General features: G+C 32.6%; 101 protein-coding genes and 1 tRNA gene. 46 read left to right on the plus strand and 56 right to left on the minus strand.

What is annotated here, in order from left to right; translation table 11 throughout:
- The first annotated feature begins 125 nt into the window (after positions 1-125).
- Both ACEW8E_RS09485 and ACEW8E_RS09490 read left to right on the plus strand, forming a co-directional pair.
- Positions 126-269 (plus strand): BrnT family toxin, encoded by a 144-nt coding sequence (locus ACEW8E_RS09485; protein ID WP_373480101.1) that lies wholly within the window; start codon positions 126-128, stop codon positions 267-269.
- Positions 270-273: 4 nt separating this feature from the next.
- Positions 274-477 (plus strand): hypothetical protein, encoded by a 204-nt coding sequence (locus tag ACEW8E_RS09490; protein WP_373480102.1) that lies wholly within the window; start codon positions 274-276, stop codon positions 475-477.
- Between the two features lie 73 nt (positions 478-550).
- On the opposite strand, the gene ACEW8E_RS09495 is transcribed toward ACEW8E_RS09490, so the two are convergent.
- From ACEW8E_RS09495 to ACEW8E_RS09505, 3 genes are all read right to left on the minus strand, one after another.
- On the minus strand, positions 551-979 hold the full coding sequence (locus ACEW8E_RS09495; protein ID WP_373480198.1) for a VOC family protein: 429 nt from the start codon (positions 977-979) through the stop codon (positions 551-553).
- Between the two features lie 13 nt (positions 980-992).
- Positions 993-1502: a TIGR02652 family protein gene (locus ACEW8E_RS09500; protein ID WP_373480103.1), complete on the minus strand. Its 510-nt coding sequence runs from the start codon at positions 1500-1502 to the stop codon at positions 993-995.
- Positions 1503-1638: 136 nt separating this feature from the next.
- Entirely contained in the window at positions 1639-2949 is a 1311-nt protein-coding gene (locus tag ACEW8E_RS09505; protein WP_373480104.1) for a hypothetical protein, read from the minus strand.
- Positions 2950-3105: 156 nt separating this feature from the next.
- Here ACEW8E_RS09505 and murF point away from each other — a divergent pair, with 156 nt between their 5' ends.
- The gene (gene murF / locus ACEW8E_RS09510) at positions 3106-4458 is read left to right on the plus strand and encodes a UDP-N-acetylmuramoyl-tripeptide--D-alanyl-D-alanine ligase (RefSeq protein ID WP_373480105.1); all 1353 of its coding nucleotides are present in this window, start codon (positions 3106-3108) and stop codon (positions 4456-4458) included.
- A 207-nt stretch (positions 4459-4665) separates the two neighbouring features.
- Here the strand turns inward: murF and ACEW8E_RS09515 are convergent, their stop codons facing one another.
- The 4 genes from ACEW8E_RS09515 to tig form a co-directional block, all read right to left on the minus strand.
- The gene (locus ACEW8E_RS09515; protein ID WP_373480106.1) at positions 4666-5067 is read right to left on the minus strand and encodes a type II toxin-antitoxin system HigA family antitoxin; all 402 of its coding nucleotides are present in this window, start codon (positions 5065-5067) and stop codon (positions 4666-4668) included.
- Entirely contained in the window at positions 5051-5350 is a 300-nt protein-coding gene (locus ACEW8E_RS09520) for a type II toxin-antitoxin system HigB family toxin (RefSeq protein WP_373480107.1), read from the minus strand. The genes ACEW8E_RS09515 and ACEW8E_RS09520 overlap by 17 nt, the downstream gene beginning before the upstream one ends.
- 145 nt (positions 5351-5495) lie before the next feature.
- Positions 5496-5888: a preQ(1) synthase gene (gene queF / locus ACEW8E_RS09525; RefSeq protein WP_373480108.1), complete on the minus strand. Its 393-nt coding sequence runs from the start codon at positions 5886-5888 to the stop codon at positions 5496-5498.
- Between the two features lie 156 nt (positions 5889-6044).
- Positions 6045-7427, minus strand: a complete 1383-nt coding sequence (gene tig, locus ACEW8E_RS09530) for a trigger factor (RefSeq protein ID WP_373480109.1) — start codon at positions 7425-7427, stop codon at positions 6045-6047.
- A gap of 280 nt (positions 7428-7707) precedes the next feature.
- Here tig and rpsN point away from each other — a divergent pair, with 280 nt between their 5' ends.
- Positions 7708-8010: a 30S ribosomal protein S14 gene (rpsN, locus tag ACEW8E_RS09535; protein WP_373480110.1), complete on the plus strand. Its 303-nt coding sequence runs from the start codon at positions 7708-7710 to the stop codon at positions 8008-8010.
- Positions 8011-8112: 102 nt separating this feature from the next.
- Here rpsN and moaC read toward each other — a convergent pair whose 3' ends face one another.
- Positions 8113-8589 carry a cyclic pyranopterin monophosphate synthase MoaC gene (moaC, locus tag ACEW8E_RS09540; RefSeq protein WP_373480111.1) on the minus strand — a complete coding sequence of 159 codons (477 nt, stop codon included), beginning with the start codon at positions 8587-8589 and terminating at the stop codon, positions 8113-8115.
- A 193-nt stretch (positions 8590-8782) separates the two neighbouring features.
- Between moaC and ACEW8E_RS09545 the strand changes: the two genes are divergently transcribed.
- Positions 8783-10417, plus strand: a complete 1635-nt coding sequence (locus ACEW8E_RS09545; protein ID WP_373480112.1) for an alpha-D-glucose phosphate-specific phosphoglucomutase — start codon at positions 8783-8785, stop codon at positions 10415-10417.
- A 261-nt stretch (positions 10418-10678) separates the two neighbouring features.
- On the opposite strand, the gene ACEW8E_RS09550 is transcribed toward ACEW8E_RS09545, so the two are convergent.
- From ACEW8E_RS09550 to ACEW8E_RS09575, 6 genes are all read right to left on the minus strand, one after another.
- Entirely contained in the window at positions 10679-11011 is a 333-nt protein-coding gene (locus ACEW8E_RS09550) for a hypothetical protein (protein ID WP_373480113.1), read from the minus strand.
- Between the two features lie 369 nt (positions 11012-11380).
- Entirely contained in the window at positions 11381-12271 is an 891-nt protein-coding gene (locus ACEW8E_RS09555) for an ABC transporter permease (RefSeq protein WP_373480114.1), read from the minus strand.
- Positions 12272-12364: 93 nt separating this feature from the next.
- On the minus strand, positions 12365-13384 hold the full coding sequence (locus tag ACEW8E_RS09560) for an ABC transporter ATP-binding protein (protein ID WP_373480199.1): 1020 nt from the start codon (positions 13382-13384) through the stop codon (positions 12365-12367).
- A gap of 265 nt (positions 13385-13649) precedes the next feature.
- Positions 13650-15527: a ribonuclease J gene (locus ACEW8E_RS09565; protein ID WP_373480115.1), complete on the minus strand. Its 1878-nt coding sequence runs from the start codon at positions 15525-15527 to the stop codon at positions 13650-13652.
- A 280-nt stretch (positions 15528-15807) separates the two neighbouring features.
- Positions 15808-16701, minus strand: coding sequence for a 4-hydroxy-tetrahydrodipicolinate synthase (dapA, locus tag ACEW8E_RS09570; RefSeq protein WP_373480116.1), 894 nt, complete (start codon positions 16699-16701; stop codon positions 15808-15810).
- Between the two features lie 114 nt (positions 16702-16815).
- Positions 16816-16889, minus strand: a tRNA-Arg gene (locus ACEW8E_RS09575).
- Between the two features lie 194 nt (positions 16890-17083).
- On the opposite strand from ACEW8E_RS09575, the gene gltX reads away from it, so the two are divergent.
- Positions 17084-18523, plus strand: coding sequence for a glutamate--tRNA ligase (gene gltX, locus ACEW8E_RS09580; protein WP_373480117.1), 1440 nt, complete (start codon positions 17084-17086; stop codon positions 18521-18523).
- Between the two features lie 78 nt (positions 18524-18601).
- On the opposite strand, the gene ACEW8E_RS09585 is transcribed toward gltX, so the two are convergent.
- Positions 18602-19219 carry a tetratricopeptide repeat protein gene (locus tag ACEW8E_RS09585; protein WP_373480118.1) on the minus strand — a complete coding sequence of 206 codons (618 nt, stop codon included), beginning with the start codon at positions 19217-19219 and terminating at the stop codon, positions 18602-18604.
- 259 nt (positions 19220-19478) lie between these two features.
- On the opposite strand from ACEW8E_RS09585, the gene murC reads away from it, so the two are divergent.
- Together murC and murB are read left to right on the plus strand one after the other, a co-directional pair.
- Positions 19479-20927: a UDP-N-acetylmuramate--L-alanine ligase gene (gene murC / locus ACEW8E_RS09590; protein WP_373480119.1), complete on the plus strand. Its 1449-nt coding sequence runs from the start codon at positions 19479-19481 to the stop codon at positions 20925-20927.
- A 98-nt stretch (positions 20928-21025) separates the two neighbouring features.
- A complete protein-coding gene (gene murB / locus ACEW8E_RS09595) occupies positions 21026-21955 on the plus strand; it encodes a UDP-N-acetylmuramate dehydrogenase (protein WP_373480120.1) in 930 nt (309 codons plus the stop codon).
- A gap of 122 nt (positions 21956-22077) precedes the next feature.
- Here the strand turns inward: murB and ACEW8E_RS09600 are convergent, their stop codons facing one another.
- Positions 22078-24555 carry an alpha/beta hydrolase gene (locus ACEW8E_RS09600; protein ID WP_373480121.1) on the minus strand — a complete coding sequence of 826 codons (2478 nt, stop codon included), beginning with the start codon at positions 24553-24555 and terminating at the stop codon, positions 22078-22080.
- Between the two features lie 294 nt (positions 24556-24849).
- Between ACEW8E_RS09600 and ACEW8E_RS09605 the strand changes: the two genes are divergently transcribed.
- From ACEW8E_RS09605 to ACEW8E_RS09620, 4 genes are all read left to right on the plus strand, one after another.
- On the plus strand, positions 24850-25641 hold the full coding sequence (locus ACEW8E_RS09605) for a hypothetical protein (RefSeq protein ID WP_373480122.1): 792 nt from the start codon (positions 24850-24852) through the stop codon (positions 25639-25641).
- Between the two features lie 268 nt (positions 25642-25909).
- On the plus strand, positions 25910-27289 hold the full coding sequence (locus ACEW8E_RS09610; RefSeq protein WP_373480123.1) for an IctB family putative bicarbonate transporter: 1380 nt from the start codon (positions 25910-25912) through the stop codon (positions 27287-27289).
- Positions 27279-27965: a diacylglycerol/polyprenol kinase family protein gene (locus ACEW8E_RS09615; RefSeq protein WP_373480124.1), complete on the plus strand. Its 687-nt coding sequence runs from the start codon at positions 27279-27281 to the stop codon at positions 27963-27965. The genes ACEW8E_RS09610 and ACEW8E_RS09615 overlap by 11 nt, the downstream gene beginning before the upstream one ends.
- Positions 27965-28837: an aldose epimerase gene (locus tag ACEW8E_RS09620; protein WP_373480200.1), complete on the plus strand. Its 873-nt coding sequence runs from the start codon at positions 27965-27967 to the stop codon at positions 28835-28837. The genes ACEW8E_RS09615 and ACEW8E_RS09620 overlap by 1 nt, the downstream gene beginning before the upstream one ends.
- A gap of 225 nt (positions 28838-29062) precedes the next feature.
- Here ACEW8E_RS09620 and ACEW8E_RS09625 read toward each other — a convergent pair whose 3' ends face one another.
- Positions 29063-34420 (minus strand): translocation/assembly module TamB domain-containing protein, encoded by a 5358-nt coding sequence (locus ACEW8E_RS09625; protein WP_373480125.1) that lies wholly within the window; start codon positions 34418-34420, stop codon positions 29063-29065.
- 203 nt (positions 34421-34623) lie between these two features.
- Here ACEW8E_RS09625 and ACEW8E_RS09630 point away from each other — a divergent pair, with 203 nt between their 5' ends.
- Positions 34624-36207: an iron uptake porin gene (locus ACEW8E_RS09630; protein ID WP_373480126.1), complete on the plus strand. Its 1584-nt coding sequence runs from the start codon at positions 34624-34626 to the stop codon at positions 36205-36207.
- A 54-nt stretch (positions 36208-36261) separates the two neighbouring features.
- Here the strand turns inward: ACEW8E_RS09630 and pyk are convergent, their stop codons facing one another.
- The 8 genes from pyk to ACEW8E_RS09670 all read right to left on the minus strand — a co-directional run bounded on the left by pyk (position 36262) and on the right by ACEW8E_RS09670 (position 44275).
- Positions 36262-38049: a pyruvate kinase gene (gene pyk, locus ACEW8E_RS09635; protein WP_373480127.1), complete on the minus strand. Its 1788-nt coding sequence runs from the start codon at positions 38047-38049 to the stop codon at positions 36262-36264.
- Positions 38050-38350: 301 nt separating this feature from the next.
- Positions 38351-39799 carry an Asp-tRNA(Asn)/Glu-tRNA(Gln) amidotransferase subunit GatA gene (gene gatA, locus ACEW8E_RS09640; RefSeq protein WP_373480128.1) on the minus strand — a complete coding sequence of 483 codons (1449 nt, stop codon included), beginning with the start codon at positions 39797-39799 and terminating at the stop codon, positions 38351-38353.
- A 77-nt stretch (positions 39800-39876) separates the two neighbouring features.
- The gene (locus tag ACEW8E_RS09645) at positions 39877-40425 is read right to left on the minus strand and encodes a hypothetical protein (protein ID WP_373480129.1); all 549 of its coding nucleotides are present in this window, start codon (positions 40423-40425) and stop codon (positions 39877-39879) included.
- Between the two features lie 64 nt (positions 40426-40489).
- Positions 40490-41188, minus strand: coding sequence for an orotidine-5'-phosphate decarboxylase (gene pyrF / locus ACEW8E_RS09650; protein WP_373480130.1), 699 nt, complete (start codon positions 41186-41188; stop codon positions 40490-40492).
- Positions 41189-41330: 142 nt separating this feature from the next.
- Positions 41331-41576, minus strand: coding sequence for a type II toxin-antitoxin system RelE/ParE family toxin (locus ACEW8E_RS09655; protein WP_373480131.1), 246 nt, complete (start codon positions 41574-41576; stop codon positions 41331-41333).
- Positions 41576-41701 (minus strand): hypothetical protein, encoded by a 126-nt coding sequence (locus ACEW8E_RS09660; protein ID WP_373480132.1) that lies wholly within the window; start codon positions 41699-41701, stop codon positions 41576-41578. Before ACEW8E_RS09660 ends, ACEW8E_RS09655 begins: the two co-directional genes overlap by 1 nt.
- A 391-nt stretch (positions 41702-42092) precedes the next feature.
- Complete coding sequence (purH, locus tag ACEW8E_RS09665; protein ID WP_373480133.1) at positions 42093-43631, minus strand: bifunctional phosphoribosylaminoimidazolecarboxamide formyltransferase/IMP cyclohydrolase; 1539 nt, start codon at positions 43629-43631, stop codon at positions 42093-42095.
- A 272-nt stretch (positions 43632-43903) separates the two neighbouring features.
- Positions 43904-44275 (minus strand): AbrB family transcriptional regulator, encoded by a 372-nt coding sequence (locus ACEW8E_RS09670; protein ID WP_373480134.1) that lies wholly within the window; start codon positions 44273-44275, stop codon positions 43904-43906.
- A 226-nt stretch (positions 44276-44501) separates the two neighbouring features.
- Here ACEW8E_RS09670 and ACEW8E_RS09675 point away from each other — a divergent pair, with 226 nt between their 5' ends.
- Both ACEW8E_RS09675 and cbiB read left to right on the plus strand, forming a co-directional pair.
- On the plus strand, positions 44502-44945 hold the full coding sequence (locus ACEW8E_RS09675; protein ID WP_373480135.1) for an RrF2 family transcriptional regulator: 444 nt from the start codon (positions 44502-44504) through the stop codon (positions 44943-44945).
- A gap of 17 nt (positions 44946-44962) precedes the next feature.
- Complete coding sequence (cbiB, locus tag ACEW8E_RS09680) at positions 44963-45922, plus strand: adenosylcobinamide-phosphate synthase CbiB (protein WP_373480136.1); 960 nt, start codon at positions 44963-44965, stop codon at positions 45920-45922.
- 179 nt (positions 45923-46101) lie between these two features.
- Here the strand turns inward: cbiB and ACEW8E_RS09685 are convergent, their stop codons facing one another.
- Complete coding sequence (locus ACEW8E_RS09685) at positions 46102-48579, minus strand: EAL domain-containing protein (protein ID WP_373480137.1); 2478 nt, start codon at positions 48577-48579, stop codon at positions 46102-46104.
- 248 nt (positions 48580-48827) lie between these two features.
- Between ACEW8E_RS09685 and ACEW8E_RS09690 the strand changes: the two genes are divergently transcribed.
- The 5 genes from ACEW8E_RS09690 to ACEW8E_RS09710 are packed head-to-tail and all read left to right on the plus strand — an operon-like array spanning position 48828 to position 53698.
- Positions 48828-49619 (plus strand): DUF2993 domain-containing protein, encoded by a 792-nt coding sequence (locus tag ACEW8E_RS09690; RefSeq protein ID WP_373480138.1) that lies wholly within the window; start codon positions 48828-48830, stop codon positions 49617-49619.
- Positions 49620-49674: 55 nt separating this feature from the next.
- Positions 49675-50283, plus strand: a complete 609-nt coding sequence (locus tag ACEW8E_RS09695) for a GerMN domain-containing protein (RefSeq protein ID WP_373480139.1) — start codon at positions 49675-49677, stop codon at positions 50281-50283.
- Between the two features lie 53 nt (positions 50284-50336).
- On the plus strand, positions 50337-51473 hold the full coding sequence (locus ACEW8E_RS09700) for an esterase-like activity of phytase family protein (RefSeq protein ID WP_373480140.1): 1137 nt from the start codon (positions 50337-50339) through the stop codon (positions 51471-51473).
- A 46-nt stretch (positions 51474-51519) separates the two neighbouring features.
- Complete coding sequence (locus tag ACEW8E_RS09705; protein ID WP_373480141.1) at positions 51520-52770, plus strand: competence/damage-inducible protein A; 1251 nt, start codon at positions 51520-51522, stop codon at positions 52768-52770.
- Positions 52771-52804: 34 nt separating this feature from the next.
- Positions 52805-53698: a PhzF family phenazine biosynthesis protein gene (locus ACEW8E_RS09710; RefSeq protein WP_373480142.1), complete on the plus strand. Its 894-nt coding sequence runs from the start codon at positions 52805-52807 to the stop codon at positions 53696-53698.
- 57 nt (positions 53699-53755) lie between these two features.
- On the opposite strand, the gene ACEW8E_RS09715 is transcribed toward ACEW8E_RS09710, so the two are convergent.
- From ACEW8E_RS09715 to ACEW8E_RS09725, 3 genes are all read right to left on the minus strand, one after another.
- Positions 53756-54025, minus strand: coding sequence for a YciI family protein (locus ACEW8E_RS09715; protein ID WP_373480143.1), 270 nt, complete (start codon positions 54023-54025; stop codon positions 53756-53758).
- Between the two features lie 4 nt (positions 54026-54029).
- The gene (locus tag ACEW8E_RS09720; protein WP_373480144.1) at positions 54030-55325 is read right to left on the minus strand and encodes a DUF3086 domain-containing protein; all 1296 of its coding nucleotides are present in this window, start codon (positions 55323-55325) and stop codon (positions 54030-54032) included.
- Between the two features lie 120 nt (positions 55326-55445).
- Positions 55446-55838: a DUF3119 family protein gene (locus tag ACEW8E_RS09725; RefSeq protein WP_373480145.1), complete on the minus strand. Its 393-nt coding sequence runs from the start codon at positions 55836-55838 to the stop codon at positions 55446-55448.
- Between the two features lie 184 nt (positions 55839-56022).
- Between ACEW8E_RS09725 and psb34 the strand changes: the two genes are divergently transcribed.
- Positions 56023-56199: a photosystem II assembly protein Psb34 gene (gene psb34, locus ACEW8E_RS09730; RefSeq protein WP_373480146.1), complete on the plus strand. Its 177-nt coding sequence runs from the start codon at positions 56023-56025 to the stop codon at positions 56197-56199.
- A gap of 201 nt (positions 56200-56400) precedes the next feature.
- Here the strand turns inward: psb34 and ACEW8E_RS09735 are convergent, their stop codons facing one another.
- On the minus strand, positions 56401-56538 hold the full coding sequence (locus ACEW8E_RS09735; protein WP_373480147.1) for a hypothetical protein: 138 nt from the start codon (positions 56536-56538) through the stop codon (positions 56401-56403).
- Positions 56539-56878: 340 nt separating this feature from the next.
- Here ACEW8E_RS09735 and ACEW8E_RS09740 point away from each other — a divergent pair, with 340 nt between their 5' ends.
- Positions 56879-57763: a pentapeptide repeat-containing protein gene (locus ACEW8E_RS09740; protein WP_373480148.1), complete on the plus strand. Its 885-nt coding sequence runs from the start codon at positions 56879-56881 to the stop codon at positions 57761-57763.
- Here the strand turns inward: ACEW8E_RS09740 and ACEW8E_RS09745 are convergent.
- The 6 genes from ACEW8E_RS09745 to ACEW8E_RS09770 all read right to left on the minus strand — a co-directional run bounded on the left by ACEW8E_RS09745 (position 57760) and on the right by ACEW8E_RS09770 (position 62533).
- Positions 57760-58047, minus strand: a complete 288-nt coding sequence (locus tag ACEW8E_RS09745; RefSeq protein WP_373480149.1) for a YkvA family protein — start codon at positions 58045-58047, stop codon at positions 57760-57762. The two genes, ACEW8E_RS09740 and ACEW8E_RS09745, sit on opposite strands and share 4 nt — an antisense overlap.
- 169 nt (positions 58048-58216) lie before the next feature.
- Positions 58217-59290 (minus strand): glucose-1-phosphate thymidylyltransferase, encoded by a 1074-nt coding sequence (locus ACEW8E_RS09750; RefSeq protein ID WP_373480150.1) that lies wholly within the window; start codon positions 59288-59290, stop codon positions 58217-58219.
- A 138-nt stretch (positions 59291-59428) separates the two neighbouring features.
- Positions 59429-60307, minus strand: coding sequence for a dTDP-4-dehydrorhamnose reductase (rfbD, locus tag ACEW8E_RS09755; protein WP_373480151.1), 879 nt, complete (start codon positions 60305-60307; stop codon positions 59429-59431).
- Complete coding sequence (rfbC, locus tag ACEW8E_RS09760) at positions 60300-60845, minus strand: dTDP-4-dehydrorhamnose 3,5-epimerase (RefSeq protein ID WP_373480152.1); 546 nt, start codon at positions 60843-60845, stop codon at positions 60300-60302. Before rfbC ends, rfbD begins: the two co-directional genes overlap by 8 nt.
- A 20-nt stretch (positions 60846-60865) precedes the next feature.
- Complete coding sequence (locus ACEW8E_RS09765) at positions 60866-61789, minus strand: class I SAM-dependent methyltransferase (protein ID WP_373480153.1); 924 nt, start codon at positions 61787-61789, stop codon at positions 60866-60868.
- Positions 61790-61903: 114 nt separating this feature from the next.
- Positions 61904-62533, minus strand: a complete 630-nt coding sequence (locus ACEW8E_RS09770) for a TVP38/TMEM64 family protein (RefSeq protein WP_373480154.1) — start codon at positions 62531-62533, stop codon at positions 61904-61906.
- 133 nt (positions 62534-62666) lie between these two features.
- Here ACEW8E_RS09770 and urtA point away from each other — a divergent pair, with 133 nt between their 5' ends.
- Together urtA and ACEW8E_RS09780 are read left to right on the plus strand one after the other, a co-directional pair.
- Complete coding sequence (gene urtA, locus ACEW8E_RS09775; protein WP_373480155.1) at positions 62667-63980, plus strand: urea ABC transporter substrate-binding protein; 1314 nt, start codon at positions 62667-62669, stop codon at positions 63978-63980.
- 56 nt (positions 63981-64036) lie between these two features.
- Positions 64037-64438, plus strand: a complete 402-nt coding sequence (locus tag ACEW8E_RS09780; protein WP_373480156.1) for a hypothetical protein — start codon at positions 64037-64039, stop codon at positions 64436-64438.
- A gap of 23 nt (positions 64439-64461) precedes the next feature.
- On the opposite strand, the gene ACEW8E_RS09785 is transcribed toward ACEW8E_RS09780, so the two are convergent.
- The gene (locus ACEW8E_RS09785) at positions 64462-65874 is read right to left on the minus strand and encodes a sensor histidine kinase (RefSeq protein ID WP_373480157.1); all 1413 of its coding nucleotides are present in this window, start codon (positions 65872-65874) and stop codon (positions 64462-64464) included.
- A 308-nt stretch (positions 65875-66182) separates the two neighbouring features.
- On the opposite strand from ACEW8E_RS09785, the gene ACEW8E_RS09790 reads away from it, so the two are divergent.
- From ACEW8E_RS09790 to ACEW8E_RS09810, 5 genes are all read left to right on the plus strand, one after another.
- Positions 66183-68108: an AMP-binding protein gene (locus tag ACEW8E_RS09790; RefSeq protein ID WP_373480158.1), complete on the plus strand. Its 1926-nt coding sequence runs from the start codon at positions 66183-66185 to the stop codon at positions 68106-68108.
- A gap of 41 nt (positions 68109-68149) precedes the next feature.
- Positions 68150-68578, plus strand: coding sequence for a YlqD family protein (locus ACEW8E_RS09795; RefSeq protein ID WP_373480159.1), 429 nt, complete (start codon positions 68150-68152; stop codon positions 68576-68578).
- Between the two features lie 307 nt (positions 68579-68885).
- Positions 68886-69176: a hypothetical protein gene (locus ACEW8E_RS09800; RefSeq protein ID WP_373480160.1), complete on the plus strand. Its 291-nt coding sequence runs from the start codon at positions 68886-68888 to the stop codon at positions 69174-69176.
- A gap of 189 nt (positions 69177-69365) precedes the next feature.
- Positions 69366-69872: a hypothetical protein gene (locus ACEW8E_RS09805; protein WP_373480161.1), complete on the plus strand. Its 507-nt coding sequence runs from the start codon at positions 69366-69368 to the stop codon at positions 69870-69872.
- Between the two features lie 107 nt (positions 69873-69979).
- On the plus strand, positions 69980-70780 hold the full coding sequence (locus ACEW8E_RS09810) for a YdcF family protein (protein WP_373480162.1): 801 nt from the start codon (positions 69980-69982) through the stop codon (positions 70778-70780).
- A 224-nt stretch (positions 70781-71004) separates the two neighbouring features.
- On the opposite strand, the gene ACEW8E_RS09815 is transcribed toward ACEW8E_RS09810, so the two are convergent.
- Complete coding sequence (locus tag ACEW8E_RS09815; RefSeq protein WP_373480163.1) at positions 71005-72042, minus strand: hypothetical protein; 1038 nt, start codon at positions 72040-72042, stop codon at positions 71005-71007.
- Positions 72043-72115: 73 nt separating this feature from the next.
- Positions 72116-72412 carry a 2Fe-2S iron-sulfur cluster-binding protein gene (locus ACEW8E_RS09820; RefSeq protein WP_373480164.1) on the minus strand — a complete coding sequence of 99 codons (297 nt, stop codon included), beginning with the start codon at positions 72410-72412 and terminating at the stop codon, positions 72116-72118.
- 272 nt (positions 72413-72684) lie between these two features.
- On the opposite strand from ACEW8E_RS09820, the gene ACEW8E_RS09825 reads away from it, so the two are divergent.
- From ACEW8E_RS09825 to ACEW8E_RS09845, 5 genes are all read left to right on the plus strand, one after another.
- On the plus strand, positions 72685-74175 hold the full coding sequence (locus tag ACEW8E_RS09825; protein WP_373480165.1) for a DUF4335 domain-containing protein: 1491 nt from the start codon (positions 72685-72687) through the stop codon (positions 74173-74175).
- A 209-nt stretch (positions 74176-74384) separates the two neighbouring features.
- A complete protein-coding gene (gene ureG / locus ACEW8E_RS09830) occupies positions 74385-74981 on the plus strand; it encodes an urease accessory protein UreG (RefSeq protein WP_373480166.1) in 597 nt (198 codons plus the stop codon).
- A 65-nt stretch (positions 74982-75046) separates the two neighbouring features.
- On the plus strand, positions 75047-76954 hold the full coding sequence (gene shc / locus ACEW8E_RS09835; protein ID WP_373480167.1) for a squalene--hopene cyclase: 1908 nt from the start codon (positions 75047-75049) through the stop codon (positions 76952-76954).
- Between the two features lie 36 nt (positions 76955-76990).
- The gene (locus ACEW8E_RS09840) at positions 76991-78967 is read left to right on the plus strand and encodes an N-6 DNA methylase (protein ID WP_373480168.1); all 1977 of its coding nucleotides are present in this window, start codon (positions 76991-76993) and stop codon (positions 78965-78967) included.
- A gap of 180 nt (positions 78968-79147) precedes the next feature.
- Positions 79148-80314 carry a type ISP restriction/modification enzyme gene (locus ACEW8E_RS09845; RefSeq protein WP_373480201.1) on the plus strand — a complete coding sequence of 389 codons (1167 nt, stop codon included), beginning with the start codon at positions 79148-79150 and terminating at the stop codon, positions 80312-80314.
- Positions 80315-80371: 57 nt separating this feature from the next.
- Here the strand turns inward: ACEW8E_RS09845 and ACEW8E_RS09850 are convergent, their stop codons facing one another.
- Complete coding sequence (locus ACEW8E_RS09850; protein ID WP_373480169.1) at positions 80372-80728, minus strand: DUF3593 domain-containing protein; 357 nt, start codon at positions 80726-80728, stop codon at positions 80372-80374.
- A gap of 137 nt (positions 80729-80865) precedes the next feature.
- Here ACEW8E_RS09850 and ACEW8E_RS09855 point away from each other — a divergent pair, with 137 nt between their 5' ends.
- Complete coding sequence (locus ACEW8E_RS09855; RefSeq protein ID WP_373480170.1) at positions 80866-83163, plus strand: ATP-dependent helicase; 2298 nt, start codon at positions 80866-80868, stop codon at positions 83161-83163.
- Between the two features lie 9 nt (positions 83164-83172).
- Here the strand turns inward: ACEW8E_RS09855 and ACEW8E_RS09860 are convergent, their stop codons facing one another.
- The 3 genes from ACEW8E_RS09860 to ACEW8E_RS09870 all read right to left on the minus strand — a co-directional run bounded on the left by ACEW8E_RS09860 (position 83173) and on the right by ACEW8E_RS09870 (position 85531).
- Positions 83173-84660, minus strand: a complete 1488-nt coding sequence (locus ACEW8E_RS09860) for a transglutaminase domain-containing protein (RefSeq protein WP_373480171.1) — start codon at positions 84658-84660, stop codon at positions 83173-83175.
- A gap of 132 nt (positions 84661-84792) precedes the next feature.
- A complete protein-coding gene (locus ACEW8E_RS09865) occupies positions 84793-85155 on the minus strand; it encodes a hypothetical protein (protein WP_373480172.1) in 363 nt (120 codons plus the stop codon).
- Positions 85156-85390: 235 nt separating this feature from the next.
- On the minus strand, positions 85391-85531 hold the full coding sequence (locus ACEW8E_RS09870) for a hypothetical protein (protein WP_373480173.1): 141 nt from the start codon (positions 85529-85531) through the stop codon (positions 85391-85393).
- 299 nt (positions 85532-85830) lie between these two features.
- Here ACEW8E_RS09870 and ndhI point away from each other — a divergent pair, with 299 nt between their 5' ends.
- The 5 genes from ndhI (at position 85831) to dndD (ending at position 90260) form a co-directional block, all read left to right on the plus strand.
- Positions 85831-86406 (plus strand): photosynthetic/respiratory NAD(P)H-quinone oxidoreductase subunit I, encoded by a 576-nt coding sequence (gene ndhI, locus ACEW8E_RS09875; RefSeq protein ID WP_373480174.1) that lies wholly within the window; start codon positions 85831-85833, stop codon positions 86404-86406.
- 74 nt (positions 86407-86480) lie between these two features.
- The gene (locus ACEW8E_RS09880) at positions 86481-87092 is read left to right on the plus strand and encodes an NADH-quinone oxidoreductase subunit J (RefSeq protein ID WP_373480175.1); all 612 of its coding nucleotides are present in this window, start codon (positions 86481-86483) and stop codon (positions 87090-87092) included.
- Positions 87093-87193: 101 nt separating this feature from the next.
- Positions 87194-87511, plus strand: a complete 318-nt coding sequence (gene nuoK, locus ACEW8E_RS09885; RefSeq protein ID WP_373480176.1) for a photosynthetic/respiratory NAD(P)H-quinone oxidoreductase subunit E — start codon at positions 87194-87196, stop codon at positions 87509-87511.
- Between the two features lie 206 nt (positions 87512-87717).
- Entirely contained in the window at positions 87718-88263 is a 546-nt protein-coding gene (locus tag ACEW8E_RS09890; protein ID WP_373480177.1) for a DUF2808 domain-containing protein, read from the plus strand.
- Positions 88264-88280: 17 nt separating this feature from the next.
- Complete coding sequence (gene dndD, locus ACEW8E_RS09895) at positions 88281-90260, plus strand: DNA sulfur modification protein DndD (RefSeq protein ID WP_373480178.1); 1980 nt, start codon at positions 88281-88283, stop codon at positions 90258-90260.
- Position 90261: 1 nt separating this feature from the next.
- Here the strand turns inward: dndD and ACEW8E_RS09900 are convergent, their stop codons facing one another.
- Complete coding sequence (locus tag ACEW8E_RS09900; protein ID WP_373480179.1) at positions 90262-90948, minus strand: TIGR04283 family arsenosugar biosynthesis glycosyltransferase; 687 nt, start codon at positions 90946-90948, stop codon at positions 90262-90264.
- A 47-nt stretch (positions 90949-90995) separates the two neighbouring features.
- On the minus strand, positions 90996-91883 hold the full coding sequence (gene trpC, locus ACEW8E_RS09905) for an indole-3-glycerol phosphate synthase TrpC (RefSeq protein ID WP_373480180.1): 888 nt from the start codon (positions 91881-91883) through the stop codon (positions 90996-90998).
- Positions 91884-92035: 152 nt separating this feature from the next.
- On the opposite strand from trpC, the gene efp reads away from it, so the two are divergent.
- Positions 92036-92593 (plus strand): elongation factor P, encoded by a 558-nt coding sequence (efp, locus tag ACEW8E_RS09910; RefSeq protein ID WP_373480181.1) that lies wholly within the window; start codon positions 92036-92038, stop codon positions 92591-92593.
- A 173-nt stretch (positions 92594-92766) separates the two neighbouring features.
- A complete protein-coding gene (gene accB, locus ACEW8E_RS09915) occupies positions 92767-93258 on the plus strand; it encodes an acetyl-CoA carboxylase biotin carboxyl carrier protein (protein ID WP_373480182.1) in 492 nt (163 codons plus the stop codon).
- A 187-nt stretch (positions 93259-93445) separates the two neighbouring features.
- Here the strand turns inward: accB and ACEW8E_RS09920 are convergent, their stop codons facing one another.
- Genes ACEW8E_RS09920 through ACEW8E_RS09930 form a run of 3 tightly spaced genes read right to left on the minus strand, consistent with a single transcriptional unit; the run spans position 93446 to position 95355 of the window.
- Positions 93446-93868, minus strand: coding sequence for a DUF29 family protein (locus ACEW8E_RS09920; protein ID WP_373480183.1), 423 nt, complete (start codon positions 93866-93868; stop codon positions 93446-93448).
- A gap of 36 nt (positions 93869-93904) precedes the next feature.
- Positions 93905-94528, minus strand: a complete 624-nt coding sequence (locus ACEW8E_RS09925; protein ID WP_373480184.1) for a precorrin-8X methylmutase — start codon at positions 94526-94528, stop codon at positions 93905-93907.
- Positions 94529-94542: 14 nt separating this feature from the next.
- Positions 94543-95355, minus strand: a complete 813-nt coding sequence (locus ACEW8E_RS09930) for a TPM domain-containing protein (protein ID WP_373480185.1) — start codon at positions 95353-95355, stop codon at positions 94543-94545.
- A 206-nt stretch (positions 95356-95561) separates the two neighbouring features.
- Between ACEW8E_RS09930 and ACEW8E_RS09935 the strand changes: the two genes are divergently transcribed.
- Entirely contained in the window at positions 95562-95726 is a 165-nt protein-coding gene (locus ACEW8E_RS09935) for a hypothetical protein (protein ID WP_373480186.1), read from the plus strand.
- A gap of 188 nt (positions 95727-95914) precedes the next feature.
- Here ACEW8E_RS09935 and bchI read toward each other — a convergent pair whose 3' ends face one another.
- The 8 genes from bchI to ACEW8E_RS09975 form a co-directional block, all read right to left on the minus strand.
- The gene (gene bchI, locus ACEW8E_RS09940) at positions 95915-96985 is read right to left on the minus strand and encodes a magnesium chelatase ATPase subunit I (protein WP_373480187.1); all 1071 of its coding nucleotides are present in this window, start codon (positions 96983-96985) and stop codon (positions 95915-95917) included.
- Positions 96986-97406: 421 nt separating this feature from the next.
- Positions 97407-97796 carry a phage holin family protein gene (locus tag ACEW8E_RS09945; RefSeq protein WP_373480188.1) on the minus strand — a complete coding sequence of 130 codons (390 nt, stop codon included), beginning with the start codon at positions 97794-97796 and terminating at the stop codon, positions 97407-97409.
- A gap of 164 nt (positions 97797-97960) precedes the next feature.
- Positions 97961-98143: a YqaE/Pmp3 family membrane protein gene (locus tag ACEW8E_RS09950; RefSeq protein ID WP_373480189.1), complete on the minus strand. Its 183-nt coding sequence runs from the start codon at positions 98141-98143 to the stop codon at positions 97961-97963.
- A 166-nt stretch (positions 98144-98309) separates the two neighbouring features.
- Complete coding sequence (locus ACEW8E_RS09955) at positions 98310-98606, minus strand: hypothetical protein (RefSeq protein ID WP_373480190.1); 297 nt, start codon at positions 98604-98606, stop codon at positions 98310-98312.
- A 178-nt stretch (positions 98607-98784) separates the two neighbouring features.
- Positions 98785-100890: a catalase gene (locus tag ACEW8E_RS09960; protein ID WP_373480191.1), complete on the minus strand. Its 2106-nt coding sequence runs from the start codon at positions 100888-100890 to the stop codon at positions 98785-98787.
- Between the two features lie 298 nt (positions 100891-101188).
- Positions 101189-101683: a YsnF/AvaK domain-containing protein gene (locus ACEW8E_RS09965; RefSeq protein ID WP_373480192.1), complete on the minus strand. Its 495-nt coding sequence runs from the start codon at positions 101681-101683 to the stop codon at positions 101189-101191.
- Between the two features lie 525 nt (positions 101684-102208).
- Positions 102209-103315, minus strand: a complete 1107-nt coding sequence (locus ACEW8E_RS09970; protein ID WP_373480193.1) for a DUF2382 domain-containing protein — start codon at positions 103313-103315, stop codon at positions 102209-102211.
- A gap of 26 nt (positions 103316-103341) precedes the next feature.
- A complete protein-coding gene (locus ACEW8E_RS09975) occupies positions 103342-106380 on the minus strand; it encodes an MFS transporter (protein WP_373480194.1) in 3039 nt (1012 codons plus the stop codon).
- A gap of 809 nt (positions 106381-107189) precedes the next feature.
- Between ACEW8E_RS09975 and ACEW8E_RS09980 the strand changes: the two genes are divergently transcribed.
- The 3 genes from ACEW8E_RS09980 to ACEW8E_RS09990 all read left to right on the plus strand — a co-directional run bounded on the left by ACEW8E_RS09980 (position 107190) and on the right by ACEW8E_RS09990 (position 110935).
- A complete protein-coding gene (locus ACEW8E_RS09980; protein WP_373480195.1) occupies positions 107190-108227 on the plus strand; it encodes a hemerythrin domain-containing protein in 1038 nt (345 codons plus the stop codon).
- A 65-nt stretch (positions 108228-108292) separates the two neighbouring features.
- Positions 108293-109006 carry a hypothetical protein gene (locus ACEW8E_RS09985; protein WP_373480196.1) on the plus strand — a complete coding sequence of 238 codons (714 nt, stop codon included), beginning with the start codon at positions 108293-108295 and terminating at the stop codon, positions 109004-109006.
- A 708-nt stretch (positions 109007-109714) separates the two neighbouring features.
- Positions 109715-110935, plus strand: coding sequence for an NACHT domain-containing NTPase (locus ACEW8E_RS09990; protein WP_373480197.1), 1221 nt, complete (start codon positions 109715-109717; stop codon positions 110933-110935).
- The last annotated feature ends 98 nt before the right edge of the window (positions 110936-111033 follow it).

Raw genomic sequence — 111033 nt, forward strand, 5'->3', positions numbered from 1 at the left:
AACGAAATATCGTTATTTGAGGCGATCAGTAATAACTATAGAATATTTGGTAATCATAAAAAATAGTTCTAAAAATGACCTTATAATATTGGAAAAGCCATACTCATATTTAAGGATTTTTGTCAATGCGTAAGTTCTATATTATTTTAGGAGAATCATCAAACAGTCGTGTTTTGTTAGTCTCTTATACTGAAAGAGGCGATAAAATTAGACTTATTAGTGCTAGACAAGTTACCAAACAAGAATTAATTGCTTATCAAGAGAGATAAAATAATGGAAGATCAACTTAGAGAGGAATATGATTTAAAAACTTTAAAAGTTAGAAAAATAGGAGCTAAACGCCAAAAATTTGGTGAGAATATTATTAAATTAGATTCAGATGTTGCCGAAGTTTTTTCCAATGCGGAATCTGTTAATGAAGCTCTAAGATTTTTAATTAGAATTACCAAAGAAAATAAAGATCAAGCTATATTTTGAGTACCATCGATAAATCAGAACAAATTGCTCAAAATATTATATCATCGCTTTTCTTTACAGATGTAATAGAAACTTAGCAAATTAACTCAATCGGTAAATTATCAGTATCGGCAATAAAAGCCACTTCATAAACTTTATTACCAATCATTTGTTGTTGGGGTGGTAATAAAATTTTCAGAGGAGAAATTAAAGAAGGATTTTGATAATTAGCTTCTTCAAATTTAGATTTTAATTGTTGTAACCATTGAGGTAAACTCATTTCACAATCTCCCACATCAAGACAAAAGTGATAATAACCAACATAATGTTCATCATAAAAAGCATCAGGGGAGGGTTTTGGTTCGGGTATTTGCATTAATTCAAGTCTGCCCCCTAATCCTTCTAACCAACAAGCTAAAGTATAACCAGTAGTGAATCTTTCCTTAACACTAAACCCTAATAGTTCATAAAATGCGATCGCTTTCATTATATCGGCTGTACGAATAGAAATATGGTGTATCATAAACTTCATCAATTTATTCAAATAAACGAAAATAAGGATAACGAGAAGGTGTACCTTTTTCCTTTTCTAAGATAAAATTAACGATTTCCCAACAAGGATCATCATTAGATTTACCACTAAATTCTACAGGTAAGCCATATAATTTATATACCTTATATTCTTGATCTCCAGTCCAACTATTACCTTTTTCTAAATAAGAACTAATTAAACTAGAATAACGTTCAGCTATAATCACTTTTGTGGCGCGATAACCTTCGGTATAAAGCCTGTCTAAAGCCTCGTGAATTTCAAATCGAATGCCATCGGGATGACTATGCTGTCGATACCATTTTTCTTCCCATAATCGCCAATGCCTACCTGATTGTAAATGTACTAAAATCTTTGTATTTGGATCAGCTTCAAAAACACCATGACGAGGACATAAATAAGAGTCGGTAAGGGTTAATGCTTCTATTATTTGACGACAATGAGGACATTTAATTTCTGGACCAAAAACAGGATACTGTAAATTAAGATCAGTCATAATGAATTATTTAAGGTAAAGTCAATGATTACCTAAGTTTACTTTTATTATAGTTTTATCTCTTGAAAAGTAAACATGACGAGAATTAATCTTCATTTTTTATTTTATTGGTTTTGATCAAAATTTTGTGTAAACGCTATTTAGCATAAATTCTTTGAAGGAAAGACATATCTAAACTGCCAAAATTAACACTAAAAGCCACATTAACTTTTTCTAAACTTCTGACTAACCATGCAGCGCCATCTCTAGTAAAAGATTCATAGTGATTGAAAAGAATGGAAAATCTTTTTTCTAAATAAGGTTTAACTTTACTACAAACTAAGACCAATTTTAGTAATAAACCAATAGTTTTAGTTGTACCCATATTACTAATCATATCCATAAAAACTAAATGACTAGGATTATTCGGACTTTCCACAATTAAATAATTAAATAATTGGCTATAAGTACGCATTTTCAAAAATTCATCAGGTTGATTATAATTATATTTAGGATACATTTGCTGTAATTTATCGTATAAACGTTTATTAAAGCTATGTTTTCCATATTTTCCTTCAATGGATTGAGTTACATATTCATATAAATCATCTTTAAATAATTGATAATTGCGTACATCGCTAGTATGAGTTAAAAAACTGCGAGATAAATCTTTATAGGAGTGACCATTTTCCACTGTACCGATATAATGTTTTAAACTTTTACCTAAATCTCGGTCACTTAACAAAGTAGGATTATTAGCAGGTTTAATAATACGATCTGCATTCAATTCCGCCATTTTTTGTCTTCCTGCTTGTGCTACTCTTATTTGATAAGTAACATATTTAGACAGTTTCGACTCAAATTGTTTTTCTAATTGATTTTTAACTTTATAAACGGTTTCTTGTTGTTCTTTACTACTGTCAACACTTAAAAGACAATGATCATAAAGGTAAGGGTATCTAGTAATTAAATTCCCTACTACTTCTTGTTTTTTACCGGGGTTAGTTTTACCTTCAAGATTTTGACTAGCAATAGTTGCTAAACGTTTTAATTGTTTAAAATAATCAGTATCTAAAAACTCTCTTACTAATTGAACCATACGGTTAGAATAAGATCTAGCCTGACTTTTACCGACTCCGCAAGGAAGTAACTCAAATAAATCTAATAACTCTACCACATAACCTTGAGTGCTTGGTTGTAACTGCCAACGATTAATTAAAATATGACAACAGCGATTTAAAATGAAGGGGAAGTTTTCTGAAGCCTTTTTATTGGCTATAATTTGTGCTAGTGTTTCTAATACTTTTTGATTATCATAGTTTTTAGCGATAATAAATAAATATCTAAATCTATCTAGCACTTGCTCTGGTGACTGAGTTTTCACACATTCGAGCAAATGATCATAAACATACTGTTCGTTGCCAGTAATATGTTGATTATGACGTTCTGATAGAGATGAGATATTCACGGCAGTTCATGGTATTGTATATTTTTGATTAAAATTATTCTTATCTACTATTTTAAAGCAATTGTAAAGTATTGCTATCAGTTTATTTACTTAAATCTTAATCTATTTTGTCAATTTTACTATCAGCTAAATTACTGAATTTTTTGATTATTTTCTATGAATTTTTTTACTAATCTTGAATCTATCCGTAAAATTACTGACTCTATTGAAATTAATTTTTCTGAGGATGTTTTAAAGAAAGAATGTAGTGGAATTAATACGGATACTCGAACTCTTAAATCAGGGGAAATTTTTTTAGCTTTAGAGGGTGAAAACTTTGATGGTCATAACTTCATTTCTCAAGCAATTGAAAAGGGAGCGATCGCTTTAATAACTCAACAAAATTATAGTATCTCAGAAGAGGTAAAAATACCAGTTTTGAAGGTAAAAAATACTCTTGAAGCCTATCAAAATATTGCTCATTGCTGGAGAGAAAGTCTTAATATACCTATTATTGGGGTGACGGGTTCGGTAGGAAAAACTACCACAAAAGAATTAATTACGGCAGTATTAAGTACTCAGGGAAAAGTATTAAAAACTGAAGCTAATTATAATAATGAAATCGGTGTACCAAAGACTCTTTTACAAATAGATAAAAGCCATAAATATGCTGTGATTGAAATGGCTATGCGGGGGAAAGGAGAAATCGCTTTATTAACAGAAATTGTTAACCCAAATATTGGACTAATTACGAATGTTGGTACTGCACATATTGGCAGATTAGGCTCACAAGAAGCCATCGCTAAGGCTAAATGTGAATTGTTAGAAAAAATGAATGATTCTGGAGTAGCAATTCTTAACGGTGATAATGATTTATTAATTAAAACTGCTTCAAAAATTTGGCATGGTGAAACTATTACTTATGGTTTAAAATCGGGAGATTTAAGAGGAGAATTAATTAATTTTGACACTCTCAAAGTTGACAATAAAATGTATCCTTTACCTTTACAAGGAGAACATAATGCCCTTAATTATTTAGGTGCGATAGCTACTGCTAAAGTATTAGGTATTGATTTAAGCATTTTAGAAAACCAAATTGAGGTTACTTTACCAAAAGGAAGAGCAAAACGTCATGTATTAGCCAATGATGTACAAATTTTAGACGAAACCTATAACGCAGGAAGAGAGTCTATGGTTGCGGCTTTAAATTTATTGAAACAAACAGAGGGTAAAAGAAAAATAGCCGTTTTAGGCACAATGAAGGAATTAGGAGAATATTCTAGTCAACTTCATCGAGAGGTAGGGGAAACCGTAAAAGCGTTAAATCTTGATATGTTGTTAATTTTAGCTGATGAAGAAGTTACTAAAAATATAGCTGAGGGTGCAAAAAATATCCCCACCGAAATTTATACTAATCATCAAGATTTGTCTCATCGTTTAACACAAATCATAATCAGTGGCGATCGCCTTTTATTCAAAGCATCTAATTCTGTTGGTTTAAGTAGAGTTGTTGATCAATTGGTCAATTAGCGATGAATTTTCAAGCAGGAATTACAGCTAATAATAATTGATTACCGAAAGAACATTAAAGAGTTCGTAAGCAAAATTAATTATATGTTTACTTTATGCTCATGCACTCATGCAAAAAAGATTATTCATTATTTTATTAAAAATAAAAGTCCACAATCCCTAAATGCTTTAATACTTAAAAAGTACTGAAACTATCGTAATACTAAATCATTTTATAAATAGTGATACTTCAACATGAAAAAATTGTGCTAAGGTTTTTGCTTGGTTTTTACTAATACTTCTTTTGCCGTTAACTACTTCCGAAACTACTCCTCTTGAACCTATAATTCCTATTAAATCTTCTTGTTTGAGATTATTTTCTATCATCAAATGTTTTAATATATCATGGGGAGATCCTTCGGGAATTGGATAATTTTCTTCTTCAAATTGTTCTATTAATACTAATAAAAGTTCTAGTAAAGTTTCTTCTTCTTGGGTTAAATAAACACGATGTTCTAATTCTTGGGCAATAGCGATCGCTCTCTCGTTTTCTGCTTCTGTAGTAATGGGTTTGGGTTGATATTGTGCGAGTAATGTGCCGTATTTATCTGGACTAAAAATAAGGGTCATTTTTCCAATCTCCTTTATCGTAATCTGCATGGGTTAATATGTACTTAATATAAATAGTTTGACGAGCATAAATGACATCAGCAATCAAACGGTAGTTATTTCCTTTAATATTAAACACAGTAAAGTTGCCAACCGCTTCTGCCGTCGAGTAAGTTTGTTGAACTTCTATTACGTTTCGCCATTGGGCTTTACTAGCAATTTTATACCATTGCTCAAGGGCGGTACGAGAATTTGCTTGACGTTGACAAAACTCTCGTAGTATTTTGCGACTGATGATACGCATTTTTATTGGCTAGTTTTTACTTACTTACATTCTCATAATGAGAATGTTCACTCAAGTTATAATTTAATTATTGCATTAAAGATTTGAATTGAACCACAATCACACCGTAAACGGCAGATTTTAATTCTCAGGATTTTTGATTAAATTAATTCTTACTGTGTTTAACTTCAATGACAGTATGGACATTTCCACGAGGAGAAAAATCACCTTTGACAGTTATAGATAAAGGATCACAAGCGGCGACAAAATCATCTAAAATTTGATTAATAGATTCTTCATGAGAAATATAACGTTCACGGTAACTATTAATATAAAGTTTAATGGCTTTTAACTCTACAACTTTCTCATCAGGGGAATAGTTAATATAAATAGTAGCGAAATCAGGATAACCAGAAAAAGGACATTTACAAGTAAATTCGGGAAGAGTAATATTAATATCATAAACTCTACCGGGGCGAGGATTAGGGAAAGTAATTAAACTACCTTCTTCAATGGCTCTTTCACCATATTTTACTTCAGGAAATTGATTTTCAGACATAATATTTTAAATTAAAAAAGAGGGTGATGCACTGCGCACCAAATATAAATTTGATTTACTTAGTTAATCATAAAAAAAAGAAACCTAGATTAATTGATAATTAATTATAAACATCAACAATTTAAGTTTCTAGGGGATAATTTTCGTTATTAAAACTTAACTATCAGCGTTAGACTCTTCCTCAGAAATTTCCTCATCGGTAGATTCTTCCTCTTTAGTTAAACTACCAAAAGGCACTAATTCTACTTGAGTTTTTTCTTGTAACCAATCGAGGGTTTTTTCTGCTAATAAATCATGCTTAACATACTTTTGTAACTTAACTTCATCGACATCACGCTCTTTAAGAGTTGACTTGATTTCAATGGTTTTAGCAGTTACTTCCTCATCACTAACAGTAATAGATTCTTGTTCAGCAATTTTCTCTATAATCAGGGTTGTGTGAAGATTTTTACTAGCTTCAGGTTTAGCAGTTTCACGCATTTTAGTCACCACATCACGGGTGAAAAACTGGTTAACATCCATGCCATAACTTTGAAGTTGGTTAGCGGTTTGCATGAGGATATTTTGCACTTCTTCCTCTAGCATTGTATGAGGTAACTCAATAGTAGTGTGTTTTAATAATTCAGTAACGATGGCGGCATGAATACTTTGTTTAGTATCATTAGCGGCTTTTTCGTGATACTGCTTCTCTAAAGATTCTCTCAACTGCGCCATAGTTTCAAATTCGCTTACTTCTTTAGCGAAATCATCGTCTAATTCAGGCAATTCTTTCTCTTTCAAATCTTGAAGAGTAACGGTAAAAACAACGGTTTCTCCAGCTAAATCTTCCTGTGCGTAATCTTCGGGGAAAGTTAAGGTAAGTTTTTTTGTCTCACCAATATTCATTCCAGCCACACCTTCAAGAAAACCGGGGATAAATTTACCTTCTGCTAATTCTATTTGATATTCTTTAGCTTCAGTGCCGGGGATAATTTCTCCTTCTTCATCATTTTCTGTAGGTTTACGCCCAGCAAAATCAATTACGGCGACATCTCCCATTTGTGCGCTACGATTTTCTAAAGGGATTAAAGTAGCTAATTTTTGACGACGTTCATCAATTAATTTATCAACATCTTCGGGGTTATAAAGCACTTCTTCTGCTTGGACTTGTAAACCTTGATACTGTCCCAAAGTTACTTCAGGTGGTACATCAACGGAGGCTTTAAAAGTAAAATTTCCATCGAGTTGATAGTTATTAACTAACTCTTCAAAATCAGAAATTAATTGATAGTTTCCTAAAACATTAATAGATTCTTGTTCAACTGCTTTTTGGATACTTTCTTGGATTAATTCCTCTAAAACAGCACCTTTTATTCTTTGACTACCTAAACGTTGCAACAAAATTGGACGAGGTATTTTTCCTTTCCGAAATCCAGGAATGTTGGTAGTTTTAGCTATTTCTTTAACAACTTTTTCGTAGGTATTTTTTGATATTTCTGCAGGAATCTCGATTTCTAAACCGATTTGACTAGCAGGAAGTTTCTCCTGAGTTATTTTCATAAAAATTACTATTTTTTCCTTTTAACGAATCGCGCTTTACGATAACAATTTTACTTAAGTTTATTATCCGAGCAATTTTGCTCAACTTTACTAGCATAACATAATTAAGAATTGAGAATAAAAAACCTTTAACTTAATCTCTAACCACAAACTTCGGTAAACTGGAGATAAGTTTTTCGTTGCCTAATAAATATTAATGAAAATTATTCGGTAGATCGGTTATGATAGAGAATGTTGTGTTTATATTTAACTTAATATTCAATATTCAAAAATAGTTTAAATGGCTAAAAAATCAATGATTGCACGGGAAACAAAACGTGCCAAGTTAGTAGCTAAATATGCTGAAAAAAGAGCAGACTTGAAAGAAAAAATCCACCAAGCGAGTGATCCTTTAGAAAAATTTGAGTTACAACGTGAGTTCCAAAAATTCCCCTTAAATAGTTCTCGTCACCGTCAACGTAATCGTTGTTGGGTAACAGGAAGACCTAGAGGTTACTATCGTGATTTTGGATTATCTCGTAACGTACTCAGAGAATGGGCTCATGAAGGTTTATTACCCGGTGTAGTAAAATCTAGTTGGTAAAATTTTGATCTTTGCTTCTTTGTTTTAAAGAAGTTTCAAAATCAATCAGGGCGTATTATGTTGCGCCCCTACCGATTATCATTAAAATTACAATTTTTTTAACTATAAAGACAAATAATCTGACTTTCCACCCCTTTTACTAACTAATTTAATGTCGGTAATGGTGATTGATTTATCTATTGCTTTAGCCATATCATAAATCGTTAAAGCGGCAACGGATACCGCCGTTAAAGCCTCCATTTCTACTCCTGTTTCTGCTTTAGTTTTGACGGTAACTTCAATGTCATAACAAGCTAGTTGCTCATTTCCAGTAATTACTACAGCAATTTTTTGTAAGGGTAAAGGATGACATAAAGGTATTAAATTTGATGTTTGTTTTGCTGCCATGATACCTGCTATTTTTGCCGTTGCGATAATATCTCCTTTCGGTGTATTGCCTAATTGAATTTGCTTAAAGGTTTCTTTTGCCATAACCACTTTTCCCGATGCAGTGGCTTCACGGATAGATTGAGACTTAGAAGAAACATCTACCATGTTAATTTCTCCTTGGTCATTGAGGTGAGATAATTTATTTGTCATAGTTTGTTTGAAATTGTCCCGTTTTATAATTATAAAAGTAGTTAATAGGTAATAATAACTGCAGTTTCACCGTGTTTAAATTCTAATGTGATGAGGAAAAAGTAAAAATGTTTTTTTGATATTTAGATTTCTGACTTTTTACTGATACATTAAGGGCATAAACAGAAAAATTTAAGTAACTTTACTGTCTAATATGAGTATCATTACAATCAAAACTCAACCTTTTAATGATCAAAAACCGGGTACATCAGGCTTACGCAAAGGGGTTACAGTTTTTCAACAACCCCATTATTTAGAAAATTTTGTTCAGTCTATTTTTAATAGTCTTGAAGGTTTGACAGGAAAAACCCTTGTTTTAGGAGGGGATGGACGTTATTATAACCGTGAGGCAATTCAAATTATCCTGAAAATGGCTGCCGCTAATGGTGTTGGTAGAATCTTAGTTGGTTTAAAGGGTATTTTATCAACTCCTGCGGCTTCGGTGATGATTCGTAAAAATCAAGCCTACGGTGGAATTATTCTCTCTGCTTCTCATAACCCCGGAGGAATTAACGGAGATTTTGGCATAAAATACAATATTAGCAATGGTGGCCCCGCTCCAGAAAAAGTTACAGAAGCAATTTTTGCTCAGACAAAATCTATCACACAATATCAAATTTTAGAGTCTGGTGATATTAATTTAGATCATGTTAGTTCTTTTAAATTAGGTACGATGGATGTGGAAGTTATTGATTCTGTTATTCCTTATCTTGAATTAATGGAATCTCTCTTTGACTTTGACTTAATTAAAAATATGCTCCTTAACGGCAATTTTACTATGTGTATGGATTCTTTACACGCCGTCACTGGTCCTTATGCTAAAGCTATTTTTGAGGGTAAATTAGGGGCAAAAACTGGCACTGTGATTAATGGTGTGCCTTTGGAAGATTTCGGTGGCGGACATCCTGATCCTAATTTAGTTTATGCTAAAAGTTTAGTTGATGTCTTATTTTCTGACAATGCCCCTGATTTTGGTGCGGCTTCTGATGGTGATGGCGATCGCAATATGATTTTAGGGCGTAATTTTTTCGTTAATCCTAGCGATAGTTTAGCAGTCATGACGGCTAACGCTCATTTAGTGAAGGGATACAAAGAAGGTTTAAAAGGTGTAGCTCGTTCAATGCCAACCAGTGGTGCAGTAGATCGGGTAGCCACGAAGTTGGGTATTAACTGTTATGAAACCCCAACGGGATGGAAATTTTTTGGTAACTTATTAGATGCAGATAAAGCTACTATCTGTGGTGAGGAAAGTTTCGGTACAAGTTCAAATCATATCCGAGAAAAAGATGGACTTTGGGCAGTACTTTTCTGGTTAAATATCTTAGCGGTAAGAGGTGAATCTGTCGAACAGATTGTTAAATCTCATTGGCAAGAATACGGGCGTAATTTTTATTCCCGTCATGACTATGAAGAAGTAGCTACCGAAGGCGCTAACGAATTAGTAAATCATGTTAACAGCCAATTTGAGACATTAAAAGGTAAACAATTTGGTAATTATACTGTTGCCTATGTAGATAACTTCAGTTACACTGATCCTGTTGATGGTAGTATCACCACAAATCAGGGTATTCGTATCGTTTTTACTGACAATTCCAGAATTATTATTCGTCTTTCGGGTACAGGGACAAAAGGTGCTACTTTAAGAGTATATCTCGAAAGCTATGAACCTGATGTTAGTAAACAGAATTTAGATACCCAAGAAGCTTTAGGGGAATTAATCACCATTGCCGAAGAAATCGCCCACATTAAGAAGTTTACTCGTCGTGATGTACCCACTGTGATTACTTAAGTATTGTGCTTGTACTGAAAAAGTATCAAGTATCAGGTTTCGGGTTTCAGGTTTTAGGTTTCGGGTTTCATGTTTTAAGTTTCGGGTTTTAGATACATCCTATTCCTAAATCATTTGTCTATATTTTCAGCAAAGTTTTCTAACACTTTTAATTATTAAATTCTAATCGCTGAATGCTAAACTTAATGAACCTTTTATTGTAAAGCACTTTCATCCTATAAACAAAAAAAAGTCCCCAAAGTAGGGGATTTAGGGGCACAATTAATTATTTATTTCCGTTGATTCTTTCTGTTTTTGCATTTCTATCATTCTTTTTTGCTGTTGTTGTTTGAAATCTTCGGCAGCCGAGTTAATATTCTGGTTAGTATCTTCAGCGAAATCCGCACCATTACGACTATTAAAAAAGTTGGCGTTGTGAATTAAATCCATGGGGTTAATACCGTCTCCATAAAAAGGATTTTTTTCGTTACTTTGAAAAGGTTGCGGTTGCCCATTTTTAATGGTTTGAGCGTTAACAGAGTTATGAGTTATGGTAATTAAACTCAAGCTAATTATTATACTAGCTACAATTTTTGAATTAGTGATATTTTTCATCGATTTATCTCTCTAAGTTATTAATAAGTAAGTAGGGAAAAGGTAAAAGGTAAGAGGAAGAGGCAACAAAGATTTTTAGTTATTCTTATTAATTTTAAAATATATAATCCCTAAATGCTTTAATGCTTATAGCAATCTTTAAATCATTGGTTAATTTTAAATGAATATAAACAGCTAAAACCTCACATAATAGGATTACTATATATTTGACTGAATATTAATTTTATTTGTTTCCTTTTTTTTGTTTTTTACTCATTTTATTATCATCAATTTTTTGAAAATCAGTATTTTTATGCACTTACATCTTTCTTGTGGGTGATACCACCCTTACTTTTTAAAGAGAAAATCAAGATATTTTGGATGATTTTTTTAAGCAAAACGACGACTTAATAAAGGCTTAATTGATAATAAAATTACTACATCAAAAGCGAGTAATAAACATAAAACCGTCACAAAATTAAAATTACCCCAAGGGGTATTCATTACGACACTAGCGAAACTCCAATCACTATTTTGATAAATATAGCGTATAGGCTCGATGGCATAAGTTAAGGGGTTTAAACTGGCAATAATTTGTAACCATCCTGCCATGAATGACAAAGGCGCTAACGCCGTACTCGCAAATAATAAAGGTAAATTGATTACGAAAATAACGGCTAATAATTCAATATGCCCGGGTAAAGCAAAGGCAAAACCGAGACTAAGCCCTGTTACTCCTAATACGATCAAAAATACTATTAAGGCGATCGCACCTAATCCCAAAAGATGAGGTAAACCAGCACCAATAAAAGCACTAGCAATGATGATAACGGCGGTTTGAATAAAACTGAGGGTGATAATATAAATAGTGGAAGCTGCCACGATGGAAAAACGAGAGGCGAGAGGTGCTACTAATAGTCTATTTAAAAAGCCAAATTCTCGATCAAACATGATGGGTAAACCAGCATTTAAAGCTCCAGAAAAAGCGGTAAAAATAATAATACCGGGTGCTAAAAATTGTCCGTAGGTTATGTTATTTTCAAATAAATTTTCAGGAGCATTAAAAAATAAAGCACCAAATAAAATTAACCACATAAAAGGTTGAATAACTCCAGCCACAAGGCTTGAAGGGCGACGTTTTAACTGAATAAATAAACGTTTTGTTAGTGCTAAAGTTTCTTGTAAAAAGTCCATAAAAATACTATTTTTTACCTCTATTTGAGTATCTAAATTAGGAGCTAAAATTTCTGTAAATTGGTTAGGGGAAATACTTTGAGTCATAATTATTTCTGTTTAATAAAAAATATAAATAAGTTTAATCTTCTAAGAGTTGAAAAAAAGAAATTATTTCAATTCCTAATTACTCATTCCTAATTATTTCATCGCTTGTTTTTTTTCTGCTTTCAAATCTCGATTATTAGAGGCTTCTATTTCGGCATCAATCAAGGTTTTTCCTGTTGCGGCTAAATAAACATCGTCTAAACTAGGGCGAGATTGACTGATACTAAACATCGGCAAATCATTTTCTATGAGAGTTTGTTCTATTTTACTAATAGGATTACTTTTTGGGGTAACAATTAGGTTTAATGAATTGCCTTGAGTTTGATTAATGATAATATTTTCTACAAAAGGCAGTGATGATAATTTTTCTTTTGCTTTTTGTGCTTCTTCTAAGTTAGCAAATTCCCTAATTTTTAAGGTAATGCGATCGCCACCTAAACGATCTTTTAAAGAAGAAGGGCTACCTTCGGCAATAACTTCACCCTGATCAATAATAGCTAATCTATCTGCCAATGCGTCTATTTCTTCTAAATAATGGCTAGTAATTAATACTGTTGTACCTGCTAATTTAAGTTGACGCAAAAAATCCCAGACGATGGTGCGACTTTCGATGTCTAAACCCACCGAAGGCTCATCTAATACTAACACTTGGGGTTGATGAAGCAATCCTGCTGCTAAATCAAGACGTTTACGAATACCCCCTGAATAAGTGCCTGTTTGGCGATCGCTATATTCTTGTAAGCCTAATAAATTCAATAATTGATCAATTCTTTTTTTTGCCAGAGACAGAGGTAAATGATAGAGAGAGGCTTGTAAATTTAATAACTCTCTTCCCGTTAAAACCTTATCAATAGCAACCTCTTGAGCCACATAACCCAACTTTTGGCGAACTTGTTTGGGTTGAGTAATAGCGGATACACCACCAACTAAAATCTCTCCAGAGTCAGGTTGAGCAAGGGTAGTTAAGCATCGGATAGTGGTAGTCTTTCCTGCTCCATTTGGTCCTAATAAACCAAAAATTTCGCCAGTTTTGACGGAAAAAGAGATATTTTTCAGAGCTTTTACTTGACCGTAACTTTTTTGTAAATTTTTAAGGGTAATTACATCACTCATCTTACTTAAACACTCTTTCAAGATTATATTGTTAATGCTCTCATATTCTGGCAAAAATAATCAAGAGACTTATTGTCAAAATTGACAAATGAGGGTTATTTTTAAACAACTTTTTTGAGGATAAAAATTCCCCCAGAATTGGGGGTTAGGGGGTTTCTTCTCATTCAATTCCCCCAGAATTGGGGGTTAGGGAACTTCTTCTCATTCAATTTCCTAGAATTGCGAGGTTAGGAGGCTTTCAGAATTGGAGTTAAAAGATTTATAGTTAAACAGAAACAGTGGTTTTACGACGACGACGAGTAAATTTAGAATCTATTTCTTCCTCTTCTTTCGGAGTAATAACTTCAGTAATATTCCCGTTACCATTATCAGCAATAGTTTTAGGAGTATTTTCCTGTAACTGTAGCATAAATATAACTAAAGGTTCGCTATTTAATTCTCGTTGAATTAATCGTCCTAAATTTGTTTCTACATCAATGCGGATACTGGTCCAATTAACATCATCATGACCATTTAATAGTAAACTACTTTTGACCCGATCTGTAATCGTTTTATCAATAGTACGAATAATCATCCGCTCAAGGGAAGCTATTTCAATTTGGCATACCACACCACGCAAATTAATTTGTGGTTGACTTAATAAACGCCCTTGATTATCAATACTAGCCGCAATAGTAATAACACCATCTTCAGCTAACTGTTGACGCTCTTCCATGACACTATCATGAACTACCCCAGCAGTATCAACTAATTGAATACCCGAAGGCACTTTATTCCCTTTACCGATACTATCTGCCGTTAATTCAATGGTGTCACCATTTTGGATAATTACGATATTTTCTGGAGGAATACCAACACTTTGAGCAGTTTTCGAGTGTTGTACTAACATTCTATGCTCACCGTGTACTGGTACAAAAAACTTAGGTTTAGCAAGGGATAACATTAATTTTTGATCTTCTTGACAACCATGACCAGAAACATGAACCCCTGCTTGTTTCCCATAAACTACGTTTGCCCCTTGCATCATTAAACGATCTATAGTATTAACTACCGCAATAGTATTACCCGGAATCGGACTAGCAGAAAAGATAATGGTATCACCTTGACGAATTTTTACCTGCCGATGTTCGCCCTTAGATATTCTTGTCATAGCGGCGAATTTTTCACCCTGAGAGCCAGTGCAAAGAATTAATACCTCATTTTCTGGTAAACCGCTTAAATTGCGTAAAGGCACAAATAAATTATCAGGTACTTTGATATATCCTAAATTACGAGCATGAGCGATCACGTTTAACATCGAACGTCCCACTACGCCTACTTTACGATTATATTCCATCGCTAACTCTAATAACATATTAACCCGATGTACAGAAGTAGAAAAAGTTGTTACCATTAAACGCCCTGATGCTTGGTTGAAAACCTTTTCTAATCCGGGATAAACTGCTCTTTCTGAGGGTGTAAAACCGGGTACTTCAGAATTAGTGGAATCTCCTAATAAACATAAGATGCCTTCTTCCCCTAATTGAGCTAAACGGTGTAAATCGAAATATTCACCATCTACAGGAGTATGATCAATTTTATAATCTCCCGTATGAATTAAAACACCGATGGGGGTATGAATTGCTAGGGTAAAACTATCGGCGATAGAATGGGTATTACGAATAAACTCGACTTTAAAATGTTTTCCTATTTTGACAACTTCCCGAGGAGAAACCGTTTTAATGATAGTACGCTCATGTAATCCAGATTCCTCTAGTTTATCACGCAAAAGAGCCATAGCTAAACGAGGACCATAAATTATGGGGGTGTCAATTTGTTTGAGGTGATAGGGAATACCTCCCACATGATCTTCATGACCATGAGTTACAATCATAGCTTTTATTTTTTGTTGATTTTCCTTCAAATAAGTCATATCAGGTAAAACAACATTAATACCGTGCATTCCATCCGTAGGAAAACCAATACCCGCATCCACTAAAATAATTTCGTCTTCATACTCATAAACACAAGTATTTTTACCTATTTCATGCAAACCACCGAGAGGAATAACTTTTAATAACGGCTTATTATTTCTTGATGGAAGGATTACCACAGGTTTTTCAGGGGCTGTAGTTTTTCTTTTTCTTGCTTGAACTTTATACATATTTGATGTTTCCTTTTCTTGATAAATAAATGTGATTAAAAACTAAAATTAATTATTACAGTTAGCCTTTTAGGATTTTTTGAGTTTAAGAATATAGTAAAAATAAACTTAAATTACCATTATAAAATCGAAAGACTAAAGCCTTTACTACAAAATGTTCTATGTAAAAAACATTATTTATTCCCTCCTCAAAAAAAACAATTTATTTTATCTCTTTCATTTAATGAAAAAAACTTTTTATCTGACTTTAAAATAGTATTAATTTAACGATATTTACTATTTATAATAAGCTCAAATCTTTTAAAACTTTCTCTACTTCTTGTTGCTGGTTTATTGGCAAAGAAGTTAAAGGTAATCTGACATTACCAACATCCCAACCTATTAATTGAAGGGCAAACTTGACTGGAATGGGATTAGTATTACAAAACAAAACTTTAAATAAATTATACAATTTTTGTTGAATTTCTTGAGCTAAAATGTTATCACCTTTTTCGTAACCTCTAATCATTTTTTGCATTTGGTTGCCGACTAAATGACTAGCAACACTGACAACTCCAACACTTCCTACACTCATCATCGGTAGGGTTAAAAAGTCTTCTCCTGAATAAATCAAAAAATCTGAAGGTGCAAACATTCTTATTTTAGCACTTTGTTCTAAATCTGCACTAGCTTCTTTGATGGCGACTATATTATCTAAATCTTGAGCTAATTTTGCAGTGGTTTGGGCTTCTAAGTTTTTTCCTGTCCTTCCCGGTATATTATACAACATTATGGGTACATCAGAACAAGATTGAGCGATGGCTCTAAAGTGTTGATATAATCCTTCTTGAGGTGGTTTATTATAGTAAGGGACAACTTGCAAACTACCATCAATACCGATTTTACTGGCTTTCTGAGTATCTTTGATGGCTTTAGCGGTAGAATTTGAGCCAGTACCCATAAGAACTTTACCACGATGACCTACTGCTTTTTTAACAACTTTCAGTAACTCATATTTTTCCTCACTTTCGAGGGTAGGAGATTCACCAGTAGTGCCACAAATAACTAAGCCGTCACTACCATTATTAACCAAATGATCAGCTAATTTTTCAGCGACACCATAATTAACAGTTAAGTCCTCGTTAAAAGGTGTTACCATTGCGGTTAAAACTCTACCAAAAATATAATCACTCATTATTGTCTATCAACGGAAGGTTAAAGTAGGGACATTGCCCATAATTTAGATTATTATATCGTAAAACGACATTTTACCCTAGGGCAAAAATAACTTGATATTTATTACTATCAACGGGTGCGACAGGACTCGAACCTGTGGCCGACTGCTTAGAAGGCAGTTGCTCTATCCATCTGAGCTACGCACCCATAACACGCTTAACCATTATAACTTGTTTTCTCTTGTTTTAGCAAGTCTTAGTAAAAAATAGTACATTAATTTTTAATGAAATGAAGTCTTGATGCTTAAGATGTTTTTTGGTTTTTTTCATGGGGTAATGAAATTATTTGATGGTTAAGTAAGATAAAATAAGAGGCTACAGAAATTATTATACAAATTAATCATGTCCGTTAGAGTTAGAATAGCACCATCTCCTACTGGTAACTTACATATAGGTACAGCGCGTACAGCAGTATTTAATTGGTTGTTTGCAAGGCATCATCAAGGTACATTTATTTTAAGAGTTGAAGATACAGATTTAGAGAGATCTAAACCAGAATATACTGATAATATTAAGTCTGGATTGAGTTGGTTAGGGTTGAATTGGGATGAAGGACCATTTTTTCAAACTCAGAGATTAAATTTTTACCGTCAAGCTATCCAAACTTTACTTGATAAGGGTTTAGCTTATCCTTGTTATTGTACTTCTGAGGAATTAGAAGCTATGCGAGAAACTCAAAAAGCTAATAATCTAGCGCCTCGTTATGATAATCGTCATCGTCATCTATCTTTAGAAGACATCGCTAAATTTGAAAGTGAAGGCAGAAAACCTGTTATTAGATTTAAAATTGATGACCATGAAAAAATTGTATGGCATGATTTAGTTAGAGGTAACGTTACATGGCAAGGTAGTGATTTAGGCGGTGATATGGTAATTGCACGCACCCCCGAAAATGACGGCGATCGCTTTGGACAACCGTTGTATAATTTAGCAGTAGTGGTGGATGATATTGAGATGAATATTAGTCATGTGATTCGAGGAGAAGATCATATTGCTAATACAGCTAAACAAATTTTATTATATCAAGCATTAGGGGTGAAAGTACCTGAATTTGCTCATACACCATTAATTTTAAACTCAGAAGGTAAAAAACTGTCTAAACGAGATGGTGTAACTTCTATTGATGATTTTCGCAAGATGGGATTTATTGCCCCAGCATTAGTTAATTATATGACATTATTAGGGTGGACTTCTCCTGATGGGGAAGAAATATTTACCCTGTCTGAAGCTGCGACGAAGTTTAGTTTAGAAAGAGTGAATAAAGCTGGAGCAAAATTCGATTGGGATAAGTTAGATTGGTTAAATAGTCAGTATTTACATAAATTATCTTCAGAAGAATTGTTATCCTTATTAATTCCTTATTGGCAAGAAGCAGGTTATCAATTTAATATTGATACAGATAAGGATTGGTTATTACAACTTACTGCCTTAATTGCGCCTAGTTTAACTCGTCTTACCGATGGAGTGAAAGAAGCGGCTTTATTTTTGAAGGGAGGTATTATTTCTTCCCCAGAAGCCACAGAATTTCTTACTCAAGAAGGCGTTAAAGAGGTTTTAGAAGCAGTAATAAAGGGGATAAAATCTGATTTGACTTTGTCAGAAGCCAATGATATTATCAAACAAATTACTAAGGATTTAAAAGTAAAAAAAGGTTTAGTAATGAGATCTTTAAGGGTAGGTTTAACAGGAGAATTACATGGTCCAGACTTAGTGGAAACATGGTTATTACTAAATCAAAAAGCTATGGATCAAACTCGTTTAAAATTAATCATTAATAACTAAGATTTGTTGAAAATTTCTTTGTAGAATCGGAGGATAAAATAAAATCTTCTCCCTTTCTATGGTTTTATATGGTTTGAATTAATACTTTCGTCTCAATTGATTATGAAGACAGGCAAGATACCACATATAATCATCAATTTTATAATTAATAGCCTGATTAATATATAAAAGAGAGTTTATGGAATCTTTTTGCGCTTCATAATATAAACCAATATAAAGATTAATATAAAATAAATCTCGAATATTTTGAGTTTTAAGGGAATATAAAAGTTTTTCTACAGATAATTTCCCCGCAAAAAGTTGATATATATCACGCATAAATAAAGGCAAATCATGGTTAATCGGAAATAATAATTCCATTGCTGTTAAGGAATTTTCTAATTGAGCGATACAAATATAGTACCAAAGAGTTTCTTCTACATCCTGAGAATTGACACTTAAATCTAACTCAAATTGTCTTGCACCTTTACTATATTTGCCTAAATAATAATAAGTTATACCTCTTTGCCAGAGATAGGGAGTTAGTTGGGGGTTTAATTCTTCTGCTTTATTAAAATCTTGCAATGATTCAAGCAATCGCCCTAGTTTAAAGTATATCATTCCTCTACAAATATACATTTTAGGATCAAAAGGAGATATTCTTAATCTTTTATCATATTTACTTAAATCGCTTTCTAGTATCAAGGTATCAATCATGAAGTTTACAATTTGCCATAAAAAAACTATGCTAAGTATTCTTATTAAAGAAAGGAACTTTTTAATCAAAAATACGTCATTAGATAAAAATTTATTAATGTTATATAAAGTAAATATTAGTCATTGATGAGAAACTTATTTATAATCCTAGAGAAATAAATAATAAAACGAAAAATGCTGGTATGATTTACAAAAATCAGTATATCATTAAAACAAATTTATATTACTACTTTATTTGGTGTGCAAGGAGAATAGACAAATGAAAGAAATAGATTTAAGCGGAAAGCCGTTTCATTTTATCGGCATTGGTGGTATTGGAATGTCTGCATTAGCCTATATTTTAGCCAAAAGAGACTTTCCCATTTCTGGATCTGACATCCGCACTACTCATATAACGGAACGTTTAGAATCCGTTGGCACACAAATTTTTACTACTCAAATCCCTGAAAATCTCCACAAAATAACTAACTCTAAGGTAGATTCCCTTGCTTACGATACCACAGAAAGTAATAACTGTCAAGCTCAGATCATCTGTTCTACGGCTATTCATGATAACAATACAGAGTATCAAGAGGCAGTCAATAAAGGTTATTCTATTTATCATCGCTCAGATTTATTAGCCGCTTTAATTAAAGATTATCAGAGTATTGCCGTTGCTGGAACTCACGGTAAAACTACCACGAGTAGTTTAATTGCTTATATGTTATTAGAATGCGGTTTAGATCCTACAGTGATTATAGGAGGAGAAGTTACCGCTTGGGAAGGTAATGCTCGTTTAGGTAAAAGTCCTTATTTAGTAGCAGAAGCTGATGAGTCTGACGGATCTTTAGTGAAACATCATCCTGAATTTGGTATTATTACGAATATAGAATTGGATCATCCTGATCATTATGAATCTTTAGAACAATTAATTAATATTTTTCAAGAATTTTCTGCTCAATCTAATACTGTTATTGCTTGTGTTGATTGCCCCGTTATCAAAGAAAATATCAAGGCTACTCTCACTTATAGTTTAAACCCTGATAGTAACGCTAATTATATAGCTAAAAATCTCATCCATACTCCTTACGGAAGTCAAGCACAAATTTGGGAAAATGGTCATTTATTAGGTGATATATCCTTATTATTATCAGGAGATCATAACATTAGTAATGCTTTAGCCGCCATCGCCCTAGGACGTAAATTAGGTTTAGAATTTAATATCATTGCTCAAGCCTTAAGTACATTTGAAGGTGCAAAAAGAAGATTTGAGTACAAAGGAACTTATCAAGGTTCGACATTAATTGATGATTATGCTCATCATCCTAGAGAAATTTTTTGTACATTACAAGCAGCTAAGGCAAGATTACCTCAATATCAAGCCAAAAGATTAGTGGCTATTTTTCAACCTCACCGTTATAGTCGCACAGCTACTTTTTTACAAGAATTCGCCCAATGTTTTACTCAAGCTGATGTAGTGATTTTGACGAATATTTATAGTGCTGGAGAAACTAACACTACTGGTATTGACGGAGAAAAACTTGCCCAAACAGTTAAAAAATATCATCCCAAAGTCTATTATCATGATAATTTATCTACCATGACAGCATTTTTGGCTGACTTTATCCAACCTCAAGACTTAACCTTGTTTTTAGGTGCAGGAAATCTCAATCAGATTATACCTCAATTGCTAAAACTCAATCATGAATCTTTAGCACAAGCGGCCTAAATTAAATAATAAGTAATAAGTAATAAGTAATAAGTAATAAGTAATTTTATCTCAACAGTCTTCTTCTTTTCGGTTAATTTGTGTGGAGTGAAAATGTTATGAAAAATATACAAACAGACTCTTTAAAAAGTCCTATCTCATTAAAAGGAAGTGAATGCCTTATCCATCATTCCGTAGCTTTATCTCAATATACTTCTTACCGAGTGGGAGGTATTGCTCAATGGTATGTTGAGCCACAAACATGGGACGATATTCAAGCTATTTTTGAGTGGATAGAAAAACAACAAATTCCCTTTACTTGTTTGGGTGCTGGTTCTAATTTACTTGTGAGTGATACTGGTATTTCAGGTTTAGTTTTAAACACTCGTCATTTCAAAGACTATAGCATTGATGAAGAAAGTAATACTATAACCGTTGGGGCAGGATATTCTTTACCTAAACTAGCATGGAAAGCCGCAAAAAAAGGGTGGCAAGGCTTGGATTGGGCTGTAGGTATCCCCGGCACCGTTGGGGGAGCTGTGGTGATGAATGCTGGGGCTCATAAGGGCTGTATAGGAGATATTTTAGTTAATGCCGTAGTTGCCTATGGAGATGGTAGTATTGAAATTTTATCTAGGGCTGATTTAGAATATGCTTATCGTTCTTCAAGATTACAAAATAAACAAGCCTTAGTGTTAAAAGCTAGTTTCTCCTTACAATCGGGTATGGCAAGGGAAGAAATGTTAAAAATTACTACTAATAACTTTAGAATTCGTAAAAATACTCAACCCTATGATAAGCCTAGCTGTGGTAGTGTTTTTCGTAATCCTTATCCCAAGGCGGCAGGGTGGTTAATCGAGCAAATTGGCTTAAAAGGCTGTCAAATTGGGGGGGCGCAAGTTTCTCATCGTCATGCTAATTTTATTATTAATTCTGATAATGCTACGGCTAGAGATATTTTTACTTTAATTAATCATGTGCAGGAAGAAGTTGAGAAAAAATGGTCAATCTTATTACATCCTGAAGTAAGATTATTAGGGCAATTTTAACTAATTAAGGTAGGTTTCAGATTTTAGGTTTTAAATAATGGGTTTATAGACTATTTAATATTTTTCCCTGTTTTCTTAATATTTTTCCGTGTTTTCTTTCTAATTCCCTCTTTCCTCGTTATCTATTCTTTATTCAAATTGAGACAATAGTTGAAATTATTAATTAAATTAGATTGAATTTCAGAGGAAAAATATTTTTGTGTTAAAGAGGCTTTAGTGAGGAAATTATTAATAGTTTCTATCCATTGTTTATCTCCTTTTGGCAAAAGTAAACCGTAGTAATCACAATTTAATGGTAGAGTTGGCACTATTTGATAATCTTGAGAATTATTTAGAGAAGATAACTGATTTTCTAAGGAAATTTGAGTATCCATAATGGCATCAATAGAATTATTTTTCAAGGCTTCAATTTCTTGTTTTTTCCCTTCTATTCCTTCAAAATATATGGGTTTAGTTTTAGGATATTTATTCTGTAAAAAGTTATCAGTATTAGTATTTTTTAAAACTCCTATTTTGAAATTTTCAAGGGATTGATTAGGATTAAATTTATTAGTCAAAGTTTTTGGGATTAAGAAGTAATTACCCGTGACGAAAAAAGGTAGTGAAAAACTAACTTGATTATTTTCTTCTCTGATAATATTACTACCACATTCTAAATGAACTTGATTCTCTTTTACTAAATTAAAACGATTATTAATATTAGAAGGAAAAACTTTTATATCAAGGGGAAAAGGTAAATCTAATTGAGTTTCTAAATAACTAGCTAATTCTTTGGTTAAAAATTGACAAAAACCTCCCCATTTTCCTTGATTATTAACATAACCAAAAGGATAATTATTTTGGGGATAAGCTACTTTTAAAATACCAGTGTTTTTAATTTCTTCTATTATTGAATTATAATCATCTTCTAAGGGAAAAGAAACTACTAAAGGTGGTACTATTTCTAAGGGTAAATTATCACCATAAATTTGTTTAATATTTTCTGGAGTAAGGTTAGTTATTTGATTTATTTGTAAGTTTTTTCCCTTGGAAAATTCAGCAAAACTAGCAGTAAGATAGGGTAAAAATTCTTGGTTATTATTTAAGTATTTTTCCATAAAAGCCACTGCTATTCCTTGAAAATAATTGCTAGTAACATCTCTATTATTTCCGATTAAAATCTCAGGTAAATAATCTGCTGTAAATTCTTTCGCTGGTTTTGTTGAACTAAAATGAGTGCCTGATTGATAAAATAAAAGATGTTTAAATGGGCTTTTTAACCAAATAAAAGGATGAATTTGCTCAATAACTACGGGGGTAATCACGTCATTACTACCTCCTGTTATCATAATAGGTATTTTAATCTGACTAAGGCTTTGTGATCCAAAAATTCCACTGGTGAGAGGATGAGTTGCGATTACGGCTTTAATTCTTGAGTCATGCAAATTATATTCAAGAGGTGGTAAATGACTCCCTTGACATTGCAATATTAATGAAGTATTTACAATCACCTGATCTTGACTACATTCGACTTTGAGTTGTGGTATATTTAAAGGTGCTCCCGCTAAAGATAAAACTGTTGTACCACCTAAAGAATCTCCGATTGCTCCTATTTTGTCTAAATCGACTCTATTTCGCCATTTTTCGTCTTGAGAGGCTAATAATGTTAATTTATCGATAATAAAACTTAAATCTTGAGGCCTTGCTATATATTCTATCGGACTTAAGGCACTGCTTAACGTACCTTTTAACAATTCTTCTCTATATTGTAAGTCACTACCAACGTGTTGAGGTATAGCAACTATAAAGCCATAAGAGGCTAAATGTTCGGCTAAGTTGGCGAAATTCTCTCTTAATGAACCAAATCCATGGGATATTAAGATAAGAGGCTTTTTTTCTTCAGTATTACTAGGAAAATAAAAATCTACCTCAAAATTATATTCTCCGACAAATCCTTGTTTTGTCTGTCTTAAATCTTCTCTTGTTAAAGTAATCGTTTCTTTTGTAACGTTATATTTTCCTTTTTTACTTAAATTATTGAGACTTTCTAAGTTTAAAATACCTTCTTTTTCTTTCTCTATATTTGATTGATTAATAATTGCTTTTGCTACGGCTTCTCTATAACTTTGATAAATAAAAATATCATCTTTTAATTGTACTAATAATTCTAAATTAACATAAATATAATCAGTGGGAAAAGAGCGTAAAACATCTAAAATTGTCCAAAAAGACTTTTGATTAGCGGTAGTTAAAATAGCACCTCTAATGGCATAAAAACCGTTTCTATCTTTATGGGTAGAAATAACTTTTCCTAGTTGTTTAAGTAAATCTTCCCCTAAAGAAGTGCGAGTAAGTTTTGATAAAGTAACGGTTTCAAAATTATAAGATTTATTCAGGTAAATTCTAATTTCTGCTAAAGTGTTTTTGTCTAATGATGAGGTATATTGTTTTAAATCTTGAGTCATTTCTCCTGTAGTCGCAAATTTTTCTAAGGAGTCAATAGAGAGAGGAAAAATAAGTGATGAATAGACAAAATTAATTTTTTCAGCAGCTTTAATGGGTAAAGGAAATAAAATATTTAACCCTAGACAAAAACTGGTTATTAAAAATTTTTTTAACATAATTAATAATTATATATAATATTCCTAAATTATTGGTGATATTTTATAGCGGATAAATCACTGCTAATTAAACATAATTAATTTAATTTATTAACTTACCTATACTAATTCTAAATCATCCGTGAGAAATGGATTATTAATCAAAAACTATTTTAAAATCTTTTAGGATAAACATGATAATCCTTAAATTTTATATCAACTTTTATTAAAAAATAAGAAAGAAATGATCTTTGTGGCTATTTAAGTGTTAGATTAGTGTTAACTTATTTCGAGAATTACATTAATTTTTAAAAGATGAAATTACAATCTAAAACTAGCAAATATTCTAGTATTTTTATCGGTTTAACTTTATTATTTTCACCTTTAGGAGTTATTTATCCTAATTTTCAAAATCCAGTATTAGCTCAAAATAATCAAATTAATTTATTAAGTCAAGGAAAAGGCACATTTACATTAGGTAATAGAAAAGCTCAAAATGTCAATTCTGCTTCAGTCACTTTAAAAGGAAATAGAGCAAATTTAGCTATTATCTTAAATAATAACCAAACTATTCGCTTTGATGGTACATTTACTCGTCAAACCTCCCAACAGGTAAGAATTAATCTAACTAATTCTGGTAATGCTGATGCAACAGGAGATGTTTTATTAGAGTATCGCAATAATAATATTACCTTATTAAATGGTAAAGGACGACTTGATGGACAAAATTTTAATCTTCTTTTCCGAGAAAATAACAGCAATTCTAATTCTGGTGGGAATAATAATAGCCTGAATATCCAGCAAACTGGTGAGGGTTTGTTAAATATACAATCTCGTCAAACTCAAAATATTACTTTTGTCACTATTACTGTAGATAATCGACAAAAAGCCAGAATATCTTTAGGTTTAAAAAATGGCAATGTGATGAATTTTGAGGGAAAACAAACTCAAAAAGATGCTTATAGCATCAGAATCCAAGTCAATAATTCTGGTATGGCTTCGGCAACAGGATTTTTTAATATTGAGTTGGGTAGTCGTAACTCTATTAATAATATTATCGGACAAGGGACTATTGATGGACAAACTTTCTTAGCTAATTTTCGATAATTTTCAATAATTTTTCTCTTAATTTAAGTTTTGCTAATGTGGATAAAATGTTAGCAATAACTTAATTTGTACTCATAATTAAAGGGAATAAAAAACGGCTTTTTTTTTATAAAGTTACAACAATTCTAGTTAGCAAAATGCACAATCATCTTAAATATTGAAGTCATTTGCAAACAATAATAAATTAAGTCAAGATGTCGTTGCCTTTCGATATTTATGTTTTAATGGTTTATCGTAATCACACGATGCTTAATTATTGACATTCAACATGACTCAAGCAGAATATTCAGAAGAAACAAAATCACCTCTTTTCTATTGGCGTAAAACCAGCATCCTTGGGAAAATTATTGGTTTATTGTCACATTGGCAATCAAGTAGTTATCTTTTAGGTTATCAAGATATTATTGCGACTATTTTAATTTGCTTAGTCATTATTGCTGCACCTTTTACCAATAATACTCTTATTGGTTTAATCTTATTCGCTAGTGGTATATTTTGGGCATTGTTAACCATTTCTGAAATCAAAACTAATCAAATCACTTCCATTCATTTATGGATTTTTGCTTATTGGTTAATTTCTGTAGTAGCAACGGCTTTTTCTCCTCTCAAATCTGAAGCCTTTTCCGGATTAATCAAATTTACCCTTTATCTCCTCTTTTTTGCTTTAGCTACGAGGGTTTTTCGTCATCCTAAATTACTTTCATGGATAACAACATTTTATCTTTTAACCTCCTTAATCATTAGTAGTTATGGTATTAGGCAACAATTTCTCGGTGTAAAGCCTCTTGCAACATGGAATGATCCAACTTCTCCTTTAGCTGATACGACAAGGGTTTATAGCTATTTAGGCAACCCTAATTTATTAGGTAGTTATTTAATTCCCGCTGTGGCTTTTTCCGTAGCTGCTTTAATACTTTGGCAAACTTTACCTCAAAAAATCTTCGCTGGTTTCCTCTTAGCTATTAATACCGCTTGTGTTTATTTTACTGGAAGTCGTGGCTCATGGATTGCTTTATTTGTCACTGGAATTATTTTTTTATTAGGGTTAAAATTTTGGTGGAATGAATATTTAACTCCTTTTTGGCGTAAATGGTTAATACCCATCGCCATTGGTGGTTTTTTCGCTTTACTCGGAGTTGGCGCTATTTTTAGTGAAACTTTGAGGTTGAGAATTTTAAGTATTTTTTCTGGTAGAGGAGACAGTAGTAATAATTTTCGTATCAATGTGTGGACAGCTGCATTTAAAATGTTTCAAGATTCACCTTTAATCGGAATAGGACCGGGTAATGAGGTTTTTAATAAAATTTACCCTAACTATATGCAAACCAAATTCACCGCTTTAAGTGCTTATTCCATTTTTCTTGAAATCACTCTCGAAACTGGAATTATAGGTATTCTTAGCTTTCTAGGAGTTATTTGTGCAACTTTTTATCGAGGAATAGGAATTATTAAATATATGAAACCGAAAAATAATTCCCAAGCTATGGTTATAATTGCTTCTTTAGCTGCTATAGCTGGTTTAGCAACTCAAGGTTTAGTTGATACGGTTTGGTATCGCCCTCAAATTAATACGTTATGGTGGTTATGTGTCGCTATTATTGCCTCTTTTCCTGTCTTCAATTCCTCTACCAAGAATCATGTTAACTGATTTATCTACTTATTATTTCCCTATTGCCATTGTTACTATTTATATTACTATCTTATTAATAATCGCAGAATTTTCTCGTCGTTACACAAAAGTTGATAGTGAGTTTACTCGTAAAATTGTTCACATCGGCACTGGTAACGTTATTCTATTGGCATGGTGGTTTCATATTCCCACTTTTATTATTATCTTTGCGTCTATCATAGCTTCTTTTGTTGCCATCACATCTTATTTTTTGCCCATATTACCTAGCGTTAACGGAGTAGGAAGAAAAAGTTTAGGTACATTATTTTATGCTATGAGTATAGGTATTTTAACAGGATTCTTTTGGGAAAATGGACAACAACAATATACCGTGATGGGAATTTTAATCATGAGTTATGGCGATGGTATGGCAGCATTAATCGGGAAAAAATGGGGGAAAAATTCTTATCAAGTATGGGGAAATAAAAAAAGTTGGGAAGGTTCATTAACCATGACTTTTGTTAGTATATTGATAACCGTAATAGTGTTAACTTATACCGATAATTGGCAACTAGAAAATATGATAATTGCTTTAATAGTTGGTATTTTTGTTACTATCTTAGAAACTATTTCTTATATCGGCATTGATAATTTGACTGTACCAGTTTTTGGTGGAATTTTAATTTATTATTTACAACAATTTTTCTCTCTCTAATTATGTTTAATATCGCTATCAAACAAGAAGATTATTTAACCTATATATTAAAAGATTTAGAAACAAATTCTCGGTTAGAAATTGTACCAGAAAAAGGAGGAATTATTACAGATTGGACAATTCAAGGACAAAAAATATTATACTTAGATCAAGAAAGATTTAAAAACCCTCAATTAAGTGTTAGAGGCGGAATTCCCATACTATTTCCTATTTGTGGTAACTTGCCTGATAATATTTTCCACTATCAAGAAAAAGAGTATATTTTAAAACAACATGGTTTTGCTAGAGATTTACCTTGGCAAGTTATTCGTCAATCTACAGATGATAGCGCCAACCTCGTTTTATCTTTAACAAGTAACCCTGAAACTCTGAAGGTTTATCCCTTTGAATTTGAGCTTAAATTTACCTATAAATTAGCAGGAAATAAGCTAATTATAGAGCAACTATACACTAATAAATCAAAGGAAAAAATGCCCTTTTCTGTCGGTTTTCATCCTTACTTTTTTTGTGGCGATAAAAGTCAATTAATATTAGAAATTCCAGCTACAGAATACTATAATAAAAATGCCAATAAAACTTATCCATTTAACGGAAAACTAGATTATTCTTTACCAGAAATAGATATTGCTTTTACCAAAATTGATAGTAATAAAGCATCTTTTATTGATGGTAAACGTAACTTAAAAATAGATATTACTTACAGTGATTTATTCTCAACTCTCGTATTTTGGACATTGAAAGATAAAGATTTCGTTTGTATTGAGCCTTGGAGTGCGCCTCGTAATGCCCTTAACACAGGAGAACAATTAAACTACTTAGATAAAGAAGAAAATTATCAAGCAAGTATTGTTATTGAAGTAATTAAAGACTAATTAATAAGTTATAAAACTTAGGTATTCAGTATTGGTTTCAGGTATCAGGTTTAATGAAAATGATTGAAGTAAAAAGTTATGGAGATTTAACGGTTTGACAAAAATCAATGGATTTGGTAGTGAGATGTTAAGTAAGTAGGTAAAATTAATTCTATTTTTGCATAACATCAATTAATAACAAGAAACTGAAACAAATCTTTTTCTATCAAAATGAAATAGTTTTGGTTAAAAACGATGTTGAAATTCTATTACCCCTCTACTATCTTGTTGTAAATCCGTTGAACCTCTTAAAATAGTTTGATCATTTATCCTATATCTAATACTATACTGTGGATCTTGTTCATTGGTCAATATTTTAGTAATAGAAATAGACAAATTATCTGTTATATCTAAACCTAATTCTCCCCCTAAAGCAAAACTCGATGTACGTTTTTCAGGGTTAAGTATTTGAGTAGGAAATAACCTTAATTGATCAAATCCGAATGCTTTTTGTAACTGTCCTTGTACACTTCCAATAACTGCTGCACTAGCTAAATTTGCTAACCCTATATTACTATCTCCTTCGGCAAAATTATTAAAAAATCCTCCCCCTAAAAGAGATATAATTTCACCTTGACTTCTTTGGGGGCTACTACTTAATTCTATGTTATTTGTTAAGTTATTACTCCAACCTTTTACATTAGCTTTTATTCTAATTGTTTGTGCAGTATTTAAGGATGAATTAGATATATCTTGAATTTCATTAGGGGTGGAATTATCTACTAATTGATAACGACTTGTTTCCGTAACACGCCCTTCTAATTGTAAGTCTAAGTAAGGAATAAAGCCGTTTTCGGGAATAAATTTAGCAATATTATCATAATTATTTGCAAGTTTTAACTGGCTGGTAAAAAGATTAAGATTCCCTGAGTTTAAACTTATAATTCCTTCTGGTTTTAAGTTGTTTAAGTTTCCATTAATTTTAATATTTCCTTCTGCTTTTAAGTTTAATAATGGTGGTTGACTAATAATAATATTTTCTCCTAAAATTAATTGTAAATTATTAATACTAGGCATCACTAAAATACTTTTTTGATTCTCATTATTATTCTCTTTATTAGTTACCTCTTCTTTAACTTTTATTTCTCCATTATATAATTTAATCTTACCACCAATTTCAGGGGCGATCGCACTATTAGAAATAGAGATAATTCCATTAGCATTTCCTTGATATAAATTATTAATATCCAAAGCTAAATTATCAACACTAATATTTAAAGCATCCTGAGAAAAATTATTTTCGATTAAAGGTAAATTACCAGCAATGATAATATTGCCACCACTAAAATTACCTGTTAAATTAGGAATAGTTAATTGAGAAAAATTAAATAAAACTTCTCCATTAATATTAGTAATAGATTCACCCGCTAAAATTTTACCGTCAATAATGCCGTTTTCTAAGGTAGCAATTCCTTGAGTTTCAATCTCAGTAATTTCATTTCTAGCTTGATAATATTTACCCTGAATGTCTAAATTAATATTACCTTTACCGTCAAGCCAATTAAGTTGATTAGCAGAAAAAATACTCAGTAAACCAAAACCATCTTGAGTTAAATTTAAGGTTAATTTAAAATCATTATTATCAGGTTTTAAAGAATTAGGAAATAATTGAAAAGGTAAACTACCAATAATAGTTAAAGGTTGAGTATTTTCTGTCAAATTACTATTAGCTAAAAAATCAATACGAGAGTTTCTAAAGCCAAAACTAGCAGTGGTTTGATCAATTTTAGTACCGTTAATGCTAGAATTAGTAATGTCGATATTACCTCTAGCTAAAGGTTTTTCTTCACTACCACTAATAGCAATACTTGCATTAATTACTCCTTCAATATCTAAAGAATCAGGTAAATTAGCTATTTGTTTAAGTTGAGAAACAGAAAAATCGGATAGCTTAACTTCTCCAGAAATTCTTTCAGGCTTAAAAGTGCCCGTTAAAGATAAAATACTATTATCACTCTGAATTTTTACGGGTAATAAAGTTAATAAACCGTTATTATAATTACCAGTAGCTTGTAAAGAATCTCCAGTATATTTTCCCCATAACCAATTATTTCCTCGCAAATCAAACTCGGCTTTTACTCCTTCATTTCCAGAAGCATTCACATCAACACTGCCTCTAAATTTTCCCTGTAAATTTTCCAAAGGGGGTAAGTTAGCATTAATTCTACTTATTTCGATTTCTTTTAATTGCCTCTCTATTTTGCGGAAAAAAGTCAAAGTATTTAATAAAGAATTTTCATCCCCTTGAATAGAAGCTAATGGTTTTGTTTCTTTATTCATTAGAGAAGCAGAAGGAGGAGAAGGTAAAGTTTTTTCCTCACTATTCGGTAAAGGAAGAAGAGGAGAAGGTAAAGTTTTTTCCTCACTATTAGTTAAAGGAAGAAGAGGAGAAGATAAAGTTTTTTCCTCACTATTCGATAAAGGAAGAGGAGGAGAAGATAAATTTTTGTCTAAATATAAATCTTTAGCTTTACCATACTCACGAGGTTGAATTCCTGTAGCAATATCTTTTAACTCGAAAATTTGCCAACTACTCAGAAAATTTTGAATATCTCCTTCTTTTATATCCAACTTAGCTTTAAGCTGCGGATTCTCTCCAAAGGGTTGCAATTCTCCATTGAAAAGATACTCATTTTTTTGATGATTTAATTTTCCTTCCTCAATTTTAATCACCCCTTCAGAGGAAGAAAGTTGAGTAATAAAAATATCTCCTTGTAAATTATTTACTGTTGGTTTTTCAATGATGATATTCGGCGAAGTGAAATCATAGTTAGTTAAATTTATATTTACTTCCCCTGAAAGATTACCTCCTATTTGCTTTATCTCAAAGGGAAGATAACTTAACCAATTTTTTGTTACTTTCTCTAAAGGAATATTGATGGCATTAATATTAAAGTTGTCATTATCTTTTATTCCCTTGATTTTAGTCGTCTTTCTTTGTAAATCTATAAATTGAGGTTGATTGTTACTATCTAGTTGTAAATAAAATTTATCTGCTTCTGTTTCATTTTGAGAATTTAATTGTAAATTTAATCCTTCCCCAACAGAATTAGTTAAACTCCCTGTCAAAGTTGTAAATGTCAAATTAGCCAGTTGAAAATTATTAACGATGACATTTCCTGCTAATTTTGGTTGAGATGCATTTCCTTGCAGATTTCCTTGAAAGTCAACTAAACCTTGATAATTCAATAAGTCAAGAGAAGAGGGTAAGGATAGTTTTTCTAAATTTATAGCCTTGGCGATAATACCTAAGTTAATATCTTTAACGGTTTGTTTAGCAGTATCATAATTAATAATTCCTTTAGCTTGAATACCATCACTAATGGCTTGATTTACCTTTAACTTTTTCCCATCCCAAGATACATTCGCCGACAATGGTTGTTTAATAACACTAATCCCTTTACTAAAAACTAAATCACCATCAAGGTTAAGATTTTCTGCTGTTAAATTATTAATATTTCCTCTCAAAGTTATCTCACTACTAACATCCCCACGAAAATTATTCCCCATATTATCTAAAGGAAAATTCATCGTCTTCGTTTGTGCAATAAAATCATCTTTTACTAAACTAAAATTATTAATATTTATAATTCCTTTCGGTAAATTCAGTTTTCCTTTTCCTTGAATATTAATCTCCTCACTTTGACTAACATTACCCTTTATATCTAAATTTGCATTAACTTTTCCTCCTTTCATCTGAGATGGTAAAGAGTTTAAATTAATTAATGGTAGTTGTGAAAAAAGAAGATTCTCTGCTGTCATCAATGTTTGCCAGTTACCTTCCTTTATTCGAGTTTTTTCTAAACTAACTCTTCCTCCAGCTAAGTTAAAATCAAAATTTCCTTTTAAGTCTATATTTTTAACATCAATTTTATTATTACTACCCGATACCAAAAACTCTCCATTTAATAACGAATTATCGCAACCAATTTTTTGACAATCAATATTCGGTAATTGTGTTAACTTTACTCCAGACAAAGTAACTTTTCCTCCCCATGTATCATGGTTAATCTCCAAATTACTAATATTCGCTTTTCCTCCTCCTAACTCCACTGTAGAAAAACCTGTTAACTTAGCTTGATTAAATTCTTGCCAGTTTCCTGATAAGTTATAGTTACCAGAAATTAAACCAACATTAATCGGTAACTCTTGTTGATAAATAGAAGCTAACTTTTCGCCTTCAATATTTTTTCCTTGCCAATCAATACTAAAACCATCATCTTTTTTCCCTAATAAATTAATGTTGCCTTTTGCAGTAACTTCTCCTCCTATAATCGGCAGTAAATTAAGATTTTTAATATTTAATTGATGATTATAAATCTCTAAATTAGCCGTAACTTTATCCAAAGGAATTTGATTAACTTCCGTAACTCCTGCATTAACAATATCTACTTCTATTTTTGGTTTATGAATATCTCCAATAATATTGATTTTTCCTTCAACTTTACCTTTGGTAACTAAATTACTATTATTTAATTTTAAGGAAGAAAGTACATTTTTTATCTCTAGGGGTTTGGTGGTGTTAGCTTGAATATTTAACTGATGATTTTTATGGATAAATCCGTTAACATCTGTATTAATTAAACCTAAATTAGTATTAATCTTTTCTAATTTAATTTCTTGATTATGAAACCTAACTTTTCCTTGACTACCTTTTAACTCATCAACAAAATTAGGTAATTTAACATTAACCTGATTAAAACTAATATCTCCTTGAATATCATCTAATTTATTTTCCAAAAATCTTAAATTAACGTTTCCTTTAACACTTCCAGCATTAATATCCACAGGAAGAATCAAGAAATTATTAAGAGTATTTGTCGCTAAATTTTCACTATTAATTTTTAATAACCATTCTCCCGAAGAAAATTTATGTAAACCATTAACTTGAATATTATTACCATTAACTAATTTTCCTCTAACATCAAAAAATAATTGATTCTTCTCAAAAAAAATATTACCCAAGGGAATTTCAACTTTATTAATCGATGATGTTGATAAATTTGGTAATAAATAATTATTTCTCTTGATGCTTAAATTACTATCTTTAACCTCAATATTATTAACACTAAAATACCATCCTGAAGAATTTTGGTTATCTTTATTTAACTTTAAACTAATCCAATTATTATTTTTATCCTGTTGCAAATAACCATTAGCATTAATAATCGTAATGCTTAAATCGACTTTTTTCTCTAATAACTTTAACGGATTTAAACTAATTTCTACCCCTTCGGCTATCAAAAAATCATTCTCGTTGTCGGTGGTTTCAATACTACTTTTTCCTAGCCTAATTCCCGTTAAACTAATTGCTTCTATCTTACCTAATTTAACAGGGCGAGAAAGATAATTACTAACTGGTTTTTCCACCATAGGGATTAATTTTTGGGTGAGAAAATACCAACCATAACTCAACCCCCCCCCTAAAGATACCAATGCTAAATAAATAAACCAACGCCAAAAATTATGACATTTTACTAATTCCTGATATTCTTGGTTTCCTTCTGGATTTTCTGAAATAGGGTAATCTGAAGCATTTATCATAACAAACACCGAAATCTTAGAAGCATTAACTCTTAGCTTACCTCATTCTCTTTTCCTCTGACTTCTCCTGCTGTCTTTTTTTCTTTTTCCCCATTTTCCTAATCCGTCCACGTTATTAAGATTTATTTGCAATAAAGTTTTATTTTAGTTATACTTTATTGAATATAAAAGTCAATTAATTTTAATTTTGGTGTGAAGAATTAATGTTACTCTCTCAAAATAAATTGTCATGGATAACTCCTTTAACGGCGTTAACCTCATGTTTGTTGGCATCCCCTATTAATGCCTTGGAAATAGACACAGATACAGCTTCTTTCGATATTGACAGTAACTCCTTCGGGCAAGTCACTTCCGTCTCTCAATTAAGGGACGTATTCCCTACGGATTGGGCGTTTGAAGCCTTAAGAACCCTTGTGGAACGTTATGGGTGTATAGTGGGTTATCCTGATAAAACATTCAGGGGAAATCGAGCTTTAAGTCGTTATGAATTCGCTGCAGGTTTAAATGCTTGTATGCAACAAATAGAACGCTTAATTGCTTCTAGTGAGTCAATTTTAAAAGAAGATATTGAGAAATTTAAGCGATTAATGACAGAATTTGAAACAGAATTAGCCACATTAGGTGCAAGGGTTGATAACTTAGAAGGTAGAGTTGCTTTCTTAGAAGATAATCAATTTTCTACCACCACAAAACTTAGCGGTGAAGTGATAATGAGTTTAGCTAGTGCCTTTAACTCTGATACTTCTAGTTATGATGGCTTGACAAAAAGAGCAAATCCTGTGGATGAAAATCAAGCTGTATTTAGTTACCGTAGTCGTTTTAATTTTGATACCAGTTTTACGGGTAAAGATAGATTAAGGGTGCGGATTCAGGCAGGAAATATTCGGGCTTTTGATGGCAATACAGACATGACACGGTTAAGCTATGATACCAATACAAACAGTGATGTGGTGTTAGATGATTTATTTTATCGCTTCCCTGTGGGTAAAAAAGTGACTGCTTTTATCGGTACAAATGCTATGAATATTGATAAAGTATTTGATGTGGATAACCCTTATTTAGAAAGTGATGCTACTGGTACACTAACTCGTTTTTTGCGTCGAAATCCCCTCGTATTTCGTGGCCCTGAAGGTACAGGAGGTGGTATAAAAGTTAAATTAAGTGATCAATGGAATTTTAATACTCTTTATGTAGCTCGAAATGCCTCTAATCCTGAAGAGGGCAGGGGGTTTTTCAATGGTGCATTTAGTACTGGTGCTCAAATCGGTTTTTCTCCTTCTCAACCTTTAAAACTATCTTTAGCATACCTTTATACTTATGAACCTCAAGGACAAGTAAATTTAACTGATAGTACAGGAAGTCCTATAGGTAGAGATCCTTTTGCAGGTAGTGCGGTTAATGCCCATCGTGTTGGTTTACAAGGTAGTTGGTTTATTGCCAAAAAAGTTAATATTTCTGGTTGGGGAGGTTATGCTTCAGCAAATAATCTTCAACCTCAAACAACAGGTAGAGGCGCTCGTGATAATAGCCAATTATGGACATGGGCAGGTAGTATTTCTTTTGTTGATTTAGGTAAAGAAGGAGCAGTATTATCCCTTGATGGTGGTATGCCTCCTAAAGATTCTGATGATCGAAACACCTCTTATTTATTAGAATTACAATATAAATATCCGGTAAGTGAGAATATTACTATCACTCCGGGAGCTTATGTTGTATTAAATCCTAACCATGACAGTCGCAATGATGCCATCTGGGTGGGGGTTATTAGAACTACTTTTAAATTTTAACTGGTTTTAGGAATTAGGAATAAAGAATTATTTTTAACTATCAACTATTAATTATCAATTATCAACATCTCCTCCTTTACTGCCATCAGTGCCGAGGTAAACTAAACCTTGCTCTACTTTTAAGGTAATAAAACTAGCATCTCGAATCAAACGGGTGGCTTCTTTTACCCCCACAATAACGGGAATACCAAGACGCATCCCTATTTGAGCGGCATGGGATCTTATTCCTGTTTCTTCGGTAACAATAGCCCCTGCAATGCGCATAGCGTCAACATATTGATTATCTGTAGCTTTGGTTACTAATATATCTCCTGTGTTAAAATTATTTAGTTGACTGACATCTTGAATTACTTTTGTCCTACCTGTTATTTCCCCCTGTCCAATGCCAATTCCTTCGCTCAGTAAACCTTTGACGATTTCTACTTTAATTAAATCCGTTGAACCAGCTACACCTTGTAATGTACCTGCTGTCATAACTACTAAGTTGCCATCGTGAAGTAAATTTTTTTCTCTAGCTACGTTAATAGCGGCTTGAAATACTTGTCTTAGTCCGGGCAAATCTAATAATAGTAATGGTTTAACACCCCAAACTAACTGTAATTGACGAGAAACACTCACATGGGGAGTAATAGCAAAAATAGGGGTTTGAGGGCGAAATTTGGAGACATTACGAGCAGTTGCACCAGTTTTGGTTAATGTCATAATGGCGGATGCGTGAAGTTTTTTCGCTATTTGACTGACGGCGGCAGCGATGGCTGTAGAGATATTCTCGTTATCAAAATTATCGTTATAGGGTGCAACAATATTGTCTCTTTCTTGTTCAATTCTAGCGGCAATTTTCGCCATGGTAGCCACTGCTAAAACGGGATATTTGCCTACAGCAGTTTCATTGGAAAGCATCACTGCATCTGTACCGTCTAAAATGGCGTTAGCAACGTCTGAAACCTCTGCACGGGTAGGGCTTGGACTATTTGCCATACTATCTAACATCTGGGTAGCGGTGATGATGGGAATACCGAGACGGTTGGCAGTACGAATTAAGCGTTTTTGTAAAATTGGCACGTCTTCTGCTGGTAATTCTACCCCTAAATCTCCTCTTGCTACCATCACTCCATCACACAAAGATAGAATTTCTTCCATTTGCTCAATGGCTTCATGTTTTTCGATTTTGGCGATGACAGGAGTAGATTTTCCCGCACCACTGATTAAGTCTTTTATTTCTAATACATCTTGAGGATTACGAACGAAACTTAATGCTACCCAATCCACTTTTTGATCTAATCCGAACATTAAATCTATTTTATCCTTATCTGTTAATGCTTTTACGGATAAATAAACATTGGGAAAGTTTACTCCTTTATTACTCGAAAGTACTCCTCCTACCACCACTTGACAATGCAAATCTTTTTTTTCTAAATCAATGGCTTTAACTACCATTTCCACTCTACCGTCATCAATTAAGATTCGTGCATTAACTGGTACTTCCTCCGCTAAGTTTTCATAGCTAATACAACCAATTTCTTGATTACATTCTACTTCCCTACTGGTTAATATATAGCGATCGCCTTCTTTTATTTCAATAGAGCCACAGTTAAACTTCCCTAACCGAATTTTAGGACCTTGTAAATCTTGTAAAATACCAATAGGTATATTAAGTTCATTTTCTACTTGACGAATCAGACGAATACTGCGTTGATGTACTTCATGAGTACCATGAGAGAAGTTAAGACGAAAAGTGTTAGCGCCTGCGAGAATCATTTGACGTAAAGTTTCGGGATTAGCACAATCAGGGCCAACAGTGGCTACAATTTTAGTACGGTGGGAAAATTTGTCAGACATCACCAAATATTACTCATAAAACGTAATCAAATATTATACCTTAACATGGATGAGATAAAAGTTGGGAGTTAGAAATAAAGAAAAATTTGGCTCTACTACTTCTGTTCGTGATAAATTATGTCTAAAAAAAGGTGTCAGGTGTCAGGTATCAGGTATCAGGTGTCAGGTTTTAAATAATGAGTTTATAGACACTATTCAACATTCTTCCTAACTCCCCCTTTTCCTTTCTAACTTCTATCTCATTACTCATTATTCATTATTCATTACTCATTACTCATTACTCATTACTCCTAATTCCTATCTCCTAACTTAAATTCGGGCGTTTGGTATGCCAATCAGTGGCTTGTTGATAAGCGTAACCGACTTTAAATAAGACATCTTCTCGTAAAACATTACTAATTAATTGCATTCCGATGGGTAAATTTTGACTATCAAAACCGCAAGGAATACTCATGCCGGGTAAACCAGCTAAATTGACGGGAATTGTCATTAAATCAGATAAATACATACTAAGGGGATCATCAGTTTTTTCTCCAGCTTTAAAAGCAGTGGTTGGTGCTGTGGGAGAAATTAAGACATCAACATCAGCAAAAGCGTTATCAAAATCTTCTTTAATCAAAGTACGAACTTTTTGCGCTTTGAGATAATAAGCATCATAGTAACCTGCGGATAACGCATAAGTGCCTAACATAATACGCCGTTTGACTTCCGCTCCAAATCCTTGAGATCTGGTACTGGTGTACATTTCTAAAAGGTTGTCAGCTTCGTGTCTAATGCCATATTTAACAGCATCATAACGAGCTAGATTAGCGGAGGCTTCCGAAGGTGCAATAATATAATAAATAGGTAAACCATAGCGAAAACGGGGGCAAGAAATCTCTTTTACTTGAGCGCCTAATTTCTCTAATTCTTTGATAGCTTGATTAACACTTTGGGCAACAACATTATCTAATCCTTCTCCAAAAGTTTCTTTAATAATTCCTACTTTTAAGCCTTTTAAATCTGTAGTGAAAAATTTTGTATAGTCTGGTATTTCTACTTTTAAACTGGTAGAATCTTTACTGTCATATCCTGCGATGGCCTGTAATAAAATAGCGGTATCTTCTACAGTATAAGCAAAAGGGCCAATTTGATCTAAAGAAGAAGCATAGGCAACTAAACCGAAACGAGAAACTAAACCATAAGTAGGTTTTAAGCCAACAACCCCACATAAAGAAGCAGGTTGACGAATTGAACCTCCAGTGTCTGAACCTAAAGACACCACGCATTCATTTGCAGCAACGGCGGCGGCTGAACCACCCGAAGAACCTCCCGGTACTCTAGTTATATCCCAAGGATTAGCAGTGACTTGATAACCTGAGTTTTCCGTCGAACTTCCCATGGCAAATTCATCTAAGTTAGTTTTACCTAAAATTACTGCGCCTTTATCTCTTAATTTTTGAGTGACAGTAGATTCATAACTAGGAATAAAATTCTCTAAAATTCTTGAAGCGCAAGTGGTAGGAATGCCTTTAGTGGACATATTATCTTTAATAGCGATGGGGATTCCTTCGAGGATATTAATTTCTTCCCCTTTAGCCACTTTTTCATCTACTTTTTGCGCCGTTTCTAGGGCTAAATCTTTCGTCACCCATAAAAAACTTTTAATTTGTGGTTCTAATTTTTCAATAGTGTTTAAATATTCTGTGGTAATTTCCACTGCAGAACGTTTTTTACTTTTAATGGCTTGATGTAACTCACTTATAGAAGTCATGAATTAATTACTTGATACTTTAAATTATTAATATCTATTATTCAATGATTAGGGCAGTATTGTCATCGTTTTATGGATTAATTATTAGAAAATTGTTGACAATCTCTTAACCAAAGTTTCACACTCTGTGCAATTATGCCATCACTACTATCACGAGGAGGAGATGAAATAAAGTTTTGACTATCATTAGGATAACCCAATTTAGTTAATAACATAATCATTCTCCATCCTTGAGGAGTTTTTGTTAATAATAACCAGTGAAAATTTTGGGTTTCAATAATACGATTATTGCTTGAATATTGCCTTTCCAATGTTGTAAAAAAAATCTGTTTAACTGGATCTTCCTCTTGTAATTTGATGGGACTTTTATACTGAGTTTGTTTTAACGGTAAAGGTTGTAAGTCTGTTTTACCCACTGTAATTATATAGATAGGAAAAAACTCTAAATCATGAGAAAAAATACGATTTCGCTGGATAATTCGATTACCATAATCGGCTAAATCTTTAACTAATAAATCCCCTAAATTTTCTAAATTATCAGGACATTTTTGAGGATTAATAACATTTTCTGCTAAAACATTTTGGGAATAATAACAGGATAAAAATAAGCTATTAAATATAGTCAAGACTGATAATAAATATTTAGAGAAATAGTACCTTATCTTCATAATTTTTAATATTTGAAAATACTTAATTCTCAATTTCCTTTATAATTTTACTCCATGCTTCGGGAGGATTTTGTGCTTGGGTAATAGGACGACCGATGACAAGATAATCAGCACCTTGTTGTAATGCTTTTTTTGGAGTCATAATTCGTTGTTGATCTCCTGCTATCGCCCATGAAGGACGGACTCCGGGGCATACTAATAAGAAATCTTTTCCGCATACTTCTTTCAATTTTTGTGCTTCATGGGGAGAACACACAGCACCATGAATGCCACACTCTTTCGCCATTAGGGCGTTATTTAAGGCATATTCAGGTAACTCTAGGGGAATTTTGAGGTCAAAAGCTAATTGTCGGCTATTAATGCTAGTTAAAACACTAATGGCTAACAATTTGAGACGGGTATCACCACTATTTTTTACGACTTCAGAGGCGGCATTTAAGGCTTCTCTACCTGCGGTGGCATGAATAGTTAATAAGTCAACTTGATGTTTTAATGCTGATTGGGTGGCACTTTTAACGGTGTTGGGGATGTCATGAAATTTCAAATCCAGAAATATCTGTTTGTTTTCGTCTTTTAAAAATTTGAGTATATCTGGACCTGTGGCTACAAATAATTCTAATCCCACTTTCCAAAAACTCACTTCTGGTAATAATTTGATTAATGCGATCGCCGAATCTAAATCAGGAACATCCAGAGGTACAATAATTTTATCTTGATCCATAGTTATATTTTGATAAAGACTTGTAAATTTATTTTCAGAAATAGATAGAAATTTTAATGTTTTAGAGTAAATTTAAAAATATTTAAGAATTATTCTGTGAAGAATTTTTCTAAATCTCTGTAACCATTAACAACTCTTACAATTATAATTCCATTAGTTTGAGGATAATAAAAATAATATAATCATCAACAAAAAAACCTTTTAAACTAGGTTTAAGTTTATGATAATTTTTACCTAAATTTAGAAAATTAGCTACTAATTTACATTTATTCCTGATACTATCAAACAAGTTACTTGCAGATTGAGGATTAATTTTTGCTACATAGTCACAAATTTCTTTTAAATCTTTAATAGCTTCTTCAGAAAAATTATAACTGCCGATAGCCATTATTCTACCCCATAATTTTCTTGAAGTTCTGTTTTTATTTGCTGAAAAAATATCTCTCCATCAATAACTTTCTCTTCTTCAATTTGTTGAGTACCAATATCTATTTTATGTTTTAATTCAGCCATTTTTTTTGCTATTTCTTTATCTTCTTAAGGCAATATAATTACTTCTACTTTTTGCCCTGGATTAAATGGTAAATTTGACAAAATTAATTGTTGATTATCATTAATTGTTAAATATTTTTTATAGGCATTCATAATTTTAATTATCTGAGTATTTTTTGATAATAATATAGCAGAGGGCAGAAGAAAAATAGATAATATGTAAAGGTTTGAGAATTATCGCCACTAACCCCTAATTGTGGGGGAAATTAACCTTGTCATTTTCTTACAACTTATATAAAAATGTTATATATTTAATGTTATCATTCTTCATTTTAAAATGTTTCATTGTGCTACTTCTACAAATAAATGGAAATAAAAGTCCCCATAGTTGGGGATTTAGAGGCAAAATCAATTAATGTAAGAAATGACGTATCCCAGTAAATACCATCACTAAACCCAATTCATTGGCGGCTTTGATGGAATCTTCATCACGGATTGAGCCTCCCGGCTGAATAATACTACAGATACCAGCTTCAGCAGCAGTGCGGACGGAATCATCAAAAGGGAAAAACGCATCACTAGCTAAAAATGCACCATGAGAATGCTCTCCTGCTTGTTCTAAAGCAATTTTCACTGAGCCCACTCGGTTCATTTGTCCGGCCCCTATGCCAAGAGTAGTACGGTTTTTGCTGATGACGATGGCATTGGATTTGACGTGTTTAACGATTTTCCATGCAAATAATAATTCTTGTAGCTGTGTTTCTGTGGGTTGTTTCTCTGTGACAATTTGCCATGCTTCGGGTAATTCTAAGGCTAAATCGTTTTCTTGAATTAAAAATCCTCCAGCGATGGCTTTAATGTTATCCTGAGTAGTGGAGTTAAAATCTGATAATAACAATACTCGAAGGTTAGATTTTTTGGCTAGAATAGACGCGGCTTCTTCGGTAATATCAGGGGCAACAATACACTCTAAAAATATTTTACTCATGGCTTGAGCTGTCGGCGCATCGAGGGGTTGATTTAACGCCACAATACCACCAAAAGCTGACACTGAATCAGCATTATAAGCCTTTTGATACGCCTCAAAAAGAGTGTCACCCACGGCTACACCGCAAGGATTTGTGTGCTTAAGAATTACCGCAGCAGGTTCGTTACTGGGAAATTCAGCAATAATTCTTCTAGCGGCTTCCATATCAACTAAGTTATTATAGCTTAACTCTTTACCCTGTAATTGATTCGCCGATGCCCAACCTTTAGCTTCCCTTCCGTTTTGATACCAACTGGCTTTTTGATGAGGATTTTCCCCGTAACGTAAAGTAGCTATTTTTTCTCCTCCAATACCATAATAATCGGCAGATTCAGGGTTAATGTGGGCAAAATAACGACAAATAGCTTGATCGTAACTTGCTGTCATTGCAAAGGCTTCAATGGCTCTGGCTTGACGAAATTCGAGGGTAGTTTTTCCTTGATTTTCTCGCAATTGGGTCAAATAATCATCATAACGAGCAGGATTAGTTAAAATAGTGACATGAGCATAGTTTTTCGCACTCCCTCTCACCATAGCTGGACCTCCGATGTCTATTTGCTCTATAGCTTCTTCTATAGTACAATCTTCTTGAGCAATAGTTTTTTCAAAGGGATATAAATTAACGGCGACTAAATCAAAAGGGCGAATTTCGTTAGCAATTAAATCTTGTTGATGGGATTCTAATTCTAATCTTGCTAAGATACCGCCATGAATACGAGGATGTAAAGTTTTAACTCTTCCTCCTAAAATTTCAGGGGATTGAGTATAATCACTAACTTTAGTAACGGGAATACCAGCGGATTGTAAAGTTTTCGCTGTGCCACCACTACTGACAATTTGAAAGTTAAATTCTGTAACTAAAATTTTGGCTAATTTTACTATTCCTGTTTTATCCGATACACTTAATAAGGCTAAACCTGTCATTATGAGCTTTTATTTTTGATGATTTTTCTCTCTTATTATACTAAGATTTTGCCCTGAGTTTAACACTTAAGATAAAATGGAGAAGAAAGGAAAGTTTAGAGGTTATAGATGGTAGAAATAATTATAGAATTATCTATTATCTATGGGAGAATATTTAAAAATAAATTGGTGTTAGTTTAAGATTTAGAGAAACGTAAAATTCACGCTTCTACTTATATTTTGCCGATATTTATTTTTTATATCTCGCCATAAAATTTTTAATTAACTATCCTCTACTCTACTTGTTTAAGATGAATATTTTTTCTCCCTAAAACAACCTCAAATTCATCCCCCGGTTTTAAACCCATTTTATCGGTATAGGCTTTACCTATGGACAAATTACCATTAGATTGTACGTTAATGCGATAATTAGCACTTCTGCCTCTTTTTTTACTATCAATAGAAGTTTCGTTATCAAGACTAATTCCTTCGGCTTCAATTAAAGCATTGAGAAATTTAACCATACTAACTCTTTTTTGTCCATTATCTCCAAGAGTATAATAACCACATTCAATGGCTTTTTCTTCTCGAGATGCGTTACCTAATTTTTTTACGGTTTTGAGTAAGTCTTTTCCGATTAAGGGTTGTTGTTTTTTACTTGCCATTTATTTTTTATTTTACTAAATTTCAAACAAACTATTTTAAATTAATAGCCTAAATAGTTTTTAATTTTTTGTTCATCAACTATCATATACTAATATAGCAAAATTTAACTTTTTTTACTAAACTTAATCTTAAAGAAATGAGGAATTGATAATTGATAATTGTTATTTGTTAATTATTTAAAGATTCTTACCGTCAGTAGATACTCACAAAAGCTATAATAACTTCATGAAATTAACGACAAAAGGGCATTATGCTGTTAAAGCATTATTAGATTTGAGTCTTCAACCTAATTATTTACCTATTTCAGTTAATACTATTGCTAGTCGTCAAAATTTACCGGCACCTTATTTGGAAAAAATATTAATCAAAATTCGTCAAGCAGGATTAATCAAATCCGTCAGAGGTGCGCATGGTGGTTATCAATTAGCTTTTTCTCCAGAGGATATTTCTTTAGGGGATATTCTCGTAGCGGTAGGAGATAAAATTGAGCCTTTACCTAATTATAATCAAGATAGTGATTTAGCTGAAGATTGGGTGACAATTTGTTTATGGCGACAGTTAAATAATAAGTTGAAAGAGGCAATTTATAGTATAACTTTAGCTGATTTATATTATGATGCTCGTAGTCGTCAAGCCTCTTATGGTGAAGATAATAATTTTATTGTTTAAATTAATTTCTCATTGAATTGTTAATTGTTTATTTTGCGTCTATTTTAGATTTTTTAATTGGTGATCCTTGGGGTTGGATTCATCCTGTACAATTAATGGGATGGATTATTAATAGTTATACTAATTTTATTGTCAATAATACTGATAATAAATTACTACGAAAAATTGCAGGAGTTATTCTTGGCGTTGGTTTAGTTTTTGGTAGTGGCGCTTTGACTTGGTTACTAATTGATATTGCCACCAAAATTAATATTTATTTAGGGATTATTCTACAAGTTATTTTATTAGCTAGTTGTTTTGCTGGAAAAAGTTTACGGTGTGCAGCAGAAGACGTTTTACAATACCTCAGAAAAGATGATTTACTCACTGCGCGTTATCGTCTTAGTTTTTATGTGGGTAGAGACACTGATATTTTATCGACTGATGAGGTTTTGCGCGCTATTTTAGAAACTGTGGCAGAAAATACTATAGATGGCGTTACCGCACCTTTATTTTATGCTTTGTTAGGTGTATTTATCCCTGTTATTGGTTGTGTGCCTTTTGCCATCGCCTATAAAGCATTAAGTACATTAGACTCTATGATAGGTTACAAAAAAGAACCTTTTAAGGATATAGGTTGGTTTAGTGCTAAATTAGAGGATTACATAACATGGTTTCCTTGTCGCTTAACGGTTTTAACTCTTGGGGTGATTTCAGGAGATGTTATTAATAAAATTAATGAATGTCGAAAGTATGCAATCATAGATCCTAGTCCTAATTCAGGCTGGAGTGAGGGAATTTATGCTGTTATTTTAGGAGTACAATTAGGGGGAGAAAATACTTATCAAGGGGAGAAAAAATTTAAACCATTATTAGGTAAATCTATTCATAAAATTGATGAAAATATTATTCAAAAAGCATTATTGTTAACTAGATTTTGTTTTTTATTATGGCTTTTTATCGCTACTTTAATCTTAAGACTTATTAATTTTTTATAATCATTTATGGCTCTTCTACAGTAGTTATGATAAATTTAGATAAAATAAACGTTTATAAAGTTGGCACTATAAAGATTATAAGAATTAACAATTAAATTTGTTATAGCCTGACACCTGATACCTGACACCTTTTTTAAGGAAAAATTTATCACGAAAAGAAGTAATAGAATCTCATTTATTTATTTTTGTTGTTTTAAAAGATATTGTACAAAATTAACTGCTGATAAAGGTTGAGAAAAAAAGTAACCTTGCCCATAATTACATTCTAATTCATTGAGAATATCTAATTGTTCTTTAACTTCTATTCCTTTAGCAATAGTTTTAATATTTAAGACTTTCGCTGCCGCAATAATAGATTTTACTAACTTTTGTGCTTTTTTATCTTCTCCTAAATTATGAATCAAAGATTGATCAATTTTTAAAGAATTAAAACTAAATTTATGTAGATTAGTTAAAGAAGAAAAACCAATACCAAAATTATCTAAACATAACTCAATATTTAAAGCGGATATGTCCTTAAAAATACTGTTTAATAAATGTTTTCTTTCTAATAACATATCTTCTTTTATTTCTATTTGTATATTATTATTTTTAAGTTGATTATTAGGTATGGAATTAATTAATTTATTCATGATATTTTGATCTTCAAATTCAAATTCAGATAAATTAAGACTAATGGGAATATTTTTGATTTCTTTCCAAGTTTTTATATCTTCTATAACAGATTTTAATAACCAATTTTCTAAGGTAAAAATCAGAGAATTATTTTCAAAAAGAGGGATAAATTTTTCAGGATAAATTAAACCTAAATCTTTATTTTCCCAACGAATTAAAGCCTCAGCACTATTAATTAATTGGGTTTTTAACTCCACAATTGGTTGATATAATATTTTAAATTCATTATTGGCTAATGCTTCATGAAAATTCTTTTCTATATTAGTTTTATTAATCTCGATTTTACTCATATGATACTGATAAAATTTAAACTGATTACGCCCATTTTTTTTCGCTTCATACATAGCTAAATCTGCGTTACGAATTAGTTGTTTTAAATTATTCCCATCATGAGGAAAAACAGTAATTCCGATACTTGCAGAAATAAATACTTGATGATTAAAAATATCAAAAGGTAACTGTAATAAATCAATAATTTTTTTGGTAATAACTTCTAAATCACTAAATTTTTCAATACAAGGAATGGCAATTAAAAATTCATCTCCTCCTAATCTAGCCAATAAATCTGTATTGCGTAAAGCCTTTTTCATCCTCTCGGTGGCTTGAATAAGTAACTCATCTCCAAAATCATGGCCTAAACTGTCATTAACTTCTTTAAAATGATCTAAATCGAGAAACATTAATCCTAAATTACTCTGGGTTTCTGTAGCTTGATTTAAGAGATAATTAACTTTTTCTAAGGCATAATTACGGTTAGGAATTTTTGTTAAATGATCATATTTTGCTTGATATTGTAATAAAATATCTTGTTGTTTTTTTTCTGTTATATCTTCTTTAACTGCCATATAATGAGTGATAACACCAGCAGAGTTAAAAATAGGAGAAATTAAGGCTTTTTCCCAATATAATTCACCATTTTTTTTGATATTATGAAATTCTCCTTGCCATTCTTTTCCTTTTTTTAAACTTTCCCAAAGATTTTTATAATCATTATCACTTGTATGTCCTGATTTAAGAATACGAGGATTTTTGCCGATTATTTCTTCTCCTTTATATCCTGAAACTGCTTCAAATTTAGGATTAACATATTCGATATTTCCTTCAATATCTGTTATGATAATTGATGCTGGACTTTGTTCGGATGCTTGGAATAATATTTTTAGTTTTTCCTCCATTTTTTTTCGTTCTGTAATGTCAAAAAAAGAAATTAAAAAGGCATTATTATCATTCCAAATAATAGGTACAGCTCTCATTTCAACTGTAATTAATTCTTCATAAGAACGTGGTATTTCTAATTCAGTAATTGTATCAAATTCTAGGGGTATTCCTAAAATTTCTCCAAACATTTGATTCTTTTCACGGTTAAATAATTTTTCAGCTTCTGAATTGAGAAATAAAATTTTTCCTTCGTAATCAATAACAATCATGCCGTTGAGATTATTATTAATAATAGTTTTTAATCTGTCTTCACTATTTTTTAAAGCTAATTGTGCTTTTTTTCTCTTATAAATTTCTTGAACTAAAAGGTTATTTTTTTCTTGTAAATATTTAGTTAATTGACTGATTTTTAAACAACTATTAATTCTTGATAATAACTCAGAAAATTGTACAGGTTTGGTTAAGTAATCTACTGCACCTAATTCTAAACCTTTTACCTTATCTGCCGTTTCATCTAAAGAGGTTAAAAAAATAATAGGAATATCTTTTGTGCGAGGAAAAGACTTTAATAAGTTACAAGCATCAAAACCGCTTAAATCAGGCATTAAAACATCTAATAAAATTAAATCAGGACAAATTGTATCTATTTCTTTTATCGCTTTAATAATGTCTGTTTCCGTGAAAACTTTAAATCCTTTATTTTTCAGAAAAACGGTAATCAAATCTAAATTAATTCGTTGATCATCAACGGCATAAATCACATAAGAACTTTTTGTTTCACTCAATATTCTAACACCTTTTTTGTCTTTAACCATTAAGTCCATAATTACACATTTGTTATTTTTATTAAATAAATAAATCTTGTTAAAATAGCCTCCTTTTCATAATTGAAAATATTAATTGATAAAAATTTTTATTGCTTATAAAATTGAATTAAAATAAGATTGAATAATAGTTATTATTTAAAATTTACTTTTACCTAAAATTTATATTTTTAACTTCAAATAATGTGAATTAAAATTAATAAGGTTGATTGGGGTATAGTTTTAAATAATTTAATCGTTGATCAAATATGGAAATTTTTGTTATCTTTACTACCATTATAATGTCTCTGTTCTCTGTAAGCGGTTTTGTTCTTAATAATTCTTTAACCTCAATTATTCGTAATAAATCAGAAAGTATTGAAGAGGTTAATGTAAGAGTCAATAGCATTCCGACTCACCAACTACTGAAAGGAGAAACTGATTCTATTCAACTGAGTCTTAAGCAATGGCAAGTAACTCCTTATCTTAAATTGGATTTGTTAGAGTTAGAAGGAGATAGATTAAAACTGAATTTACGAGAAATTAAAGGAATTACGGCGAATAATTGGCAAAAAGCCTTAAAATCTCCCGTTAATATTGGTTGGCGTATGGTGATGACGGAGAATGATTTAAACAAGATAATTATGTCTCCTCCTGTGCAATCAATTATTAGCAAATCCACAGGAAATTCTAGTCAATCAGATTTTGAATTATTAGATTTAGCGTTTAATTTACAGCCGAATAACCGCATTTTTTTAGACTCAAAAATAAAATTACCTATCCGAGGAGAAGAAATCTTAAATGTTCATTTAGAATTAAGTATGGAGTTAAAAAAAGGTCATACACTTATAATTAAAGACCTTCAAGGAACTTTAAATAATAGACAACTGTCATCTAAATTGTTACAAGGTTTTGCTGATAACATAAATACTCAGTTAAGTTTACGAAATTTAGAAAAATCTGGTATTACTATGAGAATTTTGCAATTAAACACCGATAAAGATAAATTAGAAATTGCTGGTTTTGTTCATCTAAAACCTGATTTAGATAAGGTAAATTAATGCAAAATTATTAATTATAAAAAAACAAAGAATTATCAAATAAAATTGTAAAACTATGAAAGAAAATAAAAATTCAAACTCCTTTTTATCGACTAAAACCATTGCGGCTTTAGTGACTACTATTTTGGCTTTAGGTACTATCAGCGCTTGGTATGCTTATAATAATTTAGAGGTAAAAAATCAAGATAATAAACCTACAGAAACTATACCCAATCCTGATAATAATAGTAATAATAATCAACAAAAAATTGAAATATATGGACTCAATGAGGAGTTAAAAATTATACCTAATACTGTTGATATAAACATAGATAAAATTGAAAATCCTCAAGAATCTTTAACCATTGCTTTTAACACATTATTAACAGGTTTAAATAGTAATAATTTAACTTCCGCTATTCCTGAAAATACCAAATTAATGAGTTTAACCGTCAAAGAAGATGGCATTCACATTGATTTATCCTCAGAATTTACCACAGGAGGCGGTAGTGCTTCCATGATTGGACGTTTAGGACAAATAGTTTATACTGCTAGTAGTCTTAATCCTAATGTTAATGTGTGGATAAATGTCGATGGTAAACCTTTAGATATTTTAGGGGAAGAAGGGTTAATGGTAGAGCAACCCATGACTAGAGATATATTTATTGAGTCTTTTCCTAATTAATTTTATTCTAGTAATAAAATTTTGATATTGATTTTTTTAAACCCATTTATATAATGATTATTACCATTAAAAAAAATAGATTTTTTGCTGTCTTTTTATCTTGTTTCTTGTTAATTTTTGGCTTTTATAATTTAACTGCTTTAGCTGAAAATAGAGTATTTTTAGATTTAAAATTAGAATTTTTAGGAGAGTATAATTTAACAGAAACTACTTATAAAGAAAGTGTTATTGGTGGTTTTTCTGGCATAACCTATAACCCAAAGAAAGATGTTTTTTATAGTATTTCTGATGATAGATCAAATTTATCTCCTGCTCGTTTTTATACTTTAAAAATAGATATAAATAAAAATAAAATTAATGATATTAATATCGAAAGTGTAACTTTTTTAAAGAATAAAGAAGGAAAAATTTATAGTGAAAATACATCTGATACAGAAGGGATAGCTTTTAGCCCAAGAAATACTTTATTTATCAGTAGTGAAGGAGTTTTTAAACAAAATATTCCACCATTTATTAATGAATATGATTTAGATGGTAACTTTAAAAGTGCTTTAAGAATACCCCAAAGATATATAACAAAAGAAGGTGAAAAAAAAGGCATCGAAAATAATCTTGGTTTTGAATCTTTAACCATCAAAAGTAATGGTACAATGGCTCAAGATCCCTTTAGATTATTTACCGCTACTGAATCAGCTTTAGTACAAGATGTTGATCTCAATAATCCTGAAACTGTATTAAGATCAAGGTTAATGCACTATGTAATTAATCCTTTTGGCGATCCTGTACTAATAGGGGAACATTTATACATTATCGATAATCCCATTTTAGGGACACTTTATAACGGTATTTCTGATTTATTAAGTTTACCTCAAGAAGGTTATTTATTAAGTTTAGAAAGAACTTTTGGTTTAAGAGGATATGGTGTTAAAATTTATCAATTAGTTATGGCTAATGCTTCAGATATTTCTAATCAAAAAAGTTTAGCAGGAGAGATAAATAATATTACTCCGATTCGCAAAAAATTAGTTTTAGATTTACAAAAGTTAGGTATAAAGTTAGATAACTTAGAAGGTTTAACTTTTGGCCCTCGTTTAGCAGATGGTAGTCAAAGTTTAATCATGGTTAGTGATAATAATTTTGCTAAAGATGGTAAACAAAAAAATCAATTTTTGCTCTTCAAATTAACTTAAAAGTACTCAGTTTTCAGTCATCAACTATTCACTATTTACTATTACTATGACAGCAGAAATTATTTGTATCGGGACAGAATTATTATTAGGTGATATTCTTAATAGTAATGCTCAATTTTTAGCTCAAGAATTAGCCAAATTAGGTATTTCTCACTATTATCAAAGTGTTGTAGGGGATAATTTATCTCGCATTCATGAAGTAATAAAAATCGCCTCAAAACGTTCTCAAATCATCATTTTTACTGGAGGTTTAGGGCCAACTCCTGACGATTTAACTACAGAAGCCATCGCAACTTTTTTTGAAACTCCTTTAGAAGAAAAACAAGAAATAATAGAAGATATAACCAAGAAATTTGCCGAAAGAGGAAGACAAATGACAGTTAATAACTGTAAACAAGCACTAATTCCTCAATCTGCTGATATTTTACCTAATTTAACAGGTACTGCTCCGGGTATAATATGGCAACCTATCCCTAATTTAACTATTTTCACTTTCCCCGGTGTACCTTCAGAAATGAAACAAATGTGGCGTGATACTGCCATACCTTTCCTTAAAAGTCAGGGATGGGGAGAAGAAATTATTTACAGTCGCATGATGCGTTTTCGAGGTATCGGTGAATCGGCTTTGGCAGAAAAAGTTAATCATTTATTCTCTCTAACGAATCCTACCGTTGCGCCTTATGCTTCTATGGGAGAGGTAAAATTGCGAGTATCGGCAAAGGCTAAAAATTCTGACACCGCAGAAAAATTAATCCTCCCTGTGGCTAAAGAAATTGAAGACATCGCTGGAGAAGATTACTTCGGTTATGATCATGATACCATTGCTTCGGTGGTGGGAAAAATCTTGTTAGAAAGAGGGGAAACCTTGAGTGTAGCAGAATCTTGCACTGGCGGCGGTTTAGGTTCAATGTTAACAGAAGTTAGCGGAAGTTCGAGTTATTTTATGGGCGGAATCATTGCCTATAGTAATCACATCAAAATCCAACAATTAGGGGTTTTAGAAGAATTTTTAACGGAATATGGTGCAGTTTCGGCTATCGTAGCACGACAGATGGCTAAAGGTATTCAAGCAAAATTCAACACTAATTGGAGTATTTCAGTTACAGGTATAGCGGGTCCTAGGGGTGCTACGGAAAATAAACCCGTTGGCTTAGTGTATGTGGCGATCGCCAATCCAGACAAAGAAGTAGAAAGCTATGAATTTCGACTAGGAGAAAAGCGAGGTAGAGAAGTCATAAGATACCTTACCAGTTGTTACGCTTTAGATAAATTGCGTCGGGAATTATTGGCTAATTAGAAGTAGAAGAAAATTTAGTTATCAGTTATTTACTATGAAATTTTACACTCTGGATGTCTTTACAAATAAACCTTTTAGCGGTAATCAATTAGCAGTATTTCCTCATATTTTAGAGGAATTATCTTCAGAAATGATGGAAAATATTGCCAAAGAATTTAATTTTTCTGAAACAGTTTTCGTCTTTCCTCCTAGTAATCCTGAAGCTAACTTTAAGCTACGAATTTTTACCCCAGGAGGTGAAATTCCTTTTGCTGGACATCCCACCATTGGAACGGCTTTTCTGTTAGCATACTTAGGGATGATAGACTTAACCGATGATGTTACCGAAATTATCTTAGAAGAAAAAGTTGGCAATGTTCCTGTTACCATTTATTGTAAATATAATGAAGTTATCGCCACAGAATTAATAGCACCTAATCCTCCTGAATTTTTCCCGAATATTCCTTCAAAATCTGATTTAGCAGAGGTTTTATCCTTATCAAAGGAAGATTTTAGCGATAAATATACTCCTCAAGGAGTTTCTTGTGGTTTACCGTTTTTAATTATCCCCCTTAACAGTATTTCGGCTTTAAGTAAGGCAAAAATTGATTTAACCTCGTGGCAAAAAACCTTATCTAATCATGATACTCCCCATGTTTATCCTTGTTATCAGGTGAATGAATTTCAATGGAGAGTGAGAATGTTTGCCCCTAGTTTAAATATAACAGAAGATCCAGCCACTGGTTCGGCGGCAACGGCTTTTGCAGCTTATTTAGCTACTTATCAACCAGAAAAAGAAGGTAATTGGCAATGGCTAATTGAGCAAGGTTTCGAGATTAATCGTCCCAGTAAAATTATAGCTAGTGCTTGTAAAAAAGATGATCAAATTACCCAGATAAAAGTTAAGGGTGAATCGGTAATTATCACCGAAGGAATTTTAACTATTTAATGATTAGGAATTAGGAATTTACCTTTGCCCTTTACCCTTTACCCTTTACCCTTTATGCTAAAATGCTTGAATCCACTCTTTCACTTCATAATCTGTCCAAATACCATTTAGCCAATAAGGATCAGATTCAATTAAATTTTTAACTATTTGTTCGTTTTCAGCCTCATAAATCCCAAATACTTTTGTATTATCTTTTGTTGGACCTAAAGTAATTAAAATTCCTGCCTCTTTTTGTTTGCCTAATCCTTCTAAATGTGCTTCACGATAGGGTGTTCTTTTTTCTAAGGCATTGTCACAATAACTTCCGAATAAAATATATTTTGCCATTATTTTAATAATAATAATTAGAGGATTTATTTGTTTGATCTGCTGCGAAGGCTAACCATAAAGGAAATTTTAACAGGGAAAGACTGACTTTATCATCGCTTTGATCCATGATTATAAAGGGTAAATCTTTTTCTTCCACAATGCGATCGCCTTTTTGAATTAAAGACTCAGATGTTTCAAGTAGTATTACACCACGATTAGTACCAAAATCACTGCGAGAAATACCTAAACAATCTTGTAAACCTCTGCGCCATTCTCCTAGTCTTTCTGGAGTATCCGTTAAGATCAACATCCGACTGCGATCGCCATATAATTGATAGAGAATGGACATAATAGCTGAAGCGATAAGAATATTTTGTAACCGAGTACCCATACTGCGTAAAGCACCTCGCCCTCCTTGAGTAAAAAACCATTCAGCAACTCTTTCGGCGTGGATAGGTTCAAAAGTACGCCGTAATTGCCAAGGTGAACCATAATAATCAGGTTTTGTGCGATACTGATTGATTAAACTGCGAATTTGTCGAGTTTCCCCCTGAAAATTGTTTTCGACAAAATTAGGATTAGGATTATTATTTTGTAAGGGAGTAGAAACCGAAGGGGTTTCCCATGATTGAGAAGAAGTATTAGATAACTCTAATTGTTCGGCGGCGGCGGCTAAATCTTGTAAACTACCAACGAGATAATCTTTAAAACCTTGTACTCGAATAGATAAATCTTGAGAAACTCCTGAGAAAGTACTCTTCATTTCTTGTTCAATTCTTTCCTTTCTACGCTCTAATTTTTGGATAGTTAATTCTAGGTTTTGTTTTTTTTCTTCTAACTCTTTTAACCCTTCTTGAATTAATAAATTAATGCTAGAAATCATAGTTTCTTGTTGATTTATTAATTCTTGTTTTTTCTGTTCTAAGACGGTTATTTCTGTTATTAAAGTATCAGATTTATTATCACTATTTAGTTCTATTTTTTCCTCTAATTCTAATGATGAGATTATCGATTTTTCTTCTTGATTTTCAGGGATATAGTTAATATTTTCTTGTTGTAATAATTCAATATTTTTCTCTTCTAATTCTTTAGTTTCAGTTATATTTTCAAAAGCTAAATTTTCATTGATGGAATCAACTTCTTGATTATTAATAGGCAATTCTAAAGATAAGTTTTCTCTTAAATCTGCTGTCATCTCTAATTCTGAAGATTTATTAATATTATCTTCTTTTTTTGATTGTATTTCCCACAAATCTTCATCGTCAAAATTTTCTAAATTAGTATTTTTTATTTGATTTTTTTTGCGATTTTCAGACATAATAATTTCTATAGTTGTTTATAAATAAGCTATTTTGATGATTCATTATCAAAAAATAATCAAGAATTTATTAAATCAAGTCAATTCTTGTAGTTATTGAAAAAGGTATAAAATTTTAATTTAATCTAGTTTATTGTTTTGAGAACAATATTTTTCTAAACATTCTCTTAAAGTATTTACATCAAAGATAATGGGTAAAAAATGAATACTTTTGACTTCTTTAAAGTATAACAAAATTGGTACAGGTTGCCAAAATATTACCCAATTTTCCCATTCACTATAAGGAAAGGTTTTGATTTTTTTTTCTCCTCGATAAACGTCTAAACTAACAGGGGTAAATGTGAGTTTAATTAGATTTGCTTGAATTAATAAAAACACACCAAAAACAGTAACAACTAATCCGATTATCCATAACCATAAACTTAAAGCAATACCGCCGATTATGATTACTATAGGAATATTATAATTAGGCGCTAAAGTGATGCTATTAGAAGTTGAAATAGTGCTTTTCATGTCTTTTTTTATTAAAAGATTTATTTAAGATAATCTCTTATTGTATAGTAATTTTTAACATTAATTAACATTAATACATTTTTTTTAACAATAGATTTTTAATCGATACATTTTTTAAATATAATTGTAAATTATTGACTAATATACTATAATTTCACACAGTTAATTATAAGAGGTTAAATATATGCCATATACCACAGAAGATGGAGGCAGACTTAATAATTTTGCCAATGAACCTAAAGTTTATCAAGCTCAAGCACCTAGTACAAAAGAAAAAAATAACTATTTAATTCTTGGAGTTTTAGGGATAATTCTCGTTAGTGGTGTAATTGCCATTGCCGTGATGGCTTCTAATGTTTAAAAAAATAGTCCATAGAGGGGTTACGATTTAACTCCTCAGTGGTTTACTTATTTTTGAGTTTTAGTAAGTTTATTTAAAGGATAAAAAATCATAAAAATTATTTGTTGTATTATTAATAAAACTACTTTATTGAGTATTAAAATCGAAGGGAAAATTACCTCTAATGTCGAAAAAAAACATTGTTGACTAGAGAAATAATATTTACCATAAAATAAAGGATAAAGGTGCAGGAATCATCCCTCCCCGATAGTCTAGTAATTGTACTAATACTAGATAAACAACACCTAATAAAACTGAAATTATCCCCGTAATTACTGCGACTAATTTTTTTCTTTCCATTTCCTTTATATCTTTAATATTTATTTTGTTTAAGTTTCTTTAAGTTCTGTTACTCAATTATATATTAGTTATTTACTAATGAAAAATTATTAACTTATGATAATCAAAAGTTGACAGAGGAACAGATCTATTGCGATACTCTGATCTATATTCAAAAAGATTTAGTGAAGATTATAAAATATTTATTAAGAGTAATTACAATCCCAAGTATTTTCAGGGTTCTTTAGTATTAGAATTAGAATGACAGTTAAGTTAATTTATTTTTATTTAGTATTTTTCTTTACAGAAAATGAAATAATAATAGATTAAATATTGATGAGGTTGATAGAGGTAAAAAAAGATGAAAGTATCCCAATTTTTACGACAATATGAGCAAGGAATTCGTGAATTTCCGCAGATTAAGCTACAAAGTGTTGATTTGGCAAAATCAGTTTTAGTTGCCCTTGATTTACATGGCTCAAAATTAATTGGGATTAACTTCAATCGTGCTTTTTTGACAAAATCTAATTTTACTCATAGTCAACTTAATTGGAGTGATTTCACCTATGCTAAATTAAGTGAAGCTATTTTCAATTATGCTGATTTAACTAAGGCTAATTTAACTGGTGCTTTTATGGTGCGATCGCAATTTATCAAAAGTCAATTAAGCGGTGCAAATCTCAGTCATGGTAATTTAGCAAAAAGTGATTTAACAGAAGCAATTTTATGTGGTGCATCAGCTTACAGAATTAATCTAAGAGGTGCAAATATGATGAAAAGTAACCTCAATTGGAGTAATTTTCAGGAAGCAAGATTAAGTGGTGCAAATATGAGAGAATCTTCTGGTTATCAAGCTAATTTTACTAGATCTTTTATGAAAGAAGTTAATTTAAGTAAAAGTAACTTAAGTGAAGCTAATCTGTATGGTGCAAGATTGAGCGGTGCAAATTTTCAAGAAGCTAACTTACAGGGTGCAAACTTAAGAGAAGCACGGTTGTGCAAAGTTAACCTTCGTGGTGCAGATTTAAGAGGTGCAAATTTACAGGGTGCGGATTTAGAAAAAGCAGATTTAACGGAGGCAATTTTAGATAAAACTAATTTATCTCAAACTAATTTGAGTGGTGTAAATTTAGATAAAACTAACCTAAATAATTCTTTTTTAGAAAGGGCGATTTTACCAGAAACATTACACCGAATCATAAATTTTGAAGTCAATAATAACTTTAATTATTCTTCTTTAATTTAATCCATAGAAACCGCATCTACATCTACAGTGTTTTTTGTTTCATTTTCTGTATAGGTATCTTTTTTATTTTTGACGCTATTAATAAGCATTTGAGAAACCTCTGTTAACATAATTGATAATAAGAAAAAGTCGTCAATTTGTCCTGCTAAAGGGAAAAAATCAGGAGAAATATCAAAAGGGCTTAAAACGTAAATTAATGTACCTAAAATAATCCAATTACGATATTTTGGGTTACGAATAGCATTGCGATAAAAACCGTAAAGAGATTGAAGATTAAATTTCATTATTGATAAGATAATTAATGTTCTTTTATCATAACCCATTAACAGGAGAAGAAAAGATATTTTTAGTACAGTTTTCCCCCCTTGTATTGTTTCAAATTATGATATTTTAGTTAACTATATTTAGGGTTAATACGAATAATTTTTTATAGTTTTAATTCAGGAAAAAAACCTAAGTTAATTCTATTTGTGAATCATCTCCAATCATAAAACTAAATGCTTTTGGACGTTTTAAAGCAAGATGAATTTTTGCCCTTTGCCCGATAACACTATCCACAATTCGTTGCTGAATACCTAGCACTTCTGCGGATTCTAAAATTACGCTATGTTCTAAGTCTGTTTCGGTTAATTTCACATTATCAGCAATACTTGAATAAGGGCCAATAAAACAGTTTTCTAAGGTACAATTTTCTCCAATAATAACAGGTCCTCTAATAGTTGAATTAATAATTTTTGTATCTTTTCCTATTTTTACCCTGCCAATTATTTGACTATTTTCCTCAATTGTGCTTAAGTTTTCTGAGGTTAAATTAGTATCTAAAATAATGCGATTAGCTTCTAATAAATCATCTTTTTTACCTGTATCTAACCACCAATTTTTTAGTTGCCGTGCAGAAACTAATTTTTGATTTTCTAACAAACATTGAATTGCATCGGTTATTTCTAATTCCCCTCTAGCAGAAGGTTTTAGATTTGCGATGGCATTATGAATACTAGGAGAGAAGAAATAAATACCAACTAATGCTAAATTTGATTGAGGATTTTTGGGCTTTTCAACTAATTCTAAAACCTCTCCTTTTTCATTAACCGTAGCAACACCAAAGGCAGAAGGATTAGATACTTTTCTAAGGAGAATTAAAGCATCTAAATTTTTTTCTTTAAATTCTTCTAAATATTGAATTAAATCGTCAGCAATTAAATTATCGCCCAAATACATCACAAAAGGAGAATCACCCAGAAAAGGTTGAGCAATTTTCACGGCATGGGCTAAACCGTCGGGGCTATCTTGCCGTATATAAGTAATATTTGCCCCAAAAAGGCTACCATCTCCTGTTTTTCGTTCGATTTCTGTGCCAGTTTCTGGGCTGATAATAATACCTATGTCTGTAATTCCTGCACTAACTAAGGCTTCAATACCGTACCACAGAATGGGCTTATTGGCAACGGGTACTAACTGTTTTGCCCCTGTATAAGTGAGAGGACGTAACCTTGTACCTTTTCCCCCGGATAAAATTAATGCTTTCATAAATGATAACTTATTTTTTCTGTTTGTCAACTTAATGGAAATTTAATAATCTATTATGTCCTTACGAACTAAAATAATTAAGTAATTAATAACATTAAAAGACTGAATTAATATCAGAATTTTTGCTAATAATTAAGGTTAATTAAGTTTCATAAAATATTGATTTAAAGAATCTTGCCAATGGGAGGGAAAACAATCTAAATCTTGGCTAATTTTACGGGTATTTAAAACTGAATAAGGGGGACGTTTTGCCGCCGTGGGATATTCTGAGGTTAAAATAGGTAAAACTTCTTTAACTTTTAAATTATAACCTAATTTTTGTGCTTGATTAAAAATATTTACGGCAAAATCATACCAGCTACAAACTCCTAAATTAGTAAAATGATATAGTTTTTTAATGTTGTTTTCGTCACCAAATTGTGAGATAATTTTATTAATAAATATTGCTATATCTTGAGCATAAGTAGGACAACCAATTTGATCAATTACTACTTTTATTTGTTCTCTTTCTTTACCTAATCTAATCATAGTTTTAACAAAATTTCCTTTCCCATAATGACCATAAACCCATGAAGTTCTAAGAATAATATAATTATCGGTATTTTTTCTTATATTTTCTTCTCCTTCTAATTTACTTTTGCCATAAACACCTAAAGGATTAGTTAAATCTGTTTCTAAATAAGGAAGATTTGATTTTCCATCAAAAACATAATCTGTAGAAATATGAATTAATTTACTGCCTATTTTATTACTTTCTTCTGCCATTATTTTTGGTGCGATCGCATTTATTTGATAGGCTAATTCTATTTCTGATTCGGCTTTATCTACGGCGGTATAAGCAGTAGCATTAACGATAATATTTGGTTTTATTTGTTGAATAATATCTCTAATTTGCTGATAATTTGTTAAATCTAGTACATGACGATTTACGAGAATTAACTCTCCTAATAATGATAAAGTATAAGTCAATTCTGTTCCAACTTGTCCTTGACTTCCAAATAATAGAATTTTAGTCATAAATTTCTGCATCTTTTAATAGGGGTGCATTTTTATCTTTATTAGATAGTAAAGGAGTTATTTTTAAATTCCAATTAATAGCAATATCTGGATCATTCCAGCGAATTGATCTATCATATTCTGGGGCATAAAAATTATTAGTTTTATACAATACCTCGGCATTTTCTGATAACACTAAAAAACCGTGAGCAAACCCTTCAGGTATCCATAATTGTTTTTTATTTTCGGCAGTTAAAACTTCTCCTATCCATTGCCTAAAAGTAGGGGAAGATTTACGAATATCTACAGCAATATCAAGAATTTCTCCCACTACTGCTCTTACTAATTTACCTTGAGGTTGTTGAATTTGATAATGTAATCCTCTTAATACATTTTGTTGAGAACGGGAATGATTATCTTGGACAAAATTAATATTTAAACCTGTTTTTTCCTGCCAAGATTTAGCGTTAAAACTTTCAAAAAAAAAGCCTCTATCATCGCCAAAAACTTGAGGCTCAATTATTAAAACTTCTGGGATTTTTGTAGCAATAATCTTCATATTTTTAAGGTGATAAAATACTAAATTTTTTGAGCAATAATAGCACGATGACGAGAACTTATAGTAATAATTTTGGGATTAGAAAAACCATATTTAAGAAAAATAGAGTTTATATCTAAACTAAAATATTCGTCTAAATAAGGTTCGGTACTTTTTAATAAAGTTAGCACATAACGAGGCATTTTTTGATAATTATCTGATTGGGGATTCATATCCATAATGCCAAAATAACCTCCTTTTTTGATTAATTTACTAGCAGATAAAATAATATTTTCGGCGGCGGTTTGGGGTAATTCATGAAACATCAAAAAACTAGAAATTAAATCAAAAGATTCTGGATTTAAGTTATTCGATTCAGCGGCGTTATGAATCCAATTTATTGACTTATTTTTTTTCTTACTTTGATAGTTTGCTACGGCTAAAAAGTAAGGCGATAAATCTAAACCAGAGATATTACTATGGGGATAATTTTCTTGTAAGGCAAATGTACTTAAGCCAACACCACAACCAAAATCTAAGATATTTTCAGGATAAAAGGGAATTTCTGAAAGTAACACTTCATGATAATTTTTTCTTAAATTACCATCCCCATCAACTTGAGGAGTTTTAGAATAAATGGTAGAGTGAACACTATAAGCGGCGGATTCTAATTCCCAAGCGGCTTCCCAACTCATGTTACCTTTATCATAGGCGTGAAAAGAGGTGAGATAATAGTCAGGATATATAATATCAGGATTTTCTACGGTTTTAATTTCTTGTTGCCAATCATGATTTTGAAGATTTTTTACATTATCTTCCCACTTGACACCAATGAGATTCGCACGTTTAATAATCATATTACGCGCCCTTGTTTTCGCAAATTCCATCAGGGGTTTAATACTAAGTAATCCATTAATTAATTTAGTGGAAAGGTTGTTATCTGATTTGCTAGTTATTACTGTCATAATCTCACATTTAATCAACAATATATTGTCAATTGTTATCTAATAACGGTGAATAATCAATTATTTGTTATTAATTCTTAATTCCTAAAAATAATAGATAATTCTGGTTTGTTTCTAATTCTTGATTTTTCGATAATATGTAGCGCCGCCTACTAATAAACCTGTCAAGGTTAAAGATAATGTAATGGTTAACATATCACCTTTTTCTAGGGATGAAATTCCTGCTCCCATCATTACAAATGGTAAAATACCGGGTATAGTACCGAAAATAGTACCTAGTAAATATTCCTTCCCACTAACAGAAGTTAAACTAGCACCAAAATTGACAATACCGTAGGGAATTAAAGGTAATAAACGGATAGCAAAAATATACCCCATTCCCCCTTTTTTTATTTCCTTATCTAACCGTTGCAGATGAATACCAAATCTTTTTTTTACCCATTTTCTACCTAAAAATCTACCATAGGCAAAACTTACCATTGCAGCTATTATAGCAGCGATGGCCGTCCAAAGAAGACCCCACCAAAAACCAAAAATCAAACCACCACTAAGATTTAAAGGAGTAGAAGGCAAAAGTAAGATAGTGGCTAAAATATACAGAAAAATATACAAAAAAGGGGCAAATATACCTAATTTAGTCAAAGAATCTTCTAAAAATTCTGGATTAATTCCCCCCATAAAAAAAATGGCTATTCCAGAGATAAAAATACAAATTAACGTCAAAAAAATTAACTGATTTTTCACCCACCACCGCCTTAAAATTTATTATTGTTTACGCTTATCAATATTTTAAAAATAATATGTATCTAAAAATACAAAATATTATTAATCTTATCTTTACCATTGATAAAGTCAAAATATAGAATAATATTAAATCATGTCCAGACTCGGAAGAAGAAAATTCCTTTTATACGGTTCGGCAACTTTAGGTACAAGTTTATTACTAAAAGCCTGTGCCGATGCACCACCTCCTGCAGATAATACCGCTACTACTCCTACAGAAACTCCTCCTGCCACTACCACAGGAGATACAATAAAAGTAGGTATTTTACACTCTCTTAGTGGTACAATGGCCATTAGTGAAACCAGCGTAGTAGAAGCTGAAAAGTTAGCTATCAAAGAAATTAACGCCTCTGGCGGGGTTTTAGGGAAACAAATTGAAGCGATTGTGGAAGATGGCGCTTCAGATTGGCCTACTTTTGCGGAAAAAGCAACTAAACTAATAGATCAAGATAAGGTAGCCACCGTTTTTGGATGTTGGACTTCTGCCAGTCGTCAAGCAGTAAAACCAGTATTTGAGTCTAAAAATCATATGCTATGGTATCCTGTACAATACGAAGGTCAAGAATGTTCTAAAAACATATTTTACACTGGTGCAGCACCAAATCAACAAATTGAACCAGCCGTGGATTGGTTATTAGAAAATAAAGGCAAAGAGTTTTTCTTAGTTGGTTCTGATTATGTATTCCCCCGTACTGCTAATACAATTATTAAAGCCCAATTAGAAGCAAAAGGCGGAAAAGTTGTGGGAGAAGATTATTTACCCCTTGGTAATACTGAAGTTACACCTATTATTGCTAAAATAAAAGCCGCTTTACCTAATGGAGGAGTAATATTTAACAGTCTTAACGGTGACAGTAATGTAGCTTTCTTCAAACAAATTCAAGCAGCAGGTTTGACTCCTGATAAATACCCTGTTATGTCTGTGAGTATTGCAGAAGAAGAAGTTAAACAAATCGGTGTAGAATATCTTAAAGGACATTATGCTGCTTGGAATTATTTTCAAACCGTAGAAAGCCCTGAGAATACAAAGTTTGTAGATGCTTTTAAAGCTGAATATGGTGCAGAAAGAGTGGTAAATGATCCTATGGAAGCTGCTTATATTATGGTATATTTATGGAAACAAGCTGTCGAACAAGCTGGTGGTATTGATGACATTGAAAAAGTGAGAATGGCGGCAGTAGGGCAAGAGTTACAAGCACCCCATGGCGCTATTAAAATGTTCCCTAATCATCATATCTCAAAAACTGTTCGTATTGGACAAGTTAGAGATGATGGTTTATTTGATGTTGTCTATGCTACTGATAAACCTGTTGATCCCATTCCTTGGAATCAGTATGTAGCAGAAACGAAAGGTTATTCTTGCGATTGGACAGATCCCGCTAAAGGTGGTAAGTTTAAAATGAGCTAAAAAATTTCACTAACAATGAACAATTAGCAATTATCTTTCTTTTTTAAAACTTATAAATGACGGAAAAAATAGTTAAAAAATCTCTTAATCTAACTTTAGATTTACCTCTACAATGGACTGAGAAAATAGAACAATTAGCCTTAGAAAAACAACAGCCTTTATCAGAATTAATTACTGATATTATCGGCGTATATTTAAGCTATAATCTTGATGAGATTAATATTAGTAGATTGCAAGAAAATTATCAAGAATTAAACAAAAAAGTTCAAATATTAGAAGCTAAAGATCATTATATTGATAGATTAGAACATCGTTTATTTATTATAGAAAAATTAGTATCTAGTTTACAAACTCAAATTTCACCTTATCATAGAGATAAATCCATAAGTTATACTCCTATTATAGAGGAAGAATTTGAAGACGAACCCGATGAGATTTTAACAGATTTTTTAGAATAATTAGTACCTATAAAAGATAAAAATTATTCTACTAAAGGGAAACTTAAAGTAAAAATACAGCCCTTTTCTGAAGGTGAAACTAAGGTAACTTTACCATTCATTGTTGTTACTAAACTTTTAACAATCGCTAACCCTAAACCTGTACCGCCCGTGTCTCTATTTCTCGCTTCTTCTACTCGATAAAAACGCTCAAAAATACGATTTTGCAGAGTAAAAGGGATACCTATTCCTTGATCATGAATCTCTATTATTACTGATTTATCTTGTTTTAATACAATTTTAATATCGGTATTTTCAGGAGAATATTTAATAGCATTATCGATTAAATTAAGACAAATTTGTTTAAATCTATTACGATCAACTTTTATTTTTATATTACTATTTTCTTCTCTTAAATTAATATTTCTTTTACGATATTGTTGAGTCATAGCTATAATTTCTCTCATTAAATCATTGACTATTACTATTTCTAATTGCATCTGAATATTACCATTATCTGCCCTTGCTAAATCTAACAAATCTTCTAATAATTGTATTGTACGATTAGCCTCTGATACTGCTACAGATAAGGCTTCTTTTTGTATGGAAGTAAGATTTTCTCCTCTTCTTAAGGTACTTTGTAAATATCCTGATACAATAGTTAGTGGTGTTCTTAATTCATGGGAAACATTGTTTAATAATTGTTGTTGATTTTCCCAACTTTCTCCTAATCTCATTAGCATTTTTTCTAAAGTTTGAGCTAGTTTTTTAACTTCACTAGGGCTATTATTAAAATTAATTGATACTTCTTTTAATTTATCTGCTGAGATATTTTCCGCTACATTACAAATTTTTTCTAAGGGTTTTAAGGAATAAGAAATATAACAAGCTATCAAAGTAATCATAATAGTGATAGCAATGATAGTAGAAATAGTTAAACTTTGAATTAAATAAGTAAATAAAACTTGCTCATTGGTAATATTTTGAGCGATATATAAATGTCCAATAAATTGTTGATTAATATTTAAAGGAATACCACAAATAAGCCAACTATTTTTGTCAATAAGAATAAATTGAGGAGAATAATCAAGATAATTTAACTTAGCTAATTGGGGATAAAAATAAACAGATTGAGCAATAATATTATTATCTTTATTTTTAAACCAAAATATATTTTTATGATCTGATAAATTATTAATAGTTTTTTGAATACCTACTTCTAAAGATACCATTTCGCTATAGATTTCGACATCATGGGGAAAACGATTTTCTACATAATTAACGGTTTCTTTATGAGTCATTATTAATAAATGTTGCATTTTCCAATTCATCCATAAAGCAACACTACCCAAGCCACAAGTAGAAAGTAAAGCCACACCTAAAGTTAAACGAAATCTGAGAGAATTAAAGTCAATAGTTTTTTTTTCAGAAAGATTTTTAATAAATTTAGTAAACATTATAAAGTAATTAAATAAAAATAAAAAAATTAATGATTTTGAAATGTTTATTCTTAATCAAAAATTATTTATAAATTGTATATATGATCTATTAAATCTTAAAAACCTGATAGTTTGCTTAATTTTTCATTAAATAATGATGGTTTAATTAACAATTTATCCACCATAATTGATAACAAATCTCTATTCAGAAAAAATTTTATTAAAATAAAGGGATAAATTATATAAAATAATATCTAATAGTTTATCTTATCGTTTAAACTATAGTTATTTTTCCGTAACAAAAACTATATTCAAAAAAATTAATCATGAATCAAGTTAATACACATAACTATTCTCACCTTAATTCTTTAGGGGAAATGTGGGATTTATTAGTTTCTAATTTTGGTGATATTGTGGCATTATCAGATCCCCATAGTAAACCAAATGTTAACTTAACCTATCGAGAAGTAGAAAAAAATATTAAACAATTTGCTAATTCTTTACAGTTTTTAAATATTAATTCAGGGAAAAAAATTGCTTTATTTGCTGATAATAGTCCCCGTTGGTTAATAGCAGATCAAGGTATAATTTATAATGGTTGTGCTGATGCTGTTCGTTCATCCCAAGCCGATAAAAAAGAATTATTATACATTTTAGATCATAGTGATAGTGTTGTTTTAGTTATTCAAGATTTAGCCACATTAAACAAGTTAAATCCAGAAATAAAAGAATTTAAACTAATAGCAATTATTTTATTATCTGACGAAGTTATTGAAGAAGAATTTTCTCAACCTATTTATAATTTTCAGCAATTTATAGCCTTAGGAATTAATCATTCTTTTATTCCAGTATCTGTTAATATAAATGATTTGGCTACATTAATTTACACTTCAGGTACAACAGGGCAACCTAAAGGAGTAATGTTAAGTCATCGTAATTTACTTCATCAAGTGCGCTATCTCGAAACAGTAATTAAACCCTTACCATGCCATCGCATTTTAAGTATTTTACCAAGTTGGCACTCCTATGAAAGGGCAGCGGAGTATTTTCTTTTATCAAGGGGTACAACCTTAATTTATACTAATATTCGTTATTTTAAGCAAGATTTAAAAGAATATAAACCTCATCATATGGTGGGAGTACCTCGTTTATGGGAATCTATTTATGAAGGCATCCAAAAACAATTTCGAGATGGTAGTAAAACTCAAAAAAAAATCGTCTTCTTTTTCTTCTCAATTTCTCAAGAATATTTATCCGCAAAACGTATTCAAAAAGGTTTAACTCTCGACAATTTACAACCCAATATTTTTGATAAAATTACTTCTCAAATTAAAGCCTTATTTTTGTTTCCTTTACATAAATTAGGAGATAAATTAATCTATCAAAAAGTGCGCGATGGAGTTGGCGGTAACGTAGAAACATGGATTAGCGGCGGAGGATCACTTCCGAAACACATTGATAACTTTTTTCAAATCGTTGGTATTCCCCTCATCGTTGGCTATGGTTTAACAGAAACATCTCCCGTTACTAACGCTAGACGGTTAAATCGTAATATTGTTGGTGCATCGGGGCAACCCATTCCCGAAACAGAAATTAAAATTATTGACATTGACACTAAACAGACATTACCCCAAGGCAAAACTGGCTTAGTTTGTATTCGTGGTACTCAAGTTATGCAAGGTTATTACAAAAATCCTTCTGCCACCGCTAAAGCCATTGATAGTGAGGGATGGTTTGACAGTGGTGATTTAGGTTGGGTAACACCTAATAATGATTTAGTGATTACAGGACGGGCAAAAGATACTATTGTATTAAGTAACGGTGAAAATATCGAGCCTCAACCCCTTGAAGATGCTTGTATCCGTAGCCCATATATTGATCAGATTATGGTAGTAGGACAAGATCAAAAATACTTAGGTGCATTAATTGTACCAAATCTTGATGCTTTAACAAAATGGTCTGTAACTAACAATATTTCTTTAAATATACCTTCTCTTACTGCCACTCCAGAAGAAATCAAAAATAGTGATCTTTACGCAAAAGCCGTTATAAGCCTCTATAAACAAGAATTAGCACGGGAGGTCAAAAACAGAGCTGGATATAGAATTGATGAGCGTATCAGCGTTTTTGAGCTAATTTTAGAGCCTTTTTCTATAGACAATGGTATGATGACTCAAACTTTGAAAATTAAACGCCCTGTAATAACAAGTCATTATCAGGATATGATTGATTCGATGTTTAATAATAATTAACCACAAATAATAACTTTAAAATTGGAGAAAATTTAGTCATCATGACATCAAAATTAACCTTAAAACGTCCCGTAAATGTAAAAGTAATTGTTACTCCAGCATGGCAAGAAGAAGCTCAAAATCAATTACAAGACCAAATTAATCAATTAGATCAACAAATGTTACAAATAGATCAACAAGGGCAAAGTGCCATCGCTGAAATTAGAAAACAAGGTAGTTTACAACTATCTCAACAAATAGAAAATATCCAAGGGCAAGTAAATCAGAAAAAAAGTGAATTTTTACAGCAGAAAAATCAATTTTTACAACAGATGCAACAAGTGCAATTATTAGAATTAGGACAAGAAGTTATACAAGCTCAAATGGAAAGTTTTTTTGATGTTCAAGAAGGAGATAATTTAGTAGAAAAACTCAACGTTGAAATTATCCTTAGAGATGGAGTAATTGAAGAAATAAGGGGCATTATTTAATTTTTTTTCTCTTAGTAAAAGCATTAATTTTATATATCAATGGGTTATGGCAATTTTAATAAATTATTAATATTTTAATATTATTTTGTTATAACCCCCCAAAAGAAAATGATCAAGATTGTCAATAATTTTTATTAGGAATAAACTATAGTAATCCTATTTAAGTTGTAAGAAAATAATAAGTTAAATTCCTCCAAAATTCGGGGCGAAAATTATCACAAATTATTGAGGAATGCTATATTTCGACACATCTTAAAATTTTGATGTTAAGATAGCAGTAAATCAATATAAATAACAAAATAAGAACATGGAAAATAGAGAAACTTATCAGGGTGAAATGGAGACAAAACTTCAAGAATTAGGTGCAAAATTAGATCATTGGAATACCAAAAAAGATGAAATAACCGATGAAGCTAAAGCGGAAGCTGAAGAAAAACTGAGAGTTTTAAAGACTAAAAAAGAAGCCGTAGAAGCTAAATTAATCGAACTTAAATCTTCTGGAGATGAGGCTTGGGAAACTCTCAAATCTGGTTTTCAAAATGCTTGTGATGAATTAACTTCCGCTTTTGAGGATGCTATTGCTAAATTTTCTAAATAGTTTTACTACTTCTTTGTTTTCTACTATCAATCAACATTATCAAAATTTTACACAAAAAGCGATCGCCATTAATAATTTGAGATTAAAGATAATTAAATTGGTTATTTAACTTATGAAAATATCTATAAAAAATGGTTAATTTTATGGTTTAATTGTGATGAAGAAAAGAATAATATTTAAACTTTAACGATGAATTATTTAATAGCAGTATTATCAGATCGTATAGAAGCAGAAGAGGCTTATACCGCCTTAGAAAAAGCACAAATTCCCCTGAATCAACTTTCCATCGTGGGCAGAGGTTATAAAAGTGCTTCTGACTTTAATTTCATAGATCCTAGCATTGAAGGGCGCAAAAATTCCTTTAGAATGGCTTACTGGTTAATTCCTTTCGGTTTTTTTGGCGGTTTTACTTTTGACGCTATTACCACTATTGACACTTTTGGATGGGCTGGAGAACCTTTTAATCATATAATTGGTGGTATTTTAGGGGCAATTGGTGGGGCAATGGGTAGTTTCTTTGTCGGTGGTAGTGCTAGTTTAATGGAAAATAACGGTGAGATGATACCTTTTCTTAATCGTCTCAAAGCTGGTAAGTATCTTTTGATTGTCCAAGGTAATGATAATATCAAAAATAGAGCCCAAGAAATTCTCAAAGGTTTTAACCCAGAAAATATACAGAGTTATCAAGTAGTTTAATTAATTAAAATTACCTAAGTTATAGATAAAGGATATATTAGTAGATAAAATCAACTTACTATAATTAATTGATAACTTTTATCTCCTGTATTCCCCCATAATTTTATATGGATTTTTTATTTTTATCAAAATTATTACCACTTTTTTTATATCCTTTAGGATTAGTCTTTTTATTACTAATTATTAGCTTAATTCTTTGGTGGAAATATCCCCGTTGGCTACCAATTCCTTTAATTATTTCTTGTGTAATTATATTTATTGGTGGTAATTATTATGTAAGTAACTTATTAGTAAAATCTTTAGAATGGCAATATATCTCCACGGCGGATGACTTACCCAAAGCTGAAGCCATAGTTATTCTCGGAGGTGGCATTAAATCTATGATTCCTCCGCGCCCCATGATTGATGTAGCCGAACAAGGAGATCGAGTGATTTATGGTGCTAAACTCTATAAAATGGGCAAATCTTCCTTAATTATCCCCACAGGAGGCAGAATTCCTTGGCGTGGCGGCGACAATCTTCCTTCAGAAGCCGATGACATGACAGAATTATTATTTTTTTTTGGCATTCCTGAATCAGCGATAATCAAAGAAAGTAACTCTTTTAATACTTACGATAACGCCGTTAACACTCGTAAAATTTTAGAAAAATTAAATCTAAACCGTATCTTGTTAGTTACTTCCGCAATACATATGCCTCGTTCGGTAAAAATCTTTGAAAAACAAAACTTAATCGTAATTCCTGCACCTACAGATTATCTGGTTACCCAAAAAGACTTTCAACTAGAAGACAATTGGCAAAGTACTCTTCTTAATCTTTTCCCAGATTCATATTACTTAGACAATACTACTTTAGCCATTAAAGAATATATCGGCATGGTAGTTTATAAACTCAAAGGATGGCTTTAATTCTATTGACAATTAAAAATTTTTGGCTTTCCTACAGTAGCTATGACAAATTAATAGAAAATAATTAATGTAAACTTTAATCCGTATGGCTTTGAGTATTTTAAAAATGCAATTATTATAAATTAACAGTTTGAATTTAACCTAATACCTGATACCTGACACCTGACACCTGATACCTTTTTTAAGACATAACCTATCTCGATAAGAAGTAAAAAAGTTAGTGATTATATTTCATCGCTTATAATTCTTAACCGAATCATCTTCTCTCCACCATCATCGAGGCGCACTTCAATGGATTCACTGGTGAGTTTTTCTAAACAACTCAAAAGCGATCGCAAATTAGGACTACTTGCGCCAGTTTCTACATAAAGACGATCAGCAATACTACCCATTTTTTTCCACAAAGTATAAAGTTTTCCGACACTTTGTTCTAAATTTGTCGCTTGTTTGACTAAATCTGCCGTAATACTTAAACAATCTAATCTTAGGGCTTCATCTAAGGCTCTTTCTACATCTACCGTTGATTCTCTTAGGGTTTCTACTTGAGAAGCGGAATCTAAATATTTAGCTAGACTTTTCGCTGTGGAAGTCATTTGTTTCACCGTATCAACATCTGGATTTGCTTCCATTTCTTTACGAATTTCGGCAATTTGTTCTTCTGGTAACTTTTCTAATTCTTTCACTAATGGGGCTAAATGACGAGGTGGTAACGAACCATCAACGGCTTTTTCCTTGACAATATCAGGCAATAAATCAGAATTCATCGCTGTATATTCATCGGTTAATTGCTTTACCTCCCGACGAGTTATGCGATCGCCATTTTGTGCCGCTTCACTAACCAATTTTTGAATTTCAGGATCAGCTTTTGCCGTTTCTACAAAAGCCCGTTTACTAAAATTATTAATAGCAGTAGGATCTAAATTACCATCTTCTAATAAAGTATCAGCACTATTAGCTAATTGGATAAAACCATAGGCTTGACTTTTGGTAATTTCCCGATTTTTAAGCCAATTCAAAAAACCCGTACCCCTACCTTCACCGCCGAATTTTTCTCTATCTCTGACAGTCCTCAAAATTCTACCACGCCAAATATCCGTTTGTAAATCAAAGCGATCGCAAACTTTCCAAACATCTTCAACTTTTTGCAGAAACTCCTCCTCCCCAATACCCTCATCTTCAGGATTAGGTAAATCAAAATCTAAATCTGCAGGAATAAATAAAGCCTCAGCAATATCTGAAGTGGAAGGAGAAGTATCTAACATGATCTAATGTTTCTATAGGTAAGGTACAATCTTAATTGTCAATTGTTCATTGTTCATTGTCAATGTCAATTATTTACTGTGGTTTTGTATTAACACTGATAGGACCATTAACAAGAGTTTGACAAGCTAAACGATAATTATCGGGCTTTTTTTTCAATTTTCGTTCTTCAAAATCAGTTTTTGGGGATAAATTTTCTAAACCAGAAACAATTTCTACGATACAAGTGGCACATTGTCCATAACCACCACAATTCATCAATTTTCCTCGTAATTTATAAATATCAACCCCATTTTGTAACGCTTTTTCTCTAAGATTTGCCCCCGTAGCTGCTACAACTTCTTTATTTTCTTTGATAAAAGTGATAGTCATGATTAATTACTCCTCGATAAAATATTAAGTTTTATATACTAATATTAAGGAATAATCAAAAAAAATGCTTTGATAAGCAAAAGCAAAAAGTATTAAACCTGGTATCTGCCTAAATCGGATATTATTACGTTGAACTGAGGTAATAGCAAACACCCCTGACAACTTCCATCGTAGAATTGATATAGTTTTTGAGCAAAAGTATCGATCAATGGTTTATGATTTGAAAATAATCAACAGTTATTAAGAAATAAAATCTTATATTAAACCTTGATATGGTCATTAATGCCTCTAGTTCTTTTCGACGTTATACCCCTCCTACTTGTACTTTAGAAATCTATCATCCTCAGTCTTTTTGGGGATATTTTGGTCCTAAACCTTTTCCACAACTCTTTAGCTTTCAATTGCATTTCGATGATCCTAGAGTACCAAAAGAAGATAGAAGTACTATTATTGGAGATCGAGATTTACTAGAAAAATTAAGAAAAAAAGTACAAGAGTATATCAATAATTATTTAAAAATTACTCCTCTTACGGAAGAAGATTTAGTCTGTGAATTACCATCACAAAATGAAGAAGAATTTATCTCTCTAACAAGGGATTGTGTGCGAGGACATCGACTATTTTATCAGTGTTTCGTACCAAAAGAAGAAACTTTAGAAGTAACCTTAAGCAATACGCAATTACTAGATTTTATCAACGCCTTGTCAGCTTATCATTTAGATGCCACAAGAATGACCATTAGTAAAGATGAATTAGGATCTAATAATATCGGATTAGGTATTCTGATTACAACCCTTGCTTGTATGGTTGGAGGCGGTATTTGGTGGCGTTATGAAAAACAAGTAGCAACCAATGAAATCAATAATCCTAGTCAAGCTAACATCGAAAATATTACTCCCAACGTAGAAGAATTAATACCACCATCACCCCTTGACCCTAAAACTTTACCATCAATTATTGCGCCAGAAGTGCCAGAAAGTCTAAAAAATAGAGAAACTTTATTACCTCCTGCGGCTATAACTAAACCATCAATGGAAGGAGAAAACGATGCTTTAAATAGTAATAACTCTGGTGTTGCTTCTCAAACTCAAATCATTATTCCACCACCACCAACACCTTCGGCGGTAAATGTACCTACTGCCACCAAGGAAACTAATGACATAAATCCTGCAAATATCATGATGATTCAACCTTCATTACCTCCTGCACCACCTTTATCTGTCACCCCTTCTTTTCAACCTCCTCAACCCACCGTAAAATCAATTCCTCAATATCCTTCTCGTCTGTCTAGTTTACCTGTCTTAAAATCTAGTAACTCAGATTCTGGTGAAAATTCTTCCCCAAATACCTCCACAAAACCCATAGAATCTACTGGTGTTGTGGGTATTAATAGTTTTAATAGGGTTTCTCCTTCGGTTATCGAAAATACTCCAGATTTTACCGTTAAGACAATATCACCATCATTGAATCAACAAAAATTTGCAGGTATTATCACTAATGAAGTTAAACAATATTTTCAGAGTAAATGGCAACCACCAGAAAACTTAAAACAAAGTATCGAATATCGCTTAAACTTTAGTCAAAATGGTTCTTTAACGAAAATTACGCCCGTAGGTCAAGTTGCAACTGTATTTTTAGATCGTACAGGAATGCCTTTATTAGGAGAAAAATTAACCTCTTCTTTTACCGAGACAGATCAACTTACTGTAAGATTAATCTTAAGTCCTAACGGTAATGTACAAACTTTTAATGAATCGAAATAATAAGTTATTCGGTTTTAGGTTTAATGAAAATGATTGAAGTAAAAAGTTATCCAGATTTTAAGGTTTCGCAAAAATCAATGGATTTGGTAATAAGATTTTATCAATTTAATTTAATTCCAAACCTGAAACCTGAAACCTGAAACCTGACACCTGACACCTCTAATCAACAACTAATTCTATTTTTCCATAACATTCAGTTATTAATTATTATGAGTAGTTTTCGAGTAGGAATAGCTGGACCTGTAGGATCAGGTAAGACAGCATTATTAGACGCTTTATGCAAAATCATGAGGGAAAACTATTCCATCGCCGCCGTTACCAATGATATTTATACCCAAGAAGATGCACAATTTTTAGTCAAATCTCAAGCCTTATCAGCCGATAGAATTAGGGGAGTAGAAACAGGAGGTTGTCCTCATACTGCTATTAGGGAAGATGCCTCTATCAATATCGAAGCCATTGAGGAGTTAGAGAGCTTATTTAGTGACTTAGAGCTAGTTTTTGTCGAAAGTGGCGGAGACAACCTTGCTGCGACTTTTAGCCCTGAATTAGTGGATTTGACGATTTATGTTATTGATGTAGCTGCTGGAGATAAAATACCTCGCAAAGGTGGTCCAGGTATTACCAAATCTGATTTATTGGTGATTAATAAAATTGATTTAGCGCCTTATGTGGGTGCTAGTTTAGATGTGATGACACAAGATACAAAAAAAATGCGCGGTGAGAAACCTTTTGTTTTTACTAACCTTAAAACTGGTGATGGTTTAACTCAAGTTGTTGATTTTATCCAATTTCATTATCAATAAATTTTACTGCTTCGGTGACAAGACATTGTGCTATTCTAGGAAATTACTCTAATAATTTTTAAGTTATGACTGCTAATATTCCTAAATTTGACACCATTGATAACATCAAAAAAGCTCAAAATTATCTTTTCTCCCTACAACAAAATGATGGTCATTGGTGCGCCTATTTAGAGTCTAATGTTACTATTACTGCCGAAGCTGTTTTGCTTTATAAAATTTGGGGTGTCGATAATCAAAAACCTTTACATAAAATTGAACATTATTTGCGATCGCAACAACGTAATCATGGAGGATGGGAATTATATTACGGAGACGGAGGAGATTTAAGCACATCCGTAGAAGCCTATATGGCGTTAAGATTATTAGGAGTTAGTATCGATGATAATGCCTTAATAAAAGCAAAAAAATTTATTTTGAGTAAAGGTGGTATTAGCAAAAGTCGTATTTTCACCAAATTTCACCTTGCCTTAATTGGTTGTTATGATTGGCAGGGAGTGCCTTCTATTCCACCTTGGATTATGTTATTACCACAAAATCCCTTTTTTACCATCTATGAAATGTCAAGTTGGGCAAGAGGTAGCACAGTACCTTTATTAATTGTATTCGATCAAAAGCCTATTTTTGCCATCGAACCGAGAATAAAATTAAATGAATTATACAGCGAAGGCATTAATAACGTAAAATATGAGATGCCTAGTAATGGAGACTGGACTGATATATTCGGACAATTAGACAATTTATTTAAACTAGCAGAAGAATGGAATATTGTACCCTTTAAAGAGCAAAGTATTCAAGCAGCGGAAAAGTGGATTATTGAAAGACAAGAAGTTAGTGGAGATTGGGGAGGCATTATTCCTGCGATGCTTAACTCACTTTTAGCCTTAAAAACCCTTAAATATCATAGAAACGATCCCATAGTAACACGAGGATTAAATGCCGTAGAAAATTTTGCCATTGAAACCCATGATGATTATTTAGTACAAGCCTGTGTTTCACCTGTATGGGATACCGCTTGGAGTTTACGCGCTTTAGTGGAATCTGGTGTTACTCCTAATCATCCTAATCTGATTAAAGGTGGAGAGTGGTTATTAAACAAACAAATCCTTGATTATGGCGATTGGGGAATTAAAAATCCCGAAGGAAAACCGGGAGGTTGGGCGTTTGAGTATGAAAATCGTTTTTATCCCGATATGGATGATTCGGCGGTAATTGTCATGACATTAAATCAGCTAGAATTACCTAACGAAACCTTGAAACGAGAAGCCATTTTCCGTTGTTTACGGTGGATTGAAACTATGCAATGTTATAATCACGGTTGGGCTGCTTTTGATATTAATAACGATGCAAATTGGTTAAATTTTCTTCCTTATGCTGACTTAAAAGCAATGATTGATCCTGCAACGGCTGATATTACTGCTAGAGTATTAGAAATGGTGGGAAGTTGTGACTTATCCATCAAAGGCAATAAAATTCAAAATGCCATCGCTTTTTTAATCAAACAGCAAGAAGAAGATGGTAGTTGGTTTGGACGTTGGGGAGTAAACTATATATATGGTACATCAGGAGTTTTATCTGCCTTAGCCGTCATCGCACCTCAAACTCATAAAAATAACATTGAAAAAGCCATTAATTGGTTAGTTAGTTGTCAAAATAGTGACGGTGGTTGGGGAGAAACTTGTGATAGTTATAAAAATTCATTTTTGAAAGGAAAAGGAGACTCAACACCTTCTCAAACTGCATGGGCATTAATTGGTTTATTAGATGGTGGTAATGCTATTAATAAATTTGCAGAAAATAGTATTAATCAAGGGATAAACTATCTTTTATCTACTCAAAATGACATAGGCACATGGGAAGAAAAGCAATTTACTGGCACGGGTTTCCCCGGACATTTCTATATTAATTATCATTTATATCGTCATTATTTCCCTTTAATTGCCTTGGGTAAATATGCTAAGTTTTATCTTGCATAGAATCAATAAATAAGTAATTTTAAGGTATTTTATATTATGGCAAATGTCTTGATTAATCAATATCGTCGAGATTTAGAAACCAGAATTAGATATGGTGGTAGTCGTAATGAAAGCTCAGTTAGATTTGCTTTTGCTACTTTATTAAATGGTTACTGTAAACCTCGTAATTTTATCTTAGTTGATGAGTTAACAATTAAGAGTCGCATCAATACTTCTATTCGCCCTGATGGTATTATAAAAGATGCTTTACGCCTTGACTGGGGATACTGGGAATCTAAAGACGAAAAGGATAGTATAGACGCTGAAATTGAGGCTAAATTTAAGAAAGGATACCCCACTGATAATATTTTATTTGAGGATACTAAAACCGCCGTATTAATCCAAAATGGTGATGAATCTTTACGGATTGAGATGGAAAATGATGATGATTTAGACAAGTTAATTAACCAATTTTTAGACTATGAAAGGGCAGAAGTAAAAGATTTTCGTCAGGCTATTAATTCTTTTAGTCAAGATTTACCCACTATTTTAGATACTCTCAGAAATTTAATTGATAGTCAATCAGGGGTTTTATCCCCCCACACCCTTAATTCTGGGAATCGCCCCCCTGCCCCCAATACTGGGGGAGTAAGAAAAGCATTGGAAGTTCCCAATGTTGGGGATTTAGGGGCGAAAATCAGCCCCCATGCCCCCAAACTTGGGGATTTACGGGCTTTAAAAGTTAATCAAAAATTTATTGAGGCAAGGGATAAATTCTTAAAAGTATGTCAAGAATCTATTAATCCAGACATAACTATTGATGATATTAGAGAGATGATTATTCAGCATATTTTGACTGAAGATATATTTAATAATATTTTTAATGAAGGGCAATTTCACCAAGAAAATAACATCGCTAAACAATTAAATGAAGTTATCAAAACTTTTTTTACTGGTAATGTTAAACGCAATACTTTTAAGACTATTCAAAGTTATTATAATGCTATTATTCGCACGGCTTCTAGTATAGTTAATCATCAAGAAAAGCAGAAGTTTTTAAAAGTAGTTTATGAGACTTTTTATAAGGCATATAACCCTAAAGAAGCTGATAGATTAGGTATAGTTTATACTCCTAATGAAATTGTTAAATTTATGGTAGAAAGTACGGATTATTTATTAACAACTCATTTTCAGAAAAGTTTAGGGGATAAAGGTGTTGAAATATTAGATCCCGCTACGGGTACTGGTACTTTTATTACAGAAATATTAGAGCGTTTATTGCCTAAAGATCTTGAATATAAATATCAGCATGAAATTCATTGTAATGAGGTTTCTATCTTACCTTATTATATCGCAAATTTGAATATTGAATATTCTTATCAGCAGATAAAAAAGCAATATTTAGAGTTTAATAATATCTGTTTAGTTGATACTTTACACCCAACAGATAAGGGAGAAAAACAGATGAATTTATTTGGGATGAATGAGGAAAATACTGAAAGAATTAAACGTCAAAATGAGAGAAAAATATCAGTTATTATTGGTAATCCGCCCTATAATGCCAAGCAAGAAAACTTTAATGATAATAACGCTAATCGTAAGTATGACAGTATCGATAAAAGAATAAAAAATACTTATATTAAAGAAGGTACAGCACAAAATCAAATCGTAGTTTATGATATGTACACCCGTTTTATTCGGTGGGCAACGGATAGATTAAATGATGAGGGAATTATCGCTTTTATTACTAATTCTTCTTTAATTGATGCAAGGGCTTTTGATGGTTTTAGAAAATGTTTAGAGGAAGAATTTAACTATATTTATATAATTGATTTAGGCGGAAATATTAGGGCAAATCCTAAGTTATCAGGCACAACTCATAATGTTTTTGGCATTCAAACAGGGGTAACTATTACTTTTTTAATTAAAATCAATAAAAAATCTAATTTACCTTGTCAAATTTATTATAATCGCCGTCCAGAATTTGACACTAACACCGAAAAGTTAGCTTTTATTAGTCAACATAAATTATAAAATATTATTGATGAATCAGAGTTAATAAAACCTGATAAAAAACATAATTGGATTAATCAAACAGATAATGATTTTGATGATTTAATTCCCTTAATTGATAAGGATGTTAAAGGGGGAAAAACTAAAGCAGTTAAAAATGAAATAACAGGCGAATTAGAAAATAAAATTTGTGATGAAGCAATTTTTCAATTATTTTCTGTTGGAGTTGAAACAACTAGGGATGATTGGGTTTATGATTTTGATTTAGATAACTTAGAGAAAAAAGTTAAGTTTTTTATTGAAAAATATAACCAATCTATTGATAAACAAAATAAAGATTTAACTATAAAATGGAGTTCATCTTTAGATAGATATTTTAACAGTAAAATAAAAGTTAATTTTGATAATAAATTAATTCACAATTCATTATATCGACCTTTTATTAAAATTAAACATTATGGAGAAAAAATATTAAATCATCGATTAACACAAAATCATTATGAGATGTATTCAGATAATTTAAAAGCTAAAAATATTGTAATTGTTTTTTCTGGGGTAGGTTCAAATAAGCCTTTTCATTGTATATCAAGTTTAAATATTGTTGATAGAGGTTTCATTGAAACTTGTCAATGTTTACCATTATATAGATATGAAAAAGGAGAGAGAATTGATAATATAACGGATTGGGCGTTAACAAAATTCAGAGAATACTACCATAACGTAAAACGGGCTTCTAGCCCGTCGGAGGATAACAGGCAGGATGCCTGTTTTACGGATAAAGAGAGTATTTTTTATTATGTTTATGCTGTTTTACATAACCCTAAATATCGGGAAAAATATGAGTTAAATTTAAAAAGAGAGTTTCCGAGAATACCTTTTTATGATGACTTTTGGCAGTGGGCAAATTGGGGTAAACAATTAATGGATTTACACCTCAATTATGAGACTATTAAACCTTATGAATTGAAAAGAATTGATATACCCTTTGAAATTCACGCCCCCTTTCCGATATTGGGGACTTCCAAACCTTCTCTTACTCCCCCAGAATTGGGGGCAGGGGGGCAATTATCAGTTAAACCGAAGTTAAAAGCGGATAAAATTAACCATAAAATTATCATTGATGAGGTAACAACTTTAACAGAAATTCCGCCTTTAGCATGGGAATATAAACTAGGTAATCGTAGCGCTTTAGAGTGGATTTTAGATCAATATAAGGAGAAAAAACCGAAGGATAAAACCATAGCAGAAAAGTTCAATAATTATCGATTTGCTGACTATAAAGAGAAAGTAATTGACTTATTAATGAAAGTAACAACTATTAGTATTGAGACTGTAAAAATAGTTAATGAAATGAATAAATTAAGCTAAATAATTAACATAAAACTCTTAATAAATATCTATTTTATGATTATATTTAGTTCATGATTATTTTTTTTCTTCCTCCACAGAAATTGAAATTTTATCAACTTTATTTTCCTTTTCTTTTTCAATAACTACTTGACGAAATCCTAAAACTACAAAAATATTTGATAAGGTTAAGAAAAATTCTGCGCTGCCATGTAACCAATCCACATTAGCTAAAGATGTTTGATAATGAGTTTCGGCATAAATTCCTGCTGGTATGGTAATGGCAACGAATAATAATAGTAAATAAAAGCCCATTAAAGCCATTTTAGGCACTTTTTGCGATCGCTGTAAAAACCATAAAAATCCGAGATAGGGAAATAAGGAAACGGCGAATAAGGTTTCTTTGCTAATAAAACTAATAGTAAATGATTCCATGATGTAAAAGGGTGATATTATTTGATATTTTAACATTTAATGTGAATAATTTTAAAGGATATTTATTATTAATAAAAATGAGGATTAATATATATATATAAATGCTATAATTAAATCAAAATAAAAGATAATTCACCATGGAAGAATTAATTAATAATTTAAGATTAGGACAAAAAGAATTAGCTCTGTGGGAAGGAGGAAAAATGGCAATTTCAGCAGTGCCAGGGGCAGGAAAATCCCATACTCTAGCCGTTGTTGCTGCCATTACTATTAATAAAAATAAACTTAATAATAATCGACAATTAGTTATTGTTACCTATACTCGCTCGGCTTGTGCAAGTATCAAAAATAAACTGAAAAAAAAGTTAGAAGAATTAAAATTACCTCCCATGGGTTTCACTGTGCAAACAATTCATGGATTAGCGGTGAATATTATCAATCGTCATCCTTTATTATCGCAACTTCATCTCGAAAATAGTACTTTAGTGGAAGTTACTCCTAGTCATCGTATTATTCGGGCAATAGTAATGGAATGGGCAAAAAATCATCCTGATAATTATAATTTACTCTTAAAAAGTAAAAGTCAAACTAAAAATTTTAATGAGGAAGAAAGTGAGATTTTACGGCGAGATTCAGTGTTATTAACGGAAGTTTTGCCTAATTTTGCTCATAATGTTATTCGTCAAATAAAAAGTTCGGGTTTAACAAAATTTGATCTTGATATATTACAAGATGATCCTAAAAATTCTTATCCTCTCATAGCCATGGCAAAAGGATTATATAAAGAATATCAAATATTGATGCAAAAAGAAAATTTTATCGACTATGATGATTTAATTTTAGGTGCATTAAGGGTGTTAGAAGAAGATAACCCAAGAAAAATGTGGCAGGAAGAAGTTTTTGCTGTGTTTGAAGATGAAGCACAAGATTCTAGCCCATTACAAGGAAAATTACTGGAAATTTTGGCTACTGATAGTAATAATGGTCAAGTTAATTTTGTCAGAGTTGGTGATCCTAATCAAGCTATTAACTCCACTTTTACCGCTTCTGATCCTGTTTACTTTAATCTTTTTTATCGCCAGTGTCAAGAAATGGGAAAATATGCCTCCATGAATCAGTCTGGCAGAAGTAGCAAAATTATTATAGATACAGCTAATAAGACTTTGAGTTGGGTTAATCAACAAATTAAACAAAAATGTGGGAATAAATCTCTCAATGACTTAAATTTAATGTTACCTTTTCAAGAGCAAAATATTGAAGTAGTGGGAAATGAAGATAAACAACCCTATGGAAATCCACCACCAGAAGGAAAAGGAGTGGAAATTTATCAACCAGAAGATATATATAAAACAGTGGAATTAATAGGTAAAAGAATTATTAAATTATTTACTACGGATAAAGCAAAGGAAAGTACTAATTTAGCAATTTTAGTTAGAGAAAATAAGCAAGGATTTTTTTTGCAAAAACATTTAGAATATTTAGAATTAGATTATAATATTAAAGTTAAATTAATCAATGATATTAATAACTCTACAGATATTCTTCAACAAATATTATCTATTTTACAGTTTATTTATTGCCCTCATTCTCCTCAATACCTCAAAAATGCTTTAGAAACTCTGCAAAAGAATAACTTAATTCAATCTCAAGATTTTAACGCTTTAAGTATTTATCCTGAAAAATTTTTATATCCTTCTCCCCTAGATAAGCCATTATCTAATCATAGTAAAAAAGCTCAAAATATTTGTTTAAAATTACTTAATTCTCGGTTAGAATTACCCCACTATCGATTAATTTCTTTTATTTCTTTTATCCTTGAATATAAAGATTCAAAATTAGCCACCACACAAAAATTAGGAGATAAAATTCATCGCCAAATTACCGAAAATAGCTCATTAAAAACCATGATTTCAACCTTACAAGAAATTATTAATTCAGAAAAATTTGAAGAGGTAGAAATCGATAATCAAGACATTTATACAAAAAATGGGCAAGTTACCATTATGACAATGCACAAAGCAAAAGGATTAGAGTGGGATTATGTCTTTTTACCATTTTTACAGGAAGATGTTATTCCGGGTAGCCCTAAGCCTTATGTATCTCAAGGTGCGAAATTTTTAGGTGATTTTAATTTACCCGATGTTACTCGAATGATACTGCGTTCTATTACACATCATAAACATTTTCCCGACAATCACCCTCCGATAACAAATATATCTGAAGCATCAAAGAAAAGTCATCAACTTAAACAAGCTGAAGAATACCGTTTATTATATGTAGCTATGACGAGGGCAAAAAGGTTACTTTGGATGTCTTCCGCTAAAAAAGCACCTTGGCGATGGAATTTTTTTGAAGATAACGATAACAAATCTCAGTTACAAATTCAAACACCTTGCCCCATTATTAATATGTTGGGTTTTACTTACATTAAGTAACTTAATACTTTAATTGTATTCTAATAATGCCCAATAACGAGAATCTTCGGGGAATTTAGCAAATACCATTATTTTACCTGAACCTATATTAATATTTCCAGCAAATACATCACCATATTTACTTAAATCATGCCATTGGTTAGTGGATTGATTGACTACTTTTACCTCTTGCGCTGATTTAATACGCATTTTAAAGTAAATATTTTGATTCTCATTTAAAGTCGCACTTAACGGTGATTCTAAATAACCATTATGCTCAGAAAAATGTTTAAAAGTCACGGGAAATTTATTTCCTTTTCCTTCTGCTGAAACTTCATAACTTACTATTAAAGGATAGTTATTACTGTCATCTTTAGGTTTAGCAAATATTTCTAATTTATAATCCCCTTTTTCGGGAAATGAAGCATTAACATTAATATTTTCTCCTTGTTTTTGTACAAATGTATAGTTTTCTATTAATTCATTTTCTCCAGTTTTTAAGTTTGCGATCGCAACTATATTTTTAGGAGCTTTTAAAGTAACATTAAGATTATTATCAGTATCAATATGTAAATTTTGATGACTAATTAATTGTATATTATTATCAAATAAAGCAGTGGAAATATCGGGGAAAGTATCAAATTGAGCACGGGAAAAAGGAGTTGTTAATAATTGCCATTGAGGATTTTCAGGGAAGTGACTATAAATAAAATGTTCAGGTTTTGTAGCGAAATAAAAAGGATTAAATTCAGCAATAAATTGATTATTATCAACAATACCAGCACCCCAAGTTGTATCAATTAAATACCAATTTCCATCAATTTTAACACCATTCCAACTATGATTAACTTGATTGTCTTTCCCAACAACATAATTTGTTCCTTTACTATAACCCAAAACAATAACTGATTTTAATCCCATATATTCAGCTAATTGTTGATATAAATTAGCATAACCAGAACAAATTGTCGATCTAGTAGTTAAAACATTTTTAGTAGTAACATCAGGATAAATATTTTTATCAAATAAGTTAGCTAAAGCGACAACATCGTAACTAATATTATGAGTTATCCAAGTGTAAATTATTCTTGCTTTTTCTTCATCGGTAGTAGCATATTGACTTAAAATATTAGCTAATTCTTTAACAGAGTTACCAGAATATTTGACATTTATAGCTAAGTTATCAATCCTCTGAAAAGTTGTATCTCTAAAATTTTTCTGATTCGTTATAACAACAACAGATTCATCAGTTTCTGTGACAAATTCTTGAGTTAAATTTTTAAGGGAATTAACCTCTAAATTAAGAGAATTTAAAAAACTTAATATCGGTATTAATTGGGGAGTTTGAGAAACTTTATTAACTAACTGAGGTTGATTTTTTATAGCAAACAAGATGGATAAAATAGAAATCCCAAACCAGAAGACAAAAGTTAGATTTTTATTATTATTTTTTTTGTAACGTTTTTTACCTTGATTTTTGCGTTTTTGCCATTCTTGATATTCTCTTTGTGTTGCCATAAAATATAACCAGATTATTAATAACTTATTTATGGATAATTTTAATCAATATATCTTTGAATTTTCAGCATCAAAAATTTTCTAAAACTACCATAATAATATTTTAGCTTTTATCTTTAATTTTAGGTTAATTTATAAACCAATTTTATTTTGAAAACAAATTTCTTGAATAAATAACTTTAATTTTTGTTTAGCGAGGAGTAGTTTTTCTTCGTCAAATTCAAATTCTTGTAAACTAGCAAAAAATTGGATATATTCGGTATCTAATACTATCCGAAAAGCATTTAGTTTCCATAATAAATCAGAAGTAAAACGCAAATCATAGATATTATTTTTATCATGGAAATAGTTATTACTATTATCATCTAAATTAACTAAAATAACAGGCCTAACCCAACACATTTGACGGGAAGAAATAACATCGATAACTTCACAGTAAAGAGATTTATCTTGATTATCTAAACATACTATTTGACTAGGTATAAAAGTTGACATTGTTATTTATTAATAATCTTTTCAAAGATGATTTACCTTAAAAACTTAGTAATAATTTTACTAAATATATCTATAATTTTTATCAATGATTTATGAGAATTTTTGCATTCTTAACCCCCATTGAGGAAATTAACTGATTATTTTATTCCCATCAAATACCATTGCTATAGATTGTTAATTGTTAATTATTAAAAACTTCTAAATCAAACAATAAAGTAATAAATAATTATTAAATTTAAGAAACAACATAAGCAGATTTAAGCGCCCAAATAATTAACCCTGCAATACTGCCAAGAATAATAACAGCTGAGATAGCCACAATAATAGGCTTGTCTGCACCGTCAAACTTCATGATGCCACGATTTAAGTCAGACATAAAAATCCTCTATGATACAATACAAAATTAATGATTTCCTTGTTTATAGATTAGCTCAAAAAAGTTTATAACTATGGAAACTGAGAGGAAAATTCAATATTCTTAACGTTTTTCTCACTATTTACTCTAAAACAAAAAAACCCTTGATTTATAAGTATTTTTCCTATCTTCTAACTCCTATCTTCTACCTTCCCATTTCACAAAAAAAACCATGACACAATCCCTAATTACATTTCTTTAGAATAAACAAGATACCATAAGGTAAAATGAATTGCATAAAGCACTGATAGCAACAGATTATGTTTAAATTTCTCAAACAAGTAACCGATTATGCCAAAGAAACCGTAGAAGCGGCGAAATATATTGGGCAAGGATTTGCTGTTACTTTTGATCATATGAAACGTCGTCCTGTAACGGTACAATATCCTTATGAAAAACTCATCCCTTCCGAGCGATTTAGAGGTAGAATTCATTTTGAGTTTGATAAATGTATCGCCTGTGAGGTTTGTGTAAGGGTTTGTCCGATAAATCTTCCTGTAGTAGATTGGACGTTTAATAAATCCGTTAAAAAGAAAGAATTAAAACATTATAGTATTGATTTTGGAGTGTGTATTTTTTGTGGTAATTGTGTAGAATATTGCCCGACAAATTGTTTATCCATGACAGAAGAATATGAATTAGCTGCTTATGATCGTCATGAATTAAATTATGATAATGTCGCTTTAGGAAGACTACCTACAAAAGTAACGCAAGATTCCATGGTAACACCTCTGAGAGAGTTAGGATACTTACCTAAAGGTGTTATTGAGCCCCATGATTTACCTCAAGGTAGTCAAGGTGCGGGGAAAAATCCTCAAGACATAGTTAATAGTTAATAGTTGACAATTGACAGTTAATAGTTATTCAAAAAATAAATAATTGTTTAGCAACATTAGGTTATCTTAAAATCGTGGAAATATCTCAAGGTGTTCAATATGTAGCTTTCGTCATCCTTGCCATTATGATGATTACGACAGCTTTAGGCGTAGTTTTACTCAATAATATCGTTTATTCCGCTTTCCTTTTAGGGGCGGTTTTTATGAGTATTTCAGGATTATATCTTTTACTTAATGCTGATTTTGTGGCAGCCGCTCAAATTTTAGTCTATGTTGGCGCAGTAAATGTACTAATTTTGTTTGCCATTATGTTGGTGAATAAAACAGAAGAATATCAACCCCTAAAAGGTAGATTACTTCGTCAAATCTCTACTGGTTTAGTTTGTTTTGGTTTATTCGCTTTATTAGGCACGATGATTTTAGTTACTCCTTGGCAGTTATCGACAATTTCTCCTGCGGTAATCGAAAATACTATCGTAGCTATCGGCAAACATTTCTTCAGTGATTATCTTTTACCTTTTGAAATAGTCTCCGTATTGTTATTAATGGCAATGGTAGGCGCAATTATTTTGGCGCGTAGAGACTTAATTCCTGAAGCAAAACAAAACAGAGAAATTTATACAACTTCTTTGACTTTACCAGAGAAACCTAGAGATTTAATTTCTGCTAATAATGATAATAATTAATAATTAATAATTAATAATTAACAATTAACAATTAACAATTAACAATCTCTTACATATGAGAATTTTTAGAAAATATTTCAGGGCAAAAACAACTTAAAATTATGGAATTACAATTACAATTACAATATTTTTTACTCTTAGCAGCCGCTTTATTTTGTATCGGTATTTATGGTTTAGTTACCAGTCGTAATGCCGTAAGAGTTTTAATGTCTATTGAATTATTACTCAATGCTGTTAACCTTAATTTAATCGGTTTTTCTAATTATTTAGATCCGGGTGAAATTAAAGGACAAATATTTGCTATCTTTGTTATTACTATCGCCGCCGCCGAAGCTGCCGTAGGATTAGCTATCATTCTAGCTATTTATCGTAACCGTGATACCATTGATATGGAACGTTTTAACTTACTTAAATGGTAAGGTAATCATTAGGGGTTAATTTTTTAGAAGAGAGGAAATAGGAGAAATACTTACAAATCAAGCTCTCAATCTTATCGCTTTTGACTCCCATTTGCAAACCCTAATTAACAATTAACAATTGACAATTAACAATAAAAAAACAAAATTTTGTTAATAACTGAAGTCCAAATTTTTTAGATATAAATAAGAGTATAATCATCGAAAAAATGTTTAATCATAACTTGATAAGTAATTTACTTTTTTCTTCTTTTCTCTTATCTACTTATTCAGCTTCAGTATTAGCAGAAGTTTCCCCTAAACAAATCAATTTTTTTCTTTCTTCTCCTCGTTTAACACGCGCTGTTTCAACTTTTACTTTACCTAATGTAATCTCTACATATATATTTGAAATTGAAATCCCAGAAAATGCAGGAAATAATTTACAAAAAATAGTTATTAATCAACAAATTAATACAGAAATTATCACTTTTTTCCCTGAGAAAACTAAGGCTTATATTATTAATTCACCAGCAAAATCTCTTGACATTAATACCCGTTTAAATGTTAATGGAAATACTAATGAGATTATTATTGACTTATTATCACCAGTGAAACCCACAGAAAAAGTAAAATTAGCTATTCAAGGCAGAAATCCTCTTTATGGTGGAATTTATCAATTTGGAGTCACTGTTTATCCCCAAGGAAATAATCCTCAAAGTTTATATTTAGGTATCGGTAGATTTCATTTTGACACCAGAGGCGACAGATTTTAAATAATATTATATAAATAATGATTTTTAAAGAATTAGTATTAGAAAATTTTGGCCCTTACAAAGGTAAACAAATTATTAATTTAACTCCAGAAAAAGAAACAAATAATGCACCAATTATTTTATTTGGAGGAATGAATGGCGGTGGTAAAACCACTTTAATGGATAGTATTAGGTTAGCACTCTATGGCAAAAGATCTGATTGTTCTAATCGAGAAAATTTGAGCTATAATGACTTTTTAATTCAATGTATTAATCATCAAATTTCTTTAGGAGAAAAAACTCAAATTGAGTTAACCTTTGAACATATTGTTAATGATCAATGGATAGAATTAAAGATTGTCAGATATTGGGAAAAAAATGTTAAAGATGGTAAAGATAATTTAGTTATTCTTGAAGGAGAATTTCCTGATCTAAATTTAACCGAAAATTGGGAAGAATATGTAGAAAATTTTTTGCCTTTAGGTATTTCTAATTTATTTTTATTTGATGGTGAGCAAGTTAAAGAATTAGCTGAAAAAAATATCCCTACTCCAGCTTTACAAGATGCCATAAAATCTTTATTAGGCTTAGAATTAGCCGATAAATTAACTACAGATTTAGATATATTAGTTGTTAAAAAAAATAAAGAGTTTCAACAAGATATTGAAGATAAAAATTTGGTTAATTTTCAAGAAGAATTAGCCTTATTACAAGAACAAAAAAAAGATTTATTACAAGAGTTAACTATAGCAGAAAATAGTCTCAAAATAGTTACCAAAAGTCATCGCCAAGCCTCAAATAATCTTAGAGATGAAGGAGGTAAAATCGCCACGGAAAAGCAACAATTACAAGTTAAACAAAAATCTTTAACTAATAATATTGATAGTATTTACACTGAATTAAAATATTTAGCTAGTCAAACTCTTCCTTTAGGTTTAATTACTGATATGTTAGGTAATTTAACACAACAACTTAAGAAAGAATCAAAATTATTACAGCTAAAAAATGCTCAAGATTTATGGCACGAAAAAGATCATAAACTATTATTATTTTTAGAAACTTTAAATATTAATTCTGATAAATATACTCAAGTTAAAGACTTTTTACAAGAGGAAAATTTACTATTAATACAACAATTAAATTCTCAAGATATTTATTTAGATGCTGACGATACAACGTTACCTAAACTTGATAATATTATCAATAATTTACTTCCTTTTCAACAAAAAAAAGCTACAGAAAATTTAATCAAAATTTCTCAATTAGAAGATGAATTAATCAACATTGAATATCAAATTACAAAAGCAAATTCCCCCGAAGCCTATAAAACTTTAGAAAAACATTATTATCAAGAAGAAGAAAGTTTAATTAAGATAAAAACTAAATGTGAAACCATTAAACAAACTATTAATGCTATTGATAAAAAAATAACTACTGTTAGACAAAAATTAAGTAATTATGGTGAAAATAATCTTAAAAATTTACAATTAAAACATATTACGGAAATGATGCCAAAAGTTAAAGATACTTTGAAGTTATTTAAAGAAAAATTAACTTTAAGAAAACTCAATAAATTAGAATCAGAAGTAACCAATTGTTTTCGTTATTTATTGCATAAATCTAATTTTGTGGCGAAAGTAACCATTGATACAGATAATTTTGCCCTTAATATATATGATCATCAAGGTTTAATGATTCCCAAAAATCGCTTGTCCGCAGGAGAAAAACAATTATTAGCCATTGCTTTATTATGGGGATTAGCCAGAGTTTCAGGAAAAAATTTACCCATCGCCATTGATACTCCTCTTGGCAGACTCGATTCTTCTCACCGTCAAAATCTCATTGAGCGTTATTTTCCTACGGCTTCTCATCAGGTGATTTTACTTTCTACAGATACTGAAATTGGCGAATCTGAAGTTGAATTTTTGCGACAAAAACAAGCTATCGCCAGAGAATATATTTTAAATTATGATAGTAAAACTAACCAAACTACTGTTAATTCAGGATATTTTTTCTAATTTATTTATTCTTTCTTTGACGATAAAATATCGCTAATTTTTCAGGATTTACTTTTAGATAATAACCCATAATTATGATTTGATTAATTATCGTTGTTTTTAATATTCCTAATTTATCCCATCGTCTTGATGATGTGATTACAGCCTCTTTAGTGATATATATTTTACCAATTTTTTTTACTTTTTTAATTAACTCAAAATCTTCCATTATTTCTATGTCAGAAAAACCTTTTATACTCTCAAATACTTCTCTTTTTATGAATATTCCTTGATCTCCATAAGGTAATGATAAATATTGCGATCGCCAATTAACTAAAGTTTCAAGAAGACGAAAAAGAGGTTTTATATTGTCAATTTTTAATCTAAATGCCCCAGCAATAAATTGTTTTTTTTGAAGAGTATTAAGTATAATTTTTTTGTAATTAAAAGGTAAAATAGTATCACCATGAAGAAATAATAAAACCCTTCCTTTTGCCTGTTTTGCACCTAAATTCATTTGATAACTACGGCGTAAAATAGGAGATAAAATAACTTTAAAACCTGCTTTTTTGATTAAATTAACAGTGTTATCTTTGCTACCACCATCGACAAAAATAAATTCTATTTCTAAATTTTTTTCAAAACTAGATAGTATTTTTATGAGATTTTTTTCTTCATTAATAACAGGAATAACAACACTTATTTCCATAAATTAAATTAATAAATGAAAGGCAAAATGCCCAGATAATATTTATTTTAATTACTATAAAGATTATTGATAGACAATTCTAAATCATCTTGTTTTATCAAAGATTCACCAATTAAAACAGCATTTGCACCAGCATTACTAACAAAATCTAAATCATTTTTAGTATATAATCCAGATTCACTAACTATAGTAATTTTCCTATTTAAAATAGTTTCTTGTCTGGCAGCTAAAATATTTTTTGTGGTATCTAAACTAACCTCAAAATTTTCTAAATTACGATTATTAATGCCGATTAATTTCACCCCATCAATACTCAAAACTCTATCCAATTCTTCTAAAGTATGAACTTCAATTAAAGCCGTCATTTTTAAATTATCAATAATCTTTAAAAAATACTTTAAATCACTATCTTTTAATATAGCAGCAATTAACAAAACGGCATCCGCACCATTAAGTCTTGCTAAATAAATTTGATAGGGATAAATAATAAATTCCTTACATAATAAAGGTATTTTAACGGCTTCTCTTACTTTTTTTAAATAGTCAAAACTACCTTGAAAAAATTTTTCATCTGTCAATACTGATAAACAATTCGCACCACCTTTTTCATAGGATTTAGCAATAGTAACAGGATCAAAATTTTCCTTAATAATACCTTTGCTCGGAGATGCTTTTTTTACTTCTGCAATCAAAGCAGGTTTTTTCTGACTATTAACTAAAGCTGACAGAAAATCTAGGGGAGAAAATGATAATTCTAATACTTGTTTTCGTAATTCTAACAAAGAAAAACGATCTCGCATTTTTTCTACTTCTTTTTCTTTATACCAGACAATTTTTTCTAAAATATTTCGTGGTTCACTATCAGGTAAAATAACTTGATAACGCAGACTTTCTACCGCTACATCAGGAGAAGGTTGTTGACGACGAATTTTCATAAATCTCTAAATCCTTGAATATTAGTTATTAATTATCAATTATAATTGTCCATTGCCACTTGTCATGAGTGCCATTTTAAGAGAATATGGTTTTGGTATTTTATTGCAGTTTCTATCTGAGTTAGTCAAAAAATTTAAGAGTATCAATTTATATGATTTCAAGTAATGATTTTCGCCCCGGTGTTAGTATTGAATTAGATGGTAGTGTTTGGCGAGTAGTGGAATTTTTACACGTTAAACCCGGGAAAGGCTCGGCTTTTGTGCGCACGAAACTAAAAAATGCCCAATCTGGCAACGTCATGGAAAAAACCTTCCGCGCTGGGGAAACTGTACCTCAAGCTAACCTTGAAAAAATCACCATGCAACACACTTATAAAGAAGGTGATCAATTTGTCTTTATGGATATGGAAACCTTTGAAGAAGTCCGTTTAAGTGAGGCTCAAGTTGGCGATCGCGCTAAGTTCTTAAAAGAAGAAATGGAAGTTAATGTTCTATTTTGGAATACCACTGTCCTAGATATTGAATTACCTACATCAGTAACTTTAAAGATTATTGAAACAGATCCGGGCGTTAAAGGTGATACAGCCACAGGAGGCACAAAACCAGCCATAGTAGAAACAGGAGCACAAATTATGGTACCTTTATTTGTCACTATCGGTGAAAAAATTAAAGTTGACACCCGAAACGGCAGTTATTTAGGTAGAGAATAACTTTTATTAACTATCATTAATTGATCAGGCTTATTCCTGTATTTATAATTAATCCTAAAATATTAAATTTATTCTTAAGTATTTTTCTCATCAAAATGTAACTATTAATTGTTGATGATTAATTTTTAATTACCATCACACTCTCATTAATTTATTGATATATTATTTAAGCAGTGCCAATAGATTTTAACCAACTACGAGATTTTATTGAAGCCATCGCCAAAACAGACATTACTGAATTAGCGATTAAAGAGGGAGATTTTGAATTAACACTCCAAAAAACCAGCCCTCACACCACTAATACCACCTATACCATATCTACGCCCTTACCAGTGGCCATAGATACCCCAGAAGTGGTTAAACCCATAGAAACAAAATCCAACATCCCCCCCGAAAAATCTACTCCCGTCAAAAAAACTGATAATTGGGTAGAAATTACTTCTCCTATGGTAGGTACATTTTATAGTGCTTCTGCTCCGGGTGAAGCTCCTTTTGTGGCAGTTGGCGATCGCATTTCTACAGGGCAAATTGTCTGTATTATTGAAGCCATGAAACTAATGAACGAAATTGAAGCAGAAGTATCAGGAGAAGTAATGGAGATCACCGTCAAAAATGGCGAACCCGTAGAATACGGACAAACTTTACTTTGGATTGCACCCCAATAACTAGGCTTTGCTTTCCATTTCTATTTGAGAGATTACCGAATGTATTAATATTTTTCAAAAAAATTTTTGATCAGCTCCTAAAGGTTGAATAATACTCAACCCCTACAGGGCTTCTACTCTCCTAACTAATTATGGGAAATGTGTAATAAAATATAACCCAAATCTCCTTGAACTTTTCCAACAGTTTCTAAGATAAAATCAATTTTAAAGCCGATGATTGAATCAAATTAGAATCGATTTGTATAATTAATTCTTCTGGACTAAATTTACCCTCAAAAACTTCTAAAGATGCTTTTCTAATAGCTGTATCAAAGGCATCTATCATGATTTCTTTTAATTCTTCTTCAGTGGCATAATAACCTCCTGATTTACGTCTTTTATTAATTTTTTTTATTTCTTTAATAGAATTATAAATAGAAAAATCCCAAGAGCGAGTAGTTCTTTTTTCTGCTTCTTGTTTAATTAAATGTAATAGTAAAATAACCCCATAACTAAAAATTTTATTAAGTTTATCTTCTTTCGACATTTCTTCTAATTCTGCTACTAATTCAAGTGCTTGATCATATTTTTTTTCCTCTATGTATTGACGTAAAGTTAATAATTCTTCCATTAAATTTATACTCCTTAATAACGACCAAATTTTAACTTATTTATCCCTAATTCCTAATTCTTTTGCCCTCCAAGCTAAATCAATTAAACCATCAAAAATAGCGATGGCTAAATTAACTCCCCCTTTACAACTATCAATTCTAATGTGAGAAATATGAGAATATTTGAGCTTATGATTAATCATTTCTTTATGAATAAAACCAGAAGAAGTAGCAATAATCAGACTAGGTTTAACTTGTTGTGTTTGAATTAAATCTAATAAAGATAACAACATACCTTGGTTTTGACCAATGATATAAATAGCACAATCATAACGATTAGCTAAAGTTTGTAAAATCCAAGAATTTTTTTGTCGCAAAGATACAGGGGCAGAAATTTCTTCTAAACAATAAACAGGATTAAGAAAAGTTTGTTGTAATAACGGTAAAATTCCTCCTTGAATCATAGAAACATCCACAAAAATAGGCACTCTAGCCTCTAAAGCTGCCGCTCCTGATAAAAGGGGATTATTCTCAAAACTGACTAAAGAATGATATTCAAAATCACCACTAGCATAAATAACTCTGCGAATAATCTCATACTGTGCCGGAGAAAAATTGCCTTGATTAACTTCTTGATCGATAATAGCCAAATTTTGAGCCGTTAATAAATTCCATTCCATAAATTAATTGATAATTACGTTTCCGAAGGAGTTTGTTGATTAAGTAATGGGGAAAAATAAGCCACTAATGCACCTAAGACAAAACCCATGACATTACGAAATAAAGGCAACCATTCAGAAGTACGAGTAACCACAGGCCCCATGCCAAAAGCAAAAAACAAAATTCCCCATAAAGGAGAAATAATTAAAACCCATTGCCATGCAAAAATCTGCCCTGGTTTACGAGGATGTCCTGCTAATCCAAAAATAATACCACCAACAATAGAAGTAACTAAAGTTAAAATCCATTGCTCTTGAGGTAATCCGGGTACTACAGAGCAGCCACCACTAGCCAAACATCCTTTAACACTACTTAAAGCCTCTACGATAGCATTATTTTCTCCATGCTCACGGACATAATACATATTTCCGAATCTAGTTTGTAATTCAATCCAAAAAGTACGAGGAAGAAGGGGATAAATATCATCACCAACACTGAAAGCCAATAAATTTCCGCCTCTACCATCGGCAACTAAAAGAATACTTTTATCATCTAAACCCCAAAAATTAATAACCGCTCTCCCCGGAGATTGATCATATTGAGTTAAAACCCTTAACTTCCAATCTGTTTCTTGTTCAAATTGTTCTATCTCTCGAATTAAAGATTGTTCTTGTAGTGTGGGTAAATAATTCGCTAAATCAACCACGGGAGTAACTTCAGCAGGTAACAATTCAGGATTATTCACGGCATAAGCACCATTATAAGGAGTAAATAGCCAAGTGGTAATACTAATTAAACCTAGAAGAAAAACAGTCAAAACTTTTTTGTTGAGATGGTTTTGAATCATAGTAAGTGATAAAAAATATTTTAATAAGAGTTTTTAATTTTTGTTACAAATGTTAACTTTTATTTTAACTTATATTAATTCACTTAATCCGTTATCTTCATCAAAAGTACGACGATGATGATTATTTAAACAAAACTGATTATATTTTAAAATTAATATTACTGACCAAATCCAGATTAATTATCAAAACTAAACATCTATAGATTATGACTTCTATACCCAATACTCAAAAAAGTTATTCTGCACTTACCATCAAAAATGAACCTTCGGAAGAAATTAAAAACGAAACCATACTTTGTGAACATTGTAAACGTACAGCAACTAACGGCGTTAAATGTAAAGGAATTTGTGTCGCCGATAGTGATTATTAAAAATAACAGGTTTCAGGTTTCAGGTTTCAGGTTTCAGGTTTCAGGTTTCAGGTTTCAGGTTTCAGGTTGCAGGTTTCAGGTTGCAGGTTTCAGGTTGCAGGTTTCGGGTTTCAGGTTTTAAAAACGAGTTTATAGATTATAATTCAACATTCTTCCTATCTCCTAACTCCCTATCTCCCTATCTCCTATTAATTAACTTCTAAACCAAAAACACGAGCAATACATTTTTCTACTTTATAGCCTGAATCAATGGATTCTAAAGGATCTTTTCTTAAGCGGTGACGAAGACATAATGGCATTACTCGACGAATATCATCCACTGTTACTTCTGTACGAGATTCAAAGGCAGCTAATGCTTTTGCCGCTCTATTAGTTACAATATCACCTCTTAAACCGTCAATATCTAATTCTGAGCATATTTCTGATACTTTTACTCGAATATCATAATCAATAGTTACTTTTGGTAATAATTCTTGAGCTTTAACTAATTTTTCCTGTAATTCTCTTTGTTGGGGTTCATATTCTGTCAAGAAACTTTGAGGATCACGATCAAAATCTCCCCTTTGCTCAACAATTTGCACCCGTAAATTAGGCTCTTTTACCGTACGAATTTCAGCGTGCATCCCAAAACGATCTAATAATTGAGGACGTAATTCTCCTTCTTCAGGATTTCCCGAACCCACCAACACAAAACGGGCTGGATGACGAATAGAAATGCCTTCTCTTTCTACTGTATTCCAGCCACTAGCCGCAGAGTCCAGTAAAACATCCACTAAGTGATCATCGAGTAAGTTTACCTCATCAACGTAGAGAATTCCACGATTAGCCTTAGCGAGTAATCCCGGTTCAAAGGCTTTTACTCCTTCTGATAACGCTTTTTCAATATCAATTGTACCACAGACACGATCTTCCGTCGCACCTAAAGGCAGATCAACCATTGGTACTTTTTTCTGAGTTATTTCTAAATGTTCTTGACGTTCAATTTTTTGTCTCACATCATCAGCCATCATTTCTACATCCGTAGGAGACGAATTGAAAGGATCACCTAATATTACATCAATTTCTGGTAATAAGTCAGCTAAGGCTCTAATAGTAGTAGATTTTCCTGTACCTCGATCGCCCATAATCATTACTCCGCCAACTTTAGGATCAATGACATTAAGTAATAAAGCCAGTTTCATTTGTTCCTGTCCGACAATAGCAGTGAAAGGAAATACTACACGACGATTTTTAGAAGGTGCTTGTAAAGTTGCGGTCATAATTTTAATAAAAAGATTTACTGAGAATTTTATTGAATAAGTCCAATATCAATAAGCATAACCTTTTTATCATATTCGTTTGTTTAAAACCCGTCAATGATCCGTTGCGATTAATTGAAATAGAGTTAAATTATTAGCTTCTTCGGCTTCATACTCGTTTTAGTCGCTGGAATAAGCTAAGACGCATTGATTTGGTATATAATTTAAGTCAGAAAAGATAAAACTTAGGTGTGATTTATGCCTTCTAAGCTTAGAATCCCTCTGAGAACCCTGACTCGATAGCCGATAGAGTTACTGTGGGGATGACAAGTCGGCGAGGAGATTAAGGTTTTGTTGTTGAAATTATATCACTACAACTCCAAAAGCGAGACTCGGCGATCGCCTCCCCTATTGACTTCTCCCCGACAAAACTATAAGGACGTTATTTATTGCTGGTTAAAGAAGGAGATTGATCAATATTTTTTTCAGCAAAATAATTATTTAAGAAAGTACTGGCAAATGACAGAATAATTGGTCCCAAGATGAATGCTAATAAGCCATTTACAGCAAAACCGGGGACTAATAAAGACGCTAACCAAAAGCAAAAACCGTTGACTACTAGGGAAAATAGCCCTAGGGTTAAAAAATTAATCGGTAGTGATAATATAGAAAGCACTGGTCGAATGGTAGAATTCACCAATCCAATGACAACCCCGGCAACTAATGCGCTCGGAAAATTGGCAATGTTTACTCCTGGCACAAGTAAATCGATGATTAGTAAACCTAAGGCTGTTGCTAAAGTAGTAAAGAAATATCCAATGATATTATTCATGTTTTTAATCCAATAAACGACTTGAAAGAAATTAGTTTTGTTTGAGAAATGCTGGTTTTAAGCTGTATGATGTATAGGTTACATGGTGATTTTTCTAAAAGCTCTGTAACAAAGGGCTTAAGCCCCTTGTCTGTGATGCAATTTAGATGATTAACAGCTTATTTCTAAACAGTCTTGTTAAGCTCTTGATCTTGTTTCACAATAGCCCAAACTGCATGAATACTGCCTGGAATCCAACCCAGTAAGGTTAGTGCAATATTGATAAATAGAGTTGAACCGATCCCAAATTTTAGGAAAACACCGACAGGGGGAATCAGGATGCCGAGAACTATATATAGGAATTTCATGGTTTTTAATCCGAGTGTTAAGAAATGAATAAAGAGGGAAATTGATAAGCTGTTGTACAGTTAAATAACTTCTCGTAAAGATCGGGTCACAGGCAAGAATTGTACTGAATAAAGCCGAAGTGTGCTTGTTTTATCAATAAGTGTTTAAACTGCGTTGATCGCTTATTTAACCCTTGGTTCGGTTGTCCAACAGTTTTTTTAATTTCTGCTTGATAACTTCTTCTTGACGAGCAGTAGTAGCTCCAGCTTTAGCAAATTGATCAGAGGTTTCCTCTTGCTTTTGGTCTAGTGGAATAGTATTACTGCTTTGGGCTTCAGATTTTGTGGTTTGATACCACTTTTTTGCCCCGTCAAATTGCTGCTTGATTTTGTCGTAGCGATCGCCATGGCGCAAGGCCAGTCGTCGATCGAATTCAGAAATTCTTGTTTTGAGCAGTGCCAATAGATCGACAGTTAATATCATGAGTTATTTTCCTCAATAATTCTGTGGTTGAACATTTTTGAGACTCACTCAAAATATTCAGTTAACTAATGTCCTTCTGTTATTACTCTGACAGAGGGTTGTTTGATTTCGTGAGTGACTTGATTAAATTTGAATGAATTCGTTGAATACGATACAAAACTTAACTTATCGCATTCTCCTAAGCAGGAACTTTTGGCTGAATTCTACGACTCCAGAAGCGATGCTCGGCGATCGCCTCCACAAACGACTTGGCAACAGCACTCAAACTAGAGGACATTTTTGCACTAATTACCCCTTGATCATCCTGTAAAGAATCTTCTGAAAAAGTAATATTTGAAATATTCGACTCTTTGAGCAACTCTACCCCCTCACCCGTAGCTGCGATCGCCTTACAATGGAGAAACGCTTCGTTAATAAAGGAAATTGCATCTCCGTTTGCTTTGAGGATTTCAATACTTTGAGTACCATCAGGAACATAAACTGCATCAAACATCACCGAGGCACTGGTTAAAAAAGTTTGATCAACCTTCAGGATTTCCCCCGTTGCGCTCTCGATCGAACCGAGAAATTTCGATACAATCAGCCCCTCCGCCCCTGCTTCTGTCAATGCTTGTTTAATAGCCGTTACTTGTTCCGCTTCTACGCCATTTGCGGCTAAGATCGCCACCTTGCGCCCTTTACCTGTTTTGACGGCTAAAGCGTTTTGACTGAGGGCTGGAGAACTTTGTCCATGATTGGGCATAATGGACTGAGTAGGAGCTGTTACGCCGATTCCGATGGCAACCCGTTTTGCCAGTTCATGATCAACGTGGTTCAGACGATCAACCATCCTTTCCCGTACCCCTTGATCTTCGACTTTGCCCAGTTCAAAATAAGCCGCCTCAACTAAATGCTCTTGCTCAAAGGCGCTTAGGCTATTCCAAAACAAGGTTGCTTGGCTAAAATGTTCGCCAAAACCGGGGCTACGTTCCCGAATTTTGTGACCTTCAACCCTTTCTGGATAATGGACATAGCCTTCGGTTTCCGAGGGCGCAGGCTGTCCTCCTCCCAAGGCATTAGGATAATAATTTACCCGACTGGTTTTGACTCCCATCTGCATTCGTCCGTCCTGTTGATTGTTATGGAAAGGACAAACGGGACGGTTGATAGGTAGATTGACAAAGTTGGAACTGCCTAGGCGATGGAGTTGGGTGTCGTGATAGGAAAATAAGCGCCCTTGCAATAGAGGATCATCGCTAAAATCGATACCTGGCACGACATTTGAGGGCTGAAAAGCAACCTGCTCTGTTTCAGCAAAGAAATTATCGGGGTTGCGGTTTAATACCATTTTGCCGATCGCCCTTACGGGAACTAACTCTTCAGGAATCAGTTTGGTGGAGTCGAGAATATCAAAGTCAAATTTGTGTTCATCTTCTTCTTCAATAATCTGTACCCCCAGTTCAAATTCGGGATAATTGCCCTTTTCAATGGACTCCCAGAGATCTCGGCGTTGAAAATCAGGGTCTTTTCCTGCTAATTTCTGGGCTTCGTCAAAGACAAGGGAATGTACTCCTAAAATGGGTTTCCAGTGAAATTTGACAAAGCGGGATTTGCCTTCTGCGTTAACTAATCGATAAGTATGAACCCCAAAACCCTGCATCCGACTAAAACTACGAGGTAAGGTGCGATCGCTCAGTAACCACATAATCATGTGAGTGGATTCGGGTACAAGGGAAATGAAGTCCCAAAAACTAGGATGGGCTGTCGATGCTTGAGGGATTTCGTTGTCTGGTTCGGGCTTTATCGAATGCACAATGTCGGGAAACTTGATAGCATCCTGAATAAAGAAAACAGGAATATTATTCCCCACTAAGTCGTAGTTACCTTCTTGGGTGTAGAACTTTACGGCGAAACCTCGCACATCACGCACAGAATCCCCTGATCCCCTCGAACCCGCTACCGTTGAGAACCTTGCAAAAACAGGAGTTTGAATTGACGAATCTTGTAGAAACTGAGCTTTGCTGTATTCAGTTAAGGGCTTGTAAACCTGAAAGTAGCCATGCGCTCCTGCTCCCCGTGCATGAACTACTCGTTCGGGGATACGTTCTCGATCAAAGTGCGAGAGTTTTTCTTGAAAATGGAAATCTTCTTGGAGTGAAGAACCTCGATTTCCGGCTTTCAGTGAATTGTCTGTGTTATCTACCACTACTCCTTGATTGGTTGTGAGTTGTTCACCAGCATCAACCTGAAACTGCTCTAAGGATTTGGTTTTTGCTGTTTTATTCGGCTGAGATTTCCGCATCATGATTTTATAACTCCTAAAGTTGTGAAGATGAGAATAAACTTAGATAAGAGTAAGGAGATAGGATACAGGAGATAGTAGTAAGAATTGATTTAAACTTATGCCAAATTAATTTGAAGGAATTATTTGCCTTTATTTAATTATTTTCCTTGGCTAAAATTTGAACACTTATTACTTAATAGCCTTTATTCTAAAAAGTTTTAATCTCGAACCTAGTCAAAAATAATTTGTGATTTGTTGGCTGATAGAAAAATTGGCTGATTGCAATATAAAGAGTTACATTGCAGTCAGTCGTAAAGTTCTAACGGAGGAGGTTTTCAGTCTGATTAGAACTCTTATCGATAATAGGATTACCTTTGGTATCAACATCGAGTTCTTCCCGACGTAGGGTTTCTTCCGCTTTAATGGTTTCTTTAATCACTTCTTTTCGGATAGTAACCTCCTCACGAACGAAAGCTTCCTTGTGAATGTCAGGAGTGTCTTCGTAAACTTCCATCCGAATAGTTTTATTGTCATCAAACGCATCAACATTGTCGGTGGCAACTGTCTGCTCACTCATAGGAGTCCGTTCAATCACAATATGCTCTTTTTCAATGGGCATAGAAACGTGAGCGGTTTTTAATTCAATATGCTTACCAATCTCAACCTCTCCTGTTTTTGTGCGGTCTTTATCCACAATCATGCGTTCTTCGTACAATTTCACGGTTTCTGCGTCAGTTAGTGAAATTGGCTGTGTCAAAGGTTTAGCTTTGTTACCATCAGATGGTTCTTTAATCGGTGATTTGTTAGCTTGCATTGTTGTTACTCCAAAATGTACTAGTCTATTTAGTCTGGTGACTTTTTACAGAATGACATCTGGGTGGTTTAAATCGTGTTTGATATGTTATGAAAACGTATATCTTGTATAAGTAAGTTTCAAATCTTAACTGACGTTACGCACTGATTCAAATGTTAAGTTAAGGGAGGTTTCAGGTTCTTAAATCTCAAACATGGATTCCAAATGTCAAAGGACTTTCAGAAATTTACTCCCCCAAAGTTGGGGGCTGGGGTGCTTATCCGAACAGTATTGCACCGCTTTCCTCAATAGACTTCAACCATATTTGGTTTAAGAAGGGTTTTAACCCTTACTACAAACTAATAAAAAATCGATAAACATCAGTTTCTTGTCAATTCTTTAACCTGACACCCTTTCCGATGATTAATTTTATTTTTACGTAACATCAGATCTTAATCCGAAAGAAATTATGTCCATAAAAATAGGGAGTTCAGCACTCATGCACTGAACTCCCTTATAATGTAAGTTTTTGTTTAATTTAGAGGTTTAACGGCGAGGGTTTCCAGTCAACTTCGAGTGGTTATCAATAACGGGGCTACCTTGAGTATCAACATCGAGTTCTTCCCGACGTAAGGTTTCTTCTGCCTTAACGGTTTCTTGAATCACTTCTTTTCGGATGGTAACCTCCTCACGCAAGAAGGCTTCCTTGTGAATGGTTGGAGTGTCTTCGTAAACTTCCACTCGAACAGTTCCACTGTTATGAAACGCATCAACATTAGAAGCATCAACCGTTTCACCGCTTGGGGGAATCGTTACGATCACAATACGCTCTTTTTCTAGTGGCACCGAAACATGAGCCGTTTCTAGTTCCACGTGCTTACCAATCTTGACCTCACCGATTTTTTGACGATCTTTATTCATAACCAGACGTTCTTCGTACAATTTCACTGTTTGTACATCATCCGAAGGGGTAGCATTAGCACGTTGCTTCGCCTCTGAGTTATTAACAACAGGGAGAGCAGCCACAGGGGTTACTCGATCGAGCATATCAACCGAATGAGTAGCAATCGCCTCTTGGTTTGCAGTAGTCGCTTCCGTTTCAGGAACGTCATATACGCCCCATTCTTCAATATCGTGATGGTTTAAAATGGCTTCAGCCTTGGCAATTTCAGCATCTGTTCCGTCAACCATCACTAGATATTCACCGGCAGACACCCGATCATTATAGATTTTGGCTTGTTCTTCAGGAATGCCCAGTCCAATCAGTCCCCCTACCAAACCGCCAGCGGCGGCTCCGATCGCACCTCCAGCAACTGTTGTGGCTAAAACTGTTGAAACTGCTCCAGCTAGTATGATGGGACCAACACCCGGAATAGCTAAGGCACCCAGACCAACCAGTAATCCTGTCAGAGTACCTAAAGCACCGCCCGACAAAGCACCTACTTTTGCTCCATCGTCGGCTTTATTGTCGGCGTGATCGCTGACATCGGCTCCGCTTGTAATGGTTTCATTTTGCTCTGAGCCTTGAGCCACCACGGACACTTGATCCATGGCAAAACCTGAGTCTTTTAATTCACGAAGAGTCTGTTCAGCAGCGCTGGGAGTCGGGAATGTACCGATCGCACGTTTATTTCTGTTAGTGTTTGTATTCATTTTTATTTCCTTGGGCTGTTAATGGTTTATAAAAGGGCGAACCGAGTAACCGCTAGATAACCTGCGATCGCAGAGGCGACTAGGGAGGATAAAGCAGAGCTAAATACCCACCAAGCAGCACCTGCCGCCATTTTGCGAGTTTCTCGCACTTGTTTTTGTGCTTCCTGTTTGACAGACTCAAGCCGTTTTTGCGTTTCCTGCTGAACTCGTTCAACCTTCTGTAAAACGCCATCTCGTGCGGCTTCAACTTGGTCAATGACTCGGTTAGCGTCTGCTTCGGAGATGTCTTCACGGGAACTTAAAACCGCTACTAGGGTATCTCGATCAAACTGACTCAGACGATCGCGCAGAGCTTCTAAACCCATCTGGGGATCATCAAACAACTTACCAAAGTCTTGCTTGATGCTCTCATAGTTGAGTTCGGGGAGTTCCAAACCATTGAGATAGTTACGAACATTGTCAAACCCTTTATTGATCGTTGACTGAATAGCTTGTTGTACCTTCTGAATTTGTTCAATGACAGCCTTAAAGTTAGATTCCACCTGATCCGCAATGTGATTGGCTTCTTCCTCTGTCATATCTTCTCGTTGAGCCAACAATGCCACAAAGGTTTCACGATCGAACTCGGCGGCACGATCGCCCAGACTACTCAGTCCGGCACGAGGATCTTGCAACAGAAGTTGTAGATCATGCTTAATGCCTTCAGGATTCAATTCTTCTTTGTTGGTGTTTTGCAGATAGTCTTTCAGGTTCGCTTTAAAGTCAACTGCCTGTTTCTGGACACGGTTTGCTAAACGACGAGGAGCTTTAATAACGTTGCGAATAGCAGATAGAGTCTGATCGATCGCCTGATTGACTTGTTCTTCGGTCAAATCCTCTCTCTGGCTCAATAGTTTGACCAGTGTTTCCCGATCAACGTGAGACAATCGTTCTTGCAGGGCTGATGCTCCTGCTTTTGGGTCACTAAGCAAGGTTGACAAATCTCGTTGAATGCCTTCGGGATTGAGTTCTTCGAGTTTTGTGTTGCGGAAGTACTTAGAGAGAATCTGGGTTGTTTGATCGTACTGTTCTTTAGGTTTACTAGCGAGTTTGTTCGCTACTTTTATCCGTGCCGACTCTACTTGATCTAGCACCTGATTAATCTGCTTTTCACTGAGATCCTGACGTTGGCTTAATATCTCCATCAGGGTGTCTCGATTAAACTGAGAAAGCCTTACTCGAAGACCCTTCAGACCGGGGTATGGATCATAGAACAGTATTTTTAAGTTATGTTGGATACTTTCAGGGTTAAGTTCTTCCTTGTTGGTATTTTGTAGGTAGTCTGAGACTTTCTGATGCAATTCTTCTGCTTGAGCTTGAATGTGGTCTTGCAATTCTTTCGCTTCTGACAGGACTTGATCCCGGGTGCTTTCGAGTTCATTCACCATTTCATTGGCTTCTTCAGAGCTCATGTCGTCTCGTTGGTTTAGGATTTGCTCTAAGGTGCTACGATCGAACTGCCCAAGACGCTCTTCCACATGGTCTAAATCCGCTTCGGTATCTTCAAGTAAAGTCTTAAAGTCTTGAGCGATCGCCTCTGGGTTTAATTCTGCTTTGTCAGTAGAGCCTAGATAGTTTTCTACTCGACGGCAAAGATCTTGCAAATTACCCTGCGTTTCTGCCGTTTGAACGGTGCTAAATACCTCGTTACGAATTTCTTCTAAATAGTCCGCTAAATCCTTGCTTCTTTTGGGGGTAAAGTCATCCCGCAGACTTAACTGCTTCACAAAGTAGTTTCGATCAATCAATTCCAACTCTTGACGAATAATACCCGGATCAGCTTGTTCATCATAAATCACATCACGAAATTCTTGCTTAACTGTTTGCTTGTTTAGTTTCCAACGTGGGGAAAACAGCAAATAGTTTTCGAGATCTCCCTGAATGACGCTAAAGGGTTTTAGTTCTTTACCAGATTCACCATTGCCATGACCATTTGATTTACCATTAGAGTGACCATTGGATTCCTCAGTTGTGTGCAATAAGTTAGTTGCAAATGTCCGCAGTTGCCCACCGATCTTCTCCACATCTACATCGGAAACATCAACATTTTGCAAAACTCGACTCAAGACTGCTGTCGTGCCAAACTGAAGCGCTCGACTGGTCAAATCCTCTCCGGGAGTTAGCTGTGCCGAGGCTTTTTTAACCAGTTTATTTAACTGCTCACTGAGTTTACCTGATTGTAAATCTTCAGGAGCTGCAGACTTCAACTGTTTAATCAATTCTTGGGGATCGCTGTGTCCGTTGGAATCAACAACTTTTTTCCAAGCTGATTCAAGCTTATCGGTAATGCCATTGATGTCTTTTTTTGAGAGATCTGTGCGGTTACTGACTAACTTAACGAAAGTATCTCGGTTGAAGTTTTTGAGCAAATCACTATCGGCGATCGCACCCAAATCTGCATCCTTGAATAATTTTTCAAACTGACCTCCTAATTGCTCAAGATTCACCCCTGACAAGTGTGCTTTGTCTAAAGAACTTTGCAGAGTTTTCTGAATACTATCAGGGTCAAAACCAGAGGTTAACTCCCGGCGAACAACAGCAGTAATTTCTTCTGCGGTAGAAACCACTTGGTTTTTAGCCATGTTTGCCCCTAACATTGCCGTACCAGTGCCTAACAAACTTTGAACCCCTGTGGTGGCAGTACTAATAATCGATCCTAGTAAAGAACCGAGGGCTGTAGAACCCAACCAAGTCAACAAGGTAAAGAAAACTGACCAGATGGTTATACCAATAATTGCCCCCTGTAGATGGGTGTCCACTAGACTCAGTTTTACCGCCAAAAAGGAGGCTACAAATAGGGCAATACTCACACTAATTAGTAGTCCGAATCCAACTTTAGTTTCAATGCCACGAACGGTGTCACCTAAGCTCTCTGAGTCGCTATCCTTAGAAGGACTATCCGGACCAGCCACTACTGCGATCGCAAAGTTAGCAAAGAGCAATTGAAAAGCAAACGCCATGACAACGCCTACCACCAATGCCAGTAAAAATTTGGGACTTGAAAACAAAATAGCCGTTTGTGCCATCGGTAATGGTGCCACAACTTGCTTAGACGATATAGTTGTCGCCCAACTATTTGAAGTGCCGAGAGCCAAAGTACTTACAACTACAAGTAGTGTGAGCGAACTAATAATCGTAAAAAATCTACGAATTTGTCGAAATAAAATCATTTTTTTAACTCCAAAAGAATCTTATAGGTTTTTATAATTGACATCTAACCAACAGAGGGGCAAGTTTTCACCCGAAGCAACATAAATATCCTCACGATTTACAAATTTATTTAGCCTTGCAACTACCCCTAGAATTACCTCTGCATGGTGGAAATCATGTTTCTTTTGTCATAAGACTGTATAATTTGTTTTAGTAGTTTTCAATTCTTAATATTGTGTCGGTTTTTTCGTGGGAATAAATCATTCCTTAATCTTTGATTTCTAGTAACCTACATTTTGCACTTCAAAAAAATATAGTATGAAAATCTACCTATGTTAAGTTAAGGGAGGTTTCAGGTAGCCCGTAGCTGGTTTAAGAATCAATGCACCACTTTCCTCAATAGACTCTTGTACAAGGAAAAGAAGAAAAAGAAGAAAATCAATAAACATCAGTTTCTTGTCAATTCTTTAACCTGAAACCTGACACCCGACACCTGACACCTTTTCCTATGATTAATTCTATTTTTGCGTAACGTCAGTTAAATAATAGGGATTTGAACGGTTATTTTGTTACACTTTGTTTCGTAATCAATCAAATTAATCAAATCACTCAGGGAATCAAACATGCCAGTGTGAGAATCTTCACTAGAGAACACAATCTCTTAACTATAAAGGAGTAATGGCAAATGTCCATAACATTAGAAGATAACAAACGGACAGCGATCGCCGTCAAACTAGCAGACATGAAAGCGACTCAGAATCTGCTGATTGCCAACGAGCAATCTTTAATCCGAGCTTGTGGTGATCAAGAAATTTCTAACCGTTTAGAAGGCTTTCTCAAAGATGATCAAAAGAACTTGGATATTATAAACACGGTGATCGTTCAGTATGGCATTAAAGCTAAACCGAAACCCTCGATGCAGAAAGAAATCGAAGAGATCGAGAACATGATGCAAGATTCAGAGATTTCTTTATTTGAAAAAGTGGCAAAGCATGAACTGCTTAAACATACCCAAGCCATATCAGGAGTTCTCGTTCACAAGGCAGGACAAGTGGTTGGTGCGGATATTGCAGTAGCGATCGCGCCTCTAAATGCCGTTAACTTTGAAAATCGTGGTCATGAAGAGCAACTTAAAGGGATGATGGAATCTCTAAGCACTTTAGAACTAACGGGTAAGCCTTCCGACAGCGGACTATGGTCAAGGGTACAGGATACCCTATCCGCCCTAAGTGGTATTGCCGGTGGCATCATGAATCATAACGATAATGAAATGGATATCTGTGACCTAATTCGTTTAGATCACACTAAAGTAAATACTCTGTTAGGTCAGATTAAAGCTACTAACGATCCCCTCAAACTACAAGAGTATTTTGGACAGGTTTACCAAGACTTATCTGCTCACTCCGAAGCGGAGGAGGAAGTTGTCTATCCTGTTGTGCGTCCTTATTATGAGGAGGTTCAGCAACTATATGACGAACAAACACAAATGAAGCAAATGCTTGAACAGATTAAAGCCATGAATTGTGAAGATATAGTGGCATTTAAAACTGCTATAGAGCGTTTAACAGTTGCAGTAACTGCCCATGTGTCAGAAGAAGAAAAAGATATGTTCCCTCTTATTCAAAACAGTTTGGGTGACGAACAACAAAAACAACTAGCGACAGACTTCACAACTGCCAAAAGCAAAATTCAGGATCAGCGACTAGCAGTTGCTTCTCACTAGACTTTCTAAGAACTTACACTCCCGTAAGTTCTATCAAATTATTTTAAATTACAGGAGTAAATATCATGGCTTATGTTAATCGACCTTTAGAAACTTCCCCAGAGCGACAAATTACCAGTGTTAGACAATTCAGCGATCGAGTTCATTGGGGCGCAATCATTGCTGGATTAGTTGTGGCAATAAGTACCCAGTTATTGCTGAGTGCCATCGGTGCTGCCATCGGATTTAGCAACATTGCAGGTTCAGAAGCACCCCGTTCAAATGCCGGTGACGTGGCTCAAGCTGTGGGCATCTGGACAATTATTAGTTTATTCATTTCTTTATTTTTAGGCGGTTGGATAACCGCAAGAGCCTATGGTTCTGTCAATAATAAGACTGCGATGCTTAACGGTGTGATTCTTTGGGCAACAACCCTTGCTATAAGTTCTTGGCTATTAGCAAGTGGGGTTTCAGGTACTTTTGGTTTAGTTGCAGCTAATGCGGACAATATCGCTAACCAAGCACAACAAAGCGGGGTGACGATTCCTAATGGCACTGGAAATGCTGGGGATTCCTCTGCAACGCCAAAAAATCTTAATTCTCCATCCAAAACACAAAATTCGATGCCGACTTTAACTGCTCAACAAGCTAGAGATGTTGCTGACAATGGGGCTAAAGCTGGTTGGGCTTTTATCTTTGCTTCTCTTTTCGGATTAGCCGCATCGGTGATAGGTGCAAATGTAGGAGCTCGCAATGCTCATACCAACAGACGAGAGTCTAATGAAGAATATCAATCTTGACATTCTCCCACCGTCAAGCTGACACTGTGACACCTTAGTTCACTAGGGCTGTTTCATTTTCAAATTTTTGGGTTTTGAGGGAGTAATGAGTAACGAGTAATGAGTAATGAGTTTTAATAATTTACTATCATAAATTGATTCTTTTAAGATTTTTTATTATTATTTAAAATCTGTAAGTAAAAAAACCCCTAATCCCCTAATCCCCTAATCCCCTAATCCCCTAAAACCCCAACACCCCAAAATTTTTACCAACTTACTTTGAAACAGCCCTGCCCTTAATTAGTAGGGGTTGCTGATGGGAGTCAGAAAGCTATTAAAATTAAAACTTTAGAGACACTACATCAACAAAAAAACTGCACAGTTTTAGCAATTTTTACGGGAAAATCAAGCATTTTTAACCTTATTTTTTTGAATTAACAAGGTATTTCTCTGTACTTTGTATAATCTAAAAACCTTGATTTTTGATTCTTTAACCTGACACCTGACACCTGACACCTGACACCTGACACCTGACACCCTAAGTATAGATGAGAGCTGACTCTCCTTGACTCCGCACACAGGGAGTATATTTTAAGTCGTTACAAAAATTAATATTTTGTATTGTTTTACCGAGGGGAAAAGTGTTATGATGAAACGGCAACTTTTTGATTTTATAAAATATAAAACTTAGCTTATTCTAAACCTTAATATGAATTTTATATCTTTTTTATGGTCAAACGGTCATTTCAGGCATCCCCTTCGGGAATTCAAAAGGCTAAACGAGCATTTGCCTTAAAGGGTTGGACACAGGAAAATTTGGCGGCGGAGGTGAACTTAAAGACTCGTCAACCGATTTGGCGATTTTTCTCTGGACGACCTGTTGATCGCTGTACTTTTACGGAAATTTGTGCAATACTTGATTTAGATTGGCGCGAGATTACAGATAATCCGCCGGCGGAATTTCTCGAACCAGGAGAAACTGCCCCTTTTAATATTGATAATCTAGTTAAACAGGTGCGATCGCAACGCAAGGAAACCATTCAAAATCAGTGTGGCATCTTGCAGTTATTAGACATCAATCATCCTGTCAGCATTGATGAAATCTATGTAGATGTTAATATTTTGGAAGAAATTGCTAGTCAACAGTGGTTTGAGATTGCTGACTTACAAAAATTGAAACCCACTGAATTCGATCGCTTCGGCAGAGGAGAAGTTGAGCAGAAACAAATATCTGGAATGAAGGCAGTCCAAACCTACTCCAAACTTAGGTTATTAGGTAAATCAGGGGTGGGCAAAACCACCTTTTTAAAACATCTTGCAATTCTGTGCGATCGAGGGGAGTTCTCCGCCCATCAAGTACCGATCTTTATCCCTCTCAAAGATTTTGCTGAAGAATCTAGAGATAATGCCAAATTTAGCCTCCTGAATTACATTCATCAGGAGTTTCTCATTTCCGGAATTTCAAACCCGTCAGTGCCTGAAACTTTAGTGCAAGAGGGTAGAGTCTTGTTATTGTTAGATGGCATGGATGAAGTTATGAAACAGAACATGACAGAAGTTATTAGAGAGATTCGCAGATTCTCGAAAAAATATCACAAAAATCAGTTTGTGGCAACCAGTCGCACCGCCGCCCAAAAACTGCAACTACAAGGCTTTACTGATGTAGAAATTGCCCCTTTTACCCAAGCTCAAATCACCATCTTCGCGCAAAAGTGGTTTGCTACATTCACTCAAAAGCCCCTTCAATCTGGACAGGATCAGTCGGCTCAGTTTATCGAGAAGTTGAACTTACCAGAAAACTGGCAATTTCGTCAACTGGTTACTACGCCCCTGTTCCTGCATCTCGCTTGCTGGGTATTTCACGGTCAGAAAAAATTTCCTGCCAAACGCTCTGATTTTTATAAGCAAGGGCTTTTAACAGTTAACAAAAAGTTACTTAAATCTTCTTAAACTTACTCATTTTTTGAGCTAGACTAGAACAATGAGTAAACTATCTATTTCTGAAGCCGCAAAACTAAAAGGTGTTAGTACATCTACACTGAGAAGGT

The organism is Geminocystis sp. (assembly GCF_041753295.1).
Classification (GTDB): Bacteria; Cyanobacteriota; Cyanobacteriia; order Cyanobacteriales; family Cyanobacteriaceae; genus Geminocystis.

What these genes read in the sequence shown, in the direction of transcription:
- ACEW8E_RS09485 (WP_373480101.1), top strand. Translation starts at nt 126, where the DNA reads ATGCGTAAGTTCTATATTATTTTAGGAGAATCATCAAACAGTCGTGTT.
- ACEW8E_RS09490 (WP_373480102.1), top strand. Translation starts at nt 274, where the DNA reads ATGGAAGATCAACTTAGAGAGGAATATGATTTAAAAACTTTAAAAGTT.
- ACEW8E_RS09495 (WP_373480198.1), bottom strand. Translation starts at nt 979, where the DNA reads ATGATACACCATATTTCTATTCGTACAGCCGATATAATGAAAGCGATC.
- ACEW8E_RS09500 (WP_373480103.1), bottom strand. Translation starts at nt 1,502, where the DNA reads ATGACTGATCTTAATTTACAGTATCCTGTTTTTGGTCCAGAAATTAAA.
- murF (WP_373480105.1), top strand. Translation starts at nt 3,106, where the DNA reads ATGAATTTTTTTACTAATCTTGAATCTATCCGTAAAATTACTGACTCT.
- ACEW8E_RS09515 (WP_373480106.1), bottom strand. Translation starts at nt 5,067, where the DNA reads ATGACCCTTATTTTTAGTCCAGATAAATACGGCACATTACTCGCACAA.
- ACEW8E_RS09520 (WP_373480107.1), bottom strand. Translation starts at nt 5,350, where the DNA reads ATGCGTATCATCAGTCGCAAAATACTACGAGAGTTTTGTCAACGTCAA.
- queF (WP_373480108.1), bottom strand. Translation starts at nt 5,888, where the DNA reads ATGTCTGAAAATCAATTTCCTGAAGTAAAATATGGTGAAAGAGCCATT.
- tig (WP_373480109.1), bottom strand. Translation starts at nt 7,427, where the DNA reads ATGAAAATAACTCAGGAGAAACTTCCTGCTAGTCAAATCGGTTTAGAA.
- rpsN (WP_373480110.1), top strand. Translation starts at nt 7,708, where the DNA reads ATGGCTAAAAAATCAATGATTGCACGGGAAACAAAACGTGCCAAGTTA.
- moaC (WP_373480111.1), bottom strand. Translation starts at nt 8,589, where the DNA reads ATGACAAATAAATTATCTCACCTCAATGACCAAGGAGAAATTAACATG.
- ACEW8E_RS09545 (WP_373480112.1), top strand. Translation starts at nt 8,783, where the DNA reads ATGAGTATCATTACAATCAAAACTCAACCTTTTAATGATCAAAAACCG.
- ACEW8E_RS09550 (WP_373480113.1), bottom strand. Translation starts at nt 11,011, where the DNA reads ATGAAAAATATCACTAATTCAAAAATTGTAGCTAGTATAATAATTAGC.
- ACEW8E_RS09555 (WP_373480114.1), bottom strand. Translation starts at nt 12,271, where the DNA reads ATGACTCAAAGTATTTCCCCTAACCAATTTACAGAAATTTTAGCTCCT.
- ACEW8E_RS09560 (WP_373480199.1), bottom strand. Translation starts at nt 13,384, where the DNA reads ATGAGTGATGTAATTACCCTTAAAAATTTACAAAAAAGTTACGGTCAA.
- ACEW8E_RS09565 (WP_373480115.1), bottom strand. Translation starts at nt 15,527, where the DNA reads ATGTATAAAGTTCAAGCAAGAAAAAGAAAAACTACAGCCCCTGAAAAA.
- dapA (WP_373480116.1), bottom strand. Translation starts at nt 16,701, where the DNA reads ATGAGTGATTATATTTTTGGTAGAGTTTTAACCGCAATGGTAACACCT.
- gltX (WP_373480117.1), top strand. Translation starts at nt 17,084, where the DNA reads ATGTCCGTTAGAGTTAGAATAGCACCATCTCCTACTGGTAACTTACAT.
- ACEW8E_RS09585 (WP_373480118.1), bottom strand. Translation starts at nt 19,219, where the DNA reads ATGATTGATACCTTGATACTAGAAAGCGATTTAAGTAAATATGATAAA.
- murC (WP_373480119.1), top strand. Translation starts at nt 19,479, where the DNA reads ATGAAAGAAATAGATTTAAGCGGAAAGCCGTTTCATTTTATCGGCATT.
- murB (WP_373480120.1), top strand. Translation starts at nt 21,026, where the DNA reads ATGAAAAATATACAAACAGACTCTTTAAAAAGTCCTATCTCATTAAAA.
- ACEW8E_RS09600 (WP_373480121.1), bottom strand. Translation starts at nt 24,555, where the DNA reads ATGTTAAAAAAATTTTTAATAACCAGTTTTTGTCTAGGGTTAAATATT.
- ACEW8E_RS09605 (WP_373480122.1), top strand. Translation starts at nt 24,850, where the DNA reads ATGAAATTACAATCTAAAACTAGCAAATATTCTAGTATTTTTATCGGT.
- ACEW8E_RS09610 (WP_373480123.1), top strand. Translation starts at nt 25,910, where the DNA reads ATGACTCAAGCAGAATATTCAGAAGAAACAAAATCACCTCTTTTCTAT.
- ACEW8E_RS09615 (WP_373480124.1), top strand. Translation starts at nt 27,279, where the DNA reads ATGTTAACTGATTTATCTACTTATTATTTCCCTATTGCCATTGTTACT.
- ACEW8E_RS09625 (WP_373480125.1), bottom strand. Translation starts at nt 34,420, where the DNA reads ATGATAAATGCTTCAGATTACCCTATTTCAGAAAATCCAGAAGGAAAC.
- ACEW8E_RS09630 (WP_373480126.1), top strand. Translation starts at nt 34,624, where the DNA reads ATGTTACTCTCTCAAAATAAATTGTCATGGATAACTCCTTTAACGGCG.
- gatA (WP_373480128.1), bottom strand. Translation starts at nt 39,799, where the DNA reads ATGACTTCTATAAGTGAGTTACATCAAGCCATTAAAAGTAAAAAACGT.
- pyrF (WP_373480130.1), bottom strand. Translation starts at nt 41,188, where the DNA reads ATGGATCAAGATAAAATTATTGTACCTCTGGATGTTCCTGATTTAGAT.
- ACEW8E_RS09655 (WP_373480131.1), bottom strand. Translation starts at nt 41,576, where the DNA reads ATGGCTATCGGCAGTTATAATTTTTCTGAAGAAGCTATTAAAGATTTA.
- ACEW8E_RS09660 (WP_373480132.1), bottom strand. Translation starts at nt 41,701, where the DNA reads ATGGCTGAATTAAAACATAAAATAGATATTGGTACTCAACAAATTGAA.
- purH (WP_373480133.1), bottom strand. Translation starts at nt 43,631, where the DNA reads ATGACAGGTTTAGCCTTATTAAGTGTATCGGATAAAACAGGAATAGTA.
- ACEW8E_RS09670 (WP_373480134.1), bottom strand. Translation starts at nt 44,275, where the DNA reads ATGGCAAGTAAAAAACAACAACCCTTAATCGGAAAAGACTTACTCAAA.
- ACEW8E_RS09675 (WP_373480135.1), top strand. Translation starts at nt 44,502, where the DNA reads ATGAAATTAACGACAAAAGGGCATTATGCTGTTAAAGCATTATTAGAT.
- ACEW8E_RS09685 (WP_373480137.1), bottom strand. Translation starts at nt 48,579, where the DNA reads ATGGACTTAATGGTTAAAGACAAAAAAGGTGTTAGAATATTGAGTGAA.
- ACEW8E_RS09690 (WP_373480138.1), top strand. Translation starts at nt 48,828, where the DNA reads ATGGAAATTTTTGTTATCTTTACTACCATTATAATGTCTCTGTTCTCT.
- ACEW8E_RS09695 (WP_373480139.1), top strand. Translation starts at nt 49,675, where the DNA reads ATGAAAGAAAATAAAAATTCAAACTCCTTTTTATCGACTAAAACCATT.
- ACEW8E_RS09700 (WP_373480140.1), top strand. Translation starts at nt 50,337, where the DNA reads ATGATTATTACCATTAAAAAAAATAGATTTTTTGCTGTCTTTTTATCT.
- ACEW8E_RS09705 (WP_373480141.1), top strand. Translation starts at nt 51,520, where the DNA reads ATGACAGCAGAAATTATTTGTATCGGGACAGAATTATTATTAGGTGAT.
- ACEW8E_RS09710 (WP_373480142.1), top strand. Translation starts at nt 52,805, where the DNA reads ATGAAATTTTACACTCTGGATGTCTTTACAAATAAACCTTTTAGCGGT.
- ACEW8E_RS09715 (WP_373480143.1), bottom strand. Translation starts at nt 54,025, where the DNA reads ATGGCAAAATATATTTTATTCGGAAGTTATTGTGACAATGCCTTAGAA.
- ACEW8E_RS09720 (WP_373480144.1), bottom strand. Translation starts at nt 55,325, where the DNA reads ATGTCTGAAAATCGCAAAAAAAATCAAATAAAAAATACTAATTTAGAA.
- ACEW8E_RS09725 (WP_373480145.1), bottom strand. Translation starts at nt 55,838, where the DNA reads ATGAAAAGCACTATTTCAACTTCTAATAGCATCACTTTAGCGCCTAAT.
- psb34 (WP_373480146.1), top strand. Translation starts at nt 56,023, where the DNA reads ATGCCATATACCACAGAAGATGGAGGCAGACTTAATAATTTTGCCAAT.
- ACEW8E_RS09735 (WP_373480147.1), bottom strand. Translation starts at nt 56,538, where the DNA reads ATGGAAAGAAAAAAATTAGTCGCAGTAATTACGGGGATAATTTCAGTT.
- ACEW8E_RS09740 (WP_373480148.1), top strand. Translation starts at nt 56,879, where the DNA reads ATGAAAGTATCCCAATTTTTACGACAATATGAGCAAGGAATTCGTGAA.
- ACEW8E_RS09745 (WP_373480149.1), bottom strand. Translation starts at nt 58,047, where the DNA reads ATGAAATTTAATCTTCAATCTCTTTACGGTTTTTATCGCAATGCTATT.
- ACEW8E_RS09750 (WP_373480150.1), bottom strand. Translation starts at nt 59,290, where the DNA reads ATGAAAGCATTAATTTTATCCGGGGGAAAAGGTACAAGGTTACGTCCT.
- rfbD (WP_373480151.1), bottom strand. Translation starts at nt 60,307, where the DNA reads ATGACTAAAATTCTATTATTTGGAAGTCAAGGACAAGTTGGAACAGAA.
- rfbC (WP_373480152.1), bottom strand. Translation starts at nt 60,845, where the DNA reads ATGAAGATTATTGCTACAAAAATCCCAGAAGTTTTAATAATTGAGCCT.
- ACEW8E_RS09765 (WP_373480153.1), bottom strand. Translation starts at nt 61,789, where the DNA reads ATGACAGTAATAACTAGCAAATCAGATAACAACCTTTCCACTAAATTA.
- urtA (WP_373480155.1), top strand. Translation starts at nt 62,667, where the DNA reads ATGTCCAGACTCGGAAGAAGAAAATTCCTTTTATACGGTTCGGCAACT.
- ACEW8E_RS09780 (WP_373480156.1), top strand. Translation starts at nt 64,037, where the DNA reads ATGACGGAAAAAATAGTTAAAAAATCTCTTAATCTAACTTTAGATTTA.
- ACEW8E_RS09785 (WP_373480157.1), bottom strand. Translation starts at nt 65,874, where the DNA reads ATGTTTACTAAATTTATTAAAAATCTTTCTGAAAAAAAAACTATTGAC.
- ACEW8E_RS09790 (WP_373480158.1), top strand. Translation starts at nt 66,183, where the DNA reads ATGAATCAAGTTAATACACATAACTATTCTCACCTTAATTCTTTAGGG.
- ACEW8E_RS09795 (WP_373480159.1), top strand. Translation starts at nt 68,150, where the DNA reads ATGACATCAAAATTAACCTTAAAACGTCCCGTAAATGTAAAAGTAATT.
- ACEW8E_RS09800 (WP_373480160.1), top strand. Translation starts at nt 68,886, where the DNA reads ATGGAAAATAGAGAAACTTATCAGGGTGAAATGGAGACAAAACTTCAA.
- ACEW8E_RS09805 (WP_373480161.1), top strand. Translation starts at nt 69,366, where the DNA reads ATGAATTATTTAATAGCAGTATTATCAGATCGTATAGAAGCAGAAGAG.
- ACEW8E_RS09810 (WP_373480162.1), top strand. Translation starts at nt 69,980, where the DNA reads ATGGATTTTTTATTTTTATCAAAATTATTACCACTTTTTTTATATCCT.
- ACEW8E_RS09815 (WP_373480163.1), bottom strand. Translation starts at nt 72,042, where the DNA reads ATGTTAGATACTTCTCCTTCCACTTCAGATATTGCTGAGGCTTTATTT.
- ACEW8E_RS09820 (WP_373480164.1), bottom strand. Translation starts at nt 72,412, where the DNA reads ATGACTATCACTTTTATCAAAGAAAATAAAGAAGTTGTAGCAGCTACG.
- ACEW8E_RS09825 (WP_373480165.1), top strand. Translation starts at nt 72,685, where the DNA reads ATGGTCATTAATGCCTCTAGTTCTTTTCGACGTTATACCCCTCCTACT.
- ureG (WP_373480166.1), top strand. Translation starts at nt 74,385, where the DNA reads ATGAGTAGTTTTCGAGTAGGAATAGCTGGACCTGTAGGATCAGGTAAG.
- shc (WP_373480167.1), top strand. Translation starts at nt 75,047, where the DNA reads ATGACTGCTAATATTCCTAAATTTGACACCATTGATAACATCAAAAAA.
- ACEW8E_RS09840 (WP_373480168.1), top strand. Translation starts at nt 76,991, where the DNA reads ATGGCAAATGTCTTGATTAATCAATATCGTCGAGATTTAGAAACCAGA.
- ACEW8E_RS09850 (WP_373480169.1), bottom strand. Translation starts at nt 80,728, where the DNA reads ATGGAATCATTTACTATTAGTTTTATTAGCAAAGAAACCTTATTCGCC.
- ACEW8E_RS09855 (WP_373480170.1), top strand. Translation starts at nt 80,866, where the DNA reads ATGGAAGAATTAATTAATAATTTAAGATTAGGACAAAAAGAATTAGCT.
- ACEW8E_RS09860 (WP_373480171.1), bottom strand. Translation starts at nt 84,660, where the DNA reads ATGGCAACACAAAGAGAATATCAAGAATGGCAAAAACGCAAAAATCAA.
- ACEW8E_RS09865 (WP_373480172.1), bottom strand. Translation starts at nt 85,155, where the DNA reads ATGTCAACTTTTATACCTAGTCAAATAGTATGTTTAGATAATCAAGAT.
- ACEW8E_RS09870 (WP_373480173.1), bottom strand. Translation starts at nt 85,531, where the DNA reads ATGTCTGACTTAAATCGTGGCATCATGAAGTTTGACGGTGCAGACAAG.
- ndhI (WP_373480174.1), top strand. Translation starts at nt 85,831, where the DNA reads ATGTTTAAATTTCTCAAACAAGTAACCGATTATGCCAAAGAAACCGTA.
- nuoK (WP_373480176.1), top strand. Translation starts at nt 87,194, where the DNA reads ATGGAATTACAATTACAATTACAATATTTTTTACTCTTAGCAGCCGCT.
- ACEW8E_RS09890 (WP_373480177.1), top strand. Translation starts at nt 87,718, where the DNA reads ATGTTTAATCATAACTTGATAAGTAATTTACTTTTTTCTTCTTTTCTC.
- dndD (WP_373480178.1), top strand. Translation starts at nt 88,281, where the DNA reads ATGATTTTTAAAGAATTAGTATTAGAAAATTTTGGCCCTTACAAAGGT.
- ACEW8E_RS09900 (WP_373480179.1), bottom strand. Translation starts at nt 90,948, where the DNA reads ATGGAAATAAGTGTTGTTATTCCTGTTATTAATGAAGAAAAAAATCTC.
- trpC (WP_373480180.1), bottom strand. Translation starts at nt 91,883, where the DNA reads ATGAAAATTCGTCGTCAACAACCTTCTCCTGATGTAGCGGTAGAAAGT.
- efp (WP_373480181.1), top strand. Translation starts at nt 92,036, where the DNA reads ATGATTTCAAGTAATGATTTTCGCCCCGGTGTTAGTATTGAATTAGAT.
- ACEW8E_RS09920 (WP_373480183.1), bottom strand. Translation starts at nt 93,868, where the DNA reads ATGGAAGAATTATTAACTTTACGTCAATACATAGAGGAAAAAAAATAT.
- ACEW8E_RS09925 (WP_373480184.1), bottom strand. Translation starts at nt 94,528, where the DNA reads ATGGAATGGAATTTATTAACGGCTCAAAATTTGGCTATTATCGATCAA.
- ACEW8E_RS09930 (WP_373480185.1), bottom strand. Translation starts at nt 95,355, where the DNA reads ATGATTCAAAACCATCTCAACAAAAAAGTTTTGACTGTTTTTCTTCTA.
- ACEW8E_RS09935 (WP_373480186.1), top strand. Translation starts at nt 95,562, where the DNA reads ATGACTTCTATACCCAATACTCAAAAAAGTTATTCTGCACTTACCATC.
- bchI (WP_373480187.1), bottom strand. Translation starts at nt 96,985, where the DNA reads ATGACCGCAACTTTACAAGCACCTTCTAAAAATCGTCGTGTAGTATTT.
- ACEW8E_RS09945 (WP_373480188.1), bottom strand. Translation starts at nt 97,796, where the DNA reads ATGAATAATATCATTGGATATTTCTTTACTACTTTAGCAACAGCCTTA.
- ACEW8E_RS09950 (WP_373480189.1), bottom strand. Translation starts at nt 98,143, where the DNA reads ATGAAATTCCTATATATAGTTCTCGGCATCCTGATTCCCCCTGTCGGT.
- ACEW8E_RS09955 (WP_373480190.1), bottom strand. Translation starts at nt 98,606, where the DNA reads ATGATATTAACTGTCGATCTATTGGCACTGCTCAAAACAAGAATTTCT.
- ACEW8E_RS09960 (WP_373480191.1), bottom strand. Translation starts at nt 100,890, where the DNA reads ATGATGCGGAAATCTCAGCCGAATAAAACAGCAAAAACCAAATCCTTA.
- ACEW8E_RS09965 (WP_373480192.1), bottom strand. Translation starts at nt 101,683, where the DNA reads ATGCAAGCTAACAAATCACCGATTAAAGAACCATCTGATGGTAACAAA.
- ACEW8E_RS09970 (WP_373480193.1), bottom strand. Translation starts at nt 103,315, where the DNA reads ATGAATACAAACACTAACAGAAATAAACGTGCGATCGGTACATTCCCG.
- ACEW8E_RS09975 (WP_373480194.1), bottom strand. Translation starts at nt 106,380, where the DNA reads ATGGCACAAACGGCTATTTTGTTTTCAAGTCCCAAATTTTTACTGGCA.
- ACEW8E_RS09980 (WP_373480195.1), top strand. Translation starts at nt 107,190, where the DNA reads ATGTCCATAACATTAGAAGATAACAAACGGACAGCGATCGCCGTCAAA.
- ACEW8E_RS09985 (WP_373480196.1), top strand. Translation starts at nt 108,293, where the DNA reads ATGGCTTATGTTAATCGACCTTTAGAAACTTCCCCAGAGCGACAAATT.
- ACEW8E_RS09990 (WP_373480197.1), top strand. Translation starts at nt 109,715, where the DNA reads ATGGTCAAACGGTCATTTCAGGCATCCCCTTCGGGAATTCAAAAGGCT.